Annotated in this window: 104 protein-coding genes and 3 tRNA genes (1 of these 107 running past the window's edge); 47 read left to right on the top strand and 60 right to left on the bottom strand. The window is 64.2% G+C overall.

Annotated features, from left to right (window positions below; all coding sequences use genetic code 11):
- Nucleotides 1–68: 68 nt before the first annotated feature.
- On the bottom strand, nucleotides 69–809 hold the full coding sequence (locus ACFOHJ_RS17680) for a pyridoxine 5'-phosphate synthase (protein ID WP_378222819.1): 741 nt from the start codon (nucleotides 807–809) through the stop codon (nucleotides 69–71).
- 109 nt (nucleotides 810–918) lie between these two features.
- Between ACFOHJ_RS17680 and ACFOHJ_RS17675 the strand changes: the two genes are divergently transcribed.
- Nucleotides 919–1311, top strand: a complete 393-nt coding sequence (locus ACFOHJ_RS17675) for a SpoIIAA family protein (protein ID WP_378222818.1) — start codon at nucleotides 919–921, stop codon at nucleotides 1309–1311.
- On the opposite strand, the gene ACFOHJ_RS17670 is transcribed toward ACFOHJ_RS17675, so the two are convergent.
- The 24 genes from ACFOHJ_RS17670 to ACFOHJ_RS17555 form a co-directional block, all read right to left on the bottom strand.
- Nucleotides 1312–2439, bottom strand: coding sequence for an ATP-dependent DNA helicase (locus ACFOHJ_RS17670; RefSeq protein WP_378222815.1), 1128 nt, complete (start codon nucleotides 2437–2439; stop codon nucleotides 1312–1314). It lies immediately after the preceding gene.
- 85 nt (nucleotides 2440–2524) lie between these two features.
- Nucleotides 2525–3073: an NADPH-dependent FMN reductase gene (locus tag ACFOHJ_RS17665; protein ID WP_378222812.1), complete on the bottom strand. Its 549-nt coding sequence runs from the start codon at nucleotides 3071–3073 to the stop codon at nucleotides 2525–2527.
- Nucleotides 3074–3202: 129 nt separating this feature from the next.
- A complete protein-coding gene (locus ACFOHJ_RS17660; RefSeq protein ID WP_378222809.1) occupies nucleotides 3203–3883 on the bottom strand; it encodes an ABC transporter ATP-binding protein in 681 nt (226 codons plus the stop codon).
- Complete coding sequence (locus ACFOHJ_RS17655; protein ID WP_378222807.1) at nucleotides 3883–5172, bottom strand: lipoprotein-releasing ABC transporter permease subunit; 1290 nt, start codon at nucleotides 5170–5172, stop codon at nucleotides 3883–3885. The genes ACFOHJ_RS17660 and ACFOHJ_RS17655 overlap by 1 nt, the downstream gene beginning before the upstream one ends.
- Nucleotides 5169–6497 (bottom strand): proline--tRNA ligase, encoded by a 1329-nt coding sequence (gene proS, locus ACFOHJ_RS17650; protein WP_378222806.1) that lies wholly within the window; start codon nucleotides 6495–6497, stop codon nucleotides 5169–5171. The genes ACFOHJ_RS17655 and proS overlap by 4 nt, the downstream gene beginning before the upstream one ends.
- Nucleotides 6498–6903: 406 nt before the next feature.
- Complete coding sequence (locus ACFOHJ_RS17645; protein WP_378222803.1) at nucleotides 6904–7173, bottom strand: DUF1467 family protein; 270 nt, start codon at nucleotides 7171–7173, stop codon at nucleotides 6904–6906.
- Nucleotides 7170–7574, bottom strand: a complete 405-nt coding sequence (gene mce / locus ACFOHJ_RS17640; protein WP_378222800.1) for a methylmalonyl-CoA epimerase — start codon at nucleotides 7572–7574, stop codon at nucleotides 7170–7172. Before mce ends, ACFOHJ_RS17645 begins: the two co-directional genes overlap by 4 nt.
- Before the next feature lie 5 nt (nucleotides 7575–7579).
- Nucleotides 7580–9250, bottom strand: a complete 1671-nt coding sequence (locus tag ACFOHJ_RS17635) for a ribonuclease J (RefSeq protein WP_378222799.1) — start codon at nucleotides 9248–9250, stop codon at nucleotides 7580–7582.
- A 25-nt stretch (nucleotides 9251–9275) separates the two neighbouring features.
- Nucleotides 9276–10097 carry a biotin--[acetyl-CoA-carboxylase] ligase gene (locus ACFOHJ_RS17630; protein WP_378222796.1) on the bottom strand — a complete coding sequence of 274 codons (822 nt, stop codon included), beginning with the start codon at nucleotides 10095–10097 and terminating at the stop codon, nucleotides 9276–9278.
- A gap of 4 nt (nucleotides 10098–10101) precedes the next feature.
- A complete protein-coding gene (nuoN, locus tag ACFOHJ_RS17625) occupies nucleotides 10102–11535 on the bottom strand; it encodes an NADH-quinone oxidoreductase subunit NuoN (protein ID WP_378222794.1) in 1434 nt (477 codons plus the stop codon).
- Nucleotides 11536–11546: 11 nt separating this feature from the next.
- Nucleotides 11547–13052, bottom strand: a complete 1506-nt coding sequence (locus tag ACFOHJ_RS17620) for an NADH-quinone oxidoreductase subunit M (protein ID WP_378222792.1) — start codon at nucleotides 13050–13052, stop codon at nucleotides 11547–11549.
- Nucleotides 13052–15025 carry an NADH-quinone oxidoreductase subunit L gene (gene nuoL / locus ACFOHJ_RS17615; protein WP_378222789.1) on the bottom strand — a complete coding sequence of 658 codons (1974 nt, stop codon included), beginning with the start codon at nucleotides 15023–15025 and terminating at the stop codon, nucleotides 13052–13054. Before nuoL ends, ACFOHJ_RS17620 begins: the two co-directional genes overlap by 1 nt.
- Before the next feature lie 3 nt (nucleotides 15026–15028).
- Nucleotides 15029–15337 carry an NADH-quinone oxidoreductase subunit NuoK gene (gene nuoK, locus ACFOHJ_RS17610; RefSeq protein WP_378222787.1) on the bottom strand — a complete coding sequence of 103 codons (309 nt, stop codon included), beginning with the start codon at nucleotides 15335–15337 and terminating at the stop codon, nucleotides 15029–15031.
- A gap of 1 nt (nucleotide 15338) precedes the next feature.
- Nucleotides 15339–15959 (bottom strand): NADH-quinone oxidoreductase subunit J, encoded by a 621-nt coding sequence (locus tag ACFOHJ_RS17605; RefSeq protein WP_378222784.1) that lies wholly within the window; start codon nucleotides 15957–15959, stop codon nucleotides 15339–15341.
- Between the two features lie 194 nt (nucleotides 15960–16153).
- Nucleotides 16154–16645, bottom strand: a complete 492-nt coding sequence (gene nuoI, locus ACFOHJ_RS17600) for an NADH-quinone oxidoreductase subunit NuoI (protein WP_378222782.1) — start codon at nucleotides 16643–16645, stop codon at nucleotides 16154–16156.
- Complete coding sequence (gene nuoH / locus ACFOHJ_RS17595) at nucleotides 16645–17688, bottom strand: NADH-quinone oxidoreductase subunit NuoH (protein ID WP_378222781.1); 1044 nt, start codon at nucleotides 17686–17688, stop codon at nucleotides 16645–16647. The genes nuoI and nuoH overlap by 1 nt, the downstream gene beginning before the upstream one ends.
- A gap of 3 nt (nucleotides 17689–17691) precedes the next feature.
- The gene (gene nuoG, locus ACFOHJ_RS17590) at nucleotides 17692–19773 is read right to left on the bottom strand and encodes an NADH-quinone oxidoreductase subunit NuoG (protein WP_378222778.1); all 2082 of its coding nucleotides are present in this window, start codon (nucleotides 19771–19773) and stop codon (nucleotides 17692–17694) included.
- A gap of 75 nt (nucleotides 19774–19848) precedes the next feature.
- Nucleotides 19849–20406: an NADH-ubiquinone dehydrogenase gene (locus ACFOHJ_RS17585; RefSeq protein WP_378222775.1), complete on the bottom strand. Its 558-nt coding sequence runs from the start codon at nucleotides 20404–20406 to the stop codon at nucleotides 19849–19851.
- Between the two features lie 2 nt (nucleotides 20407–20408).
- Complete coding sequence (nuoF, locus tag ACFOHJ_RS17580; RefSeq protein ID WP_378222772.1) at nucleotides 20409–21713, bottom strand: NADH-quinone oxidoreductase subunit NuoF; 1305 nt, start codon at nucleotides 21711–21713, stop codon at nucleotides 20409–20411.
- A gap of 10 nt (nucleotides 21714–21723) precedes the next feature.
- Nucleotides 21724–22809, bottom strand: coding sequence for an NADH-quinone oxidoreductase subunit NuoE (gene nuoE / locus ACFOHJ_RS17575; RefSeq protein WP_378222770.1), 1086 nt, complete (start codon nucleotides 22807–22809; stop codon nucleotides 21724–21726).
- Nucleotides 22810–24000: an NADH-quinone oxidoreductase subunit D gene (locus ACFOHJ_RS17570; RefSeq protein WP_378222767.1), complete on the bottom strand. Its 1191-nt coding sequence runs from the start codon at nucleotides 23998–24000 to the stop codon at nucleotides 22810–22812.
- A gap of 8 nt (nucleotides 24001–24008) precedes the next feature.
- Entirely contained in the window at nucleotides 24009–24614 is a 606-nt protein-coding gene (locus tag ACFOHJ_RS17565) for an NADH-quinone oxidoreductase subunit C (protein ID WP_378222764.1), read from the bottom strand.
- A 4-nt stretch (nucleotides 24615–24618) separates the two neighbouring features.
- Nucleotides 24619–25200, bottom strand: a complete 582-nt coding sequence (locus ACFOHJ_RS17560; protein ID WP_378222761.1) for a NuoB/complex I 20 kDa subunit family protein — start codon at nucleotides 25198–25200, stop codon at nucleotides 24619–24621.
- A complete protein-coding gene (locus ACFOHJ_RS17555; protein ID WP_378222758.1) occupies nucleotides 25191–25556 on the bottom strand; it encodes an NADH-quinone oxidoreductase subunit A in 366 nt (121 codons plus the stop codon). The genes ACFOHJ_RS17560 and ACFOHJ_RS17555 overlap by 10 nt, the downstream gene beginning before the upstream one ends.
- A 314-nt stretch (nucleotides 25557–25870) precedes the next feature.
- Between ACFOHJ_RS17555 and ACFOHJ_RS17550 the strand changes: the two genes are divergently transcribed.
- From ACFOHJ_RS17550 to cobT, 3 genes are read left to right on the top strand one after another with little or no spacing between them, the layout of a single operon-like run.
- Entirely contained in the window at nucleotides 25871–27097 is a 1227-nt protein-coding gene (locus ACFOHJ_RS17550) for a winged helix-turn-helix domain-containing protein (protein WP_378222756.1), read from the top strand.
- Between the two features lie 57 nt (nucleotides 27098–27154).
- Nucleotides 27155–27919, top strand: coding sequence for an adenosylcobinamide-GDP ribazoletransferase (gene cobS / locus ACFOHJ_RS17545; RefSeq protein ID WP_378222754.1), 765 nt, complete (start codon nucleotides 27155–27157; stop codon nucleotides 27917–27919).
- A gap of 24 nt (nucleotides 27920–27943) precedes the next feature.
- On the top strand, nucleotides 27944–28954 hold the full coding sequence (gene cobT / locus ACFOHJ_RS17540) for a nicotinate-nucleotide--dimethylbenzimidazole phosphoribosyltransferase (RefSeq protein ID WP_378222751.1): 1011 nt from the start codon (nucleotides 27944–27946) through the stop codon (nucleotides 28952–28954).
- Nucleotides 28955–28960: 6 nt separating this feature from the next.
- Here cobT and ACFOHJ_RS17535 read toward each other — a convergent pair whose 3' ends face one another.
- From ACFOHJ_RS17535 to ACFOHJ_RS17525, 3 genes are all read right to left on the bottom strand, one after another.
- Entirely contained in the window at nucleotides 28961–29686 is a 726-nt protein-coding gene (locus ACFOHJ_RS17535; RefSeq protein ID WP_378222750.1) for a dienelactone hydrolase family protein, read from the bottom strand.
- A gap of 33 nt (nucleotides 29687–29719) precedes the next feature.
- Nucleotides 29720–30406 (bottom strand): hypothetical protein, encoded by a 687-nt coding sequence (locus tag ACFOHJ_RS17530; protein ID WP_378222748.1) that lies wholly within the window; start codon nucleotides 30404–30406, stop codon nucleotides 29720–29722.
- Between the two features lie 106 nt (nucleotides 30407–30512).
- The gene (locus ACFOHJ_RS17525; RefSeq protein ID WP_378222746.1) at nucleotides 30513–32087 is read right to left on the bottom strand and encodes a trimethylamine methyltransferase family protein; all 1575 of its coding nucleotides are present in this window, start codon (nucleotides 32085–32087) and stop codon (nucleotides 30513–30515) included.
- Between the two features lie 261 nt (nucleotides 32088–32348).
- On the opposite strand from ACFOHJ_RS17525, the gene ACFOHJ_RS17520 reads away from it, so the two are divergent.
- A complete protein-coding gene (locus ACFOHJ_RS17520; protein ID WP_378222744.1) occupies nucleotides 32349–33047 on the top strand; it encodes a corrinoid protein in 699 nt (232 codons plus the stop codon).
- A 76-nt stretch (nucleotides 33048–33123) separates the two neighbouring features.
- Here the strand turns inward: ACFOHJ_RS17520 and ACFOHJ_RS17515 are convergent, their stop codons facing one another.
- Nucleotides 33124–33261 (bottom strand): EncA/B family entericidin, encoded by a 138-nt coding sequence (locus ACFOHJ_RS17515; protein WP_378222742.1) that lies wholly within the window; start codon nucleotides 33259–33261, stop codon nucleotides 33124–33126.
- A 61-nt stretch (nucleotides 33262–33322) separates the two neighbouring features.
- On the opposite strand from ACFOHJ_RS17515, the gene ACFOHJ_RS17510 reads away from it, so the two are divergent.
- The 7 genes from ACFOHJ_RS17510 (at nucleotide 33323) to ACFOHJ_RS17480 (ending at nucleotide 40052) form a co-directional block, all read left to right on the top strand.
- Entirely contained in the window at nucleotides 33323–33964 is a 642-nt protein-coding gene (locus tag ACFOHJ_RS17510; protein ID WP_378222739.1) for a DUF1638 domain-containing protein, read from the top strand.
- 87 nt (nucleotides 33965–34051) lie between these two features.
- Nucleotides 34052–34633 carry a DUF4893 domain-containing protein gene (locus ACFOHJ_RS17505; protein WP_378222736.1) on the top strand — a complete coding sequence of 194 codons (582 nt, stop codon included), beginning with the start codon at nucleotides 34052–34054 and terminating at the stop codon, nucleotides 34631–34633.
- A 155-nt stretch (nucleotides 34634–34788) separates the two neighbouring features.
- Entirely contained in the window at nucleotides 34789–35091 is a 303-nt protein-coding gene (locus tag ACFOHJ_RS17500; protein WP_378222733.1) for a virulence factor, read from the top strand.
- Nucleotides 35084–35749, top strand: coding sequence for a methylenetetrahydrofolate reductase C-terminal domain-containing protein (locus ACFOHJ_RS17495; RefSeq protein ID WP_378222731.1), 666 nt, complete (start codon nucleotides 35084–35086; stop codon nucleotides 35747–35749). The genes ACFOHJ_RS17500 and ACFOHJ_RS17495 overlap by 8 nt, the downstream gene beginning before the upstream one ends.
- Nucleotides 35746–36837: a methylenetetrahydrofolate reductase gene (locus ACFOHJ_RS17490; protein WP_378222728.1), complete on the top strand. Its 1092-nt coding sequence runs from the start codon at nucleotides 35746–35748 to the stop codon at nucleotides 36835–36837. The genes ACFOHJ_RS17495 and ACFOHJ_RS17490 overlap by 4 nt, the downstream gene beginning before the upstream one ends.
- A gap of 77 nt (nucleotides 36838–36914) precedes the next feature.
- The gene (locus ACFOHJ_RS17485; RefSeq protein ID WP_378222726.1) at nucleotides 36915–37880 is read left to right on the top strand and encodes a methyltetrahydrofolate cobalamin methyltransferase; all 966 of its coding nucleotides are present in this window, start codon (nucleotides 36915–36917) and stop codon (nucleotides 37878–37880) included.
- A gap of 87 nt (nucleotides 37881–37967) precedes the next feature.
- Nucleotides 37968–40052: an ASKHA domain-containing protein gene (locus ACFOHJ_RS17480; RefSeq protein ID WP_378222724.1), complete on the top strand. Its 2085-nt coding sequence runs from the start codon at nucleotides 37968–37970 to the stop codon at nucleotides 40050–40052.
- Between the two features lie 31 nt (nucleotides 40053–40083).
- On the opposite strand, the gene ACFOHJ_RS17475 is transcribed toward ACFOHJ_RS17480, so the two are convergent.
- Nucleotides 40084–40989: a LysR substrate-binding domain-containing protein gene (locus ACFOHJ_RS17475; protein WP_378222721.1), complete on the bottom strand. Its 906-nt coding sequence runs from the start codon at nucleotides 40987–40989 to the stop codon at nucleotides 40084–40086.
- Nucleotides 40990–41138: 149 nt separating this feature from the next.
- Between ACFOHJ_RS17475 and ACFOHJ_RS17470 the strand changes: the two genes are divergently transcribed.
- The 3 genes from ACFOHJ_RS17470 to ACFOHJ_RS17460 all read left to right on the top strand — a co-directional run bounded on the left by ACFOHJ_RS17470 (nucleotide 41139) and on the right by ACFOHJ_RS17460 (nucleotide 42962).
- Nucleotides 41139–41336 (top strand): hypothetical protein, encoded by a 198-nt coding sequence (locus tag ACFOHJ_RS17470; protein WP_378222718.1) that lies wholly within the window; start codon nucleotides 41139–41141, stop codon nucleotides 41334–41336.
- Between the two features lie 232 nt (nucleotides 41337–41568).
- Nucleotides 41569–41703 (top strand): hypothetical protein, encoded by a 135-nt coding sequence (locus ACFOHJ_RS17465; protein WP_378222716.1) that lies wholly within the window; start codon nucleotides 41569–41571, stop codon nucleotides 41701–41703.
- 257 nt (nucleotides 41704–41960) lie between these two features.
- Nucleotides 41961–42962 (top strand): GlxA family transcriptional regulator, encoded by a 1002-nt coding sequence (locus ACFOHJ_RS17460; RefSeq protein WP_378222713.1) that lies wholly within the window; start codon nucleotides 41961–41963, stop codon nucleotides 42960–42962.
- Nucleotides 42963–43058: 96 nt separating this feature from the next.
- On the opposite strand, the gene ACFOHJ_RS17455 is transcribed toward ACFOHJ_RS17460, so the two are convergent.
- The 4 genes from ACFOHJ_RS17455 to ACFOHJ_RS17440 all read right to left on the bottom strand — a co-directional run bounded on the left by ACFOHJ_RS17455 (nucleotide 43059) and on the right by ACFOHJ_RS17440 (nucleotide 49656).
- Nucleotides 43059–43889, bottom strand: a complete 831-nt coding sequence (locus ACFOHJ_RS17455; RefSeq protein ID WP_378222711.1) for a DUF1194 domain-containing protein — start codon at nucleotides 43887–43889, stop codon at nucleotides 43059–43061.
- A gap of 91 nt (nucleotides 43890–43980) precedes the next feature.
- A complete protein-coding gene (locus ACFOHJ_RS17450) occupies nucleotides 43981–46542 on the bottom strand; it encodes a GcvT family protein (RefSeq protein WP_378222709.1) in 2562 nt (853 codons plus the stop codon).
- A 246-nt stretch (nucleotides 46543–46788) separates the two neighbouring features.
- The gene (locus ACFOHJ_RS17445) at nucleotides 46789–47052 is read right to left on the bottom strand and encodes a hypothetical protein (RefSeq protein ID WP_378222706.1); all 264 of its coding nucleotides are present in this window, start codon (nucleotides 47050–47052) and stop codon (nucleotides 46789–46791) included.
- Nucleotides 47053–47175: 123 nt separating this feature from the next.
- Nucleotides 47176–49656, bottom strand: coding sequence for a mechanosensitive ion channel domain-containing protein (locus tag ACFOHJ_RS17440; RefSeq protein WP_378222703.1), 2481 nt, complete (start codon nucleotides 49654–49656; stop codon nucleotides 47176–47178).
- A gap of 201 nt (nucleotides 49657–49857) precedes the next feature.
- Here ACFOHJ_RS17440 and ACFOHJ_RS17435 point away from each other — a divergent pair, with 201 nt between their 5' ends.
- Genes ACFOHJ_RS17435 through soxG form a run of 4 tightly spaced genes read left to right on the top strand, consistent with a single transcriptional unit; the run spans nucleotide 49858 to nucleotide 55034 of the window.
- The gene (locus ACFOHJ_RS17435; protein ID WP_378222700.1) at nucleotides 49858–51117 is read left to right on the top strand and encodes a sarcosine oxidase subunit beta family protein; all 1260 of its coding nucleotides are present in this window, start codon (nucleotides 49858–49860) and stop codon (nucleotides 51115–51117) included.
- Between the two features lie 8 nt (nucleotides 51118–51125).
- Nucleotides 51126–51419, top strand: a complete 294-nt coding sequence (locus tag ACFOHJ_RS17430) for a sarcosine oxidase subunit delta (protein WP_378222697.1) — start codon at nucleotides 51126–51128, stop codon at nucleotides 51417–51419.
- Nucleotides 51416–54424, top strand: a complete 3009-nt coding sequence (locus ACFOHJ_RS17425) for a sarcosine oxidase subunit alpha (RefSeq protein ID WP_378222695.1) — start codon at nucleotides 51416–51418, stop codon at nucleotides 54422–54424. Before ACFOHJ_RS17430 ends, ACFOHJ_RS17425 begins: the two co-directional genes overlap by 4 nt.
- Nucleotides 54417–55034 (top strand): sarcosine oxidase subunit gamma family protein, encoded by a 618-nt coding sequence (gene soxG / locus ACFOHJ_RS17420; protein ID WP_378222692.1) that lies wholly within the window; start codon nucleotides 54417–54419, stop codon nucleotides 55032–55034. Before ACFOHJ_RS17425 ends, soxG begins: the two co-directional genes overlap by 8 nt.
- Before the next feature lie 11 nt (nucleotides 55035–55045).
- Here soxG and ACFOHJ_RS17415 read toward each other — a convergent pair whose 3' ends face one another.
- Nucleotides 55046–55756: a nitroreductase gene (locus ACFOHJ_RS17415; protein ID WP_378222690.1), complete on the bottom strand. Its 711-nt coding sequence runs from the start codon at nucleotides 55754–55756 to the stop codon at nucleotides 55046–55048.
- Between the two features lie 222 nt (nucleotides 55757–55978).
- Here ACFOHJ_RS17415 and ACFOHJ_RS17410 point away from each other — a divergent pair, with 222 nt between their 5' ends.
- The 4 genes from ACFOHJ_RS17410 to ACFOHJ_RS17395 are packed head-to-tail and all read left to right on the top strand — an operon-like array spanning nucleotide 55979 to nucleotide 62658.
- Complete coding sequence (locus ACFOHJ_RS17410; protein WP_378223051.1) at nucleotides 55979–56521, top strand: helix-turn-helix domain-containing protein; 543 nt, start codon at nucleotides 55979–55981, stop codon at nucleotides 56519–56521.
- Nucleotides 56522–56542: 21 nt separating this feature from the next.
- The gene (locus tag ACFOHJ_RS17405) at nucleotides 56543–58996 is read left to right on the top strand and encodes a GcvT family protein (protein ID WP_378222689.1); all 2454 of its coding nucleotides are present in this window, start codon (nucleotides 56543–56545) and stop codon (nucleotides 58994–58996) included.
- Nucleotide 58997: 1 nt separating this feature from the next.
- A complete protein-coding gene (locus ACFOHJ_RS17400; protein ID WP_378222686.1) occupies nucleotides 58998–60179 on the top strand; it encodes a pyridoxal phosphate-dependent aminotransferase in 1182 nt (393 codons plus the stop codon).
- 34 nt (nucleotides 60180–60213) lie between these two features.
- On the top strand, nucleotides 60214–62658 hold the full coding sequence (locus tag ACFOHJ_RS17395) for a GcvT family protein (protein ID WP_378222684.1): 2445 nt from the start codon (nucleotides 60214–60216) through the stop codon (nucleotides 62656–62658).
- A 271-nt stretch (nucleotides 62659–62929) separates the two neighbouring features.
- Here ACFOHJ_RS17395 and ssb read toward each other — a convergent pair whose 3' ends face one another.
- Nucleotides 62930–63469, bottom strand: coding sequence for a single-stranded DNA-binding protein (ssb, locus tag ACFOHJ_RS17390; RefSeq protein WP_378222681.1), 540 nt, complete (start codon nucleotides 63467–63469; stop codon nucleotides 62930–62932).
- Between the two features lie 225 nt (nucleotides 63470–63694).
- On the opposite strand from ssb, the gene ACFOHJ_RS17385 reads away from it, so the two are divergent.
- From ACFOHJ_RS17385 to ACFOHJ_RS17370, 4 genes are all read left to right on the top strand, one after another.
- Entirely contained in the window at nucleotides 63695–63964 is a 270-nt protein-coding gene (locus ACFOHJ_RS17385; protein ID WP_378222678.1) for a hypothetical protein, read from the top strand.
- 714 nt (nucleotides 63965–64678) lie between these two features.
- Nucleotides 64679–67603, top strand: coding sequence for an excinuclease ABC subunit UvrA (uvrA, locus tag ACFOHJ_RS17380; protein ID WP_378222676.1), 2925 nt, complete (start codon nucleotides 64679–64681; stop codon nucleotides 67601–67603).
- A 31-nt stretch (nucleotides 67604–67634) separates the two neighbouring features.
- Complete coding sequence (locus tag ACFOHJ_RS17375) at nucleotides 67635–68096, top strand: GNAT family N-acetyltransferase (RefSeq protein ID WP_378223049.1); 462 nt, start codon at nucleotides 67635–67637, stop codon at nucleotides 68094–68096.
- A gap of 22 nt (nucleotides 68097–68118) precedes the next feature.
- A complete protein-coding gene (locus ACFOHJ_RS17370) occupies nucleotides 68119–68928 on the top strand; it encodes a DUF72 domain-containing protein (RefSeq protein WP_378222673.1) in 810 nt (269 codons plus the stop codon).
- A 32-nt stretch (nucleotides 68929–68960) separates the two neighbouring features.
- Here the strand turns inward: ACFOHJ_RS17370 and putA are convergent, their stop codons facing one another.
- Nucleotides 68961–72572 carry a bifunctional proline dehydrogenase/L-glutamate gamma-semialdehyde dehydrogenase PutA gene (gene putA, locus ACFOHJ_RS17365; protein WP_378222671.1) on the bottom strand — a complete coding sequence of 1204 codons (3612 nt, stop codon included), beginning with the start codon at nucleotides 72570–72572 and terminating at the stop codon, nucleotides 68961–68963.
- Nucleotides 72573–72731: 159 nt separating this feature from the next.
- On the opposite strand from putA, the gene ACFOHJ_RS17360 reads away from it, so the two are divergent.
- The gene (locus ACFOHJ_RS17360; protein WP_378222668.1) at nucleotides 72732–73184 is read left to right on the top strand and encodes an Lrp/AsnC ligand binding domain-containing protein; all 453 of its coding nucleotides are present in this window, start codon (nucleotides 72732–72734) and stop codon (nucleotides 73182–73184) included.
- 1 nt (nucleotide 73185) lies between these two features.
- Here the strand turns inward: ACFOHJ_RS17360 and ACFOHJ_RS17355 are convergent, their stop codons facing one another.
- The 3 genes from ACFOHJ_RS17355 to ACFOHJ_RS17345 all read right to left on the bottom strand — a co-directional run bounded on the left by ACFOHJ_RS17355 (nucleotide 73186) and on the right by ACFOHJ_RS17345 (nucleotide 76290).
- Nucleotides 73186–73617 (bottom strand): FixH family protein, encoded by a 432-nt coding sequence (locus tag ACFOHJ_RS17355; protein ID WP_378222665.1) that lies wholly within the window; start codon nucleotides 73615–73617, stop codon nucleotides 73186–73188.
- A 171-nt stretch (nucleotides 73618–73788) separates the two neighbouring features.
- Entirely contained in the window at nucleotides 73789–74808 is a 1020-nt protein-coding gene (locus tag ACFOHJ_RS17350; protein WP_378222662.1) for an aldose epimerase family protein, read from the bottom strand.
- 24 nt (nucleotides 74809–74832) lie between these two features.
- On the bottom strand, nucleotides 74833–76290 hold the full coding sequence (locus tag ACFOHJ_RS17345) for an NAD-dependent succinate-semialdehyde dehydrogenase (protein WP_378222659.1): 1458 nt from the start codon (nucleotides 76288–76290) through the stop codon (nucleotides 74833–74835).
- 840 nt (nucleotides 76291–77130) lie between these two features.
- Between ACFOHJ_RS17345 and ACFOHJ_RS17340 the strand changes: the two genes are divergently transcribed.
- The 4 genes from ACFOHJ_RS17340 to ACFOHJ_RS17325 all read left to right on the top strand — a co-directional run bounded on the left by ACFOHJ_RS17340 (nucleotide 77131) and on the right by ACFOHJ_RS17325 (nucleotide 81565).
- Nucleotides 77131–77595, top strand: coding sequence for a hypothetical protein (locus ACFOHJ_RS17340; protein ID WP_378222656.1), 465 nt, complete (start codon nucleotides 77131–77133; stop codon nucleotides 77593–77595).
- Nucleotides 77596–78175: 580 nt separating this feature from the next.
- Nucleotides 78176–78403 carry a hypothetical protein gene (locus tag ACFOHJ_RS17335; RefSeq protein ID WP_378222653.1) on the top strand — a complete coding sequence of 76 codons (228 nt, stop codon included), beginning with the start codon at nucleotides 78176–78178 and terminating at the stop codon, nucleotides 78401–78403.
- Nucleotides 78404–78520: 117 nt separating this feature from the next.
- A complete protein-coding gene (locus tag ACFOHJ_RS17330) occupies nucleotides 78521–79243 on the top strand; it encodes a tyrosine-type recombinase/integrase (RefSeq protein ID WP_378222651.1) in 723 nt (240 codons plus the stop codon).
- Between the two features lie 306 nt (nucleotides 79244–79549).
- On the top strand, nucleotides 79550–81565 hold the full coding sequence (locus ACFOHJ_RS17325; RefSeq protein WP_378222649.1) for an integrase arm-type DNA-binding domain-containing protein: 2016 nt from the start codon (nucleotides 79550–79552) through the stop codon (nucleotides 81563–81565).
- 669 nt (nucleotides 81566–82234) lie between these two features.
- Here ACFOHJ_RS17325 and ACFOHJ_RS17320 read toward each other — a convergent pair.
- The 3 genes from ACFOHJ_RS17320 to ACFOHJ_RS17310 all read right to left on the bottom strand — a co-directional run bounded on the left by ACFOHJ_RS17320 (nucleotide 82235) and on the right by ACFOHJ_RS17310 (nucleotide 83846).
- Nucleotides 82235–82861 (bottom strand): hypothetical protein, encoded by a 627-nt coding sequence (locus ACFOHJ_RS17320; protein ID WP_378222646.1) that lies wholly within the window; start codon nucleotides 82859–82861, stop codon nucleotides 82235–82237.
- A 564-nt stretch (nucleotides 82862–83425) separates the two neighbouring features.
- Nucleotides 83426–83502 (bottom strand) — tRNA-Arg (locus ACFOHJ_RS17315).
- 38 nt (nucleotides 83503–83540) lie between these two features.
- Complete coding sequence (locus ACFOHJ_RS17310) at nucleotides 83541–83846, bottom strand: ETC complex I subunit (RefSeq protein WP_378222644.1); 306 nt, start codon at nucleotides 83844–83846, stop codon at nucleotides 83541–83543.
- 137 nt (nucleotides 83847–83983) lie between these two features.
- Between ACFOHJ_RS17310 and ACFOHJ_RS17305 the strand changes: the two genes are divergently transcribed.
- Nucleotides 83984–84060, top strand: a tRNA-Pro gene (locus ACFOHJ_RS17305).
- A gap of 66 nt (nucleotides 84061–84126) precedes the next feature.
- On the opposite strand, the gene ACFOHJ_RS17300 is transcribed toward ACFOHJ_RS17305, so the two are convergent.
- Nucleotides 84127–84201: transfer RNA gene (locus ACFOHJ_RS17300), tRNA-Lys, on the bottom strand.
- A gap of 358 nt (nucleotides 84202–84559) precedes the next feature.
- On the opposite strand from ACFOHJ_RS17300, the gene ACFOHJ_RS17295 reads away from it, so the two are divergent.
- Entirely contained in the window at nucleotides 84560–85033 is a 474-nt protein-coding gene (locus tag ACFOHJ_RS17295; RefSeq protein WP_378223047.1) for a BA14K family protein, read from the top strand.
- Between the two features lie 70 nt (nucleotides 85034–85103).
- Here ACFOHJ_RS17295 and glpK read toward each other — a convergent pair whose 3' ends face one another.
- The 10 genes from glpK to coaD form a co-directional block, all read right to left on the bottom strand.
- Nucleotides 85104–86597: a glycerol kinase GlpK gene (gene glpK / locus ACFOHJ_RS17290; RefSeq protein ID WP_378222641.1), complete on the bottom strand. Its 1494-nt coding sequence runs from the start codon at nucleotides 86595–86597 to the stop codon at nucleotides 85104–85106.
- Between the two features lie 36 nt (nucleotides 86598–86633).
- Entirely contained in the window at nucleotides 86634–88139 is a 1506-nt protein-coding gene (gene glpD, locus ACFOHJ_RS17285) for a glycerol-3-phosphate dehydrogenase (RefSeq protein ID WP_378222638.1), read from the bottom strand.
- A gap of 121 nt (nucleotides 88140–88260) precedes the next feature.
- Nucleotides 88261–89028 carry a DeoR/GlpR family DNA-binding transcription regulator gene (locus ACFOHJ_RS17280; protein ID WP_378222636.1) on the bottom strand — a complete coding sequence of 256 codons (768 nt, stop codon included), beginning with the start codon at nucleotides 89026–89028 and terminating at the stop codon, nucleotides 88261–88263.
- Between the two features lie 140 nt (nucleotides 89029–89168).
- Nucleotides 89169–89405, bottom strand: a complete 237-nt coding sequence (locus ACFOHJ_RS17275) for an Lrp/AsnC ligand binding domain-containing protein (RefSeq protein ID WP_378222634.1) — start codon at nucleotides 89403–89405, stop codon at nucleotides 89169–89171.
- A 78-nt stretch (nucleotides 89406–89483) separates the two neighbouring features.
- Entirely contained in the window at nucleotides 89484–90614 is a 1131-nt protein-coding gene (gene tgt / locus ACFOHJ_RS17270) for a tRNA guanosine(34) transglycosylase Tgt (protein WP_378222631.1), read from the bottom strand.
- Nucleotides 90611–91687, bottom strand: coding sequence for a tRNA preQ1(34) S-adenosylmethionine ribosyltransferase-isomerase QueA (gene queA, locus ACFOHJ_RS17265; protein WP_378222630.1), 1077 nt, complete (start codon nucleotides 91685–91687; stop codon nucleotides 90611–90613). Before queA ends, tgt begins: the two co-directional genes overlap by 4 nt.
- Entirely contained in the window at nucleotides 91687–92136 is a 450-nt protein-coding gene (locus ACFOHJ_RS17260; protein WP_378222628.1) for a DMT family transporter, read from the bottom strand. The genes queA and ACFOHJ_RS17260 overlap by 1 nt, the downstream gene beginning before the upstream one ends.
- Nucleotides 92137–92146: 10 nt before the next feature.
- The gene (locus ACFOHJ_RS17255; RefSeq protein WP_378222626.1) at nucleotides 92147–92662 is read right to left on the bottom strand and encodes a peptidylprolyl isomerase; all 516 of its coding nucleotides are present in this window, start codon (nucleotides 92660–92662) and stop codon (nucleotides 92147–92149) included.
- A 52-nt stretch (nucleotides 92663–92714) separates the two neighbouring features.
- Nucleotides 92715–93296, bottom strand: a complete 582-nt coding sequence (locus tag ACFOHJ_RS17250; protein WP_378222625.1) for a peptidylprolyl isomerase — start codon at nucleotides 93294–93296, stop codon at nucleotides 92715–92717.
- A gap of 23 nt (nucleotides 93297–93319) precedes the next feature.
- A complete protein-coding gene (coaD, locus tag ACFOHJ_RS17245) occupies nucleotides 93320–93820 on the bottom strand; it encodes a pantetheine-phosphate adenylyltransferase (protein WP_378222622.1) in 501 nt (166 codons plus the stop codon).
- Nucleotides 93821–93989: 169 nt separating this feature from the next.
- Between coaD and ACFOHJ_RS17240 the strand changes: the two genes are divergently transcribed.
- Nucleotides 93990–94133 carry a hypothetical protein gene (locus tag ACFOHJ_RS17240; protein WP_378222620.1) on the top strand — a complete coding sequence of 48 codons (144 nt, stop codon included), beginning with the start codon at nucleotides 93990–93992 and terminating at the stop codon, nucleotides 94131–94133.
- Nucleotides 94134–94187: 54 nt separating this feature from the next.
- Here ACFOHJ_RS17240 and gyrA read toward each other — a convergent pair whose 3' ends face one another.
- Entirely contained in the window at nucleotides 94188–96980 is a 2793-nt protein-coding gene (gyrA, locus tag ACFOHJ_RS17235) for a DNA gyrase subunit A (protein ID WP_378222617.1), read from the bottom strand.
- Between the two features lie 242 nt (nucleotides 96981–97222).
- Between gyrA and ACFOHJ_RS17230 the strand changes: the two genes are divergently transcribed.
- Entirely contained in the window at nucleotides 97223–97852 is a 630-nt protein-coding gene (locus ACFOHJ_RS17230) for a MarC family protein (RefSeq protein ID WP_378222614.1), read from the top strand.
- A 139-nt stretch (nucleotides 97853–97991) separates the two neighbouring features.
- Here the strand turns inward: ACFOHJ_RS17230 and ACFOHJ_RS17225 are convergent, their stop codons facing one another.
- The 3 genes from ACFOHJ_RS17225 to ACFOHJ_RS17215 form a co-directional block, all read right to left on the bottom strand.
- The gene (locus tag ACFOHJ_RS17225; RefSeq protein ID WP_378222611.1) at nucleotides 97992–98483 is read right to left on the bottom strand and encodes a MaoC family dehydratase; all 492 of its coding nucleotides are present in this window, start codon (nucleotides 98481–98483) and stop codon (nucleotides 97992–97994) included.
- Between the two features lie 115 nt (nucleotides 98484–98598).
- Nucleotides 98599–99036: a phasin family protein gene (locus ACFOHJ_RS17220; RefSeq protein WP_378222608.1), complete on the bottom strand. Its 438-nt coding sequence runs from the start codon at nucleotides 99034–99036 to the stop codon at nucleotides 98599–98601.
- 60 nt (nucleotides 99037–99096) lie between these two features.
- Nucleotides 99097–100383 (bottom strand): DUF445 domain-containing protein, encoded by a 1287-nt coding sequence (locus ACFOHJ_RS17215; RefSeq protein ID WP_378223045.1) that lies wholly within the window; start codon nucleotides 100381–100383, stop codon nucleotides 99097–99099.
- Between the two features lie 188 nt (nucleotides 100384–100571).
- On the opposite strand from ACFOHJ_RS17215, the gene speB reads away from it, so the two are divergent.
- From speB to ACFOHJ_RS17200, 3 genes are read left to right on the top strand one after another with little or no spacing between them, the layout of a single operon-like run.
- On the top strand, nucleotides 100572–101570 hold the full coding sequence (gene speB / locus ACFOHJ_RS17210; RefSeq protein ID WP_378222605.1) for an agmatinase: 999 nt from the start codon (nucleotides 100572–100574) through the stop codon (nucleotides 101568–101570).
- Between the two features lie 37 nt (nucleotides 101571–101607).
- Entirely contained in the window at nucleotides 101608–102540 is a 933-nt protein-coding gene (argC, locus tag ACFOHJ_RS17205; protein ID WP_378222602.1) for an N-acetyl-gamma-glutamyl-phosphate reductase, read from the top strand.
- Entirely contained in the window at nucleotides 102537–103379 is an 843-nt protein-coding gene (locus ACFOHJ_RS17200; RefSeq protein WP_378222600.1) for an aminoglycoside phosphotransferase family protein, read from the top strand. The genes argC and ACFOHJ_RS17200 overlap by 4 nt, the downstream gene beginning before the upstream one ends.
- On the opposite strand, the gene ACFOHJ_RS17195 is transcribed toward ACFOHJ_RS17200, so the two are convergent.
- Nucleotides 103380–104459, bottom strand: coding sequence for a COX15/CtaA family protein (locus ACFOHJ_RS17195; RefSeq protein ID WP_378222597.1), 1080 nt, complete (start codon nucleotides 104457–104459; stop codon nucleotides 103380–103382).
- Nucleotides 104460–104616: 157 nt separating this feature from the next.
- Here ACFOHJ_RS17195 and ACFOHJ_RS17190 point away from each other — a divergent pair, with 157 nt between their 5' ends.
- From ACFOHJ_RS17190 to ACFOHJ_RS17175, 4 genes are all read left to right on the top strand, one after another.
- A complete protein-coding gene (locus ACFOHJ_RS17190; RefSeq protein ID WP_378222594.1) occupies nucleotides 104617–104832 on the top strand; it encodes a DUF2842 domain-containing protein in 216 nt (71 codons plus the stop codon).
- 119 nt (nucleotides 104833–104951) lie between these two features.
- Entirely contained in the window at nucleotides 104952–105515 is a 564-nt protein-coding gene (locus ACFOHJ_RS17185) for a polysaccharide biosynthesis/export family protein (protein ID WP_378222592.1), read from the top strand.
- Nucleotides 105516–105773: 258 nt separating this feature from the next.
- The gene (locus ACFOHJ_RS17180) at nucleotides 105774–107309 is read left to right on the top strand and encodes an undecaprenyl-phosphate glucose phosphotransferase (RefSeq protein WP_378222590.1); all 1536 of its coding nucleotides are present in this window, start codon (nucleotides 105774–105776) and stop codon (nucleotides 107307–107309) included.
- 79 nt (nucleotides 107310–107388) lie between these two features.
- A complete protein-coding gene (locus tag ACFOHJ_RS17175; protein ID WP_378222587.1) occupies nucleotides 107389–107874 on the top strand; it encodes a hypothetical protein in 486 nt (161 codons plus the stop codon).
- 9 nt (nucleotides 107875–107883) lie between these two features.
- Here ACFOHJ_RS17175 and ACFOHJ_RS17170 read toward each other — a convergent pair whose 3' ends face one another.
- Nucleotides 107884–108180 carry a DUF982 domain-containing protein gene (locus ACFOHJ_RS17170; protein WP_378222584.1) on the bottom strand — a complete coding sequence of 99 codons (297 nt, stop codon included), beginning with the start codon at nucleotides 108178–108180 and terminating at the stop codon, nucleotides 107884–107886.
- A 219-nt stretch (nucleotides 108181–108399) separates the two neighbouring features.
- Between ACFOHJ_RS17170 and map the strand changes: the two genes are divergently transcribed.
- From map to rirA, 4 genes are all read left to right on the top strand, one after another.
- A complete protein-coding gene (gene map / locus ACFOHJ_RS17165) occupies nucleotides 108400–109227 on the top strand; it encodes a type I methionyl aminopeptidase (RefSeq protein ID WP_378222581.1) in 828 nt (275 codons plus the stop codon).
- 49 nt (nucleotides 109228–109276) lie between these two features.
- On the top strand, nucleotides 109277–110029 hold the full coding sequence (gene radC, locus ACFOHJ_RS17160; RefSeq protein ID WP_378222578.1) for a RadC family protein: 753 nt from the start codon (nucleotides 109277–109279) through the stop codon (nucleotides 110027–110029).
- A 175-nt stretch (nucleotides 110030–110204) separates the two neighbouring features.
- The gene (locus tag ACFOHJ_RS17155) at nucleotides 110205–111401 is read left to right on the top strand and encodes a hypothetical protein (RefSeq protein WP_378222576.1); all 1197 of its coding nucleotides are present in this window, start codon (nucleotides 110205–110207) and stop codon (nucleotides 111399–111401) included.
- 174 nt (nucleotides 111402–111575) lie between these two features.
- Nucleotides 111576–111897, top strand: the 5' portion of a protein-coding gene (gene rirA, locus ACFOHJ_RS17150) for an iron-responsive transcriptional regulator RirA (RefSeq protein ID WP_378222573.1). The gene runs 140 nt beyond the window's last position; the window shows 322 of its 462 coding nt (coding positions 1–322); the start codon lies at nucleotides 111576–111578; the stop codon falls past the right edge of the window.

Raw genomic sequence — 111897 nt, 5'->3', positions numbered from 1 at the left:
CTTGCTGCACCGCAATATCAAGAACGAATGCATTTTCCGCCCCATATCGGCGCAAGCTAATGAAGCCTTCACCAGCCGCAAGCCTTGAGGAATCGCCGCACCGTACCGGCCATCCCGTACTCCAGCGCGTCGGCCGTCAGGCCATGGCCTATCGACACCTCGGCCAGCGCAGGAATGCGCTTAACCAGCGGCGGCAGATTGTCGACGACGAGGTCGTGGCCGGCGTTGACCTCGAGCCCGATCGCCATCGCCGCATCCGCCGTTTTTCCAAGCCTTTCCAACTCGCTAGCGGCCTTTTCCGGATTGGAATGGAAGCCGCCGTAAGGCCCGGTATAGAGCTCGATCCGGTCCGCGCCGACCTTCTTTGCCGCCGGCACCGCCTGCGGGTCCGGGTCGCTGAACAGCGACACGCGAAAGCCGCCTTTCTTCAGTCGCCGAACGACCGGTTCGAGGAACTCGCCGGCCTCCTCGAAGTTCCAGCCATGATCCGAGGTCGCCTGGCTCGGATCGTCCGGAACCAGCGTCACCTGCTCGGGCTGGTTCTTCTCTACCAAGTCCAGGAACTCCTCGGTCGGGTAGCCTTCGATGTTGAATTCGGCCTGCGGAAACTCGTCGTCGATCAGGGCACGGATCGCCGGCAGGTCGGAGTAGCGGGTATGCCTCTGGTCCGGGCGCGGATGCACCGTCAGGCCATGCGCACCCGCGGCAAGCGCGATGCGCCCGATGCCGGTGACGCTCGGCCACGGCAGATCGCGCCGGTTCCGCAGCATGGCGATGGCGTTGAGGTTTACGGAGAGTTTTGTTGGCATGACCGATCCTCGCGACGTCAGAGGCGTACCCTATAGAGCCTTTGAAGGGAACAGACAGGGGGTTTTATGTGTTCCAGAGATATGCGTCGCTTTCAAACGGGTAAATGCCATGAACTCGCTTGACGCCGTACCGGCCGTCCGCCGCATCGACACGGACCGGGCCGACCTGTTCGCCGTCGATGTGGTCGGCCATGTCTCGCCGGCCGATGCCGAAAACCTGTTCGGGCTGCTCGAAGCCGCCTATCTTCTCCACCCCATGGTCGACGTGCTGGTGCGGCTGGTCGACTACGAAGACACGGACTGGGCGGGGCTGTCGCCGCAGACCATCGAACGCGGCAAGGCAAAGGCGCTGGAGCACGTCCGGCGCTGTGCGACGATCGGCGAACCGGACTGGACGGGCCGGGTGCGGCGGCTTTTCACCACGCTGCCCGTCGAAATCCGCCATTTCGACGCAAAGGACGAGCAGCAGGCGTGGACCTGGCTGGACGCGCGGGCGCTGTGATCAACGCACGATGGTCAGCCGCTCCGCCGCGCGCGTGATTGCTGTATAGAGCCAGCGCTGGCGCGTATCCTTGAAGGCGAAGCTTTCGTCGAACAGGACGACATTGTTCCATTGCGAACCCTGCGCCTTATGCACGGTCAGCGCATAGCCATAGTCGAAATCGTCGAATCGCCGTTTCTGCTGCCAGGGAATATCGGCTTCCGGGTCCTCGAACACGGCCTTCAGCAGCTTGATCTTGGCGACGCCGCGGTCCGGATCGTCTTCTTCCGGTGAAACCAGAAGGTTGATGCCGGGCTTCACCGTTTCGCGCGACGAGGTCATCACCTTCCACAGCGAGCCGTTGAGCAGCCCCTTGGCGGGGTCATTGCGCAGGCACACCAGCTTGTCGCCGGCCTGCGGATAGCTGGCGGAAAAGCCCTTGAGTTCGCGCAGCCGCTGGTTATAGCGCCGCCGGGTACGGTTGGTGCCGACCAGCACCTGGTCGGCATCGAGCACGAGGTCCTGCGTGACCGCCGACTTGGCGATGACCTGCGCGGTTCCATAGTCGCCGAGCGGGAACTCGCGCCCCTCGCGCACGTCGAGCGCCAGCCGGATGATCGGGTTGTCGCGCGCCTGCCGGTGGATTTCGGTGAGCAGAAAGTCCGGCTCGTGCTCGGTGAAGAAGCCGCCGCCGGAAATCGGCGGCAATTGGCCCGGATCGCCAAGCACCAGGATCGGCGTGCCGAAGCTCAAAAGGTCGCGGCCGAGTTCCTCGTCCACCATCGAGCATTCGTCGATGATGACGAGCGCGGCCTTGGCGATCGGGCTTTGGCGGTTGAGCGAGAAGGTCGGCGACATCGACGTCTTGCCGGTCGTCTCGTCCTCCACCGCCTCTTCGCCGCGCGGCCGGTAGATCAGCGAATGGATGGTGCGGGCATTGAGCGCGCCCTTGGAGCGCAGCACCTGCGCCGCCTTGCCGGTGAAGGCGGCGAACTGCACCTGCCCGTCGACATGCTCGGCGAAATAGCGTGCCAGCGTCGTCTTGCCGGTGCCGGCATAACCGAACAGCCGGAACACTTGCGGGCGGCCTGCCTTCAACCAGCGCGCAACAGCCTGAAGCGCGTCATCCTGCTGGGGAGAAAATTCCATACCCTGAGAGACAGGATTCGGGGGCGCGGGGCAAGGCCTTTGCGTTGCCCCAGCGCCGCCTGCCGCGTCAAGCGGCCGCAAGTGTCTATTTCTTGGCGTTGTGCCGGATGAAGTGCTCGAACGCCTTGCCGAAGGCCACCAGGTACTCCTTGGTGGAATCGTTGGTCAGTTCGCCGGTTTCGGCGAACAGGCCGGCGGAATTGCCGATATAGGCTTCCGGCTGGGCGAGAACCGGCATGTTGAGGAAGGCCAGCGACTGGCGCAGGTGGTGGTTGGCGCCGAAACCGCCGATCGCCCCGATCGACGTCGAGATGATCGCCGCCGGCTTGCCCAGCAACGCGCCCTGCCCGTAGGGGCGCGAGGCGACGTCAACGGCGTTCTTGAGCACGCCGGGCACGGAACGGTTGTACTCCGCCGTGACGAACAGCACGGCATCGGCCTTGGCGATGCGCTCGCGATAGGCCGTCCAGTCTGCCGGCGGATTGGCCTCCAGATCCTGGTTGAAATAGGACACGGCGCCAATATCTAGAAAGTCGAAACTGAGGCCCGGCGTCAGCTTGACGAAGGCGTTGGCAATCTTGCGGCTGAAGGATTCCTTGCGCAGGCTTCCGACGAGAACGGCGACTGTGGTCATTTCAGGCTCCGGGTTGATGAGAGGACCACGGAGAAGATGCCGCGCCGATACGGCCGCGTCGAGGCAAAATCTTTCCGCCGAAGCCTAAAACCGGGGTCTGTCCGGGTGACGCACTGTCAACCGAAATGCCTACAGGGGAACCACCCTGCCGGCGTCCAGCGTGACGCGTCGGTCCATGCGCTTGGCGAGTTCGTGGTTGTGCGTGGCGATGAGCGCGGCAAGGCCCGACTGCCGCACCAGCGCTTCCAGCGCCTCGAAGACGTAGGAAGCGGTGACCGGATCGAGATTGCCCGTCGGCTCGTCGGCAAGCAGCACCAGCGGCGCGTTGGCGACAGCGCGCGCAATGGCGACGCGTTGCTGCTCGCCGCCGGAAAGTTCCGCCGGCCGATGGCTCGCCCGCTTGCCAATCTTCATGTAGTCCAGCAGTTGCGCGGCGCGCTCGGAAGCTTCCTTGCCCGGCAGGCCGCGGATCAGTTGCGGCATCATGATGTTTTCGAGCGCCGAAAACTCCGGCAACAGGTGATGGAACTGGTAGACGAAGCCGATGTCGTTGCGGCGGATGCGAGTGCGCTGCTCGTCCGACAGCCGGCCGCAGGCGCGCCCGGCCAGCATGACGTCGCCGCCGTCCGGCCTTTCCAGCAGGCCGGCGGTGTGCAGCAGCGTGGACTTGCCCGTGCCCGATGGCGCCACCAGCGCCACCATCTCGCCGCGACGCAGCGAGAAATCCGCGCCGGCCAGGATGGTCAGCTTGCGCGATCCCTGGACGTAATGCCGCTCGACCGCCTTCAGTTCAAGAACGGCCTCAGTCATCACTCATACCTCAGCGCTTCGACCGGATCCAGCTTGGCCGCCCGCCATGCCGGAAACAGGGTGGCGATGAAGGAAAGGACCAGCGCCATGGCCACCACCGAGAAGGTTTCGGAAAAGTCCATCTTGGCGGGCAGCTGGCTCAGGAAATAAAGCTCGGGATTGAACAGCACAGTCCCCGAAATCCACGAGAAGAATTCCCGTATCCGCTCGACGTTGAGGCAGATGACGACGCCGAGCGCCACCCCCGCCAGCGTGCCGGCAACGCCGATCGCCGCCCCCGTCATCAGGAAGATGCGCAGGATCGCGCCGCGCGAGGCGCCCATGGTGCGCAGGATGGCGATGTCGTGCCCCTTGTCCTTCACCAGCATGATCAGGCCGGAGATGATGTTGAGCGCCGCCACCAGCACGATCAGCGTCAGGATCATGAACATGACGTTGCGCTCGACCTCCAGCGCCGAGAAGAAGGTCTGGTTGCGCTGGCGCCAGTCGGTCAGGAAAATCTGGCGCTGCGCCGCCTCCTCGACCTTGGGCTTCAGCGCGTCGACGTTGTCGGGGTTGTCGACATAGATCTCGATGGTCTGCGCCTTGCCTTCCATGTTGAAGTAAAGCTGCGCTTCCGAGAAGGGCATGTAGATGATCGAGCTGTCGTATTCCGACATGCCGACCTCGAAGATCGCCGTGACCGGGTACCCCTTCATGCGCGGCGTCGTGCCGATCGGGGTAACGTCGCCGTCCGGCGAAATCAGGGTGATCGTGTCGCCCAGCACCAGGCCGAGGTTTTCGGCCATGCGGCTGCCGATGGCGACGCCTTCGCCGGTGTCGAAGCCGACGAGCGAGCCCTGCTTGATGTTGTTGGCGACGATCGAGACCTTGCCGAGGTCCTCGCCCCGGATGCCGCGCACCAGCGCGCCGGTGCCGGAGCCGACATTTCCCTGCGCCAGCACCTGGCCGTCGATCAGCGGGATGGCGTATTTCACGCCGGCCACCTCGTTGATGCGCCCGGCGACGGCGGCGTAATCCTCGAGCGGCGTGTCGATGGGCGTCACGATCAGATGTCCGTTGACGCCGAGGATGCGGGTAAGCAGTTCGGCGCGAAAACCGTTCATCACCGCCATGACGACGATCAGCGTGGCGACACCCAGCATGATGCCGAGGAAGGATATCGAGGCGATGACCGAAATCACCGTTTCCTTGCGCCGCGAGCGCAGGTAGCGCCAGGCAACCGTTCGCTCGAACGCCGAGAACGGCCCGGCGCCGGCTGTCTCCTTCGTGGCCGCCCCAGCGCTCATGCGGCTGCACCGAAGCGTTGGGCGACCGTCGCCAGCGGCGCGGTCTCGCGCTCGCCGGTCTTGCGGTTCTTGATCTCCACTTCGCCGGCGGCAACGCCGCGCGGACCGACGATCACCTGCCAGGGCAGGCCGATCAGGTCGGCGGTGGCGAATTTCCCGCCTGCCCGTTGGTCGGTGTCGTCGTAGAGCACGTCCTTGCCGGCCGAGGTGAGCGCCGCGTAAAGCGTCTCGCAGGCGCAATCGCAGTCGGCGTCGCCGGCCTTCATGTTGATAAGGCCGATGTCGAAGGGGGCGACGCTTTCGGGCCAGATGATGCCGGCCTCGTCGTGGCTGGCCTCGATGATGGCCGCGATCAGCCGCGTCGGGCCGATACCGTAGGAGCCCATGGAGACATTGTGCTCCTTGCCGTCGGGGCCCTGGACCCTGGCGCCCATCGGCTTGGAGTATTTCTCGCCGAAGTGGAAGATATGACCGACCTCAATGCCGCGCGCCGACAGCCGGTCAGCCTCCGCGACCCCGGCCCATGCCGCCTCGTCGTGCATCTCGTCGGTCGCCGCATAGGGCGCCGTCCACTTCGCCACGATGCCGGCGATCTCCGCATCGTTGCCGAAATCGACATCCTCGCCGGGAACGGCAAGGTCGAGGAAGTCCTTGTTACAAAAGACTTGGCTTTCACCGGTCTCGGCCAGGATGATGAATTCGTGCGACAGGTCGCCGCCGATCGGGCCGGTGTCGGCGCGCATCGGGATCGCCTGCAGGCCCATGCGGGTGAAGGTCCGGAGATAGGCCACGAACATCCGGAAGTAGGCCGCCTTGGCGCTCTCGTAGTCGATATCGAAGGAATAGGCGTCCTTCATCAGGAATTCGCGGCCGCGCATGACGCCGAAGCGCGGGCGCACCTCGTCGCGGAACTTCCACTGGATGTGGTAGAGATTGAGCGGCAGGTCCTTGTAGGACTTGACGTAGGAACGGAAAATCTCCGTCACCATCTCCTCGTTGGTCGGGCCGTAAAGCAGTTCGCGGTCCTGCCGGTCCTTGATGCGCAGCATTTCCTTGCCATAGGCGTCGTAGCGGCCGCTCTCGCGCCACAGCTCGGCCGACTGGATGGTCGGCATCAGGATTTCCAGCGCGCCGGCCCGGTTCTGCTCCTCGCGGATGATGGCGCATACCTTGTCCAGCACCTTCTTGCCCAGCGGCAGCATGGTGAAGGAGCCCTGCCCCTGCTGGCGGATCATGCCGGCGCGCAGCATCAGGCGGTGCGAGATGATCTCGGCCTCGCGGGGGTTCTCTTTGAGAATAGGCAGGAAATAGCGCGACAAACGCATGATCGAATCCATGAGAGAAAATGGCCACCGGAATCGGTGCGCCGCTGCTGCTTGTACCGGCTTCATAGCCATTTCAAGGCACGATGGAAACCCGCGACAGCGACGGCAGGGCCTTGCGGCCGGAAGCGACTATTCTTCAAACCCGGCTTGTCACGACCTTCTTGTGCAGTGCAGCACATGAAAGCTTGTTTCAGGGCAAAATTTTCCGTGACATCTGCGCGGGCGTTAGTTTAGTGTACTCTGATAACCGAGAGAACTGAGATAAATCTGTTCTCCTACGCGGTCAAAGTCTTGGGAGGATGCGATCTAGGCGCGGTTACCCGCAGCCGCCGAAAACCGGAATACAGATCGGACGCGTTTATTTGCAAGGCCTTGTGCCTTGCTTTTTTTTGGTGCCTGCAGCCGATTACTTGAACTCGGGAATAACGGACGGAATGTCGTCGAAGCCCAGGCCAAGGATGTTGACCACAAAGAACGCCAGGCCCATCAGCGTCGAGGCGAGGATTGTCGTCCAGATGACGACGCGCAGCATGTGCGGGCCGCGCGGCGCGCTGGCCACGGTGCCGAGCGTGACGTTTTCGTCCTCGTCCTGCGTCTTCAGGCCGAAAGGCAGGACGGCGAACAGGGTGATCCACCAGACCACGAAATACATGGCGGTGAAGGAAATCCAGTTCATGCCTGCTCCAGTTCCACCAGCGTACCGAAAAGATCTTTGGGGTGCAGGAACAGGACCGGCTTGCCATGCGCGCCGGTCTTCGGGTTTCCGTCACCCAGAACCCGCGCCCCGCCGGCCTTGAGCCGGTCACGCGCGGCAATGATGTCGTCCACCTCATAGCACACATGGTGCATGCCGCCTGCCGGATTTTTCTCCAGGAAAGCGGCAATGGGCGAGCCTTCCCCGAGCGGCTGCAAAAGCTCGATCTTGGTGTTGCCGACATCGACGAACACGACAGTCACCCCATGTTCCTGTAGCGCCTGCGGCTGCGAGACGCTGGCGCCCAGCGTATCCCGGTAAAGCGCCGTCGCCGCATCGAGGTCCGGCACGGCGATGGCGACATGGTTCAGACGTCCGAGCATGCGCGTTACCTTGTCACAAACACCGTCACGACCGGCTTCTTGCCCCAGGCTTCGTTGGCTGCGGCGCGCACCGCGCGCCGGACGGCCTCCTGCACGAGATCGAGGTCTTTTCGGCGCTGACGGGGGATGGAGTCCACGGCGCCGATTGCCGCATCGAGCATCAGGTCTTCCAGCGTCTCGCCGCGCGCGTCTTCTTCCGCGACGCCGATGGCGGCAAGGTCGGGGTCGCCCGCCAGCTCATACCGATCGTCGAGAACGACGTTGACCGCGACATGGCCGGCAAAGGAAAGCTTGCGCCGGTCCCGGATACCCATGGCCTGCTCGCTGCCCACCAGCCGCCCGTCCTTGTAGGCGCGGCCGAAGGGAACCTGATCGATGATCGTCGCCGGGCCGGGAGACAGCCGCAGCATGTCGCCATCCCGGATCTGCGCCACCTGGCCGATGCCGGACATCGCCATCAGCGAGCCCTGCGCCACCAGGTGGGCAGCCTCGCCATGCACCGGCACGCCGATCTGCGGCCGCAGCCATGAATACATCTGCTTGAGCTCGCTGCGGCGCGGATGGCCGGAGACATGCACCAGCGCATCGCCGTCCTCGATGATCTTCATGCCACGATCGATCAGAGCATTCTTGATGCCGAGGATGGCCTTTTCGTTACCGGGGATGGTGCGCGAGGAAAAGACAACCGTGTCGCCGGCCGTCAGCGCCACCGCCTTCATTTCGTCGCGCGAGAGCTTGGCAAGCGCTGCCTGCGGTTCGCCCTGGCTGCCCGTGCAGATGATGACGAGGTTCTCGCGCGGAATGAAGCCGTAGTCCTCCTCGCCGATGAAGTCCGGCAGGCCATCCATGTAGCCGAGGTCGGAAGCGACATCGATGACGCGCTTCAGCGAGCGGCCGAGGACGAGGCATTGCCGGCCTGCATCGCGCGCGGCCTTGGCGATGGAGACGATGCGCCCGACATTGGAGGAGAAGGTGGTGACGGCAACGCGCCCCACGGCCTTCTCGATCACGCCCTTCAGGCCCTCGCCAACGGCCAGTTCGGAAGGCGAATCCCCTTCCCGCAGCGCATTGGTGGAATCGCAGACCAGCGCCAGGATGCCCTTGTCGCCATAGGCGCGAAACCGCGCCTCGTCGGTGCGCGGCCCGATGGCGGGCTCCGGGTCGATCTTCCAGTCGCCGGTATGGACGACGGTTCCGGCCGGCGTGGTGATCGCCAGCGACATCGGCTCGGGGATGGAGTGGGCAACCGGGATGGCCTCGATCTCGAACGGGCCGACGGTGAATTTCTCGCCGCCGCGATAGATCGTGACCGGAATTTTCGGCGCTCCGTGCTCGCTCTGCCGCTTGGCCTCGAGCAGGCCGGCGGAGAACGGCGTCATCCACACCGGCGCCTTCAGCCTCGGCCAGACGTCGAGCAGCGCGCCGTAGTGATCCTCATGCGCGTGGGTGATGACGATGCCATGCAGGCGGTCGATGTTCTCTTCGATGAAGCGGGTGTCGGGAAGGACCAGGTCGACGCCCGGCAGCGTCGCATCGGGGAAGGTGACGCCGACGTCGATGACGATCCATTCGCGCGCATGGGCCGGGCCGTAGCCGTAAAGCGCGAAATTCATTCCGATCTCGCCGACGCCGCCAAGCGGCACGAATACGAGTTCGGGTGCGTTTCCCTTCGCCATCGTTTTTCCTTTTCTAGCGGGCCGCTCAGGCCCCGGCCGACGCCACCGCGCCGAAATGCACGTCGCCGGCGGTAATCGTCAGCACCGCGCCCTTGTCGTCGCGGATCACGAAACGGCAGTCCTCGTCGATCGTTTCGAAGGTACCGCGCACGATAGTGCCGTCAATCCTGACAGCCACTTGCCCGCCAAGCCCGGCCGCGCGCTCCAGCCACCGCTGGCGGATGGCCGAAAGCCCCCTGCCCGCGTCCCACAGCCGCGCGTTGCTCGCCCAGGCGTCCGACAGCGCCAGGAACAGCGTCTCGGCATCGCAACTGGAGCCGAGCGCCTGCAACGACGTCGCCGGATAGGGCAGATCGGTCGGATAAGCCACCACGTTGACGCCGATGCCGACGGCAACCGCAAACCGGTCTCCCTCCAGCATGGACGATTCCAGCAGGATGCCGGCAAGCTTGGCGCCTGAGGCCAGCACGTCGTTGGGCCATTTCAGCTCGAAGCGATTGCTTCCGGCGCTCGCCCCGTCGAGGCCGATCGAAATACGGCCTGCCGGCACGACGGCATCCAGCGCTTCGGCCAATGCCAGCCCGGCGACGAAGCCGAGCGTTGCCGCGAACCGCAATTCGCCCTCGGCCCGAAGCAGCAGTGTCGCCGCCAGGTTGCCGTGCGGTGTCGCCCATGCGCGACCCCGCCGGCCGCGTCCGCTTTCCTGCCGCTTGGAGACGACCCACAGCTTGCCCGGGTCGCCCTCGCGTGCCCGCTCCAGCGCCAGCGCGTTGGTGGAGCCGACCGTCTCGTGTGCCTCCAGCCGGAAGCCTTGCGCTTCGGCAGTCGGGGCCAGCCGAAAGGCCATGCCGTCAGAAGAAGCTTTTGGCGGCGGCCTGCGCCAAGGTCCCGATCGGCCCGCCGATCAGCACATAGAACAGGACGAACGCACCGGAGAGGCCAAGCACGACCCGCAGTTCGCCCGCCATCGGCACGAAGCCGCCGGCCGGTTCGTCGAACCACATGATCTTGATAATCCGCAGGTAGTAGAACGCCGCCACCACCGAGGTCAGCACGCCGATGATCGCCAGCGCATAGAGCCCGGCGTTGATGGCGGCCAAAAACACGTACCACTTCGCCCAGAAACCGGCGAGCGGCGGAATGCCGGCGAGCGAGAACAGGAGGATGGTCAGCATCGTCGCCATCACCGGATTGGTGTTCGACAGCCCGGCGAGATCGTCGATCTTCTCCACCAACCCTTCCTTGCGGCGCATGGCGATGATGAAGGCAAAGGTGCCGAGCGTCATCGCCACGTAGATCAGCATGTAGATGACGACGCCGCGCACGCCTTCCTGGCTGTTGGCCGACAGGCCGACCAGCGCGAAGCCCATATGGCCGATCGAGGAATAGGCCATCAGCCGCTTGAAGTTGCGCTGGCCGATCGCGGCGAAGGAGCCGACCGCCATCGAGGCGATGGAGACGAAGACGATGATCTGCTGCCAGTCGGCCGCCACAGGCTCGAACGGCGTCATGACCAGGCGCAGGATCAGCGCCATGGTCGCCACCTTCGGCGCGACCGCGAAGAAGGCGGTCACCGGGGTCGGCGCGCCTTCATAGACGTCCGGCGTCCACATGTGGAAGGGCGCAGCCGAAATCTTGAACACGAGCCCGGCGAGGATGAAGACCAGGCCGAACAGCACGCCCACCTGGCGTTCCGCGCCGACCGCGTCGCGGATCGTGGCGAAATCGATCGAGCCGGTATAGCCGTAGACCAGCGAGATGCCGTAGAGCATCATGCCGGTGGCGAGCGCGCCGAGCACGAAATACTTCAGTCCCGCCTCGCTGGAGCGCAGGCTTTCGCGGTTGACGGCCGCGACGATGTAGAGCGCCAGCGACTGCAATTCGAAGCAGATGTAGAGCGCGATCAGGTTGTTGGCCGTGGCCATCAGCATCATGCCCAGCGTCGAGAGCATGACCAGCACCGGATATTCGAAGGTATCGAATTTTTCCGACCGGGCGAAGCCGACGGACATGATCAGCGTGACGCCCGAACCGACCAGCGTCACCACCTGCATGAAGCGGGCGAAGGGATCGCTGACGAAGGCGTGGTTGAAGGCATAGCCGTCACCGGTGAACAGGACGATCCACGCGCCGGCCGCGAGCATGACCAGCACGGCAAGCGTGGTGACGAGCGTGCTCGAACTGCCGCGCGAGTAGACGCCGATCATCAGAAGCGCCATCGCGCCGATGGCGACGATCAGTTCGGGCGTCGCAAGCGAGAGACTGGAATAAAGCTCCGGCGTCATGGTTCCCCCGGTCAGTTCGCCGCCGCAGTCTGCGCGGCGTCGATGGATGCGGTAACGTTGGTCACGAGGTTCTGGACCGACTGGGCGGTCGCATCGAGGATCGGCGCAGGATAGACGCCGAAGAACACGATGAGGATCACCAACGGATAGAGGATCGCCTTTTCACGCGCCGACAGGTCGAGCATGGCTTTGAGGCTGTCCTTGGTCAGCGCGCCGTAGATGATGCGGCGGTAGAGCCACAGCGCATAGGCCGCCGACAGGATGACACCGATGGCCGCCAGCACCGCGACCCAGGTGTTGACCCGGAAGGCGCCGAGCATGGTCAGGAATTCGCCGACGAAGCCGCTGGTGCCCGGCAGGCCGACATTGGCCATGGTGAAGATGAGGAAGGCGACCGCGTATTTCGGCATGTTGTTGACCAGGCCGCCATAGGCGTCGATCTCGCGCGTGTGCAGCCGGTCGTAGATGACGCCGACGCACAGGAACAGCGCGCTCGAGACCAGGCCGTGCGACAGCATCTGGAAGATCGCGCCCTGCACGCCCTGCTCATTGGCGGCGAAGATGCCCATGGTGACGAAGCCCATATGCGCCACCGACGAGTAGGCGATCAGCTTCTTCATGTCCTCCTGCATCAGCGCCACCAGCGAGGTGTAGAGAATGGCGACGACCGAGAGCGTGAAGACCAGCGGCGCGAACATTTCGGAGGCCAGCGGGAACATCGGCAGCGAGAAGCGGATCAGGCCGTAGCCGCCGAGCTTCAGCATGATGCCGGCCAGGATGACCGAACCCGCCGTCGGCGCCTCGACGTGAGCGTCCGGCAGCCAGGTATGCACCGGCCACATCGGGATCTTCACCGCGAAGGAAGCGAGGAAGGCCAGCCACAACCAGGTCTGCATGGTCGCCGGGAAGGCGTGCGTCAACAGCGTCGGGATGTCGGTGGTGCCGGACTGGAAGAACATCGCCATGATGGCGAGCAGCATCAGCACCGAACCGAGCAGCGTGTAGAGGAAGAACTTGAACGAGGCATAGACGCGCCGCTTGCCGCCCCAGACGCCGATGATGATGAACATCGGGATCAGGCTGCCTTCGAAGAAGACGTAGAACAGCACGATGTCGAGCGCACAGAACACGCCTACCATCAGCACTTCCAGGAGCAGGAAGGAGATCATGTAGGCTTTGACGTTCTTCTGGATCGATTCCCACGAAGCCAGGATGCAGATCGGCATCAGGAACGTCGTCAGGATGACGAACAGCATCGAAATGCCGTCCACGCCCATGTGGTAGGAAATGCCCGAATCCAGCCAGTCGTGCTTCTCGACCATCTGGAAGCCGGCCTGCGAATTGTCGAATCCGATCCAGACGAACAGCGAGACGACGAACGTGACGACGGTCGTCAGCAGCGTGATGGCACGCACGTTGCGGCGGGCGTTGTCGCTGTCGTCCCTGATGAACAGCAGGAACAGGACGCCGACCAGCGGCAGGAAGGTGACCGTCGATAGAATGGGCCAGTCGGTCATCAGAGCATCATCCAGGTGACGAGTGCGGCAACGCCGATCAGCATGGCGAAGGCATAGTGGTAGAGATAGCCGGTCTGGAGCTTGACCACGCGGTTGGTGACGTCGATGACGCGCGCCGAGACGCCGTCAGGGCCGATGCCGTCGATGATGCGCCCGTCGCCGGTCTTCCACAGGAAGTGGCCGAGGCGCTTGGCGGCGCGCACGAACAGGAAATCGTAGAGCTCGTCGAAGTACCACTTGTTGAGCAGGAAGGCATAAAGCCCACGGTGCTGCGCGGCGAGGTCCTTCGGCATCTGCGGGTTGCGGATGTAGAACTGGTAGGCCAGCAGGAAGCCGATGACGGTGACGACGATGGGCGCGAGTTTCACCCACAGCGGCACCTCATGCATGGCATGCAGGACCTCGTTCTCGGGCAGCGTGAACAGCGCCGTCTTCCAGAACTCGGCATAGCCTTCGCCGATGAAGTAGTGGGCAAACAGAACGCCGGCAAACAGCGAGCCCGCCGCCAGCAGGTAGAGCGGCACCAGCATCACCGGCGGCGATTCATGCACGTGGTGCATGACCTCGTGGCTGGCGCGCGGCTCGCCGTGGAAAGTCATGAAGATCAGCCGCCACGAATAGAAGCTGGTGAAGAGCGCGGCGATGACCAGCAGTGTGAAGGCAAAGCCCGCAACGGCATTCTGGCCGACAAATGCCGCCTCGATGATGGCGTCCTTGGAAAAGAAGCCGGCCGTGCCGATGATCGTGGCCGGGATGCCGACGCCGGTCAGCGCCAGCGTGCCGGTGATCATCGTCCAGTAGGTGGACGGGATCAGTTTGCGCAGGCCGCCCATCTTGCGCATGTCCTGCTCGTCCGACACCGCGTGGATGACCGAGCCGGAGCCGAGGAACAGCAGCGCCTTGAAGAAGGCATGCGTGAACAGGTGGAAGATGGCGACGCCGTAGGCGCCGACGCCGAGCGCCACGAACATGTAGCCGAGCTGCGAGCAGGTCGAATAGGCGATGACGCGCTTGATGTCGTTCTGCACCAGGCCGACGGTGGCCGCGAAGAAGGCGGTGATCGCGCCGACGAAGGTGACGATCAGGAGCGCCGTGTGCGACAGCTCGAACAGCGGCGACAGGCGCGCCAGCATGAACACGCCGGCGGTCACCATGGTGGCGGCATGAATGAGGGCCGAGACCGGGGTCGGGCCTTCCATCGCGTCCGGCAGCCAGGTGTGCAGCGGCACCTGCGCCGACTTGCCCATGGCGCCCATGAACAGCAGCAGGCAAACGATGGTCATCGCCGCCTGCTTGTCGAGCAGGTAGCCGAGGAAGTTCAGCACGGTCGCGCCTTCAGGCGCGCCCTCGGCCGGCAGGTAGGTCGCCGCATTGGCGAAGATCGTGGAGAAGTTGATCGAGCCGAACAGCACGAACACGCCGAAAATGCCGAGGATGAAGCCGAAGTCGCCGACACGGTTGACGACGAAGGCCTTGATGGCGGCGGCATTGGCCGACGGCTTCTTGTACCAGAAACCGATCAGCAGGTAGGAGGCGAGACCGACGCCTTCCCAGCCGAAGAACATCTGGATGAGGTTGTCCGAGGTCACCAGCATCAGCATGGCGAAGGTGAACAGCGACAGATAGGCAAAGAAGCGCGGCCGGCTCGGGTCGTGGTGCATGTAGCCGATCGAATAGATGTGGACCAGCGCCGACACCGTGTTGACCACCACCAGCATGACCACGGTCAGCGTGTCGATCCTGAGCGCCCAGGCGGCGTCGATGCCGCCGGACTGGATCCAGCGCAGCACCGGCACGGTGAACACTTCCACGTCCGAGAAGCCGACCGAGAAGAAGGCGACCCAGGACAGGACGGCCGAAATCACCAGCAAGCCGGAAGTGATGTATTCCGACGCCTTGGCGCCGATCGCCGTGCCGAACAGGCCGGCGACCAGGAACCCGATGAGGGGAAGAAAGACTATGGCCTGATACATTCCTCAGCCCTTCATCATGTTGACGTCTTCGACCGCGATGGAACCGCGGTTGCGGAAGAATACGACGAGAATGGCAAGCCCGATCGCGGCCTCCGCAGCAGCGACCGTCAGCACGAACAGCGTGAACACCTGCCCGACCAGATCGCCGAGCACGGAGGAGAACGCCACGAAATTGATGTTGGCCGCGAGCAGCAGAAGTTCGATCGACATCAGGATGACGATGACGTTCTTGCGGTTCAGGAAGATGCCGAAGATGCCGAGCGTGAACAGCACGGCCGAGAGGGTCAGATAGTGTCCGATGCCGACGGTCATCTCAGATGCCCTTCCCCGACGCGACTTTCTTGATTTCGATTGCCGATTCCGGCGTGCGGGCGTTCTGCGCCGGGATGCTCTGGCGCTTGACGTTCGGCTTGTGGCGCAGCGTCAAAACGATGGCGCCGATCATCGCCACCAGGAGCACCATGCCCGCGAGCTGGAAGAAATAGACGTAGTCCGTGTAGATGATGTCGCCGAGCGCCGCCGTGTTCGAGCGCTGCGCGAGGTCCGGTATCGGATGCGCGGCCGCCGCGCCGAGCTTGGGCGACAGGATGTAGCCGCCGGTCACCACGATCAGCTCGGCCGCGAGGATCAGCCCGACCAGCGCGCCGATCGGCGCATATTGCAGCGCGCCGCTCTTGAATTCCGCGAAATCGACGTCGAGCATCATGATGACGAACAGGAACAGCACCATGACCGCGCCGACATAGACGATGAGCAGGATCATCGCCAGGAATTCGGCCCCTGCCAGCAGAAACAGGCCGGCGGCGTTGAAGAAGGTGAGGATCAGGAACAGCACGGAATGCACGGGGTTGCGCGAGGAGATGACCATGAAGGCCGACGCCACCGCGACAAGGGCAAAGAGGTAGAAGAAAGCCGCCTCTATTCCGTTCAGCATGGGTTCCCCCGGGTTCCTTTCTTGCTGCGCCGGACGACTCACGCCTTCCTGCACAGGCCGACTCCGCGCCGCCTGCGGCCGCGAAATCGCGTGGTTCTTATCGAAGCGTTCGCAATCCGTCTATGCGGAATGCCGCCCCCTGCCCTTCATCCACGTTTGCCATCCGGCAACGGAACGAAGAATGTAATTTCAACTCACCGATACGGCGCGTCCATTTCCATGTTGCGCGCAATCTCGCGCTCCCAGCGGTCGCCGTTCGCCAAGAGCTTGTCCTTGTCGTAGTAGAGTTCCTCGCGCGTTTCCGTCGCGAACTCGAAATTCGGACCCTCGACGATGGCGTCCACCGGGCAGGCTTCCTGGCAGAAGCCGCAATAGATGCACTTCACCATGTCGATGTCGTAGCGCACCGTGCGGCGCGTGCCGTCGTTGCGGCGCGGGCCGGCCTCGATGGTGATGGCCTGCGCCGGGCAGATCGCCTCGCACAGCTTGCAGGCGATGCAGCGTTCCTCGCCGTTGGGGTAGCGCCTGAGAGCGTGCTCGCCCCGGAAGCGCGGCGAGATCGGCCCCTTCTCGTGCGGGTAGTTGATCGTCTCCTTCGGCGCGAAGAACTGGCGAACTCCCAGCACATAGCCGGCAACGATATCTTTGAGCAGCAGCGACTTGGCCGCTTGAGCGAACGCGGACATCAGGCAAGCCCCGTAAACTTGAGGAAGGCGGCGGTGGCCACGACCATGAACAGCGAGATCGGCAGGAACACTTTCCAGCCCAGCCGCATCAGCTGGTCGTAGCGATAGCGTGGCAGCACCGCCTTGGCCATCGAGAAGATGAAGAAGACGAAGCACACCTTGAGCACGAACCAGATCACGCCCGGAACCCAGGTGAACGGCGCGAAGTCGAAGGGAGGCAGCCAGCCGCCGAGGAACAGGATGGTCGTCAGCGAGCACATCAGCACGACCGCGACATATTCGCCGAGGAAGAACAGCAGGAACGGCGTCGAGGAATATTCCACCATGTGGCCGGCGACCAGTTCCGACTCCGCCTCGACCAGGTCGAAGGGCGGACGGTTGGTTTCAGCCATCGCCGAGATCATGAAGACGATGAACATCGGGAACAGGCCGAGCCAGTGCCAATCGAGGAAGGAATTCGAAAGGCCGAGATGGGTGCCGAGCCCGTCCTGCTGCGAAAGCACGATGTCGGACAGGTTGAGCGAGCCGACGCACAGGAGCACGGTGACGATGACGAAGCCGATCGAGACTTCGTAGGACACCATCTGCGCCGCCGAGCGCAGCGCGCCGAGGAACGGATATTTGGAGTTCGACGCCCAGCCGCCCATGATGACGCCATAGACCTCGAGCGAAGAGATGGCGAACACGTAGAGGATGCCGACATTTATGTCGGCGATCGCCCAGCCGGCGCTGACCGGAATGACGGCCCATGCCGAGATCGCCAGGATCGCCGAAACCAGCGGCGCCAAAAGGAACACGCCCTTGTTGGCGCCGGACGGAATGACCGGCTCCTTGAACACGAACTTGAACAGGTCGGCGAAGGCCTGGAACAGGCCCCAGGGGCCAACCACGTTCGGACCGCGGCGAAGCTGCACGGCCGCCCAGATCTTGCGGTCGGCGTAGAGGATATAGGCCACGAAGATCAGCAGGACGACGATCAGCACGACCGACTTCAAGAGGATGATCAGCGCCGGCAGCACGTAAAGGGAGAAAAAGGTTTCCATGCTTTACTCCGCCGCCTGCTTGTAGCCGCCCTTGGCCAAAGCCGAGCATTCCGCCATCACCGCCGAGGACCGCGCGATGGGGTTGGTGAGGTAAAAATCCTTGACCGGCGAGGTGAACACGGCCTTGCCCAGCCGTCCGCCAAGCTTCGCCACCCTGGCGACATCGGCGGGATCACCGGCAGCGATCGCGTCCACGGCCGCGAAGTGCGGGAACTCTCCGTAGAGTTTGGCGCGCAGTTGCGGCAGTGAGTCGAACGGCAGCTTCTTGCCGAGCACGTCCGACAGCGCCCGGACGATCGCCCAGTCCTCGCGCGCCTCGCCCGGCGCGAAGCCGGCGCGGCTGGTCTGCTGCACGCGGCCCTCGGTGTTGACGTAGGTCGCCGACTTCTCGGTATAGGCCGCACCCGGCAGGATGACGTCGGCGCGATGCGCACCGGCATCGCCATGCGTGCCGATGTAGACGACGAAAGAGCTGCTGATCGCGGCCATGTCCAGTTCGTCCGCCCCGAGCAGGAACAGGACGTCCGACCCGGCCAGCATCTCACCGGTATTCTGGCCACCCTCGCCCGGCACGAAGCCGAGGTCGAGGCCGCCGACGCGTGCGGCCGCAGTATGCAGGACGGCAAAGCCGTTCCATTCCGGCCCGACCGCGCCCACGGCCGTGGCGAGCTTTGCTGCCTGGCCGAGAACAGCGGCGCCGTCGGCGCGCGCCAGAGCGCCCTGCCCCACGATGATCAGCGGATGGCTGGCCTTCTTCAAAGCCTGGAAGAACTTTCCGTTGCCTTCCGCGAGGTCCTTGAGGGTTTCCGGACCGGCGCCAAGCTGCTCGTAGTCGTAGCGGGTGTCGCCGACATCGCCGATCACGCCGATCGGCAGTGGGCCGGCGCGGAAGCGCTTGCGGATGCGGGCATTGAGCACCGAGGCCTCGAAGCGCGGGTTGGAGCCGATGATGAGGATGGCGTCGGCCTGTTCGATGCCTTCGATGGTCGAGTTGAAGATGTAGCTCGAGCGCCCCAGCGCCGGGTCGAGCGCCGCGCCGTCCTGGCGGCAGTCGATATTCCTGGAGCCGAGCTCGCCCATCAGCAGCTTCAGCGCGTAGATTTCCTCGACGGCGGCCAGATCGCCGGCGATCGCGCCGATCTTTTCAGGCGTGGTCCTGGCGACGGCATCGCGGATCGCGGAAAAAGCCTCGGGCCAGCTTGCCGGCGCCAGCTTGCCGTTGCGGCGTACATAGGGCCGGTCGAGGCGCTGCGTGCGCAGGCCGTCCCAGATGAATCGGGTCTTGTCTGAAATCCATTCCTCGTTCACCGCGTCGTTGTTGCGCGGCAGGATGCGCATCACCTCACGGCCGCGCGAATCCACGCGGATCGCCGAGCCGACGGCATCCATCACGTCGATGGATTCGGTCTTGGTCAGTTCCCACGGCCGCGCCTGGAAGGCATAGGGCCTGGCGGTCAGGGCACCGACCGGGCATAGGTCGATGACGTTGCCCTGCAATTCGGAGGTCATCGCCTGCTCGAGATAGGTGGTGATCTCGGCGTCCTCGCCACGGCCGATCAGGCCGAGCTCGGAAATGCCGGCGACTTCCGTGGTGAAGCGGACGCAGCGCGTGCAGTGGATGCAGCGCGTCATGATGGTCTTGACCAGCGGGCCGATATACTTGTCCTCGACCGCGCGCTTGTTCTCCTGGAAGCGTGAGGAATCGACGCCATAGGCCATCGCCTGGTCCTGCAGGTCGCACTCGCCGCCCTGGTCGCAGATCGGGCAATCGAGCGGATGGTTGATCAGCAGGAATTCCATCACGCCTTCGCGGGCCTTCTTGACCATCGGCGTGTTCGTGAAGACCTCCGGCGCCTCGCCATTGGGGCCGGGGCGCAAGTCGCGCACGCCCATGGCGCACGAAGCCTGCGGCTTGGGCGGGCCGCCCTTCACCTCGACCAGGCACATGCGGCAGTTGCCGGCGATCGACAGCCGCTCGTGGAAGCAGAAACGCGGCACTTCCGCGCCCGCCTCTTCCGCCGCCTGAAGCAGCGTGTAGTGGTCGGGTACCTCGATCTCTTTCCCGTCGACCTTGAGTTTAGCCATATCGCCTCAAACCCCTGCGGACAGCCCGCAATCCTTTTTCTCCCGCGCCGGCAATGGCCGAGCGCGCGGGCCTGTTCAGTGTTTTGCCCCGGCTTTCGCCAAGGCTGCCGCCTGCCCCGTCCAGTCGTCGCGGGCGACCCGCCCTTCCAGGCCGAGTTCGTCCTCGATCCGGGCGATGTCCTTGCCGGTCCACGCCGCGATCTGCGCGTAGGAGCGAACGCCGAGCCCGTTCAGGACCTGTTCCAGCTTCGGCCCGATACCGTCGATCGCCTTCAGGTCGTCCACGGCCTCCACCCTGGCCACGGGAGCCGCTGCAACGCGGGCTGCCGGTCGCTTCGCCGGCGCGGCCTGCGTCGCCACGACCCTCAGCTTGGCCGGCGACTGCCTGCGCGACGAGGTGGTGGCCCTGGCGTCGGCCTCGGCCTTTCCGTCCACGTCCGACTTCGCGTCGGCGAGCAAGCGCTGAGCCGCGTTTCCGGCCCCAACCAGCGCGCCCATCCAGATGCCGAAGGCATGGCTTGTCAGCCCGAAGCCGAAGGCGGACCAGGCGGCGGCCCCGGCAACAGGATGCGCGAACAGGTTGACGGCGCCCGCCAAGTCTGTCGGCTGCGTATCCTTCACGTCCCTGCCCATCGTTACTCCGCCGCCGCCAGCACCGGCTCGACCCGGTGCGCGTTGCGTGTGAACTCGTCGATGCGCCGCTCGATTTCCGGGCGGAAATTGCGGATCAGGCCCTGCACGGGCCAGGCCGCCGCGTCGCCCAGCGCGCAGATGGTGTGGCCTTCGATCTGCTTGGTGACGTCGAGCAGCATGTCGATCTCGCGCTTTTGCGCCTCGCCGCGCACCAGCCGCTCCATCACCCGCCACATCCAGCCCGTACCCTCGCGGCACGGCGTGCACTGGCCGCAGCTCTCGTGCTTGAAGAAGTAGGAAAGCCGCGCGATCGCCTTCACGATGTCGGTGGACTTGTCCATGACGATGACGGCCGCCGTACCGAAGGACGACTTCTTCTCGCGCAGGCCGTCGAAATCCATCGGGCAGTCGATGATGTCCTCGGCCTTGACCACCGGGCACGACGCCCCGCCGGGAATGACGGCCAGCAGGTTGTCCCAGCCGCCGCGAATGCCGCCGCCGTGCTTTTCCACCAGTTCGCGGAAGGTGATGCCCATGGTCTCCTCGACCGTGCAGGGCGTATTCACGTGGCCGACCAGCATGAACAGCTTGGTCCCGACGTTGTTCGGGCGGCCGAAGGACGAGAACCATGCCGCGCCGCGCCGCAGGATCGTCGGCGCCACCGCGATCGACTCGACGTTGTTGACGGTGGTCGGGCAGCCGTAGAGGCCGACATTGGCCGGGAACGGCGGCTTCAGGCGCGGCTGGCCCTTCTTGCCTTCCAGGCTCTCCAGCAACGCCGTTTCCTCGCCGCAGATATAGGCGCCGGCGCCGTGGTGAACGTAAATCTCGAAATCGTAGCCGTTCTTGTTGTTCTTGCCGATCAGCCCGGCGTCGTAGGCCTCGTCGATCGCGCGTTGCAGCGCCTCGCGCTCGCGGATGAACTCACCGCGCACATAGATGTAGGCCGCGACCGCACCCATGGCGAAGCCGGCCAGCAGGCAGCCCTCGACCAGCGTATGCGGATCGTGGCGCAGGATATCGCGGTCCTTGCAGGTGCCGGGTTCGGACTCGTCGGCGTTGACGACGAGGTAGCTCGGGCGCCCGTCCGACTGCTTGGGCATGAACGACCATTTCAGGCCGGTCGGGAAGCCGGCGCCGCCACGGCCGCGCAGGCCGGACGCCTTCATCTCGTTGACGATCCACTCGCGGCCCTTGGCGATGATGCCGGCGGTGCCGTCCCAGCAGCCGCGCGCCATCGCGCCCTGCAGCGAACGGTCGAAGCGGCCGTAGATATTGGTGAAGATACGGTCCTTGTCCTGAAGCATTTCTCGTCCCTCAGACCGGTTTCTTGCCGAAGACGCGGATATATTCGGCCACGCCGCCCTTGGCGAGCGCCTTGGCTTGCTTCACCCAGTCCTCGCGCTCGATGCGGCCATGGAAATTCAGGTAGGCATCGACCCAGGCGCGCTCGGCCTTCTTCCACGACGCCACCTGCGCGAAGGTGAAGATGCCGAGGTCGTGCAGGATCCCTTCGTTCTTCGGGCCGACGCCGGAAATCAGCTTGAGGTCGTCGACGACCGCGGGCCTGGCGATGCCGGCCGGACGGTTCTTGTCCTCGAGCGAAGGCCGCGGGGCCGCCTTTTCGGCCTTGGCGTCAACCCTGACCGGCGAAGGCGACTTCACGGCCTTGCTGGTTTCCACGGCATCCGTCACCGCGCGGGCGGCGTTGGAGGGCGGCACTTCGGCAGCGGCTTTCGCGGCCTTGGCGGCGGCTTTCGCCTCCTTGTCGCGCGTGGTTTTCAGAACCGCCTTTTCGTCCGCCAGAGAGGAAAAGCCGGTGATCGGCGCCGAGAAGAAACGGTCGACCTGTGGGCCGGTCGGCACCGAGTCGCCCCTGCCGGCCTCGAATTCGTCGATGATCTCGGCCAGGCGCTCAGGCGTCAGGTCCTCATAGGTGTCCTTGAAGATCATCACCATCGGCGCGTTCACGCAGGCGCCCTGGCACTCCACCTCTTCCCACGACAAGGTGCCGGACTCGTTGAGTTCGAGCTGGTCGTGGTGGATCCTGGAGCGGCAGACATCCATGAGTTCGCCGGCGCCGCGCAGCATGCAGGGCGTGGTTCCGCAGACCTGCACATGGGCCCGCGTTCCGACCGGCTTGAGCTGGAACTGCGTGTAGAAGGTCGCGACTTCCAGGCCCCTTATGTACGGCATGTCGAGCATGTCGCAGATCGACTCGATCGAGGCCTTGGTCACCCAGCCTTCCTGTTCCTGCGCCAGCATCAGAAGCGGAATGATCGCCGACTGCTGCCGGCCTTTCGGGTATTTGGCGATCCATTTTTTCGCAGCCGCGGCATTCGCCTTGCTGAAGGCGAAGCTTGCGGGCTGGACTTGCGGTTCTGCGAGACGGCGAACGGACATTTAGCGGTCGACCTCACCAAACACGATATCGAGGGAGCCGAGGATGGCGGTGACGTCGGCCAGCAAGTGGCCACGGCAGAGGAAATCCATGGCTTGCAGGTGCGCGAAGCCTGGCGCGCGCAACTTGGCCCGGTAGGGCTTGTTGGTGCCGTCCGCGACGAGATAGACGCCGAACTCCCCTTTCGGCGCCTCGACGGCCGCGTAGACTTCGCCCGCCGGAACCTTGTAGCCCTCGGTGTAGAGCTTGAAGTGATGGATCAGCGCCTCCATGGAGCGCTTCATCTCGCCGCGCTTGGGCGGCACGATCTTGCCGTCGAGATTGGACACCGGCCCCGTCGATTCCTTGCCGAGCAGCCGATCCACGCACTGGCGCATGATCTTCGCCGACTGGCGCATCTCTTCCATGCGGATCAGGTAGCGGTCGTAGCAGTCGCCGTTCTTGCCGACAGGGATGTCGAACTCCATCTCGTCGTAGCATTCATAGGGCTGCGACTTGCGAAGGTCCCAGGCAGCGCCCGAGCCTCGCACCATGACACCCGAAAAGCCCCAGGCCCAGGCGTCGGCCAGCGAGATGACGCCGACATCGGCGTTGCGCTGCTTGAAGATGCGGTTCGGCGTCAGCAGGACGTCGAGGTCGTCGACCGACTTCAGGAACGGGTCGATCCACTTGCCGATGTCCTCGATCAGCTTCTGCGGCAGGTCCTGGTGCACGCCGCCCGGCCGGAAATAGGCCGCGTGCATGCGCGAGCCGGAAGCGCGCTCGTAAAACACCATCAGCTTTTCGCGTTCGACGAAGCCCCACAGCGGCGGCGTCAGCGCGCCGACGTCCATGGCCTGCGTCGTCACGTTGAGAAGGTGCGACATGATGCGGCCGATCTCGGAGTAAAGCACCCGGATCAACTGCCCGCGCTTCGGCACCTCGATGCCGAGCAGCCGCTCGACGGCCAGCGCGAAGGCGTGCTCCTGATTCATCGGCGCGCAATAGTCGAGCCGGTCGAGATAGGGCACGGCCTGCAGATAGGTCTTGTGCTCCATCAGCTTCTCGGTGCCGCGATGCAGGAGCCCGATATGCGGATCGACGCGGTCCACGACTTCGCCGTCGAGTTCCAGCACGAGGCGCAGGACGCCGTGCGCCGCCGGATGCTGCGGCCCGAAATTGATGTTGAAGTTGCGGACGGACGTCTCGGCCATGATGCGCCTCAGTTCGCCTTCGCCTTTTCGTCGCCCGGCAGCACGTAGTCAGTGCCCTCCCACGGGGACAGAAAGTCGAAATTGCGGAATTCCTGTTTCAGTTCGACCGGCTCGTAGATCACGCGCTTGGCCTCGTCGTCGTAGCGAACCTCGACGAATCCGGTCAGCGGAAAGTCCTTGCGCAGCGGATGCCCCTCGAACCCGTAGTCGGTCAGGATGCGTCGCAGGTCCGGATGGCCGGAGAACAGCACGCCGTAGAGGTCGTAGGTTTCGCGCTCGTACCAGTCCGCGCCCGGATAGACGCCGGTGATCGAAGGCACCAGCGTATCCTCGTCGGCCTCGACCTTGACGCGCACGCGTAGGTTCTGCTGCGGCGACAGGAAATGGTAGACGACATCGAAACGCTTCGCGCGGGCCGGATAGTCGGCGCCGCAGATATCGATGATGGAGACGAACCGGCACTTCGGGTCGTCGCGCAGGAAGGTCGCCACGCCGACGATGTCGGCGGCATCCACCGTCAGCGACAGCTCGCCATAGGCGACGACGCCTTCCACGACTTTGCCGGCGAGCTTGGCCGTGACATGGGCGGCAAGTTCGTTCAACGCTTCGCTCATGAAATCACCGTTCAATCGTGCCGGTGCGGCGGATTTTCTTCTGCAGGAGAAGAAGGCCGTAAAGCAGCGCCTCGGCGCTGGGCGGACAGCCGGGCACATAGATGTCGACGGGCACCACGCGGTCGCAGCCGCGCACGACCGAATAGGAATAGTGGTAGTAGCCGCCGCCGTTGGCGCACGAGCCCATCGAGATGACGTAGCGCGGCTCCGGCATCTGGTCGTAGACCTTGCGCAGCGCCGGCGCCATCTTGTTGGTCAGCGTGCCGGCGACGATCATCACGTCGGACTGGCGCGGGGAAGCGCGCGGCGCGATGCCGAAGCGCTCGCTGTCGTAGCGCGGCATGGCCGTGTGGATCATCTCGACGGCGCAACAGGCCAGACCGAACGTCATGTACATCAGCGAACCGGTACGCGCCCAGGTGATCAGCGCCTCGGTCGAGGTGACGAGAAAACCCTTGTCGGAAAGCTGGTCGTTGATGCCGACGAAGAACGGATCATCCGAGCCGATCGGCTTGCCGGTGTTCGGGTCGAGAATGCCTTTCGGGCGCGGCGCGACCAGCGTGCCGGAATTGTCGCTCAATCCCATTCCAGCGCTCCCTTCTTCCACTCGTAGATGAAGCCGATGGTCAGCACGCCCAGGAATACCATCATCGACCAGAAGCCCAGCATGCCGATCTCGCTGAAGGAGACGGACCACGGAAACAGGAACGCCACTTCGAGGTCGAAGATGATGAACAGGATCGACACCAGGTAGAAGCGGACGTCGAACTTCATGCGCGCATCGTCGAAGGAGTTGAACCCGCACTCATAAGCCGACAGCTTTTCGGGATCGGGGCTGCGATAGGCGATCAGGAACGGCGCGACCATCAGCGCCAGGCCGACGACCAGCGCAACGCCGATAAAAATCACAATGGGCAGATACGAACTGATGAGTGCGCTCATGCTCCGGTTTCCCGATAATGGCCAATACGCCTGATCTATAGCACCGGCCCGAGTTACGGAAGCGTCACCGTGACGCCGAACTCGTTCAGGCCCCATGCTGCAATGCGGCGAGGGTTAGCGCAGCACTCCAGGCGAAGCAAGTCAAACCTTGCCCAAAAGCAGGATGTCGCAAGGCATACCCGGCCAAAACCATTCGGCCAGGGCGCGTTTTATTTCCTTCTCTTTTTACTCCACTTTTCTCTCCTGACATATCTGCCGGCCACGCCTGCTACGATGGGTGGAATCATCGACGCGTCGAAAGCCGGGACAGGCGAATGAAGCAGAAAATATCGCTCGGCGTTGCCCGCCGCATCGCCCTTGCCGCACAAGGCTTTGCCGACCCGAGGCCCTCCGGCGTCGCGGACCGGCGCCACCTGTCGCGGATGTTGTCGCGCACCGGCCTGTTCCAGATCGATTCCGTCAGCGCGGTGGTGCGGGCGCATTACATGCCGCTCTATTCGCGCCTCGGCCCCTACCCGCGCGCGCTGGTCGACAACGCAGCCGTCTCACGAAATCGTGCGCTGTTCGAGTACTGGGCGCATGAGGCTTCCTACCTGCCGGTCGAGACCTGGCCGCTGCTGCGCTGGCGCATGGAGCGGGCGGAACGCGGCGAGGAAATGTACTCCGGCCTCGCAGCATGGGGCCGGGCTCACCCCAGGACGATCGAAGGCATCTACAAGCGCGTCGCCGAAGAAGGGCCGATGGCCGCCTCCTCGATCGAAGGCCACAAGGGAACCGGCGGCTGGTGGGGCTGGAGCGAGGCCAAGAACGCTTTCGAATGGCTGTTCTGGGCCGGCCGCATCACCGCTGCCTACCGCAAGGGGTTCGAGCGTTTCTACGATCTTCCCGAACGGGTGCTGCCGCCCGCCGTCCTCGCCCTGCCGACGCCGTCGGTGGAGGACGCGCAGCGGGAACTGCTGCGGATTTCGGCGCGCGCGCATGGCGTCGCCAGCGCCAACTGCCTGCGCGACTATTTCCGCCTGTCTCCGGCCGACATGAAGGGCCGGCTGGAGGAACTGGTAGAGGAAGGAACGCTCTTGCCCGTGCAGGTCGAAGGCTGGAGCAAGCCGGCCTATCTCCACAAGGACGCGAAGACACCGCGCCGGATCGCGGCGCGCGCGCTGCTCGCGCCTTTCGACCCGCTGGTGTTTGAGCGCAAGCGCGCCGAAAGCCTGTTCGATTTCCACTACCGCATCGAAATCTATACGCCGGCGCACAAGCGCCAGTATGGGTACTATGTCCTGCCCTTCCTGCTCGGCGAACGCATCGTCGCCCGCGTCGATCTCAGGGCGGACCGGCCGGCGGGCGTGCTTCGCCTTCATGCCGCCTATGCCGAGCCGGACGCGCCGGCCGACACGGCCGCCCATCTGCTCGACGAGCTGATCCAGATGCAGCACTGGCTGGAACTGGAGCGACTCGCCATCACGCCGGCTGGCGACCTCGGCCCTGCGCTGGCAGATATGGCGCTGTCGCATCCGCGCGTTGACAGCCTCGACGCCTGACGCCTACATCGACCCGCCATCCCACAACCGGCAGCGATCGGACGATCGGACAAACAGATGCAGCCTTGGAGCCTTCGCCAAGCACTGGACGACCTCGCGCTCAGCCTCGTGTTCTTCACACGCCTGCCGTTGCCGACCTTCGATTTCCATGGCCGTACGCTGGCGCAGGCGATCTGGGCCGCGTCCCTTGCCGGCCTCGCCGTCGCAATCATCGGCGGCATTGTCTACGCCGTTGCCAGCGGCCTGGGGCTCGCCACAGGGCCATCGGCGGCACTGGCGCTCGCCGCGACGATGGTCGCTACCGGCTGCCTGCACGAAGACGGCCTGTCGGATGTCGCCGACGGCGTCGGCGGCGGCCATACGCGCGAGAAGAAGCTCGAAATCATGCGCGACAGCCGCATCGGCAGCTACGGTGCTGCGGCGCTCGGCCTGTCGATCCTGCTGCGTTGGAGCGCGCTTTCCGAACTCGGCCATCCGGCACACGTTCTCTTGGCGCTCGTGGCCGCGCATATGGCCTCGCGCGGCATGGCCGGTGCGTTCATGCATCTTTCTCCGCCCGCGCGCGCCGATGGGCTGGCCGTGGGCGCGGGAGCGGTCTCCTCGGAGACGGCGACGGTCGGTGCCGCCATCGGTGCGGCGGCGCTTCTCCTGCTCGGCCTATCGGGGGCGGTTGCCGTTGCCATCGTGCTGGCAGCCCTGTTCCTTGCCTTCCGCGCCCTGTGCCTTCGCCAGGTCGGCGGCCATACCGGCGATACGGTCGGCGCGCTGCAGCAGTTCGGCGAGATCCTGGTGCTGCTCGCCGCCTCGATATTCCTTTCCTGATGCACTTTCGGAGATTTTCAGTCGATGACCTTCCACTCGCTCGATGAACTGCGCGCCGCCTGCCGTGAACTGCCGGCCGGCGACGACGCGGCGGCCGCCGCCGTTGCCAGCCGGCAGGATACGCTGACCAAGCCGCAAGGCAGCCTTGGCCGATTGGAGGAAATCGCCGCCTGGCTGGCGCGCTGGCAACGCTGCGCCATGCCGAAGCTCGACCGGGTCAAGGTGTTCGTCTTTGCCGGCAACCATGGCGTCACAGCGCAGGGCGTCTCCGCCTTTCCATCGGAAGTGACGGTGCAGATGGTGGCGAATTTTTCCAGCGGCGGCGCTGCCATCAACCAGTTGGCGCGCATCGCCGGGGCGGACCTCGCCGTGATCCCGCTCGACCTCGACCATCCGACCGGCGATTTCACGCAGGCGCCGGCGATGGACACGCAGGCCTTCCTCGCCGCCGTCTCGGCCGGCTACGAGGCGGTCAGCGGCGACCTCGACTTGATCTGCCTCGGCGAAATGGGCATCGGCAACACCACGCCCGCCGCCGCCATTTCGGCGGCGCTGTTTGGCGGCGACGTGCGCCAATGGACCGGGCGCGGCACCGGCGTCGACGATGCCGGCCTCAACCGCAAGGTCGCGGCCATCGAGGCCGGATTGAAGCGCCACGCGACCGCCCTCGCCGATCCGCTGGCCGTTGCCGCGGCCCTTGGCGGGCGCGAACTCGCGGCCATCCTCGGCGCAACGCTGGCCGCCCGCCATCGCAATATTCCGGTGCTGCTCGACGGCTTCGTCTGCTCGGCAGCCGTCGCCCCGCTCGGGCGCCTGCATCCGACCGGCCTCTCCCATGCGATCGCCGCCCACGTCTCGGCGGAAGCCGGGCACCGGCATCTGCTGGAAGCGCTGTCGCTGCCGCCGCTGCTCGATCTCGGCATGCGGCTGGGGGAAGCTTCCGGCGCCTGCCTTGCCGTCAATCTCGTGCGCTCGGCGCTGGAGTGCCACCAGCGCATGGCAAGCTTCGCCGAGGCCGGCGTGTCGGAAAAATAACGCCGGTCAGGCAAGGGTTTCGGCAAAGAAGCCGACAAGCCGCTTCCAGTGGCGCTCGGCCCCGGCCGCGTCGTAAGCCCCGTGGTCGGGCACGCACCATCCGTGCGCCATGCCGACATAATTCTCGATGATGTGGTCGACCTTCGCCTCGCGCAGCGCTTCGGCAAGCCGGGCCGACTGTTCGGGCGGAAAGCTTTTATCGACCTCGGCGGAACCGACGTAAACTCGCGCCTTGAAACGCCCGGCGTGATGGTAGGGGCTGTCGGCGGCGTCGCTGGCGAGGTTGCCGCCATGGAAACTGGCGGCAGCCTTGATGCGGTCGGGAAAGGCAGCGGCGGCGTTGAGCGCCCTCGCCCCGCCCATGCAGTAGCCCACGGCGCCGATCGGGCCGGTGACGCCTTCCCGCCCGAGCGCGTCCAGGAAAGCGCCGGTATCGGCCATCGTCATCGCCTGCGTCGTCGCCGACAGCAGCCCGCGCAGTTGCCTTGCCGTCGTCTCGACGGAAAACGCGGTCTTGGCATCAAACGGCCCGTAGGGCGCGCGGCGGTAGAACAGGTCCGGCACCAGCACGGCGTAACCTTCGCCCGCCAGACGCTGTGCCATGCCGTCAAGCGCGGGCCGTGGGCCGAACGCATCCATATAGAGAATGACGCCGGCGCCCGCGGTCGGTCCGAACAGGCTGGCCCCGGCCACGCCGTCGCTCGTCCTTATCTCGATTTCCCGTTTCGTCATGGCACTCTCCGCTCTTGAAGCCGACACTACGGCCTAGCGCGAAAAGGCCGCCATGTGGAAGGCCTGTGCGTCGGCCGGATAACGATAGGCCGCGCCATGGGGGCAGGCATTGCGGTCGAGGCAGCCGGTCGTGCGGCAGGCTGCGCCGTCCGGCCCGCGCACATGCGAGAGGCAGGCCTGATAGGCGAAGCCATCCCCGCTATAGGCGTCGACCGGGCAGGATTTGAGGCACGGCTTTTCCACGCAACTGTCGCAAAGGTGAACCACCTCGGGCGGTTGCGGAAATGAAAGCTCGCGGTCGAACAACAGCACCCCGCGATAGGCATGCCAGAGGCCATAGCGCGGATGCATGAGGATGCCGAGCGGCGATGGCTTCAGGCCTTCGGCCCGCATCGCCCAGCGCTGGATGGGAAGAAACGGCCTGTCGTTGGGGCCAGCCGCGCGCGCGTTGAAGCGAGCCGCCACGCCCCCGATCACGTCGCGCGACCAGCTATCCAGCGGATCGGCGAGACCGGCGGGCCGCCTGCCGCGCCAGTCGAGGAAATGGCGCCATGCGGAGGCGCCCGCCTGCCCCACCAGCACCACTGCCCTGGCCGGGGCGCCCGAAGGTCCCTGCGGCGGGCTTTCCTGAGCCTCGAAATTGAAGCCGCCGCGCAGGATCAGGCCATTCTCGGCAAGGGCAGCCGCCATGTCGGCAAGGAGGTCTTTCCCGGCGATCATGGCGGCGGAACCGACATCACTTCCTGTCCGGATCGGAGAAGGCGCTCCGCCAGACTTCCTTGTGAATGATGTTGGCCACTTTAGCCCGGCCTGTGTCGGGCTCCTTTCAACTGAAGGCGTCGGGCATCGACTCCTTCTTTTTGGCGACGAAGTCCTTCAAGCCATCGTCGATGCCCGGATCGAGATACGGCGCTTCGTAGCTTTCCAGCCAGTGGCGGGCGAGCGCGTTGGCGCGCTGCGGCGCGGTCTTCTCGCCCTCGGCCAGCCACTGCTCGAACGAGTTGTTGTCGGCAATGGAGGAGCGGTAGAACGCCGTCTGGAAATTCGCCTGCGTGTGGTCGCAGCCGAGATAGTGGCTGCCCGGCCCGACCTGGCGGATGGCATCCATCGCCTGGCCGTTTTCCGACAGGTCGACGCCCTCGGCGAACTTTTGGCTCATGCCGAGCTGGTCGATGTCCATCATGAACTTGTCGTAGCTCGACGCCAGGCCGCCTTCCAGCCAGCCGGCCGCGTGCAGCACGAAGTTGGTGCCGGCCAGGAGGGTCGAGTTCAGCGTATTGGCGCTTTCATAGGCCGCCTGCGCATCTTCCACCTTGGAGGCGCACAGCGAACCGCCGGTACGGAACGGCAGGCCGAGACGGCGGGCCAACTGCCCGGCGCCATAGGACACCAGCGACGGTTCCGGCGTGCCGAAGGTCGGCGCACCCGACTGCATCGAGATCGACGAGGCGAAGGTGCCGAACAGCACCGGCGCGCCCGGATTGATGAGCTGCGTGAACGAAGCGCCGGCCAGCACCTCGGCCAGCACCTGCGTCAGCGTGCCGGCCACCGTCACCGGGCTCATCGCGCCGGCGAGGATGAACGGCGTGACGATGCAGGCCTGGTTATGGCGCGCATAGACCTTCAGCGCGCCCAGCATCGTTTCGTCGAACACCATCGGCGAGTTGGCATTGATGAGCGAGGTGAGCACCGTGTTCTTCTCGACGAAATCGTCGCCGAACACGATCTTGGCCATGGCGATCGTGTCTTCCGCCCGCTCCGGGGCCGTCACCGAGCCCATGAACGGCTTGTCGGAATATTTGATGTGGCTGTAGATCATGTCGAGGTGGCGCTTGTTCACCGGCACGTCGACCGGCTCGCACACCGTGCCGCCCGAATGGTGGATCGACGGCGCCATGTAGGCGAGCTTCACGAAATTGCGGAAGTCCTCGATCGTGGCGTAGCGGCGGTTGCCGTCGAGGTCGCGCACGAAGGGCGGGCCGTAGACCGGCGCGAACACGGTGGCGTTGCCGCCGATCTGCACCGAACGCTCGCGGTTGCGGGCGTGCTGGGTGTAGACGGACGGCGCCGTCTTCAGGAGCGAACGGCACAGGCCCTTCGGGAAGTGGACGCGCTCGCCCTTGACGTCGGCGCCGGCCTCCTTCCACAGCTTCAGCGCTTCCTCGTCGTCGCGGAAGATGATGCCGGTTTCCTCGAGCACGATGTCCGTGTTCTTCTCGATCAGCGCCAGGCCTTCCTCGTCCAGCACCTCATAGACCTTGATGTTGCGCTTGATGTAGGTGAGCTGAGTGCCCGGCCCGCCGCCGGAGCGCGCCGCGCGACGCGCCGCCGCTCCGCCGCTCGCGCCACGCCCGCGCCTGCCGCTCGGCGCTTCCTGATCAACTGCCGCCTGTTCGCTCATGATCGCTTTTCTTCCTTGAAAACGGTTCCGGCCGCTCATGCTGCGGCTTCTTGCCGGATCGTAGTCATACACCCTAATCGAAACGGCCAGCCAGCGCCAACACCTGTCGCAAAATCGACAAGGAACCCCCTGGATTTGCGGTCGCTTTCTTTTTGCAGTAAGTCGCAAATCAGCTATGGAAACGTGGGTATGACGGGATACGTATTGGCCAACGTTTTCAGCCCTGCGGACGTCCGCTTGGCAATATGGAGTTGAAGTGACATGGCCGACGACGAGATCATTCTCTCCGAGCTTTCCGACGACGAGCTCGTGCAGCAGATGCACGACGACCTTTACGACGGGTTGAAGGAAGAGATCGAGGAAGGCACCAACATCCTGCTCGAGCGCGGCTGGGTCCCCTACAAGGTGCTGACCGAGGCGCTGGTCGAGGGCATGCGCATCGTCGGCGAGGATTTCCGCGACGGCATCCTGTTCGTTCCGGAAGTGCTGCTGTCGGCCAATGCGATGAAGGCCGGCATGGCCATCCTGCGCCCGCTTCTGGCCGCCACCGGCGCGCCCAAGCAGGGCAAGATGGTGATCGGCACCGTCAAGGGCGACATCCACGACATCGGCAAGAACCTGGTCGGCATGATGATGGAAGGCGCCGGCTTCGACATCATCGACCTCGGCATCAACAATTCGGTCGAAAAGTACCTCGAGGCGATCGAAGAACATCAGCCCGACATTCTCGGCATGTCGGCGCTTCTGACCACGACCATGCCCTACATGAAGGTCGTCATCGACACGATGAAGGAAAAGGGCATTCGCGACGACTACGTCGTGATGGTCGGCGGCGCGCCGCTCAACGAGGAGTTCGGCAAGGCGGTCGGCGCCGATGCCTACTGCCGCGACGCGGCGGTGGCGGTCGAGACCGCCAAGGATTTCATGAAGCGCAAGCACAACGCCCGCGCCAACGCCTGACCGGCGCCGGCGACGCGAACAGGAAACCGCCACTCAAGGTGGCGGTTTCAAAGCCCCGATACGGTGGGCCTGCTACTTACTGATTGACCGTATCTTCCACCGCGTGAGCGGTGCTTTTGATATCCTTGCCGGCGCCGCGTATCGTGTTGGCGCAGGCGACGAGCGCCAGGGCGCAGGCCAGAACGGCAATTGGTGCGAGACGTGATGGCTTCATGATCGGGGCTCCCTCGGGCGTGATCTGCACCGTTGTAACGAAAACCGGTTCGACTGGTTCCATGGCTGCCCAGCAAAACGTCAAGTCGGATAAGAAAGACAAGCTTCTGGTCATCGCCTGCGGCATGCTCGCGCGCGAAATCCTGGCGGTCAAGGAGCAACTCAAGCTCGATCACCTGGAACTGACCTGCCTGCCGGCGGAGTTTCACTTCTATCCCGACCGCATCGCGCCGGCCATGGACAAGGCCGTCACCGAGGCCAGGGCGGAAGGCTACGAGCACATCTTCATCGGCTATGCCGACTGCGGCACCGGCGGCCATCTCGACAAGGTATGCGAGAAGCATGGCGTAGAGCGCATGGACGGGCCGCATTGCTTCGCGTTCTACCAGCGCATGGAAGAATACCGGAAGATCGCCGACGACGACATGATGTCGTTCTACATGACGGACTTCCTGTGCCGGCAGTTCGACGCCTTCTTCATGAAGCCGCTCGGCCTCGACAAGCACCCGGAACTGATCGCCGACTATTTCGGCAACTACGACAAGCTGATCTACCTGGCGCAGACCGACGACCCGGAACTGGACAAGGTGGCTGTGGCGGCGGCAAAAATGCTGGGCCTTGCCTATGAGCGCCGCCCCACCGGCTACGGCGACCTGCCGATGGGCCTCGCCCATGCGGCCAGCGTCGCGGGCATCTCCAAGTAACCCTGCCCAAGTAGAGGCTGGCCTTTCCCGCCGGGCCGGATATGGTCGCGAACTGGTATCGCAATCCGACGTTCAAGGGTCAGCCGGATGAGTTTTCGCCCGATAATCCTCGCAAGCATCCTTGCGGTTCTCACCTCGGCAGCGCTTGCCGACGGGGTGGTGCAAAAACTGATCACGCCGGCCGACCAGGCGCGTCTCGACCAGTATGACCAGACGCGGATGGCCGCCCTGGAGGAAGCCCGCGGCAGCGGCGATCCTGCCGACATGAAACAGCTCGACGCGTTGCTCGCGCAGCCGCTGGTCGCCTTCTCCGACAAGGACCTCACAGGCAACTGGCGCTGCCGCACCATCAAGGCCGGCGGCGATTTCGGCGCGCTCGTCCTCTACGGCTGGTTCACCTGCAAGGTGACCGACGACGGTTCCGGCTGGGTGCTGGAGAAGACCGGCGGATCGCAGCGCACCAAGGGCCGCCTTTACGACGACGGCGAAAAGCGGGCCATCTATCTCGGCTCCTACTTCGTCAAGGGCGACCCGGTCGAACCCTACGGCAGCGGGCCGGAAACCGACCAGGTCGGCTACGCTTTCCGCACCGGCAGCGACGCGTGGCGCATCGAGTTTCCGGCGCCGTATCGTGAATCGCGCCTCGACATTCTCGAACTCAAGCGCTGACCCTCGGCGACCCCGCGCGAAACCCGGTCGGCGCGCTGGTTGAACAATCTTTCTTTCTGCGACATCCGTCGCTTTTGAAAGCGCGCGCGTCGTCCCATAACAAGCAGGCCAGCACGGCTTGCGGCAATGCTCGAAACATCAGGAGTGAGAAACCCATGGCCGATCTGATCGTCGTCTACTGGCGCGATATTCCCGCGCAGGTCATCGTCAAGAAAGGGCGCCAGAACGCCAAGCGCGAATTGCCGATGCGCTTCATCCAGGCGATCGACGCCTGCGCCATGAAGGTCGGGGCCAAGAGCGCCAGCAACTACCTCGACGACTGGCGCAAGGCCGACCCGATTCCGGTAAGCGACGATATCGACGCCGAGGCGGACAAGGCTGTGAGCGAACTCGACACGCGCTTCGACAAGGCGAAGCTGATCGCCCTCGTCAATTCAAGCGGCAGAGAAAATGGCTGACAACGGGCTCCAGACCACGACGGCCGCAGGGCCGGCCGGTACCGAGGCGGTAACCCCGCCGGCGGCATCCGGCGGCGTGACGCAGGCAACGGTCGTCAAGAAGACCGCGCCGAAAAGCGACTACAAGCCCGCCGACGTGTCGCCGCAGCGGCGTGTCCAGCGCAGCTATACGGTGCGCCTGTGGTCGGTGCGCCATTCGCGCCTGCTCGAATGGTTCTACGCCAAATTCGCCGACGCCTTCCTGATGCTGCATCCGTTGTGGAAGGGCATCGGCTACGGCCGGGTCGAAGCGCCGGTGAAGTTCATCGAAAAGCGCGTCAAGGGCTTCATGTTCGACTGCCGCATGTGCGGCCAGTGCGTGCTGTCCTCGACCGGCATGTCGTGTCCGATGAACTGCCCCAAGCAATTGCGCAACGGCCCGTGCGGCGGCGTGCGCGCCAACGGCCATTGCGAGGTCGAGCCGGACATGCCCTGCGTCTGGGTCAAGGCGTGGGAAGGCTCGCGCAACATGGTGCATGGCGACAAGATCCTCGACGTGCAGAAGCCGGTCGACCAGTCGCTGCGCGAAACCTCCGCATGGCTGCGCGTGACCGCGCAGGCGGCCGCGGCGCGCGAGGCGGCCAAGGCCGAAGCAACGAACAAAGGGGCAGCGGCATGATCGCCCGGCAACGCGACGAGAACCCGGCCGGCGTCCACCTGCCGCTCGACCCCCTGCCCGGCCACACCTCTCGCGGGCGGCTGGAGCGCGTGCTGCGGCGCGGCGAATTCGCGGTCACCACGGAACTCAATCCGCCCGACAGCGCCGACCCGGAAGAGGTCTACAACCGCGCCAAGATCTTCGACGGCTGGGTGGACGGCATCAACGCGGTCGACGCCTCGGGCGCCAACTGCCACATGTCCTCGGTCGGCATCTGTGCGCTGCTGACGCGCATGGGCTATGCGCCGATCATGCAGATAGCCTGCCGCGACAAGAACCGCATCGCCATCCAGGGCGACGTGCTCGGCGGCGCGGCGATGGGCGTCGCCAACATCATGTGCCTGACCGGCGACGGCGTGCAGGCGGGGGACCAGCCGGGCGCCAAGCCCGTGTTCGACCTCGACTGCATGTCGCTGCTCGAAACCGTGCGCATCATGCGCGACAACGGCAAATTCCTGTCGGGCCGCAAGCTGACCACGCCGCCGCAGCTTTTCCTCGGCGCCGCGATCAACCCGTTCGCACCGCCCTACGACTTCCGCCCCCACCGGCTCGGCAAGAAGATCGCGGCCGGCGCGCAGTTCGTACAGAGCCAGTACTGCTTCGACGTGCCGATGTTCCGCACCTACATGCAGAGGGTGCGTGACCTCGGCTACGCCGACAAGGTCTTCATCCTGTGCGGCGTCGGCCCCCTCGCCTCGGCCAAGACGGCGAAATGGATCCGCTCCAATGTGCCGGGCATCCACATTCCCGATTCCGTCATCAAGCGGCTGGAAGGCGCGCAGGACCAGAAGAAGGAAGGCAAGCAGCTCTGCATCGACATCATCAACGAGGTGAAGGAAATTCCGGGCGTGGCGGGCATCCATGTGATGGCCTATCGCCAGGAAGAATATGTCGCGGAAATCGTGGATGAATCGGGCGTGCTGAAGGGCCGCCAGCCGTGGAAGCGCGAGGCGCGCAGCGACGACCGCCTCGTCGCCGACCGGCTCGGGCAGATACTGCAGGACGACATTACCGAAACCCAGGTGGATATGGTCAAGACGGCGTACTGACCGGCGGACCGGCCTTCGCTTGATTCAACACAGATAACGATATAAAGAAATCTTTATATCACGACCGGAGAGATTTCATGACCCACACCATCGTCGCCTCGGCGACCCGCGAGATCATCATCGGCTTCGATCAGCCGTTTTGCGTGATCGGCGAGCGCATCAACCCCACCGGCCGCAAGAAGCTCGCCGCCGAGATGATGGAAGGCAACTTCGAGACGGTGAAGAAGGACGCGCTCGAGCAGGCCGCCTGCGGCGCCACCATGCTTGACGTCAACGCGGGCGTGACCTCGGTCAACCCCAACGAGACGGAGCCCGGCCTGCTGGTGCAGACGCTGCAGATCGTGCAGGACCTGGTCGACCTGCCGTTGTCGATCGACAGCTCGGTATCGGGCGCGATCGAGGCCGCCCTCCAGGTCGCCAAGGGCCGGCCGCTGGTCAATTCGGTCACCGGCGAGGAAGAGAAGCTCGAAAAGATTCTGCCGCTGGTGAAGAAATACAACGTGCCGGTCGTCGCCATCTCCAATGACGAGACCGGCATCTCGATGGACCCGGACGTGCGTTTCGCCGTCGCCAAGAAGATCGTCGAACGCGCCGCCGACTACGGCATTCCGGCCCATGACGTGGTGGTGGACCCGCTGGTGATGCCGATCGGCGCGCTGGGCGACGCCGGCCGCCAGGTGTTCGCGCTGCTGCGGCGCCTGCGCGAGGAACTCAAGGTGAACACCACCTGCGGCCTGTCCAACATCTCCTTCGGCCTGCCGCATCGCCACGGCATCAACGCCGCCTTCATCCCCATGGTGATCGGCGCGGGCATGACCTCGGCGATCATGAACCCGGTGCGTCCGCAGGAGATGGAAGCGGTGCGTGGCGCCAACGTTCTGGCCGGCACCGACAAGGACTGCACCACCTGGATCAAGACCTACAAGGACTATAAGTCCGGCGTGCAGGCGGGCCCCGTTCCGGCACCGGCAGCCGGCGAAGGTGCTGCCGCCGCCGGCGGTCGCCGCCGTGGCGGCCGCGAAGCGCGGATGGCCCGCGGCTGACAAAGTGCAGTGCCCTCTCCCGGCATAAACCGGGAGAGGTAATGGTTTGGATTGGCCGCCCTCCAGACGGCCGGAAAGTGGAATGCCATGGACACTCAGCCGAAGCCTGTCGACCCGCTGGTGCTGTTCATGCCCTCGGGCAAACGCGGCCGGTTTCCCGTCGGCACGCCGATCCTCGACGCCGCGCGCCAACTCGGCGTCTATGTCGAAAGCGTCTGCGGCGGGCGCGCCACCTGCGGCCGCTGCCAGGTCGAGGTGCAGGAAGGCAATTTCGCCAAGCACCAGATCGTTTCGTCGCTCGAAAACATTTCGCCCAAGGGGCCCAAGGAAGAGCGTTACGAACACATTCGCGGCCTGCCCGACGGGCGGCGGCTGTCGTGCTCGGCGACGATCCAGGGCGACCTCGTCGTAGACGTGCCGCAGGATACCGTCATCAACGCCCAGGTGGTGCGCAAGGCGGCCGTGGACCGCCATATCGATCGCCTCCCCGCCGTCCAGCTCTGCTATGTCGAAGTGGACGAGCCGGACATGCACAAGCCGCTCGGCGACCTCGACCGGCTCAGGCACGTGCTGGAAAAGGACTGGGGCTGGAAGGATCTTCTGATCGCGCCTTATCTTCTGCCGCAGGTGCAAGGCATCCTGCGCAAGGAGAACTGGGGCGTCACCGTCGCCATCCACCGCGACATGGATACTTCGCGACCCTTCATCATCGCCATGTGGCCGGGCCTGAAGAACGAGGCCTACGGCATCGCCTGCGACATCGGCTCCACCACCATCGCCATGCATCTGGTGTCGCTGTTGTCGGGGCGCATCGTCGCCTCCTCGGGCGCGCCGAACCCGCAGATTCGCTTCGGCGAGGACCTGATGAGCCGGGTTTCCTACGTGATGATGAACCCCGACGGGCGCGAGGCCATGACCAAGGCCGTGCGCGAGGCCGTCAACGGGCTGATCGGCAAGGTCTGCGAGGAAGGCGGCGTCGACCGGCGTGACATCCTGGATTCGGTGTTCGTCGCCAACCCGATCATGCATCACCTGTTCCTCGGCATCGACCCGACCGAACTCGGCCAGGCGCCCTTTGCGCTGGCGGTGTCGAGTTCCATGCAGTTCTGGGCGCATGAGATCGACATCGACGTCAATCCGGGCGCGCGCCTCTACACGCTGCCCTGCATCGCCGGCCATGTCGGCGCCGACGCGGCGGGCGCCGCCCTGTCGGAAGGCCCCTACCGGCAGGACAAGATGATGCTCTTGGTCGACGTCGGCACCAATGCGGAAATCATCCTCGGCAACCGCGCCCGTGTTGTCGCGGCCTCCTCGCCGACCGGCCCCGCCTTCGAGGGCGCCGAGATTTCCGGCGGCCAGCGCGCGGCGCCCGGCGCCATCGAGCGCGTGCGCATCGATCCCGAGACGCTGGAGCCGAAATACCACGTCATCGGCGTCGAAAAATGGTCCGACGAACCCGGCTTCGAGGAAGCGGCCGGACAGGTGGGCGTCACCGGCATCTGCGGCTCGGCCATCATCGAGGTGGTCGCGGAGATGTATCTTTCCGGCATCATTTCGGAGGATGGCGTCATCGACGGTTCGCTGGCGGCGCGCTCGCCGCGCATCTTCCAGCATGGCCGCACCTTCTCCTACCTGCTGCGCGACGGCGAGCCGCGGCTGGTCATCACCCAGCGCGACGTGCGCGCGATCCAGTTGGCCAAGGCGGCGCTCTACGCCGGCGTCAAGCTCTTGATGGAAAAGCAGGGCGTCGACCACGTCGACATGATCCGCTTTGCCGGCGCGTTCGGCTCCTTCATCGATCCGAAATACGCCATGGTTCTGGGCCTGATCCCCGATTGCGACCTGGCCAACGTCAAGGCGGTCGGCAACGCCTCGGGCACCGGCGCGCTGATGGCGCTGCTCAACCGCGACCATCGCCGCGAGATCGAGGACGAGGTCCATCGGATCGAGAAGATCGAGACGGCGTTGGAACCGCACTTCCAGCAGATCTTCATCGACGCCATGGCGCTGCCCAACAAGGTCGATGCCTTCCCGAACCTGTCGAAAGCCGTCAAGCTGCCGCCGCGGCAGGTGGATTCGCCCGAAAGCGTCGCTGCGGTTGCCGCAACCGGCGATGCCGCCCCGCGCCGCCGTTCGCGCGAGGAACGGGCAGCCCGGCGCAACCGAGATTAACAGGCCCGCCGCTGCTGCCTTGCGGGAGCGCTCAGGACAGGAACCTGCCGCGCTCCCGGAACACCTCGAAGGTCGCGCGAATATGGTCGGCGACGGCCTTGACCGGCGCGCTGGCGTCCGGCGACACCACCATCGCCAGATTGTAGTTGCCGATCGCCGGCAATCCGTCCTTCGGCCCGAGTTCGACCATGTCGTCACCGAGGAAGGACTTCGGCAGCGGCGCCACGGCGAGGTCGGCCATGATGGCGGCGCGCTGGGCGGCGGTGTGCGAACTCATATAGGCGACCCGGTAGTCGCGGCCGTCACGCCCCAGCGCTTCCAGCGCGCCGGCGCGCCAGGCGCACCCCTCCTCCCAGATCGACACCGGCAGCGGCTCGCGCATATGCGCGCAGCCGCCCTTGGCCCCGGCCCAGACGATCGGTTCGGTCAGAAGCACCTCCGCGCCGACCGCACTGGCCTTGTAGGAATTGGTCAACAGCGTGATGTCGAGCATCCGGTCGTCCATGCGCCGACGCAGGTTGACGCTCTGATCGATGACGACATCGACGGCAATGGATGGATGCGACTGCGCGAAGCGCTTCAGCACGTGCGGCAGCACCCGCTCGCCGTAATCGTCCGGCGACCCCAGGCGCACGACCCCGACGATGTCGGGAATGATGAACTTGGCGACAGCCTCGCGGTTGATCGCCAGCAGCCGGCGAGCATAGCCCAACAGCATCTCGCCGTCGGTGGTCAGCGCCACCGAGCGGGCATCGCGCGAAAACACCGAGCGGCCGAGGATGTCCTCGAGCTTCTTGATCTGCATCGAAACCGCCGAGGGCGTGCGGTAGACGGCGTTGGCCGCCGTCGTGAAGCTGCCGGTTTCCGCAATGGCCACGAAGGTGCGCAGCACGTCGAGATCGAGCAAAGGCAGCGGATGATTGAGAGGAGCGTTCATCGGCCCTAACCTTCAATTTTCTTGACTGAAAAGATCATTCCATTTCGTTTGATTGAACATCAGATCGGCCTCATAGTCAACTCCATCGAAGCCAGGGCAGTCGTTGCCCCGAGCCGGGGTCCTCCGGCCAATCAGGGAAGGAGAATGAAATGTCCGTCCTGTCATCCATCGGTCGAATCGCTACCCGCTACAGCCTCGCCCGCACGCGCTACCGTACCGAACGGGAACTGCTCTCGCTGCCGTTCGAAGTGCAGAAGGATATCGGCTGGCCCGAGATCTCCGACCGCATCCTCGCCAGCCGGCGCACCACCGACCTGGCGGTCGAGGCCGACCGTTGCGGGCACTGAGGGGCGTAGCGAACAAGCAGTCCGCCTGCCGGTAAAGGGAACGCTGCAAGCCCTTTTCCGGCACGCGGTTCAGGTTCCGGCCGCACTCGCACATCCGATGTCGCATTCCAAATCAAACGGTTCGTTTTTGCGATTCAATCTTGCTCGGCGCGCGCCTATATGCGCTGCAGCAAACGACCAGCCCCACTCCATTACGCGAAGGCGAGCCGTCTCAAGCCCTATGGAGAGTGCAATGAAGTTTTTTGGCCGTCTTTTTACCCGCCGTGAAATGAACCTGACGACGGCGCTCGAGCGCCAGCGCCTTGCCAAGACGATGCCCGGCCAGACCGGCGCCGTCGCGGCCGCCCGCCTTGGCTTCGTCGCCTGACGCCGATCATATCGCAGGGCAACCCGCATCATGCCGCCCCGGTCCGCCGGGGCGGCATTTTTGTTGCACCTGGCACCCCCCGCAACCCCAGGGCGTCCAGCAGTAGTTGCTAATAGGTCACCAATCGCCTGTTTGCGACACAGGTCGCAAAAATAGTTGCGGCGCCCTCGCCCGACCGCTTGACAACAAAGGCTTTCCCTGATGTCGCTATGCTGATCGCGACATCCTGTTCGCGTCATGCCGCAGTGGAGGCTGCCATGGAACTGGTCAAACCAACCGTCAAAAGATCGTTCGTTTTCTTTCTCGTCCCCGATTTCACGATGATCGCCTTCGCGACCGCGCTCGATCCGCTGCGGTCGGCCAACCGGATGCTTGGCTACGAGGCCTACCGGTGGCGGCTGACCAGCATCGACGGCAAGCCGGTGAAGGCCTCCAACGGCGTCGAGTGCGCCGTCGACACCTCCCTCGACGACGAGCGCCGCAAGATGTCGGGCGCCGACCGGCCGAACATGGCGATCGTGTGCAGCGGCATCGAGGTCGAAAAATACCACAACCGCTCGACCTTCGCGTGGCTGCGCGAGGAATACAACCGCGGCGTCGCCATCGGCGGCCTGTGCACCGGCGCGCATATACTGGCGGCCGCCGGTCTGCTGTCGAACAAGCGCTGCGCCATCCACTGGGAAAACCTGCCGGGCTTCTCCGAGGCCTTCCCCAAGGCCAACGTCTTCGCCGACCTCTATGAGGTGGACCAGAATATCTACACCTGCGCCGGCGGCACCGCCGCGCTCGACATGATGCTGAAGCTGATCGGCGACGATTTCGACGAGAGCCTGGTCAACCGGGTTTGCGAACAGGTGCTGACCGACCGCGTGCGCAGCCCGACCGACCGCCAGCGCCTGCCGCTGCGCGCCCGCCTCGGCGTCCAGAACGCCAAGGTGCTCAATATCATCGAGCTCATGGAAGCCAACCTGTCGGAACCGCTATCGCTGATCGAGATCGCCGACCATGTCGATCTGTCGCGCCGGCAGATCGAACGCCTGTTCCGCACTGAAATGGGCCGCTCGCCCGCCCGCTACTATCTGGAAATCCGCCTCGACCGGGCGCGCCACCTGCTCATCCAGTCGTCCATGCCGGTGGTCGAGGTGGCGGTCGCCTGCGGCTTCGTCTCGGCCTCGCATTTTTCCAAATGCTATCGCGAGCTTTACGCGCGCTCGCCCCAGCAGGAACGCGTCGACCGCAAGCACCTGCTGGCGGCCTGACGACCCGGGAAACAACGCGCGGACCTGCGCCGCGGGAACTACCGGGTGTTTTCGCGAGCTTCCCGGCCTGCGGACGTGCATCTTAACGGCTGTCGTTCAATTGCGGCTGGGCCACATTTTTTCGCCGGAAAGACAGTCGGTTGCAGGCTTGTCCTGAACCAGACGGACGGGTGGCTGCATCGCTTCCCCCGATGCCCATTTCAGGGAGGAAGGGCCGGCCAGTTCCAGCACCAGCTTTCGGCGAACCGCTTCGGGAAATTGCGTCCAGTCGTTGACGGGGATCATGAAGGCGCTCGGCCCGCCTATGACGCAGTCCCTGTAATAATCGTCCAGATGGTCGATATCGTAGACGCTGGTGAAACCGCCGCTGGTCATCAGGGGCAGCCCGTTGATGGTGATCCCCTGCCCGACCAACGCGTCGCGTACCGCCGTTACCGGCGCACCTTGATTGTTCGGACCATCGCCGGAAACATCGATGACCCGCCTGGTCGACTGCGAAGTGCTTTCTGCGAACAGGTCCGCGCTGAATTGCAAACCGGCCGAGATGGAGGTGCGACGCGCACCTTCGGGCATATGGGCGAACAGTTGCGCGGCCACTCTCTCGGAATCCGCCCTGCCCGCGATCACGGTCCACGGCACGATGACCCGTTGCCAGGAGGTTCCCGCCCATTCGACATAGGTAACGGCGATCCTGCCATAGGAGCCGTCGGCAATGGCCTGCAGCACGCTGTCGTGTGTCAGGGCGGCCGCATAGCCATGGCGCTGGATCTCAAGCTCCTCGGGTGACATCGACAGCGACACGTCTACCGCCAGCACCAGTTGCACATCCACCGGTTCCGCCAGGGTCGGGGAAGTGCCAAGCCCGAACGACACCGCCAGCGCGAGGGCGCCGTTAACCCGGTATGCCGCACGGGTCAGAGCAGACATGGCCCAAAATTACGCGAAAACGAGGCCACGTCAAAGAAAAGCCCAGCGCAAGGCCGGGCCGATCGCTCACATTTACGCTACCGCCTTACGGTCAACTGCGCGGCTTGAGATTTTGCGGATCGTAGAGCGGCTTGTAGCCGATGGCCGCCACTTCGACCGGATAGGTCTCGCCGAAATACTCGACGTTGAGCTTGCGCCCTTCCTGACAGTAGGCCCACGGCAGATAGGCGAGCGCGATGTTCTTGCCGAGCGTCGGGCCGTAGGCGACCGAGGAAGTGAAGGAGCGGCGGCCGAGTTCATCGACCAGCGTCTCGCCGGTCGCCGGGTCCATGACCGGCATGATGCCGACCGGATAGCGGGCAACGCCCTTGCTGTCGACGTTGTCCGTCATCACCAGCGTGCACAGCATGGCCGGCTGGTGGTCACGGGCGCGATATTCCTGGTGCTTGGCCTTGCCGCGGAAGTCGGCCTCCTTGACCTTCGGGCGGGCAAGATCGGCTTCATAGAGGTTGTACTCGGTCAAAAGGTCGGCGTTCTGCAGGCGCAGGCTCTTTTCCATGCGCCGCGAATTGGCGTAGGTTTCGACGCCGACGGGGGTGACGCCGGTGGAGCGCAGCGCGTCCCAGACGGCAAGGCCGTCTTCGTAGCGCATGTGCAACTCCCAGCCCTGCTCGCCGACATAGGAGAGACGGAAGGCGCTCACGTCCTTGCCGGCGATGCGGATCGGCTTGATCGCAGCGAAGGGGAAGTTTTCGAGCGACAGGCCGGCCGGGTCCTCGACCACCTTCTGCAGCGTGGTGCGCGCGTTCGGCCCCCAGATGCCGATGGTGATGTATTTTTCGGTGACATCGGTGACGGTGACATCGAAACCCTTGTCCTCGGCGACACGCTTTACATAGTTGAAGTCGCGCGGGCCGGCGTCGGCGCCGTCGATGATGCGGCAACGGTCGGCCATGCGGATCACGGTCAAGTCGGCGCGCACCATTCCCTCGTCGTCGAGGAAGTGGGTGTAGATGCCCTTGCCGACATTGGCGTCACCGCCGATTTTCGCCGCGCACAGCCATTCCATCAGGGCGACATGGTCGGGGCCTTCGACATCGAAGATGTAGAAATGCGACAGGTTGATGATGCCGCAATCCTCGCTGAGCTTCAGGTGTTCGGCGTTGGAGACGCGCCAGAAATGGCGGTTGTCCCATTCGTTCTCGCGCACCGGCACGCGGTCGCCATATTCCTTCAGCAGGTGCTCGTTGGCGGCGTAGCCATGGGCGCGCTCCCAGCCGCCCAGCTCCATGAAATGGCCGCCGAGTTCCTTCTCGCGCTCGTAGAAGGGCGAGCGGCGCACGTTGCGGCCCTTGGAGAAGGGTTCGCGCGGATGCACCGCCGGGTTGTAGACCTTCATCGCCGTTTCGGTGCAGCGGTCCCAGATGTGCTGCTCGTTCATCTGGTGCGGGTTGAAGCGAGCGTAGTCGATCGCGTGATGGTCAATCGCCGTGCGGCCGTCCGTCATCCAGTCGGCGATGAGCTTGCCCATGCCGGGGCCGTCCTTGACCCAGATGCCGACGGCGTACCACAGGCCCCTTACCTTCTGGCTCTCGCCCATGGAGGGACCGCCATCGGTCGTCACCTGCAAGAGGCCGTTGAAGGAATGACTTTCATTGTAGCCGAGTTCGCCGAGTATCGGCGTCAGTTCCATGGCGCGTTCGAGCGGCGCCAGGATCTGCTCCATATCGAGATCGCGCTGCGAGGGCGAAAGCCGGGCCTGGTCCTTCTCCAGAAGGTCGCGCGGATGCACGAGGCGCGGATTGGTCTCCTCGTAGTAGCCCCACTCGATCTGGCCGCCCTCGGCGGTCTTGGGGTCGCCGGTGTCGCGCATATAGGCCGAGTTGCCCTGGTCGCGCAGCAGCGGCCAGCCGATCTCCTTGCCGGTGCCGGCAAATTCCGTGTACGGGCCGAAGAAGGTCAGCGGATGGTCGATCGGCATGACCGGCAGGTCCTCGCCCGCCATCTCGGCGATCAGCCGGCCCCAGATGCCGGCGCAGACCACGACGTAGTCGGCCATGATGCGGCCGCGTGTCGTCTCCACGCCCTTGATGCGGCCGTTCTCGATGATGAGCGACTTGGCGGAGGTGTTGGCGAAGGCCTGCAGCTTGCCGGCGGCCACGCCCTGGTCGACCAGCTTGCCGGCGACCGTCTGCGAACGCGGAATGACGAGGCCGGCGTCGGGGTCCCACATGCCGCCCTGGACGAGGCTTTCCTCGATGAGCGGGAACTTTTCCTTGATCTCGGCCGGGCCCACCAGTCGCGCATTGGTGCCGAAGGCCTTGGCCGAGGCGACCTTGCGCTTGATTTCGTCCATGCGGCCATCGTCGCCGACGCGCGCGACCTCGAGACCGCCGACGCGGGCGTAATGGCCCATTTTCTCGTAGAAATCGACGGAATAGAGCGTCGTCCAGCAGGACAGGAAGTCGTGGCTGGTCATGTAGCAGAAGTCGGAGGCGTGCGCGGTCGAGCCGACGTCGGTCGGGATACCCGACTTATCGATGCCGACGATGTCGTCCCATCCGCGTTCGATCAGGTGATGGGCAACGGATGCGCCCACGATGCCGCCCAGACCGATGATGACGACCCGCGCCTTTGCTGGAAACTCTGCCATTGTCCGTCACTCCGCAATAGAATTTCGCGCACACTATAGAGCGGCGTGACGTGATTACAGCCTGTTTGCGACACGCCGCAGATACGCCGCGACCTTGGCCGCGGGCGCACTCCGCTCCACCGATATCACCGGTCCGCCGCGCTGTTCCAGCTCCGCCATGACAGGCACTCGCCCGGTCATGATGGCCACTTCGCCAAAAGCAAAGGCCGGGCAAACGCCCGGCCTTCCGGCAAGCTGTCCCGGGCCTTACTTGATGTGGGCGACACCGCCCGAGATGACCACGGTTTCCGAGCCGTTCAGGGGAGTAAGGTCGCCGTTGGGCAGGGTGACGAAGCACCCGTTGGGGCAGAACTCCAGCGTCTCGCCGCCGGCCAGCGCCAGTTCGGACTTGCTGCCGCCCTCGGTGACGATCAGCGTCCGCGTCTCGCTGTCCTTGTTGACGGCGCTGGCCGCCTCGGCCGTCGAGACCGCCGCCAGCATTGCTGCGGCGAGCAGAAGCGTCTTGCGCATGGCATTTCCGGTGTTTCCACCGCCTCTGTTGCGTCGTGCAAGGCATTTTCGCCCTTTGCATCAAACTTATAAACGAGCGAAGCTGAACCGCAACTGAATGCCGCATTCATGCCACAATCGGTATCAGGCGGGATCGGGCTTGCGGCCGCGGCGGCCGGGCTTGCGCCTTTTTTCTTCCTCGGCCTCTGCGCGCTCGCGTTCGCGCTCGGCATGTTCCATCTCGGCCTTCTCATCGTCGCTCGGCCATGGCTCCAGCGTTTCCACCGGCGGCATCGCCCTCGGCGTCGAGGGAATGTCGATGTGCTCCTGCGCAAACCGATCGAGCACGGCGAAGCGGATGTCGTTCTGCACGCCGCTGCCATTGGTGATGTCGGCCAGGAACACCCGTATCTCGAACTCCATGGCGGCCGGCCCGAAATTGACGAACAGCACGAAGGGCTCCGGGTTCTTCAGCACCAGCGGGTGTTCGCGCGCAATCTCGAGCAGGGTTTCGTGCGCCAGCCTGGCGTCCATGCCGTAGGCGACGCCCACCTTGATCTCGATGCGGCCGAGCTTGTTGCGGTGCGTCCAGTTGCCGACGGCGTTGTTGATCAGGTTGGAGTTCGGCAGGATGACCGACTGGCGCTGGAACGTCTCGATCTCGGTCGCCCGCACGCTGATCTTCTTGACCGTTCCCGATACGTCGCCGGCAACGATCCAATCGCCGACCTTGAACGGCCGCTCGGCGAGCAGGATCAGGCCGGAAACGAAATTGGAGACGACGTTCTGCAGGCCGAAGCCGATACCGAGCGAGAGAGCGCCGGCAACCAGGGCGAGGTTGGAAAGGTCTATGCCCGCCGCCGAGATGCCGACCAGGCCGGCAAGGGCCACACCGGCATAGCCGACCGCCAACCGGATCGAATTGCGCACGCCGGCATCGACCTTGCCGCGCGCCATCACAGAACCGTCGAGCCAGCCCTGGAACCAGCGGGTCAGGAAATAGCCGATGACGAAAACCACCATACCGCTCAGGATGCCGATGGCCGAAATGGTCACCGACCCGATCGTCACCCCAGTCGCCAGCCGGTAACCCCACGCCTGGATGTCGCCCGGCTGGAAGCCCCACATCAAAAGGATGAGCGGCAGGAACACGACGACGATCATCACGTTGAGCGCGATGCTGACGGCAAGGCCGAGCTGGTCGAGCGTGGTTTCCTCGACCTTGCCCTTCTCGGTCATCCAGCGCCCCAGCGAGGATTCGCCGAACCCGCCCTCCGCGCCGATCGCACGCGCCGAAAGGAAACCGATATAGGCGATCACCAGGATCGTGCCGGTGACCACCACCTGCAGCGCCACGAAAAGCGCAAGCCCGATATAGCCCAGCAGCGCGACGGCGATGACGAAGACGCCCACCGAATAGGCGCTGTAGCGCAGCCAGGCCGGCCAGGGCCGCCACACGCCTTCATGGGTGCGAAACGGGCGCACCAGCCCCATCAGGATCAGGATGACGCCGAAGACGACGGCGGCGAGGAAGCTGCGGGCGATGGTGAGCGACAAGGGCGAGCGCAACTGCTCGTTGACCGTCGACAGGAAGCCGTTGAAGCCGATGACCAGCGCCATCGCCGTCGCCAACCGCACCAGCCAGCGCGCCGGCCCGGATTCGACCGGGATCAACCGCCAGTTCGGCAGATGCGGCGACAGCGCCGCGTTGGAAAGGCGATTGACGCAGAAAACGATGGAGACGAAGGCCGCGAAGGCATTGAGAAAGACGCCAATATCGCCGCGCAACACGTTGTAATAATTGAAGAAGAAGATGGTTGAAGCGAGGAAGACCACCAGGGCGGCGGTAGGCAGCAGCGTCGACCAGAAGGTGACCGACAGCCGGCTTAGATAGGACGGGTCCTCGACCGCCGGATCGGCCACGAACATGCGGCCGAAGATGCGGCGGCCCGCGATCATCATCACCAGCGCCAGCGCCAGCGCCGTCAGGGTCGCGGCAAGGACCGCCTGCAGCTTGAATTTGAGGGCAAAGCTGAGCCACGACGAAACCGCTCCGTAAAAGCGGCCGACATCGGTTTTCGCATCGTCCACCACCTTGCCGCTGAACGTGTCCGACAGCGAGTAGCGCTTGGTGAACAGGCTGCGGAACAGCGCGCTGCGCATGGTCGCGATCCGCTCGATCATGCCGCTGACCCGAACGGACAACGACTGCGCCGAGCCGATGACGGCGTTGATCTGTGCCTTTTCCGCCGTCAGCGCATTGCGCTCGGCGGTGACGGAATCGGGTTCGGGCGGCTGGCCCTCCGCCGGCACGGGACCGAGTTGCTCCAGCCGCGCGTTGATTTCGGCCGTGCGGGTGCGGAAGGCCAGCGCGGTCTCCAGCGCCTTTTGCGAGACGCCTTCGAGCTTCAGCCTAATGTCCACCAGCGTGGCGTCGTCCACGCCGTCCTGGTTCAGCTCCTTTTCGAGCGTGTCGGTGCTGGTGGCCAGTTGGCTGAGGATGGCCTGCTGCTTGTCGACCAGCGAGGTCGCGGCCGGCGCCGTGCCCTGGGCCACGGCAAGGTGCAGCGATGCCAATATCGCAAACGCCAGAACCACGATGAAACGACAAGGGCGAAGTAGCATGATTGACGTGCGACTCACGGGAATCCATGACGGGCCGGCCTCCTCAGTGATAAAGGTGGCGGCAACAAGGAGCAACCCTGCCTCCGGCAGGGAGGTCGGCCAATCGAAAAGCCATGGCGCAATGCTGGCCCTCGCCGGCATTGCCGGCCTATAAGGTGCGCCACACCGCGCAGTGACGAACAGGGACGGGAAACAAAACGAATGGCGGAATATTCAGCCCTTTCGCTCCTCAAGAACGCCTTCTCCGGAAACCGGGACTGGAAGCCCGCCTGGCGCAAGCCTGCGCCGAAGCCGTCCTATGACGTGATCATCATCGGCGGCGGCGGCCACGGCCTCTCGACCGCCTATTACCTTGCCAAGGAACACGGCATCACCAATGTCGCGGTGCTGGAAAAGGGCTGGTTGGGCTCCGGCAATGTCGGCCGCAATACGGTGACCATACGGTCCAACTACATGCTGCCGCCGAACACCCGCTTCTACGAGCACTCGATGAAGCTGTGGGAGAACCTTTCGCACGATTTGAACTACAACGTCATGTTCTCGCAGCGCGGCGTGCTGAACCTCGCCCATACGCCGGGCCAGCTCGACGACTACGCCCGGCGCGGCAATTCCATGCGCCATCAGGGCGTGGACGCGGAACTGATGACGCCGGCCGAGATCAAGCGGCTGATGCCGGCGATCGACATCTCCACCAATGCGCGCTTCCCCATCGTCGGCGGGCTGATGCAGCGCCGCGCCGGCACCGCCCGGCACGACGCCGTCGCCTGGGGCTATGCGCGCGGCGCCGACCGGCGCGGCGTCGACATCATCGAGAACTGCGAGGTGACCGGCTTCCTGCGCGACGGCGACCGCGTGGTCGGGGTCTCCACCGCCAGGGGCGATATCCGGGCCGCGAAGGTCGCGGTCGCCGTCGCCGGCTCGACCGGCCGCGTCCTGCAGCTTGCCGGCATCGACCGGCTGCCGATCGAAAGCCACGTCCTGCAAGCCTTCGTCACCGAATCCATCAAGCCGTTCCTCGATACCGTCGTCACCTTCGGCATGGGACACTGCTACATAAACCAGTCCGACAAGGGCGGGCTGGTCTGCGGCGGCGACATAGACGGCTACAATTCCTATGCCCAGCGCGGCAACCTGCCGATCGTCGACGACGTGATGGCCGAGATGCTGGCCATGTTCCCCTCGCTCGCCAGCGTGCGCCTGCTGCGCTCCTGGGGCGGGCTGTGCGACATGTCGATGGACGGCTCGCCGATCATCACCACCGGCCCCCTGCCCGGCATGTACCTGAATTGCGGCTGGTGCTACGGCGGCTTCAAGGCCACGCCCGCCTCCGGCTGGTGCTTCGCCCACACCATCGCCCGCGACGAGCCGCACGACCTCAACGCCGCCTTCACGCTCGATCGCTTCCAGCGCGGCATCCTCATCGACGAGAAGGGCCAAGGCGCAACGCCACGGCTGCATTAGGTGGAAAAATGCTGATCACCTGTCCCTATTGCGGCCCGCGCGACGCCATCGAGTTCACCTATCAGGGGGACGGTAACCGCGAGCGGCCCGATCCGGCCTCGCAGGACCTCGACGCCTGGAACGACTACGTCTATGGCCGGCTGAACCCGGCGGGCGACCACAACGAGATCTGGCAGCACTCCGGCGGCTGCCGCATGCATATGCGGGTGGTGCGCAACACGCTGACGCACGCCATTTCGAGCGCGGTGCCGGCGCGCGGCGACACCCATGCCAGGGCAAAGCGGCGCGGAGTGAAATCATGAGCGCGCGCCGTACCCACAAGCAGGGCCGCGCTGGGGGCGGCCGCATAGACCGCCAAAAAACCGTGCGCTTCATCTTCGACGGCGTTTCCTATTCCGGCCATCCCGGCGACACGCTGGCTTCGGCCATGCTCGCCAACGGAGTGACGCTGCTCGGCCGCTCGTTCAAGTACCACCGGCCGCGCGGCCTGCTTTCCGCCGGCGTCGACGAGCCGAACGCGCTGGTCACGATCCTGCGCGGCGAAGCGCGCGAGCCGAACATTCCGGCCACGATGGTCGAAATCCATGACGGCCTGACGGTGGTGAGCCAAAACCGCTCGCCGTCGCTGGCGTGGGATTTCCATGCGCTCAACCAGCTCGGCGGCAAGCTGCTGGCGGCAGGCTTCTACTACAAGACCTTCATGGGCCCGGCGATCGGACCACTGAAAGGCACCCGCTTCTGGATGTTCTGCGAGCATTTCATCCGCCGCGCCGCCGGCCTCGGCCGCGCCGGAACGGTCGCGGAAAACATCCGCTACGAACGCATGAACGCCTTTTGCGACGTGCTGGTGGTCGGCTCCGGCCCTGCCGGGCTTACGGCGGCCAGGGCGGCGAGCGACAGCGGCGCGAATGTCATCCTCGCCGAACTCGACCCGCATTTCGGCGGTTCGGCTAACTGGTCGGACGAGGAAATCGACATGAAGCCCGCAGCCGACTGGGCCAAGGGTATCGTGGAAGAATTGAGGGGCCGCCAGAACGTGCGCCTGCTGCCGCGCACGACTGTCTGGGGCTACTATGACGGCAACACGCTGGCGGCGATCGAGCGCGTCAGCGACCACAAGCCGGCGCCTGCCAAAGGCGAGCCGCGCCATCGCTACTGGACGATCCGCGCAAGGAAGGTCGTGCTCGCCACCGGTGCGCTGGAGCGGCCGCTGGTGTTTCCCGGCAACGACCGGCCGGGCGTCATGCTGGCCGACGCGGCTCGCCGCTACGCCAACGAGTTCGGCGTGCTGCCCGGCGAGCGGATCGCGCTGTTCACCAACAACGACAGCGCCTACCAGGCCGCGCTCGCATTGAAAAACGCCGGCGCGCAGATCGCGGCCATCGTCGACGTACGCACTGAGCCGTCCGAGGCCGTCCGCGCGCTGGCGCAGGCGGCGGGGGCCGAGCTTCTTGCCGGCCATGCCGTAATCGGCACCGAGGGCGCCAAGGCGCTTTCCTCCGTCACCGTGCAGCACTTCGACGCAGACGGCAAGCGGCTTTCCGGCGCGACGCGCGCCATCCAGGCCGACTGCCTGCTGGCGTCGGGCGGCTGGTCGCCGGCGATCCATCTGGCGAGCCAGGCCGGCGCGAAACCCGAATGGGATTCCCGCAAGCAGGCATTCCTGCCGCCGCAGCCCACGCAAGAATGGCTCGGCGCGGGCGCTTTCACCGGCAGTTTCTCGACGACCGGGGCGATTGCCGAAGGCCATGCGGCCGGCGTGTCGGCGGCTGGCGGGAAAGCCGCCCCCTTCGACCTGCCGGGCGTCCAGCCGGAACCCCTCGACCCCGATCCCGCCCCGATCTTCGAGATCAAGGCGGAAGGCAAGAGTTTCGTCGACTTCCAGCACGACGTCACCGCCGACGACGTGCGGCTTGCGCACCGCGAGGGCTTCGTCTCGGTCGAGCACCTGAAGCGCTACACCACGCTCGGCATGGCGACGGACCAGGGCAAGAGTTCCAACGTCCCGGGCCTCGCCATCATGGCGGATGCGCTCGGCAAGCCGATCCCGGAAGTGGGCACCACGCGCTTCCGGCCGCCTTTCTCGGCCGTTTCCATCGGCTCGATCGCCGGCGAACGCTACGGCGACATCAAGCCGGACCGGCTGACGCCGATGCACGACTGGCATGTCGAACACGGCGCGACCCTGTATTCGGCCGGCCTGTGGCACCGCCCGCAGATCTACGGGCTTCCCGGGGAAACTGTCGAGCAGGCTTACGTTCGCGAGGTGAAGGCCTCCCGCAGCACGGCTGGCATCGTCGATGTCTCGACGCTGGGCAAGATCGCCGTGCAGGGACCGGACGCGGCCGAATTCCTCGACCGCGTCTACACCAACCTTTTCTCGACCCTGCCGGTCGGCAAGGCGCGCTATGGACTGATGCTGCGCGAGGACGGCCTCGCCTTCGACGACGGTACCACCTGGCGGCTCGGCGCCAACGATTTCCTGATGACCACCACCACGGCCAATGCCGGCAAGGTGATGCAGCATCTGGAATATTTCCTCGACGTGATCTGGCCGGAGCTGCGCGTTACCGTCACCTCGGTTACCGACCAATGGGCGGGCGCGGCCATCGGCGGACCCAAGGCGCGCGAAATCCTGGCGAGTTGCGTCGAGGGCACGGCGGTCGACAACGCCGCCCTGCCCTTCATGGGTATCGTGCATGGGAAGATCGCCGGCGTGCCGGTGATGATCTGCCGGCTTTCCTTCTCCGGCGAGATGGCGTTCGAGGTCTATTGCGGCTCAGGCTTCGGCACGCATGTCTGGCAGGCGCTGATCGAGGCCGGCAAGCCGTTCGGGCTGGTGCCCTACGGGCTTGAGGCGCTCGGCACCATGCGCATCGAAAAGGGCCACGTCACCGGCGCCGAGATCGACGGCCGCACCACGGCGCGCGACCTGCACCTCGACTGGATGCTGTCGAAGAAGAAGCCGTTCATCGGTTCGGCGATGATGGACCGCGAGGGTCTGGCCGAGCCCACGCGCTTGCAACTGGTCGGCATCGTGGCGCTGGACAACCGGCCGCTCAACGGCGGCGCGCATATCGTCGAGGAACTCGACCAGGACAACCCGCACGGCTCGATCGGCCATGTCACCGCCTGCTGCTATTCGCCGATGCTCGGCAAATATATCGCGCTGGCGCTGGTCAAGCGCGGATCGGCGCTGCTGGGCACGCGTGCCTTCGTTTCCGACCCGCTGCGCAAGCGCTTCGGCCCGGTCGAGATCGTCTCCAACCACTTCTTCGACCCGGAAGGGAGCCGCATGCATGGCTGACAAATTGGGGACCCCTGACGTGGAGATCGAGCGCCAGTCGCCGCTCCGGCCGGTTTTCCAGCCCGGCTCGCACGGCAATCTCGAGGCTGGCGCCGGTGTTGCGCTGAGCGAGGTGCAGCCCGACTCGGTCGTGCAGCTTGCCGCCTGGCCGGGAGAGGAAAAGAAGCTGATCGCCGCCATCGCCGCGGTCACCGGCCTTTCGCTGCCCGATGGCGCGGGTGGCGGAGTTGCCAAGGGCGGAAAAGCCGCCTTCGGTGTCGCGCCCGGCAAATTCATGGCGGTTAGCGAGGACGACGACCTCGCGGCGGCCTTCGCCGACGCGGTACCGGCGGAAATGGGCACGGTCACCGACCTGTCGCATGGCCGTACCGTCATCCGCATCGAGGGTTCCAGGGCGGAATGGGTGCTGGCGAAGCTCTTCGCCATCGATTTTTCACCGACCGCCTTCCCGACCGGCTCGGCGCGCTCGACCGTGCATCACGAGATCTTCGCGCAGATCCAGCGCAGCGATGCCGAACAGTTCGACCTTTACGTGTTCCGCTCGTTCGCGCGCAGCTTCTGGAAGGTGCTCTGCCACGCCTGCGAAGAAGTCGGCTATGTCGTGAAATAGGCCAGGCGGCATCAGCCGGCGAAGGTGACCCAGGTCTCCAGCGGCTCGCGGTCCGTACGGAAGCCGTTTTCCGGCTTGCTCGTGTCTTCGTAGCCGAGCGCCATGCCGCAGACGACGATTTCCTCGTCCTTGATGTCGAGGATCGGCCTTATCTGCCTGTGGTAGGGCGCGAACGCCGCCTGCGGGCAGGTGTGCAGGCCCCTCGCCCGCGCCGCGATCATGATGTTTTGCAGGAACATGCCGTAGTCGATCCACGACCCCTTGTTCAGCCGGCGGTCGATGGTGAAGATCATGCCGACAGGCGCGTCGAAGAACACAAAATTCCGGTCGTGCTGGGCGCGCATGCGATCCACTTCACGCCGGCCGATGCCGAGCGCGCCGTAGAGCCCGAAGCCGTTGGCGCGCCGCCTTGCCTGGTACGGCTCGAAGAAATGGTCGGGGTAATATTTATACTCGTCCCACTCGACCTTTTCGGCGCGGATGCCGGAACTGAGGATAGCATCGGAAATGCGCTGCTTGACCTCGCCCTTGGTCACGTAGACGCGCCAAGGCTGCATGTTGGTGCCGGAAGGCGCGCGCGACGCAACCGCCAGGATGGCGCGGATCGCCTCGTCATCGACGGGATCGGGCAGGAAGGCGCGCACCGAGCGGCGCGAGGTGATCGCTTCGTCGACGATCGCCGCTTCATCGTCAATCAGGGGCATGTTTTCCGGTGCCAGCATGGCCTACCCATAGCAAGTGTCTGACCGGGCGTCCCCCGCCGCCGTTCACGCCCGTGCCTTTGCACCAAGCGGCGGTCGCGGGCAAGCACTTCTTCTGCCTTCGTGAAATCCCTCTTGATTTTTTCACGTATTCGGACTCTGATGAAATTATAGGGAATTTTTTCACGGAACCGTTTCGTGCCGCTGGCAGCATCTTCTCCAAGGCTGGACAATGGCGAGCGCCTGCTTGCCGGCGACATCCGCGCGCTGCGCAAGGCGCGGGGCCTTAAGCTTGCCGAGATCGCGCTGAATCTCGGCCGTTCGGTCGGCTGGGTGAGCCAGGTGGAACGCGGCCTGTCGATGCCGTCGCTGGAGGATTTGAGGGCGCTGGCGACGCTGTTCGGGGTTCCCGTCAGCCTATTCTTCGGCCACGACGTGCCGGAGGAGCGCGAGCGCGGCGTCGTCGTGCGCAGCGCGCAGCGGCGCTCGCTCGGCACCAGCGAATCGGGGCTGGTGGAAGAACTCTTGTCGCCCGACCTCGGCGGCAGTTTCGAGATGCTGCGTTCGGTGTTCGCGCCGGGCGCGGAACTCAAGACCGAGAACGAGCGGCCGACCGAGGAAGCCGGTTATGTCGTATCGGGCATTTTCGAAATCGAGATCGCCGGTGTGTGGCACCGGCTCAACGCCGGCGACAGCTTTCGCTTCGAGCATAAGCCGCATCGCTGGCGCAATCCCGGCCGCGAGCCGGCCGTCGTCATCTGGGTGGTTTCGCCGCCCGTCTATTGAGCAGGTTGTGGAGAGATAAACATGGCCGAACTACCAAGCCGGGCCCGGGTCGTCATCATCGGTGGCGGTGCCGTCGGCACTTCCTCGCTCTATCATCTCGCCAAGGCGGGCTGGAGCGACTGCGTGCTTCTGGAGAAGAACGAACTCACCTCCGGTTCCACCTGGCATGCGGCCGGCAACGTGCCGACCTTCTCGACCTCGTGGTCGCTGATGAACATGCAGCGTTATTCGACAGAGCTCTATCGCGGTCTCGCCGAGGCGGTCGACTACCCGATGAACTACCACGTCACCGGCTCGCTCAGGCTCGGCCATAGCCGCGAGCGCATGCGCGAATTCGAGCGCGCCAAGGGCATGGGCCGCTACCAGGGCATGGATATCGAGGTCGTCGGCGCCGACGAGATCAAGCGCCGCTACCCCTTCCTGGAAACGCACGGCCTCCAGGGCGCGCTCTACGACCCCAACGACGGCGACATCGACCCCGCGCAGTTGACGCAGGCGCTGGCCAAGGGCGCGCGCGACATGGGCGCCAGGATCATCCGTTTCTGCCCGGTCACCGGCGTGCGCCGCGAGAACGACGAATGGGTGGTCGAGACGATGCAGGGCGAAATCCGCTGCGAGATCGTCGTCAACGCTGCCGGCTACCGCGCGGCGGAAGTCGGAAAGATGTTCGGCCGGCAGGTGCCGATGATGGTGATGAGCCACCAGTACATCCTGTTCGAGGAAATCCCCGAACTCGCCGCCTGGTCCAGGGAACAGGGCCGCAAGCTGCCGCTGCTGCGCGACGTCGACACCTCCTGGTACCTGCGGCAGGAAAAGAACGGCATGAATCTCGGCCCCTACGAAAAGGGTTGCCGGGCGCACTGGGCGACCCCGGACGACCCGATGCCGGAGGATTTTTCCTTCCAGCTCTTCCCCGACGACCTCGACCGGCTGGAATGGTATCTCAACGACGCCACCGAGCGCGTGCCGATCCTCGGCACCGCCGGCCTTTCCAAGATGATCAACGGGCCGATCCCTTATGCGCCTGACGGCAACCCGCTGATCGGGCCGATGCCCGGCGTGCCCAACGCCTTCGAGGCCTGCGTGTTCACCTTCGGCATCTCGCAGGCCGGCGGCGCCGGCAAGGTGCTGGCCGAATGGGTGACCGAGGGCCAGACCGAATGGGACATGTGGTCGTGCGACCCGCGCCGCTTCACCGCCTTCGCTTCCGACCCGGCCTATTGCGTCACCAAGGGCAAGGAGGTCTATGCCAACGAATATGTGATCCAGTTCCCGCGCCGCGTGTGGCCGGAGGGCCGCAACCGGAAGCTCTCGGTCATCCACGACCGCATCGCGGCACTGGGCGCGCAGTTCGGCACCGCAAACGGATGGGAACGCGCCTTGTGGTACGCCAAGCCCGGCGACGACACATCGGCCGAAGCCACCCTCACCTTCGCCCGCTCCGGGCCGTGGGAACAGCGGGTGCGGGAGGAATGCCTGGCGGTGCGCGACGCGGCCGGCATTCTCGACCTGCCCGGCTTCTCGCGCTACCGCCTCGCCGGCGAAGGCGCGCGCGACTGGCTGTCGACGCAGATCACCGGCGCGGTGCCGAAGCCGGGGCGCATCGGCCTCGGCTACTTCGCCGACGACAGCGGCCGCATCGTCACCGAAATGTCGATCATGGCGATCGAGGAAAACCTGTTCTTCCTCATCACCGCTGCCTCGGCCGAACTTCACGACTTCGAGTGGCTACAAAAACATCTTCCGCAAGGCACTGGAATTGCGCTTGAAAACAAGACGGAAGAATTCTCCTGCCAGATCCTGTCCGGCCCCAATTCGCGCGCGATTCTCGCCGAACTCACCGATGCCGACCTTACGCTGCCCTGGCTCACGCACCAGTCCGCGCAGGTCGCGGGACATTGGTGCCAGCTGGTGCGGGTGTCGTTCGCCGGCGAACTCGGCTGGGAAATCCACACCAAGGTCGCCGACACCGCTGCCGTGTTCGACGCCGTCTGGCAGGCAGGCCAGAAGCATGGGCTGAAACCGTTCGGCATGTACGCGCTGGATTCGCTGCGGCTGGAGAAAGGCTACCGCGCCTGGAAGCAGGACCTTTCCACCGACTACACGGTTCTGCAGGGCGGGCTCGAACGCTTCGTCAAATGGGACAAGCCGGACTTCCGCGGCAAGGCGGCCCTTGCGGCCGAAAAGCAGCAGGGCGTGAAGAAGCGCTTCGTCACGCTCACCGTCGAGAACCCCGGCGACTGCGATGCGCCCTACATGGCGACGCTCTGGCACGGCGGCAAGATCGTCGGCGAAACGCTGTCAGGAGGCTGGGGCAACAGGGTGGACAAGTCGATCGCGCTCGGCATGCTGCGAGCCGACCTGAGCGAAGCCGGCACCGAGATCGAAGTCGAGATCTTCGGCGACCGCTTCAAGGCCGTCGTGCAGAAGGACGAGCCGCTCTGGGACCCGAAGAACGAGAGATTGCGAGCCTGACATGCCCAAACCGTCGTCCCGCGTTACCGGCCTCGTGCCATCCGGCAAGGATGGCTGGGAGGTCCATTTCGAAGCCGTGACACGCAAGGAAGCCGGCGAGCCGATCATCATCCTGTCGGTCGGCGATCATGACTTCGATACGCCGAAGGAAACGGTGGAGGCCTGCGTGGAGGCTGTGCGGGCCGGCCACCACCACTACACGCAGCTTTCCGGCACCCCTGCCCTGCGCGCGGCGTTGGCAAAGATATCGACGCAATCGACCGGCGTCGCCACCACGGCCGAACAGGTGATCGCGACGCCCGGTGGGCAGGCCGCCCTCTACGCCGCCGTGCAGAGCGTGCTCGACGACGGCGACCATGGCATCGTCGTGGCGCCCTATTACGCCACCTATCCGGGCACCTTCCGGGCGGCCAATGCCGAGTTTAGCGTGGTCGAAACGCGCTCGGAGGATGGCTTCCAGCCGGATGCGGCAACCATCGAGGCGGCGGCTCGGCCCAACACCCGCGCCATCCTGATCAATACGCCCAACAACCCGACCGGCGCCGTCTATACGCGCAAGGCGCTGGAGGGCATCGCCGACATCTGCCGCCGGCACGATCTCTGGCTTTTGTCCGACGAGGTTTATTGGACCCTCGGCGGCGGCGAGCATGTCTCGCCGCGCTCGCTGCCGGGCATGGCCGAGCGCACGCTGGTCATCAACTCGATGTCGAAAAGCCACGGCATGACCGGCTGGCGCCTCGGCTGGCTGGCCGGGCCGGAGCGGATGATCCAGCTTCTCACCGACCTCAACCTCGTTTCCACCTATGGCCTCGTCGACTTCATCTCGCATGCGGCGGTCGAGGCGCTGGAGAACGGCTACGGGGTCAAGGAAATCGCCGAGCGCTACGGCGGGCGCCGCACCGTGTTCCTCGACGCCATCCGCGGCATGAACGACGTCACCGTGCGTGGCTCGGAGGGCGGCATGTATGTCATGCTCGACATTTCCGCCATCGAGCCGGACGACGAGAAATTCGCCTGGGCCTTGCTCGACACCGAAAAGGTCGGGGTGACGCCGGGTTCGGCCTTCGGCGAGGCTGCCGCCGGCCATATCCGCATCAGCCTGTGCCAGCCGGAGCCCGTATTGCAGGAAGCGGCCGGGCGCCTGCGCCGTTTCGCCTCAAGCTACCGCAGGCAGGTCGCCTAATTTTCCACGAATAAACCAACCTCCAGGATCCAACATGGCTGCTCTTCCCACCAAGGCCCGCGTCGTCATCATCGGCGGCGGCGTATCCGGCTGTTCCGTCGCCTACCACCTCGCCAAGCTCGGCTGGACGGACATCGTGCTTCTGGAGCGAAAGCAGCTGACCAGCGGCACCACCTGGCACGCGGCCGGGCTGATCGGGCAGTTGCGCGCCACCGCCAACATGACCCGGCTGGCGAAATACACGGCCGACCTCTATTCCCGGCTGGAAGAGGAAACCGGCGTCGCCACCGGCATGCGCCAGTGCGGATCGATCTCGATCGCGCTGACCGAGGACCGCAAGGAGGAGCTTTATCGCGGCGCCTCGATGGCGCGGGCCTACGGCGTCGACGTCGAGGAAATCTCGCCCTCGGAAGCGAAGAACCGCTACCCGCATCTCGAAGTCTCGGACGTGAAGGGCGCCGTGTTCATCCCCAAGGACGGGCAAGGCGACCCGGCCAACATCACGCTGGCGCTGGCCAAGGGTGCGCGCCAGCTCGGCGCGAAGATATTCGAGCAGGCCAAGGTGACCGCGATTCATCAGCGCGAGGGGCGCGTCAGCGGCGTGACCGCCGTCATGAACGGCGAGACGACGACGATCGAATGCGAGCATGTGGTGAACTGCGCCGGCATGTGGGCGCGCGAGGTCGGCGCCTCGGTCGGCGTGCCGGTGCCGCTGCACGCCTGCGAGCATTTCTACATCGTCACGGAGGCCATTCCCGAGCTTGGCCGCCTGCCGGTGCTGCGCGTGCCCGACGAATGCGCCTACTACAAGGAAGACGCCGGCAAGATCCTGCTCGGCGCGTTCGAGCCGGTGGCGAAGCCCTGGGGCATGAACGGCATTCCCGAAGATTTCTGCTTCGACCAGTTGCCGGAGGATTTCGATCACTTCGAGCCGATCCTGGAAAAGGCGGTGAAGCGCATGCCGCTCCTGGCCGACGCTGGCATCCACACCTTCTTCAACGGGCCGGAAAGCTTTACCCCGGACGACCGCTACTATCTCGGCGAAGCGCCGCAACTGAAGAATTTCTGGGTCGCCTGCGGCTTCAACTCCATCGGTATCCAGTCCTCCGGCGGTTCCGGCATGGCGCTGGCGCAATGGATGCAGGACGGCGAGCCGCCCTTCGACCTGTGGGACGTGGACATCCGCCGCGTGCAGCCCTTCCAGGCCAACCGGAGCTATCTCTACCAGCGCTCCACCGAAACGCTCGGCCTGCTCTATGCCGACCATTTCCCCTACCGCCAGCCGGTGACCGCGCGCGGCGTGCGCCGTTCGCCCATCCACGAGCATCTGAAGGCGCGCGGCGCGGTGTTCGGCGAAACCGCCGGCTGGGAGCGCGCCAACTGGTTCGCTAGAGAGGGCCAGGAGCGCGAATACCGCTATTCCTGGAAGCGGCAGAACTGGTTCGACAACAACCGCGAGGAGCATCTGGCGGTCAGGAACAATGTCGGCCTGTTCGACATGACCTCGTTCGGCAAGATCAGGGTCGAGGGTCGCGACGCGCTAGCCTTCCTGCAACGGCTGTGCGCCAACGACATCGACGTTGCGCCGGGCAGGATCACCTACACCCAGATGCTGAACGAGCGCGGCGGCATCGAAAGCGACCTGACCATATCGCGGCTGTCGGAGACGGCCTTCTTCCTGGTGGTGCCGGGCGCGACACTGCAGCGCGACCTCGCCTGGCTGCGAAAGCACCTGCGCGACGAGTTCGTCGTCATCACCGACGTCACCGCCGCCGAATCCGTGCTGTGCCTGATGGGGCCGCGCGCCCGCGAGGTGATCCGCAAGGTGAGCCCGAACGACTTCTCCAACGAGAACAATCCGTTCGGCACCTTCCAGACGATCGAGATCGGCATGGGGCTGGCGCGCGCCCACCGCGTCACCTATGTCGGCGAGCTCGGCTGGGAGCTCTATGTCTCCACCGACCAGACGGCGCACGTGTTCGAGGCGCTGGAGGAGGCCGGCCGCGAATACGACCTCAAGCTGTGCGGCCTGCACACGCTGGACAGTTGCCGCATCGAAAAGGCCTTCCGCCATTTCGGCCACGACATCACCGACGAGGACCATGTTCTGGAGGCCGGCCTCGGCTTCGCGGTCAAGACCGGCAAGGGAGACTTCATCGGCCGCGATGCCGTGCTGAAGAAGAAGGAGGAAGGCCTGTCGCGCAGGATGGTGCAATTCCGCCTCACCGATCCGCAGCCGCTGCTCTTCCACAACGAGGCGCTGCTGCGCGACGGCAAGATCGTCGGCAACGTCACGTCGGGCAATTACGGCCACCACCTCGGCGGCGCCATCGGCATGGCTTACGTGCCGTCCAAGGGCGAGAGCGAAGCCGATATTTTGGGCTCAAGCTATGAAGTCGAAATCGCCGGCCAGCGCTTCAAGGCCGAGGCCTCGTTGAAGCCGATGTACGACCCGAAGGCGGAACGGGTGCGGATGTAACCGCACAAACGGCAGGGGCTGTTTACAGGGAGATACCCCCACCCCTAACCCCTCCCCACAAGGGGGAGGGGAATTCTGCCGCTGCTCTGCCAAGAACCCGGCGGCTACGCAGAGCTTGTCGGCCCGTGTTCCCCCTCCCCCTTGTGGGGAGGGGCTAGGGGTGGGGGTTACTTCACAGGAAGGTTGCCCCCGCACACCGACGGGGACCGTTAAATCCGACCAGCCAATCGCCCAGGTGGCATCACCCGCCTACCCAGGGCATGAAACCGGCTCAGAACGGAATTTCGTCGTCCAGGTCGCGAGAACCACCGCCGCCACCGCCGCCCGGGCGGCCGCCGCCGGAACCGCCACGGCCGAAGGAATCGTTCGGGCCGGACTGGCCGAAGTCCGAGCCGCGCCCGTAACCACCGCCGCCACCACCGCCGGAATAGCTGCCGACCTGGCCGCCTTCGCCGCCCTGCCCGCGCGCATCGAGCATCTGCAACTCACCCCGGAACTTCTGCAGCACGACTTCGGTGGAATACCGCTCGACGCCGTCCTTTTCCCATTTACGGGTCTGCAGGGAGCCTTCGATATAAACCTTCATGCCCTTCTTGAGGTACTGCTCGGCGACCTTGCCCAGGTTGTCGTTGAAAATGACCACCTGGTGCCACTCGGTCTTTTCCTTGCGCTCGCCGGAATTCTTGTCGCGCCAAGTCTCGGAGGTCGCGATGCGCAGATTGACGACCATGTCACCCGAGTTCAGGCGGCGGACTTCCGGGTCCGCGCCGAGATTGCCCACCAGAATGACCTTGTTGACGCTACCCGCCATGAATCTTCTCCACGCTCATCCGAAACAGACTTTCGCCGCACCTTACAGGGCAGCAGTCAACCGCGCCGCCCCTCGGCGCTCTTTCCCACACTATTTTTGTTCTCTTTATGTTCTGACATCCCTCGCCTTCTGTCAAGATATTATCCCGAAAGCCCCGATCGGGCACGCTCTGACCGCGGCAGGCCGGGCTGGTCGGACCGAAGCAGGTCCTTTATACTGACGGGCATGCCCCGCTTCGCTTCCCTGTTCGCCTGCATCGCTCTATCGATTGCTGCCGTCCCGGCCTTCGCGAAAGACGCCGCGCCGCCCGCCAACAGCACACTGCCGGGCGTCGACAAGCCGTATCGCATCGTCAAGCCGCTGGCGCCCGAGCCCGACGAACCAGCCACTACCAAGCCCGGCCAATTCAAGATCGGCGACATGGACGTGCATATCAGCGGCAATGTCATTGTCGATATCGGTGCCGGCCCTCTTCAGCCGCGTGGCCGTCGGTAAGGGTATTTTCAGCAGCCATAAAGCGGAACAGACCCCCGGCGCCTCGCGACAGGTCCGCGTTCCCTTTACCCGCAAGCCATACAGAACGGCCCCGCCGCTGCCTGAGCAGGCGGCCGGGGCCTGTGTGATGTCCCATCACGGTTTGCCGGGAGTGGTTTACCGGCGTTGGATTTCGGATGCCCTTAACGGCTCGCGCCGTCGATCCGACTATGGTCTCTGATTGTTGGAATCGGCAAAGCAGCTTTGAGGCTGAACCGTGTCAACCCGGTAGGCTAGGCCTGCCGTGGCTCCATCATCGCGTGGAGCCTGCTGGGACTGTCCGGTGGAGTCATACCTCGCTCCTTCTGTCCGTTGGACACCGTCGCCTGAAGTTCGCCTCCGCCGGCCTGCGGCGCCTCGCAAGCGGCTCTCACCAGAGCCTGTTCGGCTAAAAGCGAACTTTCCTTGACGCTCCAATGGTGCCCCGCGCCTGCCGCCGCGTCAACAGCGCGAAGGCGCGGGATACAAAATGTGATCGCTCCCGATCCCCCGACTACCCCGGCTTGTCAGTAGTCGTTCGTTTTTTGTTCTTTATGCTTGCCCGCCCGCGCGAAAGGCGGTTAAACGCTGATGAAGAAATTCCGGGCCTCTCGACGTGGCGGCGAGAATGCCTACATGAGGGGTTGGCGGCGGCCCGCCGATCCATGACATTCCAATCTGAGGCGGCGAGCGGCAATGGCCGATCATAAATACCTGTCCATTCGCGGAGCGCGCGAGCACAACCTGAAGAATGTCGATCTCGACCTGCCGCGTGACACGCTCATCGTCATGACCGGCCTGTCCGGCTCGGGCAAATCCTCGCTGGCCTTCGACACCATCTATGCCGAAGGCCAGCGCCGCTATGTCGAGAGCCTGTCGGCCTATGCGCGGCAGTTCCTTGAGATGATGCAGAAGCCGGACGTCGACCAGATCGACGGCCTGTCGCCCGCCATCTCCATCGAGCAGAAGACCACCTCGAAGAACCCGCGCTCGACCGTCGGCACGGTCACGGAAATCTACGACTATATGCGGCTTCTGTTCGCGCGCGTCGGCATTCCCTATTCGCCGGCGACAGGCCTGCCGATCGAAAGCCAGACCGTCTCGCAGATGGTCGACCGGGTGCTGGCGCTGGAGGAAGGCACGCGGCTTTACCTGCTCGCCCCCATCGTGCGCGGGCGCAAGGGCGAGTACCGCAAGGAGTTGCTGGAACTTCAGAAAAAGGGCTTCCAGCGCGTCAAGGTCGACGGCACATTCTACGAGATCGCCGACGTGCCGGCGCTGGACAAGAAGTACAAGCACGACATCGACGTGGTGGTCGACCGCATCGTGGTGCGGCCCGACCTCGCCACCCGCCTCGCCGACTCCATCGAGACGGCGCTGAAACTGGCCGACGGGCTTTGCGTGGCCGAATTCGCCGACAAGCCGCTGCCGCCGGAAGAGACGGCGGAAGGCGGTGCAGCCAACAAGTCGGCCAACGATACGCATGAACGCATCCTGTTTTCGGAAAAGTTCGCCTGCCCGGTATCCGGCTTCACCATCCCCGAAATCGAGCCGCGGCTTTTCTCCTTCAACAACCCGTTCGGCGCCTGCCCGACCTGCGACGGGCTGGGCAGCCAGCGCGCGATCGACGCCAGCCTGGTGGTGCCGGACGACAATCTCTCGCTGCGGGCCGGCGCCATCGGCCCGTGGGCGAAATCGACCTCGCCCTATTACGCGCAGACGCTGGAAGCGCTGGGCAAGGTCTATGGCTTCAAGCTCTCCGACAAGTTCAAGGATCTCGACGACGAGGCGAAGGACGCCATCCTGCACGGCACCGGAGAGCGGGAAATCGCCTTCCAGTATGACGACGGCCTGCGCTCCTACAAGACCACCAAGACCTTCGAGGGCGTGATCCCCAACCTCGAACGGCGCTGGAAGGAGACGGAGTCGGCCTGGATGCGCGAGGAGATCGAGCGCTTCATGTCGGCCACCCCCTGCCCCGCCTGCAACGGTTATCGGCTGAAGCCCGAAGCGCTCGCGGTCAAGGTCGGGGGCCTGCATATCGGCCAGGTCACTGAAATGTCGATCCGCAAGGCCAACCAGTGGTTTGCCGACCTGCCGGCGCAGTTGAACGAAAAGCAGAACGAGATCGCCGTGCGCGTGCTCAAGGAAATCCGCGAGCGGCTGCGTTTCCTCAACGATGTCGGCCTCGACTACCTTACGCTGGCGCGCAATTCCGGCACGCTGTCGGGCGGCGAAAGCCAGCGCATCCGGCTCGCCTCGCAGATCGGCTCCGGCCTCACCGGCGTGCTCTACGTGCTGGACGAGCCGTCGATCGGTCTGCACCAGCGCGACAACTCGCGCCTGCTCGATACGCTGAAGCACCTGCGCGACATCGGCAACACCGTCATCGTCGTCGAGCATGACGAGGACGCCATCCTGCACGCCGACTACGTGGTCGACATCGGGCCGGCGGCCGGCATCCACGGCGGCCGCGTCATTGCCGAGGGCACGCCGCGGCAGATCATGGCGAATCCCAACTCCATCACCGGCAAATACCTGTCGGGCGAACTGGAGATCGCCATGCCGGCCGAACGCCGCCAGGGTAAGAAGGGCAAGCGCATCAAGGTAGTCGGCGCGCGCGGCAACAACCTGAAGAACGTGACGGCTGAAATCCCGCTCGGCACCTTCACCTGCGTCACCGGCGTCTCGGGCGGCGGCAAGTCGACCTTCCTCATCGAAACGCTGTTCAAGGCCGCCTCGCGCCGCATCATGGGTTCGCGCGAGCATCCGGCCGAGCATGACCGCATCGAAGGACTGGAATTCCTCGACAAGGTGATCGACATCGACCAGAGCCCGATCGGGCGCACGCCGCGCTCCAACCCGGCCACCTATACCGGCGCCTTCACGCCGATCCGCGACTGGTTTGCCGGCCTGCCGGAAGCCAAGGCGCGCGGCTACCAGCCTGGCCGCTTCTCCTTCAACGTCAAGGGGGGGCGCTGCGAGGCCTGCCAGGGCGACGGCGTCATCAAGATCGAGATGCACTTCCTGCCCGACGTCTACGTCACCTGCGACGTCTGCCACGGCAAGCGCTACAACCGCGAGACGCTGGACGTCGTCTTCAAGGGCAAGTCGATCGCCGACGTGCTCGACATGACGGTGGAGGAAGGCGTCGAATTCTTCTCGGCGGTGCCGGCGGTGCGCGACAAGCTGGAGACGCTGAAGCAGGTAGGCCTCGGCTACATCAAGATCGGCCAGCAGGCGACGACGCTTTCCGGCGGCGAGGCGCAGCGCATCAAGCTCGCCAAGGAACTGTCGCGCAAGGCGACCGGCAAGACCCTCTACATCCTCGATGAGCCGACCACGGGCCTGCACTTCCACGACGTGGCCAAGCTCCTGGAAGTGCTGCACGAACTGGTCGAGCAAGGCAACACGGTGGTGGTCATCGAGCACAATCTGGAGGTCATCAAGACCGCCGACTGGATCCTCGACCTCGGTCCCGAAGGGGGCGACGGCGGTGGCGAACTGGTGGCAAGCGGCCCGCCGGAGGCGATCGTCGCCGAGCCTCGCAGCTATACCGGCCAGTTTCTGAAAGAACTGCTGGAGCGCAGGCCCGGCGGGAAACGGGAAGCGGCTGAATAGACCGCAAGGACAGCGAGGGCACGGCGCCATGATGAGGCAAGCGGTTTCCGATGATCTCAGCGCCGTCGTCGACTTGACCGACCTCGCCTACGCGCCCTGGACCCCGCTGCTCGGCGCGCCGCCCGTTCCCGTCACCGAAGACTATGCGCCGCGCATCGAGCGCGGCGAGGTCTGGCTGAGGGAAGAGGGCGCGGATACGACCGGGCTCGTCGTGCTCGAACGGCATGCCGACCATGCCATGATCTTCAGCCTCGTCGTCGCGCCCGCCTTCCAGCACCGTGGCCTGGCCTTGGTCCTGCTGCGGTGGTCGGAGCAACAGGCGCGCGACTGGGGCGTTCCGGAGATCAGGCTGTTCGCCAGTTCGAAGATGGAGCGGAATCTCGCTATCTACGCACGCTACGGTTTCCATGAAACGGGTCGCGGGCCGCATCCTTACCGGCAAGGATGGACGATCGTGAACATGGCGAAATCGGTCGACCGGCCCGCCGCCTGACGCATCGAAGGGAGACAGGACAATGGCGAACTCCGGAAAAATCCGCTCCGGCATGGGCGGCTGGACCTTCGAGCCGTGGGACACGTCGTTTTACCCTGAAAAACTAGCCAAGGCGAAGCAGCTTCACTACGCCTCGCGGCAGGTGCCGACCATCGAGGTCAACGGCACCTACTATTCGAGCTTCAAGGAGCCAACCTTCGTAAAGTGGGCCAATGAATCGCCGGAAAGCTTTGTTTTTTCATTGAAAGGCAATCGCTTCGTCACCAATCGCCGGGTGCTCGGCGAAGCCGGCGAATCGATGACGAGGTTCCTGGAATCCGGCGTCGCGGCGCTGGGCGACAAGCTCGGGCCGATCCTGTGGCAGTTCATGCCGACGAAGAAATTCGATCCCGAGGACTTCGAGGCTTTCCTGAAGCTACTGCCGGAAAAGCAGGATGGCGTGAAGCTGCGCCACGCGCTCGAGGTCCGCAACGACAGCTTCGTCACGCCGGGATTCGTGGCGCTGGCCCGAAAATACAAGACCGCGATCGTTTATGCCGACCACGCCAAATATCCGGCCATCGCCGATGTCACCGGCGATTTCGTCTACGCGCGCCTGCAGACCGGCAAGGACGACAATCCCGACTGCTATGAGCCCAAGCGCCTGGACGAATGGGCCGAGCGGGCCAAGACCTGGGCCGAAGGTAAGATGCCGGCCGACCTGCCCCGCGCCGACCCGTCGGCCGAGGCGCCGGTGCAGCCGCGCGACGTGTTCGTCTACTTCATCACCGAGGGCAAGGTACGCGCTCCCTTCGGCGCCATGGCGCTGATGAAGCGCGTGGAGGGCAAGTAGCCGAAGCCCTGCCCAGCCCCCGCCGGTAGTTGTCAGGCGGACGCGAGCAGCGTGGCGTTACCGCCGGCGGCGGTCGTGTCGACGCAAACCCCGCGCTCATGCGCATAGGCGGCCGGATACAGCACTTCGCTGATCAGCGGCACGATGGGTCCGCTGCGCGAGGCGATGGACCGGCGCACGGTTGCCATCACCTCCGGCGCGCCGGAAAAGGCCACGGCATCCACCCGCAGCGAACGCGCCTCGACCGGATCGGTACGGCCGTCGATCGCCGCGATCGGCAGGTCCTTGCCGGTCAGGGCCGACAGAGCCACCGGCGCGCCGGGCGCGACCGCCAGCACCGCATTGCCGGCAGCCAGAGCCTGGATCGCCTGCGCCAGCAGCGTCTCGCCGTCCGGCCCAAGGCAAAGGACGCGCCCGCGCGGCACCAGCGACAGCGTGTTGGCCTCGCCCGTCGGCCCCGGCAGGTCGACCTGGCCGAACTCCAGGCTGGCTGCGGCGGCCATCGCGGCGGCGCCCTTGCCGCGCAGATTCTTGCGCAGCACCGCAACGCGGTCCGGCCGCGTCGACCAGCCGCCCATATCCGGGTCCGGCAGGTTGTCGGCCAGTTCGGCCGCCGTCACCTTGCGGCCCTCGACCGGCTGGCTGCCGGCCTCGGCGCCGATGCGGAACCGGCGCAGATAGTGCGGGCCGCCCGCCTTGGGTCCGGTGCCGGAAAGCCCCTCCCCGCCGAAAGGCTGAGAACCGACGACGGCGCCGATCTGGTTGCGGTTGACATAGATGTTGCCAGCATGGATGCGGTCGACGAAATGCTGCACGCGCCCCTCGATGCGCGTGTGCAGGCCGAAGGTAAGGCCATAGCCCTTGCGGTTGATCGAGGAGATCACGGCGTCGATATCGTCGGCCTCGAAAGTCGCCACGTGCAGGACCGGGCCGAACACCTCGCGCTCCATTTCCTCGATCCCCGAAATACGGAAAATCTGCGGCGCGACGAAACGGCCTTCGTCCGGCGACTTCAGCGTAGCGACCAGCCGCCCCTCCATGAACATCTTGTTGCAGTAATTCTCGATCGAGGAGCGGGCCTCGTCGTCGATGACCGGGCCGACGTCGGTGGAAAGCTGCCAGGGGTCGCCTACCTTCAGCGCTTCCATCGCCCCCTTCAGCATTTCCAGCGTCTTTTTCTCCACGTCCTTCTGGACATAGAGCACGCGCAGGGCCGAGCAGCGCTGGCCGGCGCTCTGGAAGGCGGAAGCGAGAATGTCGCGCACCGCCTGTTCGGGCAAGGCGGTGGAATCCACGATCATCGCGTTGAGCCCGCCCGTTTCGGCAATCAGCATGGCGTTGGGCGCGGCCGTCGTGGCGAGTTGTCTTTCGATCAGCTTGGCGACTTCCGTCGAGCCGGTGAAGCAGACACCGGCGATGCGAGGGTCGGCCGTCAGCGGCCCGCCGACGGCCGGACCGTCGCCGGGCAGAAGCTGGAGAACGTCGTCGGGGACGCCGGCCTCACGCAGCAGTTGCACCGCCCGGAAAGCGATCAGCGGCGTCTGCTCGGCCGGCTTGGCAACGACGGCATTGCCGGTAACGAGCGCTGCCGCGATCTGGCCGGTGAAGATGGCGAGCGGGAAATTCCACGGGGAAATGCAGGCAATGACGCCGCGCGCGCTCGTTGCCTGCTCCACCTCGCCCGCCTGGGCCGCATAGTAATGCAGGAAGTCCACCGCTTCGCGCAGTTCGGCGATGCCGTCGGCAAGGCTCTTTCCGGCCTCGCGGGTGGCGAGCGCGAAAAATTCGACGGCGTTGGCCTCGTAGAGGTCGGCGGCCCGCTCCAGAATGGCGGCGCGTTCGCTCACCGGACGCTTTGCCCAGGCTGGCTGCGCCTTCACCGCAAGCGCGACGGCGGCCGAGACCTGGCCGGTATCGGCATCCTCCACCGTGCCCACCAGTTCGTCCGGCTTGGCGGGGTTCACGATCCGCTGCTGCGCCCCGCGACCGGGCGCGGAGGTCAGCGGCTTGGCGTGCCAGTTATACGGCCTGTCGAAGGCGGCGCGGGCCTTGTCGAGCGCGGCCAGCGTCTCCGGATCGGTCAGGTCCCAGCCCTTCGAATTGCGCCGCGTGCCCGAAAAGATCGCCGAGGGCACCGGGATATTGGGGTTGCGCGCCGGGCCCTGGCTTTCCACCGTCTCGAACGGGTCGCGCGCGATGACGCGTGGGGCCACCTGCTCGTCGGTCAACTGGTGCACGAAGGAGGAGTTCGCGCCGTTCTCCAGCAGGCGCCGCACCAGATAGGCAAGCAGGTCGGAATGCGCGCCCACCGGCGCATAGATGCGACAACGGGTGCCTTCGGCCTTGCGCACCGTCTCGTGCAGCGCCTCGCCCATGCCGTGCAGGCGCTGGAACTCGAAGGAATCGCGGTCCTTGGCCATCGATAGAATGGCGGCGACCGTATGCGCGTTGTGGGTGGCGAACTGCGGGTAGATGCAATCGGTCATGCCGAGCAGTTTCTTCGCGCAGGCGATGTAGGAGACATCCGTATTGGGCTTGCGCGTGAATACCGGATAGCCGGGCAGGCCCAGCACCTGTGCCCGCTTGATTTCGGTATCCCAATAGGCGCCCTTGACCAGCCGCACCATGATCTTGCGGGCGAGCTTTTTTGCCAGCGCATGGAGCCAGTCGATGGCGAAGGCGGCGCGCGGGCCGTAGGCCTGCACGACGACGCCGAAACCGTCCCATTCCGCCAGCCGGGGGTCGGCCAGCACGCGCTCGATGACGTCGAGCGACAGGTCGAGACGGTCGGCCTCCTCGGCGTCGATGTTGAGGCCCATGCGGGCGTTGCGGGCCGCCAGCGCCAGCGACAGCAGGCGCTCGGCCATCACCGGCAGCATCGTCTCCTTCTGCGCCACCTCATAGCGCGGGTGCAGCGCCGAAAGCTTGACCGAGATGCCGTGGTTGTAGCGGATGTCCGGCCCGTTGGCGCCGGAATCGAGCGACGAGATCGCGTCGGCATAGGCCTTCAGATAGCGCAGCGCGTCGGCTTCCGTGCGGGCCGCCTCGCCCAGCATGTCGAAGGAATAGAGATAGCCCTTCTGGATCATCGGACGACCGCGCTTCATCGCTTCCGCGATGGTGCGGCCAAGCACGAACTGCTCGCCCATTTCGCGCATCGCGGCGGCAACCGCCTTGCGGATGACCGGCTCGCCGAGACGGCGGACCATGGCGCGCAAGGTGCCTTCGATACCGCTTTCGCCTTCGTCGAGAACGCGGCCGGTGAGCATCAGCGCCCAGGTCGACGCGTTGACGAAGATGGAACTCGATCCGCCCGAATGCGCCGACCAGTCGTGCGGCGCGATCTTGTCGGCGATCAGTTCGTCCATGGTCTCGGCGTCGGGCACCCGCAGCAGCGCTTCCGCCAGGCACATCAGCGCCACACCCTCGCGGGTCGAAAGGCCGTAGGCGGATAGAAAGACCTCCATCAGCCGCGGGTCGGTGGAACCGCGAACCGCATTCACGAGGCCGACAGCGCGGGCCGAAATCGCCTTGCGCTCGTCCGCGGAAAGGTCGGCGGCCTTGACCAGCCGCGACAGGGCTTCATCCTCGTCGGGGAGAAGATTGGCACGAATCTGCTGACGAAGGGCATCGAGTGCGGACATGGTTTTCCTACAGCTTCGCTGGCGCGCTCCGACGGCTGCCGAAGCGGGATACCGGAAGCTAGCATAGGGCGGCATCGCCGTCGGCCCAAAGAGATCGACACGACAGTCCATCTGAACTAACGTATGCGCCGAATAACGTCCATTCGAACCGTTATACTTATGTCAGAAGACCAGTTGGACCGCATCGACCGCAACATCCTCGTCGCCCTGCTGCGCGACGGCCGCCTTTCCATGGCCGAACTCGCCCAGCGCGTGGGCCTGTCGAAGACACCCGTGCAGGCTCGGGTGAGGCGTCTCGAGAAGGACGGCTTCATTCGCGGCTACCAGGCCATCATCGACCGGGAGCGCATGGGCGAAGGCCATGTCGCCTTCGTCCAGGTCAAATTGTCGGATACACGCTCGGCGGCGCTCGACGCCTTCAACCGCGCAGTCCAGGGCATTACCGAGATCGAGCAATGCCACATGATCGCATCGAGCTTCGACTATCTGCTCAAGGTGCGAACCCGCGATATCGCCGCCTATCGCCGGGTGCTGGGAGAGCGCATCTCCGCCCTGCCCCACGTCGCGCAGACCTCGACCTTCGTGGCGATGGAAACGGTGAAGGACAAATAGGCTACAGGACGAGGTTGAACACCACCGAGTCGGTGCCGGCAGCAGCCGAAATGCCGATATGCAACTGCCACCAGCCATCCATGGTGAATTTCAGCCCCTCGATGCGGTAGCGCCCCTTTCCGAGGTAGTCGCTCGCCTGCGGGCTGCTGGGCAGGCCGTGGCGATGCTGCGGCATGCCGCCCGAGATGTCGATGGCGGCATATTCGACGGGCTTGCCGGCGGCCGTCTTCACCGTCAGCAGCCAGGAATGCGCCTCGCCGGGCTTGATGCGGCCCCCCTCCGGCTCGAGCGTGACCTGATAGAGGCCCTGTTGCGAAAGTCCGCTGCGCCTGAGGCTTGACGAACCGTTCGACCCCCACGCGAGATAGGCGACTACCGCAACGAGGGCCGCGAGCGCCAAAGCCGGCAGGATATGGCGCCACCCAATGGTCAAATCCGCACCCTTCGCCCAAATGACAGGCTGCCGTATCGGGCAGCGCCCTGCTCTACCCGCGCAGTGCGACGGCACGATAACGGGACGGCTCGGTGCCGCGCCGGCGCCTGTTCCATATAGGTAAAGCGGCCGGCATTCGAAAGCCTCGCCGTTCGGTCCACAGGAAGCGGCTCAGGGCATCCGGAAGCGGTATTCGGTGACGTGATGGTATTTTTCGCCGGCCAGCAGCGTCGCCTGCGGGAAATAAGGGCGGTTCGGCGCATCCGGCCAGACCTGCGGTTCGAGGCACAGGCCGGAAAACGGCCGATAGCCGAGGCCGCCAAGGCCCGGCCCGGTGGTGGCGATATATTGGCCGCTATAAAGCTGCACGCCTGGTTCGGTCGTCCACACTTCCATCTCGATGCCGGAGGCCCCGCCCTGTACCCATGCGGCTTGCCGCAACGGCCCGCGGCAGGAGGCAAGGCACAGATTGTGGTCGTAGGCCACTTGCTCGCCCTCGATCTCCATGCGCAGCGGGCGCGCCTGGCGGAAATCGAAGGGCGTGCCGTCGACCGGCACGACCCTGCCGGTCGGGATCGCCTCGCCGTCGACCGGGAGGTAGGCGGCGGCGTTGAGCATCAGCCGATGGTCCAGGATGTCGCCAGCCCCGCCATTATCGAGGTTGAAGTAGGAGTGCTGGGTGAGGTTGCACAGCGTCGTCTCCTCCGCAGTAGCGGTAAACTCCACCGACAGCGTGCCGGGGATCTTCAGCCGGTAGGTGCAGGTGACGTCCAGCGCGCCGGGAAATCCCATCGAGCCGTCCGGGTCGTGCAGCGAGAGCGTGACAAAATCCCGGCCATGCAGCGACACCGTCCACGACCGGCGCCCGAAACCCTCCGAGCCGCCATGCAGCGTATGCTTTCCGAGGAAATTGCGGTCGGCCTGGTGCGGCTCGCCGGCAAGCGAGAAACGCCCGCCGCCGATGCGGTTGGCATAGCGGCCGACCGCGACACCGAAATAGCAGCTGTCGCGCTCGTAAGCCTCCAGCGTGTCATAGCCGAGCACCAGCGGCGCGTCGTGCTCGACGAGCCGCAGGTCCTGGAGCGCGGCACCCCAGCCGATGATGTTGGCGCTAAGTCCGCCGCCCCTTATCGTGAAGCGGCGGACGACCTCGCCCGCCTCCGTCGTGCCGAAGACCTCGCCGTCCTTCATGCCGCCATCCAACCCGCGCCGGGATCAAAGGCCAAGGCCGCCGATGCAGACATATTTGGTGTCGAGATAGTCATCGATGCCCTGATGCCCGCCCTCGCGGCCGAGGCCCGATTCCTTGACGCCGCCAAACGGCGCCTCCGGCGTGGTGATGATGCCCTCGTTGATGCCGACCATGCCGTATTTCAGCCCTTCCATGACGCGGAAGGCCCGGCCGAGATCGCCGGTGTAGAAATAGGAGGCAAGGCCGAATTCGGTGTTGTTGGCGAGTTCGATGGCTTCTTCCTCGGTCTCGAACTTGAACACCGGAGCCAGCGGCCCGAAAATCTCGTCCTTCATGAACATCATGTCGGTGGTGGCGCCGGAAATGACGGTGGGCTCGAAGAAGGAGCCGCCGAGCTTGTGGCGCTTGCCGCCGGTCACCACCTTGCCGCCCTTGGCCGTGGCGTCGGCGATGAATTCCTCGACCTTTTCCACCGCCTTGACGTCGATCAGCGGCCCCTGCTGGACGCCGTCGTCCAGGCCCGAGCCGACCTTCAACGCCTCGCTCGCCTTGGCCAGCTTCTCGACGAAGGCGTCGTGGATGCCTGCCTGCACGAAGAAGCGGTTGGTGCACACGCAGGTCTGGCCGGAATTGCGGTACTTCGCGGCGATGGCGCCGGCGACCGCGCGGTCGAGATCGGCGTCGTCGAACACCAGGAACGGCGCGTTGCCGCCGAGTTCCATCGACACTTTCTTGACGGTCGAAGCCGACTTCTCGATCAGCATCTTGCCGACCTCGGTGGAGCCGGTGAAGGTGATCTTCTTGACGATCGGGTTGGCGCAGATCTCGTCGCCGATCTCGCCGGCCGAGCCGGTGACGATGTTGACGACGCCTTTTGGAATGCCGACCTCCTCGCACAGCGCGCCCCAGGCCAGGCCGGAATAAGGCGTCTGCGAGGCCGGCTTGACCACGGTCGTGCAGCCGGCGGCGATCGCCGGCCCGAGCTTGCGAGACAGCATCGAGGACGGGAAGTTCCACGGCGTGATCGCGGCGATGACGCCGACGGGCTCTCGCGTCACCAGCACGCGCCGGTCGGCCCATGGCGACGGCACCACGTCGCCATAGGTGCGGCGCGCCTCCTCGGCGAACCACAGCACGTAAGCGGCGGAAGAGCCGACCTCGCCGCGCGATTCGGTGAGCGACTTGCCCTGCTCCATGGTCAGCAGCTCGGCCAGCGCTTCCTGGTTGTCCATGATGGCGTCGTGCAGCTTGCGCAGCAGCTTCGAGCGCTCCAGCGCCGAGGTCTTGCGGAAGGAAAGGAAAGCTTGTTGCGCGGCCTCGATGGCGCGCCGCGTCTCGGCCTTGCCGACTTTCGGCACCGTGCCGAGCTTGAGGCCCGTCGCCGGATTGATCACGTCGACGGTCAGGCCGGAATCGGCCTGCACCCATTCGCCGTTGATCAGGTTGGCCTGCCGCATGAAATGGCTGGTTTTCTGAAGCATGTTCCTCACCTCTTCTCGGCGTTCGGCCGCCGCATGGAAATCGGTACCGCCCGGGACCGGAGAGCGGCCACTCAATAGCGCGGGTCACGCCCGCCGGACAATCGTCGCCCCGACTGTAATCGCTGAGCCAGCCGCAGTCGAGTTTCAACGCGCGGACGGTTGCGACGGAGGCAGGAACAAGGAAGGCGCAGGTCGGAATCCAGGCATGCACCAGTTGGGGCTTTCCGCTCGGATCGATCCTAAGTCTTTGATTTTTGTGGCGATCCCGGCAGGACGGCTATTTTCCTTGCCTGTCAAGGGGTTAGCGGAAAGTGGGACGTCGAAATTTCTCAATGTTTTCAAATGCGAAGGATTGGGCTTTGCCCCACTTTTGCGCACAGGATTCGATCGACGATCCCGCCGATTGGCCTATGACGCCTATTTGACCTGCAATGCGTCACGAACAAACTTGTCTAGAGATCGGCCACCGGGAGAATGGGCAATGGATGCGTATCTGTGGGCCAGATGGACCGGAATCAGGGCATCCGAATACAGGTCCGTCTGCATCATCTCGATCAGCGAGAGCATCAGCGAGATGTCATCACCGTAGTGCTGCAGATTGGAGTTGTCAACAATTTGGCAAAGTAAGACTCATTAATAGAATTCGTTTCGAACATTTGGCGTATAGATCTGAAGTGATATTTATCAATCCAAAATATATATCGACATGGTTGGAGTTGTATTCGAAGGATGATCGATGCCATAGATAAATAAAAGCGGTTTATTTGCTTCAGATACTATGCCTAGGCTTGCACGCGTGCATGAGGCTCATCTGGGTTGATTGAAAGTAGGAGAGAGACGGTGACGCGCAGAAAGTGGATAGTTGATAGCGTACGCGGTGGCCCGAAAGAAGATCCAGCGCCATCGCGCGGCACACCAACTGGTCTTGTCCGGGCGATGGCAAAATCCCTCGATATATTGGCGAGCGGGTCGGGACATCAGTTGACCCCATCGCTGCTCGCTCACACCAACGGCCCCAGCATCGCTCCCCAGATACTGGCGTTCGCCACCCGCGAAACGGCAAACTGCTCCGGCGGACGCAGCTGTGCCAGACTCTACCTGGCTCTTCAGGGAATGGCCGTTCCACTTCGACATACCACCACCGGCATGGACCTGACACGTCTTGAATGGTGGTTGCATGCAATGGCTGAACATGCCGCCGGCCGATGGGGAGGCAATGGAGATGGCGTGAAGGCCATCGCCGCTGCGCAGCCAGAGATTTGGGAGCAGGCGCAGGCTGCCACGGCCGCCTGGAAAAAGACCTAACAGCAGCAGGAGGTGCGCTTGCAGTCTTTAGAAAAGGAAGACGCAAGACAGGAATGATTCCGGTGTCGCTGAAAAAGGGGCCAGACGCCGCGCTGAAAGGCAGAGGCGGCGAACCACGTTGGTCTCGCTCGAAAAATGATCACGAGCTGAAGAAGCGTTTTTGATCAGATGAGTGATTGGGAGAGCATGTCATGCAATCACCTCCACCACTGAATCGCCAGCAATCTGGCGACACAACGCACGTTTGTGGATCGCGTCCGGCAACTCAGAAGCGCCTCTTATCCGCCCATTCCAGCGCCTCTCGTCGCGGACGATCATCCGATCCGAGCATCCCATTGATACAGTCAACACCTACTCTCCGGAGCCTTTCGGTTCCACGTTTTGCGCTTAGACGTAGCGAAGCAGCTGCCTCCCTCGGGATATCTGACACACTCTTCGATAACTGGATACGCGATGGGCGCATGCCCAAGGGTCGAAAGATCGATGGCGTCGTGTTGTGGGACACCAGGAAAATCGCCGCTGCATGGGATGCGTTGGCGGATGAGGATATGCGTTCCAACCCATTTGACAGGGTAGTGGTATGACCAAGAGTCGCCTGCAGTACCTGTCGCACGACTATGATCGTCACGGCAACCTTCGTACCTATGTCAGGCTTCCTGGAAAGCCCAAAATCCGGATCAAGGAGGTCTTCGAGGACGAGAATGGCTGTATTACAGAGGAGTTCATGGCCGCATATAGGCTAGCGGTGAGCGGGAATACTCCCGCCACTGCGAAGCCAATTAAGAAAGTCGAACGAAGCTTTAATTGAATCGTTGATAAATACTACAGATCAAGTGAGTGGTCTTCCCTCGCGCCGGAGACGCAAAAATCGAAGAAGTCGATCCTCGATAAATTTCTCGAGACGGCGGGTAATCTTCCATTTGAGATGTATCGCCAGGATGACCTTATCAAGAGCCGCGACAAGCGAAAAGAAACGCCTGCCGCCGCAGACAATTTTGTAAAGGTGATAAAGCGAATCTTCAATTGGGCCATCGAACAGAAAATAACCACAGTAGCCAATCCCGCCTATAAGGTGGCGAAGATATTCAAATCAGAGGGACATCATACTTGGACGCCGGCGGAGATAGAAAAATTTCGCAGCCACCACCCGATCGGCACCCAAGCTCGAGCAGCTCTAGAGATGCTAGTTGGGCTCGGCGTGAGACGGTCAGACGTCGTTCGACTAGGACCGCAACATGAGGATCGAGGATTGCTAACTTTTATAGCGTGGAAAAACCGCAACCGGTTTCCGGTAGAAGTGATGGTTAGGATCCCAAAAAAAATGCGCGAGGCATTGGACGCCGCAATTACTGGTACGACAACTTATCTGGTCAATGAAGCGGGCAAGCCATACAGCGTCGCCGGTTTCGGGAATCAGTTCAAGAATTGGTGCATCGAAGCCGGGCTGCCGCATTGCAGCTCTCACGGATTGCGAAAGGCGGCTGCGGTGGACCTTGCAGAGAAAGGTGGTTCTAGTGAAGAGCTCAAGGCAACATTCGGTTGGCTGAAGGGGGAAACGGCCGAGGGCTATACCCGCAAAGCTCGGAAACGAATCCTCGCTGAGAATGCCGCTCGCCGTCGGCGACAATCACCTGACGATCCGGATTAATGTCCCACTTTTCGGTAGTCTTGTTTGACGGTGGGGCAAATAAGTGAATAAATGAAGGAAATTCAAAGGTATATAAATAGTTGGCGATCCCGGCAGGATTCGAACCTGCGACCATCGGCTTAGAAGACCCTTGCCACCCGTTATTATGTCGTATCACGGCCTGTCGTAGCTTACCCAACATATTGAAAAGCCAGGGTTTATGCCGCAGGCATGCTATTGCAGCTTATCACCAGTTGCACATTGGCGTGCCGACACGGTGCTGACACAGGGCAGTAGCGGCGCGCTCTAAAAGAGGAGCAAATCTACATGCCTAAGATGAAGTTGACAAAGACCTCGGTCGATGGCCTAGAGCCGCGTGAGAAACCTTGGATCATGTACGATCAGGAGATCAAGGGTTTCGGTGTCCGTATCGGCCGGAGCGGCCATAAGGCATGGATCGTCGAGTATAGGCCAGGTGCTGGCGGGCGCGGCGTGTCGACGAAGAGGCTAAAGCTTGGCGATGTGACTGTTCTCACGCTGGATAAGGCCCGCACAGCAGCCAAGACAGCATTGGCGAAGGCGCGGCTAGGTGACGATCTTGCCGACCAACGTGAGAAGGACCGGTCGATGCCGACCATCGCGGAGTATTCGGCGGTCTTCATGAAAGACCACGTAGAAGCGAAGAGGAAACCGAGAACGGCAGAAAAATACCAGGATCACTTCGATCGCTTGGTCAATCCCCAAATCGGCAACACGAAGCTTCACCTGTTGACAGCGAAAGACGTGACCGGTCTGCATTTGAGGATCGGGCGGGAAAATGGCCAAGCGACCGCGAACCGGGTACTCACGACGCTCTCCAGCATGTTCGGTTACGCTGTGCGGATAGGAGGGTTTACATGCCCGAATCCGATCAAGAACATCGAACGGTTCAAAGAGAGCTTTCAGGAACGCTATCTATCCTCGGAAGAGCTTGCGGCAGTCGGTGCTGCACTCATTGAGGGCGAAAGCGTTGGTATTCCGTGGGATGTGGATGAAACAAAGCCTACCGCCAAGCACATTCAGAAGAAGAACCGCCTCACGTTCATCGATCGTTTTGCGGCTGCCGCCACCGCCGTCGCCTGCAGTCGCCTGCGGGTAAACAGCAACTGGCGCGATCATGTCCGCGAAGGGGCGCGGCAGTTGCTCATCCTCATCGGCGGCGGGGGGATCACGACACTGCTCAGGCAGGAGCTGGAATCTGAACATTACTGGGTGCGCCACACAGGATTGAACTGGGCCTTCGTGCGCCGGGACGACGGGATTATCGAGCGGCTCGCGGCCATCGCTCGCCGGCCGATTCCGCGTGACGCAAACGGAAAACCGGAATCCGAGCCATATCTCGAATTCCACCAAGCGATGTGCCGGCTTGCAGCGCTCGGCGCTGACTCAATCTTGGTCGATATCCTTCTGGAAACCGGAGTGACGGAAGTCCCCGTCGATCTTGCCAGCCTGAGGGCGCATCAAGGGCCACTGCCGAGCGTGCTCACTGAGAAGGCTGCCGCGACGCTGGCGAACGAGGCAGCGGCCGAGAACGAGTTGCGCATTGCCCTCGTGATCGCTTGGTTAAGCGGCAAAGCCGATCTTATACCCGCTGTACGCGAAGTGATGCGGAAGGCTGATCCGGCAAGCAGTGTGGCGGGATATGCCTGCATTGCGCTTCATGAACTCGGCGACGAGTCGGAGGAATTCGCACGGCTCGCCTCCAAGCTCGCCCGGGCAAAGGAAAACGCGCATTGGGCGCTCAATGCACTGGCAAACCTAGGTGACCGCGGCACGGACCTGCTTTTGGAATGGTTGCAAAGTCCGGAAACGGCTTTGCGGGCCGACTATGAAGACTTCGTGATCCGTGTGCTGTACGCACATTCGGCAACACGAGCGCAGGCTGTCGCTGCTGCCGTGGCAGCCTGCCTTCGTAACCGCCGCCTTGGCGATGCGCCTTTTGACATCGCTGCGGAAGCCACCGATCCGACCCTGCGGGACCAGATTCTCGACAAGGCGTTTGCCGTTCGCTCCTTCATCGTGACAGAACCGCTGCACGCAATCGAAGGTCTTGCGAAGTTCGACATGGTGCGCGCCGTCGACGCAATCGAATTGGCTCTTCAATCCCACCCGAAGATCGAGCGTCAGCTATGCCGGCTGCTCGTTCGCCTCGCTCCGGAGGCAGCGCCGGAAAAGCTGATCAACGCTGCCGTTATGACAGAGCGGGAGTCCTGGCTAGGACACATTCTGACCGATGAGTTGCCCGCTGTGTTTGAGCAGCACGCCAACGAAGCGCTCAGGCAACGAATACAGCGTGAGAAATAGTATCCGCTCATTCCAAAGAATGTCCGCTCCAGGGAACACCGGGCAGCTCCCGTTGTCTTGAAAGGGGGCGCTAAGCGTTCGTCTAGTGACTGCAGCACCGATGCCCGTTTCTGGGTGCGGGCAACGTGCACAACGCTGCCGCTGATAGGAAGCCACCCTTACGCCCGCTTCTGGGTCGAGACAGCCGTTCCCGGATCGTCCGAAATGGGGGCGTGTTGCAGCCATTCGAGACACAACACTTTTTGACGCCCGACTTTCTGGCGTCCAAAAAGGATTCGGCTATAACGAATCCATGCATATGCGGCTTCTGCTAGACTTAAAGGCTGATCGGCCGGTTAGCGAAGGATGCGGGCACGCTGTAGCGGTTGCGCTCAGCGCCGCGATCGATCGACCGGACCGCTTTCAGCTGAATGAAGGCGTTAACTGATGCCAGCGCGTTATCAGCCTAGCGAAAACCAATATTTTCGGGGTCCTGCTCCGCCGTAAAAGATCACGAATCCCGAGAGTTTGCCTTCCGCACACCGCTTGGTGCCGATTCACAGAAACCGAGATCAATAATATCGATAGCTTGCAATCGGCTGTAACGAAGGAATATTGTCCTATCGCCCGCAACCACTGCCGCCAAGCCGATCCATTCATTCAGCAGCGCCGCGGCATCAGGAAGTGCGGTCACTGCGCAGCCCGCTGCTGAACGGTGTTCTCCAGCCGCCATTCGGCGGACGCCGTCGGCGAGGTCGGAAAACTGACAACAATCCCCCATAGCGGTATGCCGGGCTCAAGGCCGGCATTGGCCGGATCTATCGGGTAGAGGATGAGAAGGCCGCGCCGCGGGTCCTCACCGCGGACTCTGCGAATCCAGGGACCGGCTGGACGGTCAGCGGGCTGCTCACCTTCTTCGGCGAGCACCCGGTCAGTCTCGAATTGTGCGCGGGCGAACTGATCGTCAGATAGATCAATAGCCTCATCAAGCGGGCTGAGGATCGACTTGGTGATGAATCGTGCTGGCGTCGACCGCGAGATCGGCGAGCGTCGCACGCCGCGTAGCGTGTACCCGGCCACTTGAACGTTCACCCCGACACCGGCAGGCACGAAGATGGTCCAGTTGGTCAGTTCACCTTGCTCAAGCTGCGCCGTAATGTAAGCCGCCATCCGTTTGCCGTCGACATCGCTGCTCTCTGGTGGAAACGCCAGCTCATCGAGCAAGGCAGCAATCCGATTTGCCACGGACATTGCGCCAAAGAAGTCCTGCCGCCGCCGGCCGATTTCCGGGCCGGGGAGGATCAGCCTGCGGTTCACCGAGTTCGAGCAGCAGCCCGTCCACGGCCGGGGCATTAGCTATCACGGTATCTGTAGTGCTCGTTATTCAAGATGCCGGCGACACGCACGGAATTCTGGTCCACGAAGATCGCCGCGAACCGTAAGCGGGACGGGATCGCGACGGTGGCGCTGGCAGGGCTCGGATGGCGTAGCCTCTGGATCTGGGAATGCGCCCTGAAGGGTCGCGGCAGGCTTCCCATGGATGTTCTGGCGGGCTAGGCTTCGTCATTCATCCGAAGCAATACCGGATTCCAGGAATCACCGAGGCACCTACGGCGCAGCCAGATAGAGCGGGCGACGATGAGTGATAGCAGGCCGGTCGACCCTACGGACCGTCAACTTGCTAAAACGTGACAGCAGGATGAAGGAGCGTCCGACTGATTCGAGGATCGCGGACCGGTAATTTTCCGCATGCCCTCACATTCACATTTGCGTGAAGGGGACCCCGCCTCGCGTGCCGACATGGTGCTGACACAGCCGATTTTTTAGCGCGATCAGTTCAGATGCGATAACAAAAAACTCAAGAAAACCAATTGGTTAATGTGGCGATCCCGGCAGGATTCGAACCTGCGACCATCGGCTTAGAAGGCCGGTGCTCTATCCAGCTGAGCTACGGGACCCCATTGTAGCCGCCGCGGGGCGGCGGCCCGCCTTAAAGTCAGTGCGTCCAGGGCGTCCGGCGGTCATAACGGAAATTGTCCGAATAGGAAATCTGACGCCGCTTGGCTTCCTTCGGCTCATCGATGCGATAGGCGAGGCCCTGTTTCTGCGCATAGGCGACGGCTTCCTCTCGAGTGGGGAAAACCAGCCTGATCTGGCTGCGCATGTCGCCAGAAGACGTGTAGCCCATCAGGGGATCGATCTTCCGCGGCTTCTCGGGGTCGAATTCCAACACCCAATAACCGGTCTTGCCCTTGCCGGACTGCATCGCCGTCTTGGCCGGGCTGAAAATGCGGGCGGACATGAAAACCTCGTCGCTGACCTGATGGTGTCGCCACCATTCTATAGATGCCGGTGCTTACCGTCCAATTGAAGCGACGGCAAGGGCGGCGGTTTTTACACTTGCTTTGCCGCAGCTAAATCAATAGCAACACGTCGGTTCGGAGTGTAGCGCAGCCTGGTAGCGCATCTGGTTTGGGACCAGAGGGTCGGGAGTTCGAATCTCTCCACTCCGACCAATATCCCACACACCTCAGCACAAGCGGCGCGGCGCTTTCCTCCACACGGATTTCCGAAGACGGTTGTGGTGGGCGGGGAGGGTATCGAACCCTCGACCATTCGATTAAAAGTCGAATGCTCTACCACTGAGCTACCCGCCCGCCTCGCTTGATTCTCGCGCCGCAACGCCGGCGAGCGGCTTTACTTGCAATGCGCACGCCCCGGACGGAACCGGATGCGCGATCGGTAGAATTGCGAGCCTTCGCGGGAGCCGGCAGGCACCCGCAAAAGTGGGCGGAACATAGGGAGACAGGTCGATGCGGTCAACCGGAAAAACAAACCTGTCCGCTTGATTGAGCCGGCAGTTTGAAAGACCGCTGTGCCCCTGATGCCGGCGCCTGTATTCCCTTCGATTTCAGGCCTCAGATTGCAACCCGGTAACGTCACGGCTAGCCGGGAACAATTATGGCGTATATCCGTTGTCGTGCGAAAGGGACCAATTCTTTTCAGGAGAAGATGATGAAGAAAATCATGTCCAGTGTTTTGGCCACCATTTTATCCGCATCTTTCGTCGGAGCGGCCGCGCTGCCTGCGAATGCTGCCTCGATCTATGTCCCGCAGGCGACTACGGCCCGTTCTGACGTCGTGCCGGTCGTCGATACCTATATCATCCGCAGGGATCGCCATTACCGGCGCGACCGCAGGAACTGGCGGCGTCACCACTCCCCCCGCGTACGCTACTGGCGTGGCCATCGCGGCTATGACCACTATCGTCCAGGCTACCGCCGCCACGGCGACTTCTGGTTCCCGCTCGCCGCCTTCGCCACCGGCGCCATCATTTCGGGCGCCATCGCCAACAGCAACCGGCCCGTCTATTCCGGCGGCGATGCCCATGTGCGGTGGTGCTACGAGCGCTACCGGTCCTACCGGGCCTCGGACAACACCTTCCAGCCCTATAACGGGCCGCGCCGCCAGTGCATCTCGCCTTACTGAGCGAGACCCGTAGAATAACGAAAAGCCCGCGCGATATTTTTTGCGCGGGCTTTTTCTTTTTCCCGATGCGTCAGGTGTCGCTCAGCGTCCGCCGCACGGCATTGCGCCAGCCCTTCAGCTTGGCACGGCGCAGGCTTGGCTCCATGGCGGGCTCGAAACGGCGATCCAGCGCCCAGCTTCGCGAAAATTCGGCGGCCTGGGGCCAGACCCCGGCCTTCGAACCGGCAAGCCAAGCTGCCCCGAGCGCAGTGGTCTCAAGAATGGTCGGCCGGTCGACCGGCGCGTCGAGGATGTCGGACAGGCATTGCATGGTCCAGTCGGAGGCGACCATGCCGCCGTCCACCCGCAACACCGTCCCGCCGGAAGCGCCCTTCCAGTCCTTGCGCATCGCCTCCAGCAGATCCCGCGTCTGATAGGCAACCGATTCCAGCGTCGCCCGGGCGAGTTCCGCCGGGCCGGAGTTGCGGGTCAGCCCGAAAATCGCTCCCCGCGCCTCGGCATCCCAGTGCGGCGCGCCCAGGCCGACGAAGGCCGGCACCAGATAGACCTGTTGCGACGGGTCGGCCCGGGCGGCGAGTTCCCCGGTCTCATCGGCCCGGGCGATGATCTTCAGCCCGTCGCGCAGCCACTGCACGGCCGCGCCCGCGACGAAGATGGAGCCTTCGAGCGCATAAGTTGTCCTGCCGCCCAGCCGATAGGCGATGGTGGTCAACAGCCGGTTTTTCGACCGCACCAGGTCGGCGCCGGTATTGAGCAAGGCAAAGCAGCCGGTGCCGTAAGTGGCCTTCATCATGCCGGGCTCGAAGCACGCCTGGCCGATCGTCGCCGCCTGCTGGTCGCCGGCCACCCCGAGAATTTTTATGCCGCTACCAAACAGGCTTTCATCTGTTATTCCAAAGTTATCGGCACAGTCCTTCACCTGAGGCATCAGGCCTTTCGGGATACCCAGCAAGCCAAGCAGCTCGTCGTCCCACGCGTTGGCTTCGATGTTGTAGACGAGCGTGCGCGAGGCGTTGGTGGCGTCGGTGGCATGCATCTTGCCGCCGGTCAGCCGCCAGATCAGGAAGCTGTCGATGGTGCCGGCCAGCAGTTCGCCGCGCTCGGCCCGTTTGCGCGCGCCCTTCACCTTGCCCAGTATCCAGGCGATTTTGGTGCCGGAAAAATAGGGATCGAGCAGCAGCCCGGTCTTTTTCGAAAAAGTCTTTTCCAGCCCGTGCTTGCGCAGTCTGGCGCACAGCGGGGCGGTGCGGCGATCCTGCCAGACGATGGCCGGATGGATCGGCCTGCCGGTCGCGCGCTCCCACACGACCACGGTCTCGCGCTGGTTGGTGATGCCGACGGCCGCGACCTCGGAGGCGTTCCTGCCGGCTTTCGCCAGAGCCGCCTTCACGGACCAGACGACGCTTGCCCAGATCTCCTCCGGGTCGTGCTCGACCCAGCCGGACGCCGGATAATGCTGGGCAAACTCCTTTTGCCCGACGCCTGCGACCTTCCTGTCGGCATCGAACAGGATGGCCCGGCTCGAAGTCGTTCCCTGATCGATCGCCAGGACAAGACCGGTCATTTCCCCTCCCGTGTCCTCTACCGGACAGGCGGGCTGCTACGCGCCCTGCCCGCGCATGAAGCTTTCCAGCGCGGCCACCTGCCCGTCGCTGAAATGAAGGCCGCGCTTGGTACGACGCCATAGCACGTCCTCGGCCGTTCGTGCCCACTCCCTGTCCATCAGGTAGCGCACTTCAGCCTCGTAGAGCCCGGCCCCGAAATCGCGGCCGAGATCAGCCAGCCCCTTCGCATCGCCTAGCAGCGTGCGCGCAAGGGTGCCGTAAAGACGCACCAGCCGGCGTGCCAGCGACGCTTCCAGGAACGGATAATCGGCCGCGAGGCGCTTTACCTGCGCTTCGAAGCCGTGTTGCGGAAAGTCGCCGCCGGGCAGCGGCGCATCCGCCGTCCACGGCGCACCGCGCTTGCCCAAAAATCCCTCGATCTTGGCCAGCATCGATTCGGCCAGCCGGCGATAGGTCGTGATCTTGCCGCCGAAGGCGTTGATGATCGGCGCGGCGCCGTCACCGCCCTCGGCCTTCAGCACATAATCGCGGGTCGCCTCCTGCGCCTTCGAGGCATGGTCGTCGTAGAGCGGGCGCACGCCGGAATAGGACCAGACGATGTCCTGCCGCTGGACCGGGGCGACAAAATACTCGCTCGCCGCGGCGCAAAGGTAGTCGGCCTCGGCATCGCTGATCTCGACGGTGCGCGGGTCGCCGGAAAAGTCGCGGTCGGTGGTGCCGATCAGCGTGAATTCATCTTCATACGGAATGGCGAAGATGATGCGCCCGTCCTTGTTCTGGAAGATATAGGCGCGCGCATCGTCGAACTTCTTCGCCACCACAATATGGCTGCCCTGAACCAGGCGGACATTGTGCGCTTCCTTGTCACCGACCACGTCCGTCAGGATGTGATCGACCCATGGCCCGGCGGCATTGACGATGAGGCGCGCCCTGACCTGCTCGGTTTCACGGCTCTTTGCGTCCTCGAGGGTGACCACCCAGTGATCCCCTTCCCGATGCGCCGCGACAACCTTGGTTCGCGTGCGGATGACGGCGCCACGGTCGGCGGCGTCGCGCGCATTGAGCGCGACCAGCCGGGCGTCGTTGACCCAGCCGTCGGAATATTCGAACGCCTTTGAAAACAGCGGTTTCAGCGGCCTGCCGGACGGATCGCTGCGCATATCCAGCGTTTTCGTGGCCGGCAGCAGCTTGCGCCCGCCGATGTGGTCGTAAAGGAACAGGCCGAGCCGCAACAGCCACGCCGGGCGCAGCCCCTCGGCATAGGGCAGGACGAAGCGCATCGGCCAGATGATGTGCGGCGCGTTCTTCCACAGCACCTCGCGCTCCATCAGCGCTTCGCGCACCAGGCGGAACTCGTAATATTCGAGATAGCGCAGGCCGCCGTGGATCAGCTTGGTCGCCTTGGAAGACGTGCCGCTGGCAAGGTCGTTCATCTCGGCCAAAAACACCGAAAAGCCCCGGCCCACGGCGTCCCGGGCGATACCGCAACCATTGATCCCGCCGCCGACGACAAAAACGTCATAGACCGGTGATGCCCCCACGGTACCCTCCGATGGTTTCGTATTATTGCATAATCGCTCGAGAGGAACGTCACCCGATTTATTTCGAAACCTTAACGAGTGTCAAACGAAAAGCAACGCAGCGAAACCGGTGAAAACGAACCTATACGCGCGCCGTTTCGACCAGATTCACGTCGGACTCCTGGCAGATCCGGCGGATCGAGGCGACGTCGCAACGGTCGGTGATGAAGGTATCGACCTGCGACAGGTGACCGATGCGGACCGGCGCGTTGCGTTCGAACTTGGTCTGGTCCGAAACCAGGACGACATGCCGGGCATTGGCGATGATCGCCTGGGCTACCCTGACCTCGCGGAAATCGAAATCGAGCAGCGCGCCGTCGTGGTCGATCGCGGAAGCGCCGATGACGGCATAATCGACCTTGAACTGGCGGATGAAATCGACTGCGGCCTCGCCGACGATTCCGCCATCGGCCCCGCGCACGACGCCGCCGGCGATCACCACCTCGATCGCAGGATAGACCCGCATCCTGTTGGCGACATTGATGTTATTGGTGATGACCATAAGGCCCTTATGGTCGAGGAGCGCCGTGCTCACCGCCTCGGTCGTCGTGCCGATGTTGATGAACAGGGAAGCGTTGTCCGGGATCAGCGCGGCCGCCGCGCGGCCGATGTCCTCCTTCTCCTCGGCAGCAATTCCCCGGCGCGCCTCGTACTCCATGTTCTCGATGCCGGAGGGAAACAGTGCTCCGCCGTGGATGCGCGACAGCAGGCGCTTGTCGCACAGTTCGTTGAGGTCCTTGCGGATGGTCTGGGGCGTTACCTGGAAATGGGCCGCCAGGTCGTCGACCAGCACGCGGCCGCCATCCCTGGCCATCTGCACGATTTCCGAATGGCGCGGCGAGAGAAACATGGTTCACTCCACTTTCGTTTTCGCCTTTTAAGGCCAAAAACGAAAGCAGGGAAGGCCTGACGTGCCTGCCGGCCCGGCAAGCCGGTTCAAAAGCGCTGCGGATCAAGAGAATCGATGCAGAGCCCGGCGAAACGGCCGGATCAGAAGGCCCGGAAGGTGACGACGGTAAAAGTGTCCTTGATGTCGGGAAGGATCTGCACCTTTTCATTGACGAAATGGCCGACGTCGACGTCGTCGTCGACGTAGAATTTCGCAAGCAGGTCGTAGTTGCCGGCGGTCGAGTAGATTTCGGAGGCGATCTCGGCGTCGGCTAGCGCGCTGGCAACCCCGTAGGCCTTGCCCAGTTCGCATTTGATCTGCACGAAAAACACCTTCATGGCTTGGTCCTGTTCAAGCTCTCGACCCCGTCGGAGTCCTTGTCGCAAACTGCCGCGCGGCTTTCAAGCATTGCCGTATCACCGTGCGGGAATGTCGCCCAGCGCCCAGCCTTCCGAAATTTCCGCGGCGCGGTTGGCGAAGTCCTGCGCTTCGATCGCGGCGCGGATGTCCTGCATCAGTTTCTGGTAGTAGGCAAGGTTGTTCCAGGTCAGCAGCATCGCCCCGAGCGCTTCCTGCGACCGCACCAGATGGTGCAGATAGGCGCGGGAATAATCGCGCGCGGCCGGGCAGTCGCTTTCCTCGTCGAGCGGGCGCGGATCGTCGGCGTGGCGGGCATTGCGAAGGTTGACCTTGCCGCGCCGCGTATAAGCGAGGCCATGACGGCCGGCGCGCGTCGGCATCACGCAATCGAACATGTCGATGCCGCGCGCCACCGACTTCAAAATATCGTCCGGCGTGCCGACGCCCATCAAATAGCGCGGTTTGTCTGCCGGAAGTTCGGGACAGGTGACGTCGAGCATGTCGAGCATCACCGCCTGCGGTTCGCCGACAGCCAGGCCGCCGACGGCGTAGCCCTTCAGACCCATGGCGGCGAGCGCCTGCGCCGAGCGTACCCGCAAATCCGCCGCATCGCCGCCCTGCACGATGCCGAACATCGCCTTGCCCGGCTGCTCGCCGAAGGCCGCCTTGCAGCGCTCGGCCCAGCGCAGCGACAGTTCCATGGCGCGCTCGATCTCCTTGCGCTCGGCCGGCAGCGCCGTGCATTCGTCCAGTTGCATCTGGATATCGGAATCGAGCAGCCCCTGGATTTCGATCGAGCGCTCCGGCGTCATCTCGTAGGGCGCGCCGTCGATATGCGAGCGGAAGGTCACGCCATGCTCGGTGAGCTTGCGCAGCTTGGACAGCGACATGACCTGGAAGCCGCCGCTGTCGGTGAGGAGCGGATGCGGCCAGCGCGCGAATTCGTGCAGGCCGCCGAGCCGCGCCACCCGCTCCGCACCGGGCCGCAGCATCAGGTGATAGGTGTTGCCCAGGATGATGTCGGCGCCGACGCCACGCACCTGCTCCATATACATGGCCTTGACGGTGCCACCGGTGCCGACCGGCATGAAGGCAGGCGTGCGGATCTTTCCGCGCGGCATCGTGACCTCGCCGCGCCGCGCCTTGCCGTCGGTAGCAAGGAGTTTGAAGGAGAAGGTGTCGCTCATGGGTCCTGCCTGACCAGCAAGCTGGAATCGCCATAGGAATAAAAGCGATAGCCGCTCTCGATGGCGTGCGCGTAGGCCGCGCGCATCGTTTCCAGCCCGGAAAACGCAGAAACCAGCATGAACAGCGTCGAGCGCGGCAGGTGGAAATTGGTCATCAGCATGTCGGCCGTCCTGAAGCGGTAGCCGGGCGTGATGAAGATATCGGTCGAGCCCGACCACGGCTGCACCTTGCCGTCCGCATCCACCGCGCTTTCGAGCAGCCGCAGCGAGGTGGTGCCGACGGCGACGATGCGCCCTCCCCGCTCCTTCGCTGCGTTCAGCGCCGCAGCTACAGAGGCCGGCACGTGGCCGATCTCGGCATGCATCCTGTGGTCGCTGGTGTCGTCGGCCTTGACCGGCAGGAACGTGCCGGCGCCGACATGGAGCGTCACGAAACGGCGCTCTATGCCCGCCGCGTCAAGCGCCGAAAACAGCTCAGGCGTGAAATGCAGGCCGGCGGTAGGTGCCGCGACCGCGCCCTCCTCGTTGGCATAGATCGTCTGGTAGTCGCGAAGATCGCGCTCGTCGTCGTCGCGCTTCGAAGCGATGTAGGGCGGCAGCGGGATGTGGCCGACGCCATGCAGCGCCTCGTCCAGGAAGGGGCCGGAAACGTCGAAGCCGAGCAGCACCTCGCCTGCCTCGCGCTTTTCCAGCACGGTGGCGTCCAACTGGCCGAGAAAGCACGAGTTACCGTCATGGCCGAAATGCACGCGGTCGCCGGCGGCAATCCGCTTGCCGGGCCGCATGAAGGCCAGCCAGCGGTCCGGCGCGGTGCGCATATGCAGCGTGGCTTCGACCTCGGCCACCGCGTCGCCGCGGCGTCGCACGCCCTTCAACTGCGCCGGCAAGACTTTCGTGTCATTGAAGACGAGCACGTCGCCCCGGCGCAGCAGCGACGGCAGGTCGCGCACGAGCCTGTCCTCCACGCCCCTGCCCGGTTCGACCAGCAGCAAGCGGGCGCTATCGCGCGGGGAAGCCGGCCTAAGGGCGATGCGCTCCTCAGGCAGGTTGAAATCGAACAGGTCGACACGCATCAGAGATACCGTACCATCACCGCACCCGTAACCAGAAGCAGCGCCCCGGCGATACGGCCGACCGAGACTTCGCGCACGGCAACCCCCAGCAAGCCAAGGCGGTCCACCGCGATACCGGCAATCAATTGCCCTGTGATCAGGAAGGCCATCAAGGCTGCGGTGCCGAGGCGCGGGATGAGCACGATGCTGGTCGTGACATACATCGCGCCAAGGCAGCCGCCAACCACGAACAGCCAAAGCTGCGGCTCACGCCAGGCGATCGCCGCTTCCTGGGTGCGGGCGACGACGAACGTCACCAGCCCGAGGACGATGGCCCCGGACAGGAACGATATGGCGGCTGCGGCCAGGGTGGAGCCGAGGCCGCGTGCCAGATCGGCGTTGATCGGCGCCTGGATGGCGACGAACGCACCCGCCAGCACGCCGAGAAACGGCCAAATCAACCCCGCCACGATGCCGTTCTCAGGCCGCTACGTCGGCCGCCACCTTCATCGATACGATCTTGTCGGGATCCTGGACCGGCTCGCCGCGCTTGATCTTGTCGACGTTTTCCATGCCCTCGATGACCTGGCCCCAGACGGTGTACTGGCGGTTGAGGAAAGAAGCGTCGGCAAAGCAGATGAAGAACTGCGAGTTGGCCGAGTTCGGGTTCTGCGCGCGCGCCATCGAGCAGGTGCCGCGACCATGGTTGACGTTGGAGAACTCGGCCTTGAGGTCAGGCTTGTCGGAGCCCCCCATGCCGGCGCGCGACGGCGCGAAATCCTTGCCGCCGGACTTGCCGAACTTGACGTCGCCGGTCTGGGCCATGAAGCCTTCGATGACGCGGTGGAACACGACACCGTCATAGGCGCCTTCGCGCGTCAGTTCCTTGATGCGGCCGACATGGCCGGGCGCGAGGTCCGGGAACAGTTCGATGACGACCTTGCCCTTGGTCGTTTCCATGATCAGGGCGTTTTCGGGATCCTTGATGTCAGCCATGCTCGAAATTTCCTTCTAATATCGGTTCTTTGATTGGATTGCCTGAGTTGGGTTACTGGCCGTCGGCGGCGATGCGCACCTTGATCATCCGGTCGGGGTCGGCGACGACGCCGTTCTGCGCCTCGTCGCCCCGCTTGATCTTGTCCACCGCCTCCATGCCTTTCTCGACGGTGCCGACGATGGTGTACTGGCCATCGAGGAAGGGTGCCGGCGCAAACATGATGAAGAACTGCGAGTTGGCCGAGTTCGGGTCCTGCGCGCGGGCCATGCCGACAACCCCGCGCACGAAATGCTCGCTGGTCGAGAATTCCGCCGGCAGGTTGGGCAGGTCGGAGCCGCCGGTGCCGACCGCCTCGGCGTTGTAGCCGTCTTCCAAGTCGCCATACTGGACATCGCCGGTCTGCGCCATGAAGCCGTGGATTACGCGGTGGAAGGCGACATTGTCGTAGGAGCCGTCGCGGACCAGCTTCTTGATCTGCGCCACGTGCTTCGGCGCGAGATCGGGACGCAGCGCCACCGTCACGTCGCCGTCCTTGAGCGTGATGATCATGGTGTTTTCCGGATCGGCGGCAAAGGCCGAATGCGATGCGGTCAACAGGCCGGCGAGAACGACCAGCGAAGCGACGGCTTTCATGAACTGCATCATGCGGATGGATCTTATTTCGAGAATTTGGCGATGAGTGCGCCGGCCACCGCCGCCGGCACGAAGGGGCGGATGTCCCCGCCCATGGAGGCTATCTGGCGCACCAATGTGGCGGTAATCGTGCGCACCGAAGGGCTCGCGGGCAAAAACACGGTTTGTAGTTCGGGCGCCATCGTCTCGTTCATGCCCGCCATCTGCATCTCGTAATCGAGGTCGGTGCCGTCGCGCAGGCCGCGGATCATGATTGAGGCGCCCTGCGCCTTGGCCGCCGTGATCACCAGCCCGTCGAAGGCGACGACCTTGATGCGCGCGGCGTCCTTGCCAAGTTCCTCACGCGCGGCCGCCTCGATGAGGGCCACCCGTTCCTCGAACGAAAACAGCGGCGTCTTGCCCGGATGGACGCCGATCGCGGCATAAACCACGTCGGCAACCGCCAGCGAGGCTTTCAGCACGTCGAGATGGCCGTTGGTCAACGGGTCGAAGGAGCCGGCGTAGAGAGCGATGCGTTCGGTCATGGCAGGTGCTTGTAGAGACAGGCTCGGGCAAAGGCAATCGGAGGAACGCGCATGAACGCCAGATGAATGGGCCAATCACGCCCGCTTCACGGAGCGTTCACTAACGTGACCCTTAGCGACATGAAACCGAATCCCTACTTGAACGTTAACGAGGCAGGAGACTAGGACCATGATGATCTACATGCTTGCCATAGCCATGACCGTCGCCATGCTGGTCGCAACCCTGTTCGGCCTGCACCAGGAGGCGCAACGCATCCAGATCAAGGCCAGGGACCGCCGTCCCGATGCGTTCGGTTTTCGCAGCCGCCGCTAGGCGATCCCCACGCCAGCACGCCGGCCGGTCCTCCGGCCCGCGTGCCGATGCAGGCTAGTCATTCCCCCCATCTTCCGGCCCGGTATCGGCCGCCGTCTCACCCGTCCCCCCGTCCTCGGAATCCTCGTCGGAGCCCGGTTCAGAAATCCGCTCCACCGAAACCACCTTCTCGCCTTCGGCCGTGTTGAAGATGGTGACGCCCTTGGTGGCGCGGCTGGCGAAGCGGATGCCGTGAACCGGAACGCGGATTACCGTGCCGCCATCCGAAACCAGCATGATCTGGTCGTCGTCGCCGACCGGGAACGCAGCCACCAGCCGGCCGATCTCGTCCACCTTGGAGACGTCGGTGGCACGGATGCCTTTGCCGCCGCGATTGGTGAGGCGGAAATCATAGGACGACGAGCGCTTGCCGTAGCCGAATTCCGTCACCGTCAGCACGAACTGCTCGTGCGCCTTGAGTTCCTCGTAGCGCTCGTCGGAAAGCTGTGCCTCCTCGCCGACATCCTCGTTGGTGAGCGCGATTTCCTCTTCCTCGCCATTGCCGGAAAGCAGCCGGCGCTCGGCGGTCGAGCGCTTCAGGTAAGCGGCGCGCACGGACGGGCTGGCATCGACGTTCTCGATGATCGACATCGAAATGACCCGGTCCGCCTCGCCCATCGCGATACCTCGCACGCCGACCGAATTGCGGCTCTGGAACACGCGCACGTCGCTGACCCGGAAGCGGATGCACTGGCCGGAGCTCGCGGTCAGAAGCACGTCGTCATTGTCGGTGCAGGTCTCGACGCCGAGAATCTCGTCGCCTTCCTCCTCCAGCTTCATCGCGATCTTGCCGTTGCGGTTGACCTGGACGAAGTCCGACAGCTTGTTGCGGCGCACGGTGCCGCGCGTGGTGGCGAACATCACGTCGAGCTCGCCCCAGCTATCCTCGTCCTCCGGCAGCGGCATGATGGTGGTGATGCGCTCGTCCTGCTGCAGCGGAAGCATGTTGATCAGCGCCTTGCCGCGCGATTGCGGGCTGCCGATGGGCAGGCGCCAGACCTTCTCCTTGTAGACGATACCGCGCGAGGAGAAGAACAGCACCGGCGTGTGCGTGTTGGCGACGAACAGGCGGGTGACGAAATCCTCGTCCTTGGTCGACATGCCGGAGCGGCCCTTGCCGCCGCGGCGCTGCGCCCGGTAGAGCGACAAGGGCACGCGCTTGATGTAGCCGGTATGGCTGACGGTGACCACCATGTCCTCGCGCTGGATCAGGTCCTCGTCGTCCATGTCCGAGCCGGCATCGGTGATTTCCGTGCGGCGCGGCGTGCCGAACTCGTCGCGCACGGCAATCAGTTCGTCCTTGACGATCTGCTGGATGCGGGCGCGCGACGACAGGATGTCCAGGTAATCGGCGATCTCGGCGCCGATCGTGTTCAGTTCGTCGGCGATCTCGTCGCGGCCGAGCGCGGTCAGCCGCTGCAGCCGCAGTTCGAGGATGGCGCGCGCCTGCTCTTCCGAGAGGTTGTAGGTGCCGTCCTCGTTGATGCGGTGGCGCGGATCGTCGATCAGGCGGATCAGCGCATCGACATCGGCTGCCGGCCAGCGGCGCTCCATCAACTGCTCGCGCGCCGTCTGCGGATCGGGAGCGGTGCGGATCAGCTTGATCACCTCGTCGATATTGGCGACGGCGATCGCCAGGCCGACGAGGATGTGGGCGCGGTCGCGCGCCTTCTTCAGCAGGTACTTGGTGCGCCGGCTCACCACTTCCTCGCGGAAGCCGATGAAGGCCTTGAGCATGTCGACCAGCGTCATCACTTCCGGCTTGCCGCCGTTCAGCGCCACCATGTTGGCGCCGAAGGAGGTCTGCAGCGGCGTGAAGCGGTAAAGCTGGTTGAGGATGACCTCGGCATTGGCGTCGCGCTTCAACTCGACCACGACGCGGTAGCCCTGGCGGTCGCTCTCGTCGCGAATGTCGGAAATGCCCTCGATGCGCTTGTCGCGCACCAGTTCGGCCATCTTCTCGATCATCGTCGCCTTGTTCACCTGGTAGGGAACCTCGGTGATGACGATGGATTCACGGTCGTTGCCGCGCGCCTCGACATGCACCTTGCCGCGCATGACGATGGAGCCGCGCCCGCTCGAATAGGCGCTGTAGATGCCGGAGCGGCCGAGCACGACGCCGCCGGTCGGGAAATCCGGCCCGGGCACGATTTCCATGAGGTCGGGCAGGCTCATGCCCGGATTGTCGATCAGCGCCATGGCGCCGTCGCACACTTCCGACAGGTTGTGCGGCGGAATGTTGGTGGCCATGCCGACCGCGATGCCGCCGGAGCCGTTGACCAGAAGGTTCGGGAAGCGCGCCGGAAGCACGCGCGGCTCCTGCGCGGAGGCGTCGTAGGTGTCCTGCCAGTCGACGGTTTCCTTGTCGATGTCTTCCAGCAGTTCGTGGGCCACCTTGGTCAGGCGCGCCTCGGTGTAACGCATCGCCGCCGGCGGATCGCCGTCGATGGAGCCGAAATTGCCCTGCCCGTCGATCATCGGCACGCGCATCGACCAGTCCTGCGCCATGCGCACCAGGGCGTCATAGATCGAGGCGTCGCCGTGCGGGTGGTATTTACCCATGACGTCGGCGACGGGGCGAGCCGACTTCACGTATTTGCGGTTCCAGTGATAGCCGCTCTCATGCGCCGCATAGAGGATGCGCCGATGCACCGGCTTCAGGCCGTCGCGCACGTCGGGGAGCGCACGACTGACGATCACGCTCATCGCATAATCGAGGTAGCTGCGCTGCATCTCCTCGATAATGGAAACGGGTTCGATGTCCGTCGGGCCGCCTGCGGCGCCGCTAGGGGGATTCTGGTCAGTCAAATTGGATCACGCGAGATAAAGGAATCACTCATTGTTTATATAGGAAAGCGTGCGATTTCTCCAACTTTGCCGGCCGTTTTCCAACGCTGAATCTTCTCGGTATTTCAAATGGATATGCGCCATTGCCCGAAACTGCGACAGTTGGCCCGCGCGCAGCTTTCCGTTTCTTTCCAAACATTGCGGCGGCGGTACTGGCGCGGCGTTTTCGAACAGGCTAGCCTGTGGGCGGGGGAGAGCCGCCGGTGCCGAGTTTAGACAGCCTTTTCAATGCCTTCGTCACGATCCTCGTGACCATCGACCCGCCCGGCCTGGCGCCGCTTTTCCTGGCGGTGACGCGCGGTATGAACCGCAGCGAGCGCCGGCAGGTCTCCATCCGCGCCTCGATCATCGGCTTTGCCGTGATGGCGCTGTTTGCGGTGGCCGGCGCCTCGATCCTGTCGGTGTTCGGCATCACCCTGCCCGCCTTCCGCGTCGCCGGCGGATTCCTGTTGTTCTTCATCGCCTTCGAGATGGTGTTCGAACGACGGCAGGACCGGAAGGAAAAGATTTCCGACGTCGCCATCACCCAGGACATGATCCACAACATCGCCGCCTTCCCGCTGGCGATCCCGCTGATCGCGGGGCCCGGCGCAATCTCGGCGACGGTGCTGCTGTCAGGCTCTTTCCAGGGATTTGCGGCGCAGGTCGCGCTGGTCGGCATCATCCTGGCCTGCCTGGTCATCACCTATCTGGTGTTCGTCCTTTCCGAGCACATCGACCATTTCCTCGGCCAAACCGGCCGCTCGATCCTGACGCGGCTGCTCGGCGTCATCCTGGCGGCGCTCGCCGTGCAGTTCGTCGCCGACGGCGTCAGGGCGCTGGTGACGGGGTAGCCGAGGCCAGGGAAAGTGACGCGTATGAACGCTTCAGGCGTCCCCGAAACCGTCGTTCCGGGGCCGCGCAGCGGAATGACGTGAGCGAGTAAGGCCAACCGCTTCCTATCAGGGACAGTCTATACGGGCTGACTATAATTCAGGCCGATACCGCCTTCTTGGTGCGGCGTTCGTAGAACATGGCGAGCGTCTCGGCGACCAGCGCGGGCTTTTCTTCGCCCTCGATCTCGATCGTGTTGGCAACCGTCATCAGGTACTGCCCCGGCCCCTTGTCTTCCATCTTGACCAGCGTGCACCGCAGCCTGACCCGCGAGCCGGCCTTGACGGGGCTCATGAAGCGCACCCGGTTGAGGCCGTAGTTGATGGCTGCCTGGGTGTTCTCGGGGATCACGCCCATTTCCTGACTTAGGCAGCCGATGATCGACAGGGTGAGATAGCCGTGCGCGATGGTGGTGCGAAACGGGCTGCGGCGCCTCGCCTGCTCCGGATCGGTGTGAATCCACTGGCGGTCGCCGGTGCACTCGGCGAACTGGTCGATCCGCTCCTGGTCGACCACGGTCCAGTCCGAGACGCCAAGTTCCTGGCCTTCCATCGTCCTGAGTTGTTCATAAGTCGGCGGTATTCGCTTCATGCCGCTGTTCTGCTCCAATTCTTCAACCTGCCCGACGCTCGAGCAGGCTACCCACGGCAACCCTGAGCGGGTCGCTTAGGTTCCCTGTATCGGTCCGGGTGATCCGCGCTTGTGATCAGGCCTTGTTCAACTTCTCGTAGCCGTCACGGACTTCCGCCATGGCCTGCTTGATGCGCTCGCGCAAGATGTCGAGGGATTCGGCGCCGGTCTTGCCGACGAGATCGGCCACCTCGCCGGCATTGCCCAGCGCGCTTTCAAAGGCTTTCCGGGCAAACTCGGTCTGCCGCGCCGCGATCTCGCGCGGGGTTCCCGGCTTGCGGTAGCTGTCGGCCATCGCGGTGGCCTCGCGCAACGATTCTTCCAGCATTTCGCGCTGCTTGGCGATCAGCGAGGCAGCACCGCTGGCCGACACTTTTGCCGACTTTTCCAGCGCCTCGATGTTCTTGCGATGATGCTCGAGGATGGCATCGACATCGATATTCGGAAGCCGCAGGTCATGGCCGAATTTCGCGAACATATCCATGAAGGAAGGTGTTGCCGATTGCTTGGCCATGGTCGTCTTCTCCCTGCGTCAGCCCTGCCGATCCCGAGAATAGACAAGCCGCTGGCAGCGTCAATCGAAGAACAGCAAGACCTCGGCCGAATGGAGCATCAGTCCGGCAAGCCCGCCGACGATCATGCCGTTGAAGCGGATATATTGCAGGTCGCGCCCGATATTGATCTCGATCAGCCGGGTCAGTTCGGCGAGGTTCCAGCGCTTCACCTGGTCGCCGATGAACCGGGACACGCCGCTCTTCTGGCTTTCGACGAATGACGACAGCGCGACGACAAACCCCCTATTCATGTCGGCGCGGATTTCGGCGTCCTGGGTGAGGTGCTTCCCGACTTCCACGAACATGCCGGCAAGATGCGCGCGGATCGCCGAATCGGGCGCCCCGGCATCCTGCTCGATGAAGGAGCGAAGGCTTGCCCATGTCGCGTCGGCTATGTCGCGCAGTTGCGGGCGGGCAAGAAAGTCGCGCTTCATCTTTTCGGCGCGCCGGGCGTAGCTTTTCGAGGTCTTCAGCCGCTCGATGAAGGTTTCGACGAAGCGGTCGAATTCCGTCCGCATCGGGTGGTCCGGGTCCGCCCTCACCTCCTCCAGCAGGGAGCCGGCAGAGGCGACGATCTTGTTGAGGAGATAGGCATCGGCGCGGAAAAGGTTGAACAGGGACGGTAGCTCCTCGCGGATTTTCTCGCGCATGGACGCCAGCGCCTGCTCGTCGTTGAGAAAGCGGCCGACCACCCGCGTGAACTCATCGAACAGCTTTTGATGGCGGCGCTCCTCGGTGAAGGCCGACAGAAGTTCGCCCGCCAGCGGCGCAAGCTCGACCCGCTCCACCTGCTCCATCATGCGCCGGGCGAAGAAGCCGCGCAGGCCCGACTGCTCGATGGCGTCCAGCATCTGCGGCACCAGGCGGGCGACGAAACGCGACAGGCCGGCGGCGCGCTCGCGGTCCGAAAGCCAGTCGGCGACAAGCGCCGCGAAGTCGACCTCGTCGAGTTTCTCGCGGACCGGGCCGGGCGCCAGGAAATTGGCCTCGATGAAGCGGCCGAGATTGTCGGCGATGCGATCCTTGTTTTCGGGAATGATGGCGGTATGCGGGATCGGCAGGCCGAGCGGCCGGCGAAACAGCGCCACCACCGCATACCAGTCCGCAAGGCCGCCGATAGTGGCCGCCTCGGCGAAGGCGGCGACGAACGCCAGCCATGGATAGCGCCCCTGCAGCGACCGTGCCGCGGCAAACACGGCAACACACAGGCCGAGCGAGGCGGCCGCCATGAACTTGGTGCGGCGCAACGCGGCGAGTTTTGCCGCTCCATCGTCGAATTCACCGGAACCGGGCACGGTCTGCAGCATCTTCATGGGCCCTCAGGTGGGGATTGGCGGGAGCGATGCCCAGCGCATCTGCGGCGCGAAAACGGGCGCGGCGCACCGGCATTTATCGGGCGTTGCGCCGTTGGCGCTTCTCCTGGCGCGCTTTTGCTTCTATACGCGCCTTTCCGATCGAATTCGTCAACCGCACGCTGAGCAATCAAGGAGCCGTGATGGCGAACAGCAACATCGACAACGCCTTTACCGCGCGCAATAAACTGGGGGCCTCCTCCGAACCGACCTATGCCGGGGCGCTCTCCTTCATGCGGCGCAAATACACCAAGGACGTCAGGGGCGCCGACGCCGTCGTCTGGGGCATTCCCTTCGACGCCGCCGTCACCAACCGGCCCGGCGCCCGCTTCGGGCCGCAGGCGATCCGCCGCGCCTCCGCGATCTTCGACAACGATCCGCAATATCCGTTCGACCGCGACCTGTTCGAGCGGTTGGCGGTGGCCGATTACGGTGACTGCCTGCTCGACAGCGGCAACCACCAGAAGACGCCGGCGACCATCGAGCGCGAGGCCTCGAAAATCCTGAAGTCGGGGGCGTTCCTGCTGACGCTCGGCGGCGACCATTTCGTCACCTGGCCGCTGCTCAAGGCGCATGCGGCGATCCACGGCCCGCTGGCGCTGGTGCAGTTCGACGCGCACCAGGATACCTGGCCCGACGACGGCAAGCGCATCGACCACGGCTCCTTCGTCGGCCGCGCCGTCAAGGAAGGCATCATCGATCCCGACCGCTCGATCCAGATCGGCATCCGCACCCATGCGCCGGAAACCTTCGGCATCAAGATCCTCTACGGCTACGAGATCGAGGAGATGCGGGCCGCCGATATCGCCTACGCCATCGTGGAGCGCACGGCGGGTCGCAAGACCTACCTGACGTTCGACATCGACTGCCTCGACCCCGCCTATGCGCCGGGAACCGGCACGCCGGTAGCCGGCGGACCGTCGTCGGCCAAGATTCTCTCGACGCTGCGGCAGTTGGGCCAGGTAGATCTCGTCGGCGCCGATGTCGTCGAGGTTGCGCCGGCCTACGATCATGCCGATATAACGGCCATTGCCGCCTCGACCATCGCCATGCAGTATCTCGGCCTGCTGGCGGAGCGAAAGGCGCGGCTCGACGGCAGCGAACCCGGCATCGAAGCGTTGAATCCGGGAAGCGGCATATAACCTTGAACGAACGGCATTTTCTGGCAGGCGCACGGCAATGAAACCGAAAATATTCATCGATGGCGAACACGGCACCACGGGGCTGCAGATACGCACCCTCCTGGCCGGGCGCGATGACCTTGAGGTCATCTCGATCCCGACGGAGCGGCGCAAGGAGCGCGAGGCCCGCGCCGAGTACCTCAACGCCGCCGATGTCGCCATCCTGTGCCTGCCGGACGACGCAGCGCGCGAAAGCGTCTCCCTGATCGAGAACGACACCACCCGCGTCATCGACGCCTCGACCGCGCATCGCGTGGCCGAGGGCTGGACTTACGGCTTCGCCGAGATGGACAAGGCGCAGCCTGCGGCAATCGCCTCGGCCAGGCGCGTCGCCAATCCGGGCTGCTGGCCGCAGGGGCCGATCGCCACGCTGCGGCCGCTGGTCGAAGCCGGACTGCTGCCGGCCGACTATCCGGTCACCATCAACGGCGTCACCGGCTATTCCGGCGGCGGCCGGCCGATGATCGAGGACTATGTCGCCAAGGGCGAGGATGCGCCGGAATTCTTCCCCTACGGGCTGACGCTGCACCACAAGCACGTGCCGGAAATCAAGGCCTATGCCCGGCTTTCCCATGACCCGATCATGCAGCCGGCGGTCGGCAATTTCGCGCAAGGGATGCTGACCGTGGTGCCGCTGCAACTCGGCGCGCTTGGCCGCGTGCCGCGCGGAGCCGAGATTCACGCAGCGATCGCCGACCATTTCGCCGCCATCGACGGCAGCGTCGTCGAGGTCGCCCCGTTCGAGAAGGTCGAGCGGCTGCCGGAAATCGACCCGGAGCGTTTCAACGGCACCAACCGCATGAAGCTCTATGTCTTCGCCAACGACGACAAGGCGCAGGCGCTGCTGGTCGCCATCTACGACAACCTCGGCAAGGGCGCCTCGGGAGCGGCGGTGCAGAACCTGAACCTGATGCTCGGCCTTCCTTCTTGAAGGAGCAGCACGCCTTTCCGCGCCGCTGGAACATCTGCGGCGCGGAATTGATCGCCGAAACATTTTCAAGCCGCATCTGGAAAGTCCTGCGCGACGACGACAGCGTCGCCGTCGTCAAGGCGCTGAAGCCGTTCGACGACGTCGAGGACGAGTTGCGCGGCGCGCATTTCCTCAAGTGGCGGGAGGGCGACGGCGCCGTTCGCCTGCTCGACTTCGAGGGCAGCGACATGCTGCTCGAATATGGCGGCGACCGCCTGCTCACGAGCGTCCTCGATGCCGACGGCGACGATGCTGCCACCGAAATCGGCGCTGGCGTGCTGTCGCGGCTCCATCACCCGGCGCAGCGCCCTGCCCCGCCACAGCTTCAGCCGCTGCGCGAGCGGTTCGATGCGCTGTTTTCGAGAGCGGGCAAGGCAAACGGTTCAGGAAACGACGACATTTACCGGCAGGCAGCGGCGATGGCCGACCTCCTGCTCCAAAGCACTCGGTCGCCGCTTCCGCTGCATGGCGACCTGCACCATGACAACATCGTTTTCGGCCCGCGCGGCTGGCTTGCCATCGACCCGAAGGGCGTGCTCGGCGACCGCTGCTTCGACGCCGCCAACCTGTTCTACAATCCGCTCGATCGCGACGCGCTGTGCGCCGATCCGCAGCGGATTACCCGCATGGCGAAAATTCTGTCCCGTGCCCTGAATCTCGACCCGTCGCGACTGCTCGACTTCGCCTTCGCCTATGGCTGCCTGTCGGCGGCCTGGCACGGCGAGGACGGCAACGAAAAGGACGAAGCGCGCGAACTGGCAATCGCCTCGGCGATCCGCTCGGTTCGTAGCGGCTTCTGATCAGGCCCGGTCAGGCAGCGGATAGGCACCCTTGGTGCCGCGCCAATGGGCGGCCGCGAATCCCAGCACCACCAGCGCGAAGGCCTGGTGGGTCAGCGCCACGTCCATCGGCACGTGCATCAGCAGCGTGGCGATGCCGATCGCGGCCTGCGCTGTCACCAGGGCGAACAGCGCCACGGAACGGCGTGCATGGGTGGTTCCCGGCGCGCGGCGGAAGGTGAGGACCATCTGCCAGAGCGCGACCAGGAAGACGACATAGGCGCCGATGCGGTGGATGAACTGCACGGTCTTCGGACTCTCGAACAGGTTGCGCCAGAACGGCTCGAGGATGAACAGGTCGCCCGGTATCAGTCGCCCGTCCATCAGCGGCCAGGTGTTGTAGGTCAGGCCGGCACGAAGCCCGGCAACCAGCCCGCCGAGATAAAGCTGGACCAGCACCAGGAGCACGAGAAAACCGGCCAGCCGCTGCATCGGCCGGTCCGTCGCCGGTTCGGAGTGCGGCGCCAGCCCCCGCGCCACCACCATGGTAGCGGTAAAGATGAAGGCCGCCAGCGTCAGGTGCGTGGCCAGCCGGTACTGGCTGACCTCGACCCGGTCGACCAGGCCGGACTTTACCATCCACCAGCCGACCGCGCCCTGCAAGCCGCCAAGCAATAGGATGCCGACCAGCTTGGGCACCAGCCCGCGCTCGATCCGGCGCGTCGCCGCGAAAAAGATCAGCGGCAGCGCGAAGATGAAGCCGACGCCGCGCGCCAGCAGGCGGTGCGCCCATTCCCACCAGAAGATGGTCTTGAAACCATCCAGGGTCATGTCCTGGTTCATCTGCGCATATTGCGGAATCTGCTGGTACTTCTGGAATTCCTCCTGCCACTCGGCTTCGCTCAGCGGCGGGATCACGCCATGGATGGGCTTCCATTCGGTGATCGACAGACCCGACTCGGTCATGCGGGTCGCGCCGCCGACGATCACCAGCGAAAACAGCACCAGAAGGACGGCGTAAAGCCACCAGCGCACGGCGGCGCGGTTTTGCAAAACACGGTCCTTGTCCACGACGGATACGGCAGCGGCGGTGGCAGCCATCGAGTTTTTCCCAGACAGATCGAAAATCGGCGCAGTCGTGGACCATCGCGCGGGGCCTGACAAGCCCGTGCGGCGCGGCACGCCGTCGCGCCGCCTTTCCCCGGTTGCGCGGGCCTGCGACAGGCTCTATGCGAATACAAAGCAACGGGACAGGAAAATGCCCATTCGCCTGAAAAAGCTGATCGGAACCGTGCTGCTGGTGGCGCTGGTCATCGTCTATGCCGTGGTCGCGACCATCGTGGCGGTGGCGCAGCTTTCGCAATCCGGCCCCCTCGTCCATCTCCTCTTCTTCCTGTTCAGCGGCCTGCTCTGGGTGCTGCCGGCCATGGGCATCATCAAATGGCTGATCATCGAGCCCCGCCCCAAGAGCTGAAAACCGGCAAGCCGACAGGACGGCGGTTTTTACCGGCCATTAACCCTAACAGGGCGATAACGAATCCGACGATTGAGGCTGGCTACCCTGGCTGGCGAGTCGAAGGTTTCTGTCCCTCAATGAAAAGCATTGCCCATCTGTTCAGCGCATTGCTTGCCGTTTCGGCGGTCGCCGGCTGTTCGAGCTACAAGCCGGCGCCGGAGGCCTTCCACAAGGTCCTCAACGAGCCCTACCGCCTCGGCGCCGGCGACCGCGTGCGCGTCACGGTGTTCGAGCAGGAAGGCCTCTCCAACACCTACAACGTCGACCAGTCCGGCTATCTCGCCTTCCCGCTCGTCGGCGCCATTCCGGCGCGTGGCCACACCGCCCAGCAACTGGAAGCCACGATCGCCAACAAGCTGAGCCAGGGTTACCTGCGCAGCCCCGACGTTACCGTCGAGATCGATCGCTACCGGCCGATCTTCGTGATGGGCGAAGTGGGTGCCTCCGGCCAGTATTCCTACGTGCCGGGCCTGACGGTGCAGAAAGCGGTGGCGATCGCCGGCGGCTACACACCGCGCGCCAACCAGGAAAGCGTCGACATCACCCGCGACATCAACGGCAAGGTGATCACCGGGCGTGTCAGGACATCCGACCCGCTGCTGCCCGGCGACACCATCTATGTCCGCGAGCGGCTGTTCTGATGGATCGGCGGCACGACGGCCAGGATCATGGATTTCAACCGGATTGCGGTCGAATGCGCGCTCGACGTCGAGGCGCCGTCCGGCTCACCATTGCGGGTTTCAGGTATTGCGTAGCCCGCCTCCCTTTCCCCGCCGGTGACCGGCGCGGCCGTGCCGGCCAGAGCCGCAACGGGTAAAACCGTTCCAAAGCAAGCAGTTGTTTCAAGGGTTTCTTAGCTCTCCTTTGGTAGGGAGAGAGGAAGCTTACGGACAACTTTCATGAACAATATCGACGCTCCGCATCGCTTTTCCCGGGAGGCGGTCCAGCGCTTGGAAAGGCCGGCCGACAACAAGCCCTCGCCCGACCTCAACGCCGTCGCGAAGCAGGTCGCTTCCCAGTACCGCCGTGACACCATGTCCCCGGTCATGGTCAGCGGTGTCCTGCGGCTGGTGGAATTTTCGCTTCTGTTCCTGTCCGGCGTGACGATCTACGTCGCCTATCTCGGCTTCTTCACCTATCTGGCCTGGGAATACACCCTGATCACGGCCGGCATCTCGTTGCTTACGGTGGCGCTGCTGGACATCAGCGACCTCTACCAGGTGCCGGCCCTGATGCGGCCGCTGCAAAGCTTTACCCGCATCCTCCTGGTGTGGTCGGCGAGTTTCGCGCTGATGGCGGTGGCGGCCTTCCTCCTGAAGACGTCCGGTACATTTTCGCGGCTTCTGTTCGGGTTGTGGTACGTGGCCGGGTTCGTGCTCATCTTCGGCCTGCGCCTCTACATGGCCCGGCTCATCCGGCGATGGGCGCGCGACGGGCACATGGAGCGCCGCGCCGTCATCGTCGGCGGCGGCAAGGCGGCCGAGCAGCTCATCCGCTCGGTCGAGCAGCAGGCCTATAACGACATCCGCATCTGCGGCATCTTCGACGACCGCGACGATACGCGCTCGCCGCCGATCGTCGCCGGCTATCCGAAGCTCGGCACCATCTCTGAACTGATCCAGTTCGCCCGCATCGCGCGCATCGACATGCTGATCGTGTCGCTGCCGATCACGGCCGAGGCGCGCGTGCTTCAACTGCTCAAGACGCTTTGGGTGCTTCCGGTCGATATCCGGCTTTCCGCCCACTCCAGCGAGCTGAAATTCCGCCCGCGCTCCTATTCCTACATCGGCTCGGTGCCGATGCTCGACATCTTCGACAAGCCGATCAACGACTGGGATTCGGTCGCCAAGCGGATATTCGACATCGTGCTTTCGATCATTGGCATCATCGTGCTTTCCCCCGTGATGCTGGCGACGGCCATCGCCATCAAGCTCGACAGCAAGGGTCCGGTGCTGTTTCGCCAGAAGCGGCACGGCTTCAACAACGAGGTGATCGAGGTCTACAAGTTCCGCTCCATGTATGTCGAACAGTCAGACCCGACCGCGAAGAAGACGGTGACCCGCAACGACCCGCGCGTTACCCGCGTAGGCCGCTTCATCCGCAAGACCTCGATCGACGAACTGCCGCAGTTCTTCAACGCGCTGTTCGGTTCGCTGTCGCTGGTCGGGCCGCGCCCGCACGCCATTGCCGCGCAGTCGCACAACCTGCTCTATAACGAGGTGGTCGACGGCTATTTCGCCCGCCACCGGGTCAAGCCCGGCGTGACCGGCTGGGCGCAGATCAACGGCTGGCGCGGTGAAATGGACACCAACGAAAAGATCCGCAAGCGCACCGAATACGACCTCTATTATATCGAGAACTGGTCGCTCCTGTTCGACCTGAAAATCCTGTTCCTGACCCCGATCCGCCTGTTCAACACCGAAAACGCGTACTAGCCTGCGCCGCGATCCTTACCGGCCATTTACGACAATCGGCTAGGACGGCCTTGCGCAATCGCAAAAGCCAAGGATCGTCATGAGCAGAACCCTAACCTCATTCGCGCTGGTAGCGGTGCTGACCGGGCTCCTGATGGCGCTCTGCCTTGCGGTGGCCCGCCACGGCTACCCGTTCGGCGCGCTCGGCGCAAAACGGCTCGACGAGATCGCCAATGCGGCAACGTTCATCCCGCTCGCGGCGATCTATTTCTTCAGTGCGATGCTGATGATGCTACTGCCGATCCGGGCGGCCGGAATGGTGCTGAAAAACGCTGCCGATCCCCTGTTCTGGACCGTCGTCATCCTCTTTGCCACCATTGTCGGGACGGTCGCCGCGCAGTGGGCTTTCGGGCAGCGCCAGGCGCCGTGGGTGCTTTGGAACTGGCGATTCCTGTTCGTCGCGGTGGTCGCCGCAGGCCATCTGTGCATCAACGAGTTCCGGCGCAACATCCTGCTGCGCAGCCTCGCCGTCGTCGCCTTCACGGCGGCAACGCTCGCCTGCCTGTTCTGGACCTTCAGCCTGTAGCTGCTGCCGTCAGACCGGCAGCGAATTGGGGCGCGTGTCCGTCTCGCCGGGCGGCATCATGTCCCTGGCCAGGATGCCGCTGACCCGGCAGAAGGCGGAAAAGGCGCGCTGTGCCTCCTCGGTCGAAACCACGTCGACGCTGGCGCCGAAGCAGGCGTCGAACGCCGCCTGATACAGCGGTCCCTGCCTGCCGATCGGCCATTCCTGCAGAAAGTCCAGGGCTTGGCCGACGCTGTAGATTTCCTCGATGGGGTGCCCGAAAGAGCCGGTGATGCGCACCGGCACGGCAAAATGCAGCTTGTGCATGGCTCAAATCTCGAACGGTCGCTGTTGGAGCAACGCCGCCCGTCCTTGTTCGTTCCTTGCGGTATTCATACCACAGGATTAAGTCGTCATCGCGGTCCAAAAACCGCAGGCCTTAACCTGCGAAACGGCGGCCGGAACACTTGGTTCTTGAACCGGACGCCCGCAAATGCCAAATCAGGCGGTAGTCGCCGCTTCCGCCCCAACCAGCCGACAAGAAACATGGTCACCTATCTCGACGCCGCCACCGCCCCGCTCCGCAACACCGGCCAGATCCGCCTCTATGGCGAGGAGGGGTTTGCCGGCATGCGCAAGGCCTGCGCGCTGACAGCGAATTGCCTCGACGAGCTGGCCGGCATGGTCAAGCCCGGTCTCACCACCAACGCCATCGACCGCTTCGTGTTCGAGTTCGGCATGGACCACGGCGCCCTGCCGGCGACGCTGAACTATCGCGGCTATACGAAGTCCACCTGCACGTCGATCAACCATGTCGTCTGCCATGGCATCCCCGACGACAAGCCGCTGCGGGACGGCGACATCGTCAACATCGACGTCACCTATATCCTCGACGGCTGGCATGGCGATTCCTCGCGCATGTATCCGGTGGGCACCATCAAGCGCGCCGCCGAGCGGCTCATGGAAGTCACGCACGAGTGTCTCACGCGCGGCATCGCCGCGGTCAGGCCCGGCGCCAAGACCGGCGCCATCGGCGCGGCGATCCAGTCCTATGCCGAGGGCGAGCGCTGCTCGGTCGTGCGCGACTTCTGCGGCCACGGCGTCGGCCAGCTTTTCCACGACGCCCCCAACATCCTGCACTACGGCACGCCCAGCGAAGGCGTCGAGATGCGGCCCGGCATGATCTTCACCATCGAGCCGATGATCAATCTCGGCCGGCCGCACGTCAAAGTGCTGTCGGACGGCTGGACGGCGGTCACGCGCGACCGCTCGCTGTCGGCGCAATACGAGCATACCGTCGGCGTCACCGAAAACGGTTGCGAGATTTTCACGCTGTCGCCGAAAGGCCTCGACCGGCCCGGCCTGCCGGCCTAGATTGCCCCAAGGGGCAGATCGTTGCCCGACAGGCATATCCGGGCGACGCATGGGCAGCGGCAATAACGACGAACGCGGTTTCTTCGGCGAGCAGCCGCTGCGGGCCCTCGAAAAGGGGCGCAGTGACTCTAAGCCGCATTATCTCGGTCATCGCGAGCGGCTGCGCGAACGCTTCTCCACGGCCGGCCACCTCGCCCTTGCCGACTACGAGTTGCTGGAACTGCTGCTTTTCCGGCTGATCCCAAGGTCGGACACCAAGCCGGTCGCCAAGGCACTGCTGGAGCGCTTCGGCTCGCTCGCGCAGGTGCTCGGTGCCCCGGAAGCGCTGCTCCAGGAGGTGAAGGGCGTCGGCCCCGCCGTCGCGCTCGACCTCAAGATCGTCGCCGCCGCCGCCCAGCGCATGCTGCGCAGCGAGCTGAAGGGGCGCGAAACGCTGGCCTCGTGGACGCAGGTTCTCGACTATTGCCGCGCCGCCATGGCCTTCGAGGAGCGCGAGCAGTTCCGCATCCTGTTCCTCGACAAGAAGAACGCGCTGATCGCCGACGAGGTGCAGCAGACCGGCACCGTCGACCACACGCCGGTCTATCCGCGCGAGGTGGTGAAGCGGGCGCTGGAACTGTCGGCGACCGCCATCGTGCTGGTCCACAATCATCCAAGTGGCGACCCGACGCCGTCCCGCGCCGACATCGAGATGACCAAGGAGATCGTCGAGACCGGCAAGCGGCTGGGCATTGCCGTCCACGACCATCTCATCATCGGCAAGAAGGGCTATGCGTCGATGAAGGGCCTGCTGCTGATCTGAAGTTGCCTGCTCGGCGGAACCCGCCGTCATTTACCAGAAAGACAAATCGGTTGGTGGCTGATTGCCTTTTTCCCCGGTTTTCGGTCTATGTGTCGCCTAACACCTTGTTTCGGCCCTGTTTGCAGACGAAAGGGCCGCGCCTGACGACAGTTTCAAGCCCTTTTGGGAGACCCCGATGACCATCCATGGCCCGAGCTTTCGCAAGCTTGCCCTTTCGACCTTCCTTCTGAGCCTCCCGCTCAATTCGGCGTTCGCGCAGGACGCCACCGCCGTGGCCGAACGGCTCAAGGCATCGCTCGCAGCCCAGAGCGTCGATATCAGCTGGACCGGCGTCACCGGCAACGCCTCGAGCATGATCCTGGAAAGCGTAAGCATCAAGCCGGCCGGCGAGAAGGACAGCCTCTCGGTCGGCAATGTCACGCTGGAGAACGTCACCGAATCCAATGGCGACTATGTCGCGGGGACCGTCCGGACCGAGGCCTATACGCAGCGCGAGAAGGACACCGAGATCCGCATCAGCCCGATCGTGTTCCACGACATGACGATACCGGCGGCCGACAGCGCCGCCACGCCGCTCGGATCGCTGATGCTCTACAAGTCGGCCGAGGTCGACAACGTCACGGTCAAGGTCGGCGACAAGACCGCCTTCTCGATGGAGCAGACGCGCTTCGACATCACGCCGCCAGCCGACGGCGCCGCGATGCAGTTCTCCGGCGGGGCGAAGAAATTCGACGCCGACCTGACCATGGTCGAGGACCCGAAGTCGAAGGCCGCCATCGAGGCGCTGGGCTACCAGACCATCACCGGCAGCTTCCGGACCGAGGGTTCCTGGCAGCCTTCCGACGGCAAGCTGGAAATGTCGAAGAACGAGATCACCGTCGACAACGCCGCGACCTTCGGCATCACCTTCAGCCTCGGCGGCTACACGATGGATTTCCTCAAGTCGCTCCAGGAAATGCAGAAGAAGATGGCCGAGCAGCCGGAAGGCGCGGATAATTCGGCGCAGGGCATGGTGATGCTCGGCCTGCTGCAGCAATTGAGCTTCAACAGAGCCTCGATCCGTCTCGACGACGATTCGCTCACCAACAAGGTGCTCGCCTATGTCGGCAAGCAGCAGGGGATGTCCGCCAAGGACATTGCCAACCAGGCCAAGGCGATCGTGCCGTTCGGCATGGCGCAGCTCAATAATCCCGAACTGACGGCGCAGGTATCGACGGCGGTCGGCAAATATCTGGACGACCCCAAGAGCCTGCAGATCTCGGCCGTGCCGCCCGCACCGGTGCCCTTCGCGCTCATCATGGCCGGGGCCATGGCCAATCCGGCCGACCTGACCAAGACGCTGGGTGTCACCGTCAAGGCCAACGAAGACTGAACTTCAGGCCCCATCGGCTAAGATCGAAGAACGGCCGCGCCCCTGGCGCGGCCATTCTTTTTGTCCCCGATCAAAAGATGACAGGAAAAATCACCTATTTGCGCCGATTCTCTGGAATTGTTCCAAACTATGGGCCATATTGGCTTGCATCAGTTTCGTGCTGAGGAATGAGAAATGCGCCTGACCCGCCAGACCAATTATGCGATCCGTATCCTGATGTACTGCGCCGCCAATGATGGCCGGCTGAGCCGGATCCCGGAGATCGCGTCCGCCTATTCGGTATCCGAGCTGTTCCTGTTCAAGATATTGCAGCCGCTGGTGGAGCACGGCCTGGTGACCACGGTGCGCGGGCGCAATGGCGGCGTGAAGCTTGGCCGCGAAGCCAGCACGATCACCCTATTCGACGTGGTGCGCGTGACAGAAGAAAACTTCGCCATGGCCGAATGCTTCGAGAACGATGCCAGCGATTGCCCGCTGATCGACCATTGCTCGCTCA

Source organism: Aquamicrobium soli, assembly GCF_042646345.1.
In the GTDB taxonomy this organism is placed as follows: domain Bacteria; phylum Pseudomonadota; class Alphaproteobacteria; order Rhizobiales; family Rhizobiaceae; genus Mesorhizobium; species Mesorhizobium soli_A.
Note: the sequence above shows the minus strand (reverse complement) of the source record. Positions and strands in the feature narration are given on the sequence as shown.

What these genes read in the sequence shown, in the direction of transcription:
- ACFOHJ_RS17680 (WP_378222819.1), bottom strand. Translation starts at nt 809, where the DNA reads ATGCCAACAAAACTCTCCGTAAACCTCAACGCCATCGCCATGCTGCGG.
- ACFOHJ_RS17675 (WP_378222818.1), top strand. Translation starts at nt 919, where the DNA reads ATGAACTCGCTTGACGCCGTACCGGCCGTCCGCCGCATCGACACGGAC.
- ACFOHJ_RS17670 (WP_378222815.1), bottom strand. Translation starts at nt 2,439, where the DNA reads ATGGAATTTTCTCCCCAGCAGGATGACGCGCTTCAGGCTGTTGCGCGC.
- ACFOHJ_RS17665 (WP_378222812.1), bottom strand. Translation starts at nt 3,073, where the DNA reads ATGACCACAGTCGCCGTTCTCGTCGGAAGCCTGCGCAAGGAATCCTTC.
- ACFOHJ_RS17660 (WP_378222809.1), bottom strand. Translation starts at nt 3,883, where the DNA reads ATGACTGAGGCCGTTCTTGAACTGAAGGCGGTCGAGCGGCATTACGTC.
- ACFOHJ_RS17655 (WP_378222807.1), bottom strand. Translation starts at nt 5,172, where the DNA reads ATGAGCGCTGGGGCGGCCACGAAGGAGACAGCCGGCGCCGGGCCGTTC.
- proS (WP_378222806.1), bottom strand. Translation starts at nt 6,497, where the DNA reads ATGCGTTTGTCGCGCTATTTCCTGCCTATTCTCAAAGAGAACCCCCGC.
- ACFOHJ_RS17645 (WP_378222803.1), bottom strand. Translation starts at nt 7,173, where the DNA reads ATGAACTGGATTTCCTTCACCGCCATGTATTTCGTGGTCTGGTGGATC.
- mce (WP_378222800.1), bottom strand. Translation starts at nt 7,574, where the DNA reads ATGCTCGGACGTCTGAACCATGTCGCCATCGCCGTGCCGGACCTCGAT.
- ACFOHJ_RS17635 (WP_378222799.1), bottom strand. Translation starts at nt 9,250, where the DNA reads ATGGCGAAGGGAAACGCACCCGAACTCGTATTCGTGCCGCTTGGCGGC.
- ACFOHJ_RS17630 (WP_378222796.1), bottom strand. Translation starts at nt 10,097, where the DNA reads ATGGCCTTTCGGCTGGCCCCGACTGCCGAAGCGCAAGGCTTCCGGCTG.
- nuoN (WP_378222794.1), bottom strand. Translation starts at nt 11,535, where the DNA reads ATGACGCCGGAGCTTTATTCCAGTCTCTCGCTTGCGACGCCCGAACTG.
- ACFOHJ_RS17620 (WP_378222792.1), bottom strand. Translation starts at nt 13,052, where the DNA reads ATGACCGACTGGCCCATTCTATCGACGGTCACCTTCCTGCCGCTGGTC.
- nuoL (WP_378222789.1), bottom strand. Translation starts at nt 15,025, where the DNA reads ATGTATCAGGCCATAGTCTTTCTTCCCCTCATCGGGTTCCTGGTCGCC.
- nuoK (WP_378222787.1), bottom strand. Translation starts at nt 15,337, where the DNA reads ATGACCGTCGGCATCGGACACTATCTGACCCTCTCGGCCGTGCTGTTC.
- ACFOHJ_RS17605 (WP_378222784.1), bottom strand. Translation starts at nt 15,959, where the DNA reads ATGCTGAACGGAATAGAGGCGGCTTTCTTCTACCTCTTTGCCCTTGTC.
- nuoI (WP_378222782.1), bottom strand. Translation starts at nt 16,645, where the DNA reads ATGTCCGCGTTCGCTCAAGCGGCCAAGTCGCTGCTGCTCAAAGATATC.
- nuoH (WP_378222781.1), bottom strand. Translation starts at nt 17,688, where the DNA reads ATGGAAACCTTTTTCTCCCTTTACGTGCTGCCGGCGCTGATCATCCTC.
- nuoG (WP_378222778.1), bottom strand. Translation starts at nt 19,773, where the DNA reads ATGGCTAAACTCAAGGTCGACGGGAAAGAGATCGAGGTACCCGACCAC.
- ACFOHJ_RS17585 (WP_378222775.1), bottom strand. Translation starts at nt 20,406, where the DNA reads ATGGGCAGGGACGTGAAGGATACGCAGCCGACAGACTTGGCGGGCGCC.
- nuoF (WP_378222772.1), bottom strand. Translation starts at nt 21,713, where the DNA reads ATGCTTCAGGACAAGGACCGTATCTTCACCAATATCTACGGCCGCTTC.
- nuoE (WP_378222770.1), bottom strand. Translation starts at nt 22,809, where the DNA reads ATGTCCGTTCGCCGTCTCGCAGAACCGCAAGTCCAGCCCGCAAGCTTC.
- ACFOHJ_RS17570 (WP_378222767.1), bottom strand. Translation starts at nt 24,000, where the DNA reads ATGGCCGAGACGTCCGTCCGCAACTTCAACATCAATTTCGGGCCGCAG.
- ACFOHJ_RS17565 (WP_378222764.1), bottom strand. Translation starts at nt 24,614, where the DNA reads ATGAGCGAAGCGTTGAACGAACTTGCCGCCCATGTCACGGCCAAGCTC.
- ACFOHJ_RS17560 (WP_378222761.1), bottom strand. Translation starts at nt 25,200, where the DNA reads ATGGGATTGAGCGACAATTCCGGCACGCTGGTCGCGCCGCGCCCGAAA.
- ACFOHJ_RS17555 (WP_378222758.1), bottom strand. Translation starts at nt 25,556, where the DNA reads ATGAGCGCACTCATCAGTTCGTATCTGCCCATTGTGATTTTTATCGGC.
- ACFOHJ_RS17550 (WP_378222756.1), top strand. Translation starts at nt 25,871, where the DNA reads ATGAAGCAGAAAATATCGCTCGGCGTTGCCCGCCGCATCGCCCTTGCC.
- cobS (WP_378222754.1), top strand. Translation starts at nt 27,155, where the DNA reads ATGCAGCCTTGGAGCCTTCGCCAAGCACTGGACGACCTCGCGCTCAGC.
- cobT (WP_378222751.1), top strand. Translation starts at nt 27,944, where the DNA reads ATGACCTTCCACTCGCTCGATGAACTGCGCGCCGCCTGCCGTGAACTG.
- ACFOHJ_RS17535 (WP_378222750.1), bottom strand. Translation starts at nt 29,686, where the DNA reads ATGACGAAACGGGAAATCGAGATAAGGACGAGCGACGGCGTGGCCGGG.
- ACFOHJ_RS17530 (WP_378222748.1), bottom strand. Translation starts at nt 30,406, where the DNA reads ATGATCGCCGGGAAAGACCTCCTTGCCGACATGGCGGCTGCCCTTGCC.
- ACFOHJ_RS17525 (WP_378222746.1), bottom strand. Translation starts at nt 32,087, where the DNA reads ATGAGCGAACAGGCGGCAGTTGATCAGGAAGCGCCGAGCGGCAGGCGC.
- ACFOHJ_RS17520 (WP_378222744.1), top strand. Translation starts at nt 32,349, where the DNA reads ATGGCCGACGACGAGATCATTCTCTCCGAGCTTTCCGACGACGAGCTC.
- ACFOHJ_RS17515 (WP_378222742.1), bottom strand. Translation starts at nt 33,261, where the DNA reads ATGAAGCCATCACGTCTCGCACCAATTGCCGTTCTGGCCTGCGCCCTG.
- ACFOHJ_RS17510 (WP_378222739.1), top strand. Translation starts at nt 33,323, where the DNA reads ATGGCTGCCCAGCAAAACGTCAAGTCGGATAAGAAAGACAAGCTTCTG.
- ACFOHJ_RS17505 (WP_378222736.1), top strand. Translation starts at nt 34,052, where the DNA reads ATGAGTTTTCGCCCGATAATCCTCGCAAGCATCCTTGCGGTTCTCACC.
- ACFOHJ_RS17500 (WP_378222733.1), top strand. Translation starts at nt 34,789, where the DNA reads ATGGCCGATCTGATCGTCGTCTACTGGCGCGATATTCCCGCGCAGGTC.
- ACFOHJ_RS17495 (WP_378222731.1), top strand. Translation starts at nt 35,084, where the DNA reads ATGGCTGACAACGGGCTCCAGACCACGACGGCCGCAGGGCCGGCCGGT.
- ACFOHJ_RS17490 (WP_378222728.1), top strand. Translation starts at nt 35,746, where the DNA reads ATGATCGCCCGGCAACGCGACGAGAACCCGGCCGGCGTCCACCTGCCG.
- ACFOHJ_RS17485 (WP_378222726.1), top strand. Translation starts at nt 36,915, where the DNA reads ATGACCCACACCATCGTCGCCTCGGCGACCCGCGAGATCATCATCGGC.
- ACFOHJ_RS17480 (WP_378222724.1), top strand. Translation starts at nt 37,968, where the DNA reads ATGGACACTCAGCCGAAGCCTGTCGACCCGCTGGTGCTGTTCATGCCC.
- ACFOHJ_RS17475 (WP_378222721.1), bottom strand. Translation starts at nt 40,989, where the DNA reads ATGAACGCTCCTCTCAATCATCCGCTGCCTTTGCTCGATCTCGACGTG.
- ACFOHJ_RS17470 (WP_378222718.1), top strand. Translation starts at nt 41,139, where the DNA reads ATGTCCGTCCTGTCATCCATCGGTCGAATCGCTACCCGCTACAGCCTC.
- ACFOHJ_RS17465 (WP_378222716.1), top strand. Translation starts at nt 41,569, where the DNA reads ATGAAGTTTTTTGGCCGTCTTTTTACCCGCCGTGAAATGAACCTGACG.
- ACFOHJ_RS17460 (WP_378222713.1), top strand. Translation starts at nt 41,961, where the DNA reads ATGGAACTGGTCAAACCAACCGTCAAAAGATCGTTCGTTTTCTTTCTC.
- ACFOHJ_RS17455 (WP_378222711.1), bottom strand. Translation starts at nt 43,889, where the DNA reads ATGTCTGCTCTGACCCGTGCGGCATACCGGGTTAACGGCGCCCTCGCG.
- ACFOHJ_RS17450 (WP_378222709.1), bottom strand. Translation starts at nt 46,542, where the DNA reads ATGGCAGAGTTTCCAGCAAAGGCGCGGGTCGTCATCATCGGTCTGGGC.
- ACFOHJ_RS17445 (WP_378222706.1), bottom strand. Translation starts at nt 47,052, where the DNA reads ATGCGCAAGACGCTTCTGCTCGCCGCAGCAATGCTGGCGGCGGTCTCG.
- ACFOHJ_RS17440 (WP_378222703.1), bottom strand. Translation starts at nt 49,656, where the DNA reads ATGCTACTTCGCCCTTGTCGTTTCATCGTGGTTCTGGCGTTTGCGATA.
- ACFOHJ_RS17435 (WP_378222700.1), top strand. Translation starts at nt 49,858, where the DNA reads ATGGCGGAATATTCAGCCCTTTCGCTCCTCAAGAACGCCTTCTCCGGA.
- ACFOHJ_RS17430 (WP_378222697.1), top strand. Translation starts at nt 51,126, where the DNA reads ATGCTGATCACCTGTCCCTATTGCGGCCCGCGCGACGCCATCGAGTTC.
- ACFOHJ_RS17425 (WP_378222695.1), top strand. Translation starts at nt 51,416, where the DNA reads ATGAGCGCGCGCCGTACCCACAAGCAGGGCCGCGCTGGGGGCGGCCGC.
- soxG (WP_378222692.1), top strand. Translation starts at nt 54,417, where the DNA reads ATGGCTGACAAATTGGGGACCCCTGACGTGGAGATCGAGCGCCAGTCG.
- ACFOHJ_RS17415 (WP_378222690.1), bottom strand. Translation starts at nt 55,756, where the DNA reads ATGCTGGCACCGGAAAACATGCCCCTGATTGACGATGAAGCGGCGATC.
- ACFOHJ_RS17405 (WP_378222689.1), top strand. Translation starts at nt 56,543, where the DNA reads ATGGCCGAACTACCAAGCCGGGCCCGGGTCGTCATCATCGGTGGCGGT.
- ACFOHJ_RS17400 (WP_378222686.1), top strand. Translation starts at nt 58,998, where the DNA reads ATGCCCAAACCGTCGTCCCGCGTTACCGGCCTCGTGCCATCCGGCAAG.
- ACFOHJ_RS17395 (WP_378222684.1), top strand. Translation starts at nt 60,214, where the DNA reads ATGGCTGCTCTTCCCACCAAGGCCCGCGTCGTCATCATCGGCGGCGGC.
- ssb (WP_378222681.1), bottom strand. Translation starts at nt 63,469, where the DNA reads ATGGCGGGTAGCGTCAACAAGGTCATTCTGGTGGGCAATCTCGGCGCG.
- ACFOHJ_RS17385 (WP_378222678.1), top strand. Translation starts at nt 63,695, where the DNA reads ATGCCCCGCTTCGCTTCCCTGTTCGCCTGCATCGCTCTATCGATTGCT.
- uvrA (WP_378222676.1), top strand. Translation starts at nt 64,679, where the DNA reads ATGGCCGATCATAAATACCTGTCCATTCGCGGAGCGCGCGAGCACAAC.
- ACFOHJ_RS17375 (WP_378223049.1), top strand. Translation starts at nt 67,635, where the DNA reads ATGAGGCAAGCGGTTTCCGATGATCTCAGCGCCGTCGTCGACTTGACC.
- ACFOHJ_RS17370 (WP_378222673.1), top strand. Translation starts at nt 68,119, where the DNA reads ATGGCGAACTCCGGAAAAATCCGCTCCGGCATGGGCGGCTGGACCTTC.
- putA (WP_378222671.1), bottom strand. Translation starts at nt 72,572, where the DNA reads ATGTCCGCACTCGATGCCCTTCGTCAGCAGATTCGTGCCAATCTTCTC.
- ACFOHJ_RS17360 (WP_378222668.1), top strand. Translation starts at nt 72,732, where the DNA reads ATGTCAGAAGACCAGTTGGACCGCATCGACCGCAACATCCTCGTCGCC.
- ACFOHJ_RS17350 (WP_378222662.1), bottom strand. Translation starts at nt 74,808, where the DNA reads ATGAAGGACGGCGAGGTCTTCGGCACGACGGAGGCGGGCGAGGTCGTC.
- ACFOHJ_RS17345 (WP_378222659.1), bottom strand. Translation starts at nt 76,290, where the DNA reads ATGCTTCAGAAAACCAGCCATTTCATGCGGCAGGCCAACCTGATCAAC.
- ACFOHJ_RS17335 (WP_378222653.1), top strand. Translation starts at nt 78,176, where the DNA reads ATGACCAAGAGTCGCCTGCAGTACCTGTCGCACGACTATGATCGTCAC.
- ACFOHJ_RS17330 (WP_378222651.1), top strand. Translation starts at nt 78,521, where the DNA reads ATGTATCGCCAGGATGACCTTATCAAGAGCCGCGACAAGCGAAAAGAA.
- ACFOHJ_RS17325 (WP_378222649.1), top strand. Translation starts at nt 79,550, where the DNA reads ATGCCTAAGATGAAGTTGACAAAGACCTCGGTCGATGGCCTAGAGCCG.
- ACFOHJ_RS17310 (WP_378222644.1), bottom strand. Translation starts at nt 83,846, where the DNA reads ATGTCCGCCCGCATTTTCAGCCCGGCCAAGACGGCGATGCAGTCCGGC.
- ACFOHJ_RS17295 (WP_378223047.1), top strand. Translation starts at nt 84,560, where the DNA reads ATGAAGAAAATCATGTCCAGTGTTTTGGCCACCATTTTATCCGCATCT.
- glpK (WP_378222641.1), bottom strand. Translation starts at nt 86,597, where the DNA reads ATGACCGGTCTTGTCCTGGCGATCGATCAGGGAACGACTTCGAGCCGG.
- ACFOHJ_RS17280 (WP_378222636.1), bottom strand. Translation starts at nt 89,028, where the DNA reads ATGTTTCTCTCGCCGCGCCATTCGGAAATCGTGCAGATGGCCAGGGAT.
- ACFOHJ_RS17275 (WP_378222634.1), bottom strand. Translation starts at nt 89,405, where the DNA reads ATGAAGGTGTTTTTCGTGCAGATCAAATGCGAACTGGGCAAGGCCTAC.
- tgt (WP_378222631.1), bottom strand. Translation starts at nt 90,614, where the DNA reads ATGAGCGACACCTTCTCCTTCAAACTCCTTGCTACCGACGGCAAGGCG.
- queA (WP_378222630.1), bottom strand. Translation starts at nt 91,687, where the DNA reads ATGCGTGTCGACCTGTTCGATTTCAACCTGCCTGAGGAGCGCATCGCC.
- ACFOHJ_RS17255 (WP_378222626.1), bottom strand. Translation starts at nt 92,662, where the DNA reads ATGGCTGACATCAAGGATCCCGAAAACGCCCTGATCATGGAAACGACC.
- ACFOHJ_RS17250 (WP_378222625.1), bottom strand. Translation starts at nt 93,296, where the DNA reads ATGAAAGCCGTCGCTTCGCTGGTCGTTCTCGCCGGCCTGTTGACCGCA.
- coaD (WP_378222622.1), bottom strand. Translation starts at nt 93,820, where the DNA reads ATGACCGAACGCATCGCTCTCTACGCCGGCTCCTTCGACCCGTTGACC.
- ACFOHJ_RS17240 (WP_378222620.1), top strand. Translation starts at nt 93,990, where the DNA reads ATGATGATCTACATGCTTGCCATAGCCATGACCGTCGCCATGCTGGTC.
- ACFOHJ_RS17225 (WP_378222611.1), bottom strand. Translation starts at nt 98,483, where the DNA reads ATGAAGCGAATACCGCCGACTTATGAACAACTCAGGACGATGGAAGGC.
- ACFOHJ_RS17220 (WP_378222608.1), bottom strand. Translation starts at nt 99,036, where the DNA reads ATGGCCAAGCAATCGGCAACACCTTCCTTCATGGATATGTTCGCGAAA.
- ACFOHJ_RS17215 (WP_378223045.1), bottom strand. Translation starts at nt 100,383, where the DNA reads ATGCTGCAGACCGTGCCCGGTTCCGGTGAATTCGACGATGGAGCGGCA.
- speB (WP_378222605.1), top strand. Translation starts at nt 100,572, where the DNA reads ATGGCGAACAGCAACATCGACAACGCCTTTACCGCGCGCAATAAACTG.
- argC (WP_378222602.1), top strand. Translation starts at nt 101,608, where the DNA reads ATGAAACCGAAAATATTCATCGATGGCGAACACGGCACCACGGGGCTG.
- ACFOHJ_RS17195 (WP_378222597.1), bottom strand. Translation starts at nt 104,459, where the DNA reads ATGGCTGCCACCGCCGCTGCCGTATCCGTCGTGGACAAGGACCGTGTT.
- ACFOHJ_RS17190 (WP_378222594.1), top strand. Translation starts at nt 104,617, where the DNA reads ATGCCCATTCGCCTGAAAAAGCTGATCGGAACCGTGCTGCTGGTGGCG.
- ACFOHJ_RS17185 (WP_378222592.1), top strand. Translation starts at nt 104,952, where the DNA reads ATGAAAAGCATTGCCCATCTGTTCAGCGCATTGCTTGCCGTTTCGGCG.
- ACFOHJ_RS17180 (WP_378222590.1), top strand. Translation starts at nt 105,774, where the DNA reads ATGAACAATATCGACGCTCCGCATCGCTTTTCCCGGGAGGCGGTCCAG.
- ACFOHJ_RS17175 (WP_378222587.1), top strand. Translation starts at nt 107,389, where the DNA reads ATGAGCAGAACCCTAACCTCATTCGCGCTGGTAGCGGTGCTGACCGGG.
- ACFOHJ_RS17170 (WP_378222584.1), bottom strand. Translation starts at nt 108,180, where the DNA reads ATGCACAAGCTGCATTTTGCCGTGCCGGTGCGCATCACCGGCTCTTTC.
- map (WP_378222581.1), top strand. Translation starts at nt 108,400, where the DNA reads ATGGTCACCTATCTCGACGCCGCCACCGCCCCGCTCCGCAACACCGGC.
- radC (WP_378222578.1), top strand. Translation starts at nt 109,277, where the DNA reads ATGGGCAGCGGCAATAACGACGAACGCGGTTTCTTCGGCGAGCAGCCG.
- ACFOHJ_RS17155 (WP_378222576.1), top strand. Translation starts at nt 110,205, where the DNA reads ATGACCATCCATGGCCCGAGCTTTCGCAAGCTTGCCCTTTCGACCTTC.